Origin of the sequence: Ensifer sp. BR816 (assembly GCF_000378985.1) — a bacterium.
In the GTDB taxonomy this organism is placed as follows: Bacteria; Pseudomonadota; Alphaproteobacteria; order Rhizobiales; family Rhizobiaceae; genus Sinorhizobium.
Map to the genome: position 1 here is coordinate 230,686 of NZ_KB905371.1, position 115,343 is coordinate 346,028.

The window sequence follows — 115,343 nt, forward strand, 5'->3', positions numbered from 1 at the left end:
ATGGACGCTAACAATGCGGAGGTAATAAAACAACTGAACAAAAACTTATGTCCGTTCGCCCGAAATGTTATGCCGACCTCTGCGCACTTCGCAAGCGCTCCGCATGAGTGCGAGCCGATTGGCGGCTACCACCATCAGTCGAAGAGGGACTGAGGATCGCGACCTGTTTCAACAGCCATTCTCGGAATATTTGGACGTCCTCACGATTAACCGCGGCGTCTGCAACAACCAAATGATGCTTGCGAGCCATGCAAAAGCTCTCAGCGATCGGCCTTATCAGAGTACCGTCTGCGAGATAGTCCATTACGAGGTGCCGCCACCCCAGCCCGATGCCGTGACCCTGAAATACGGCCTGAATCATCGCAGGATAATTATTGAACGTCATCCCCAGTTTGCTAGGAGGTGAAACACCGAACTGCTCAAACCAATGCGCCCAAACGAAGGGCGACCACGGATATGCGGACCAGTGCTGCAAATCCATATCCACCAGCACCTCCTCAGCCAGATCCGCCGTCGTGAGAATTTGTGAGGAGCGGCTATGATACAGCTTGCTGCAGACCGGGAAAACTTCTTCGCTGAACAGCACATCGTCTGAAAAGCCTGGGCGCGGCAGGTATCCCATCACCACAGACACATCAAATCCGTCGTTTGCAGGATCAGGGCTCCTTTCGAGCGACACGATATGTAGATCTACTGTCGGGTTGCTGAAGACAAACTCGCCAACGCGACGACTCAAAAACAGAGTTGAGAACGATACCGGTACGCCCACCGTCAGACGACGCGCTTTCTGCCGTCTCCGAACACTGTCGAACGCGGCAGAGATATGGGCCAGGCTGAGCGTCACAGACTCAAACAACTCTTCACCCGCCGGCGACAATGAGACCTTCTGATTGCCGCGGTTGAAAAGTTGAGTCTCGAGGTGGTCTTCCAATGTTGAGATATGCCGGCTTACGGCGGCCTGAGTGACCGAAAGCTCATTTGCAGCCTTGGTAAAACTCATATGACGGGCCGCAGCTTCAAAAGCTCGCAGAGCACTTAGCGGAAGCCTTCGGTAATCCTTGAGCATGATCTGAACTATTCAGGTTCGAAATTGGGGATTAGGACTCGAACCTGTCATCATACACCCAGAAGCCCCATAGTCAAATGAAGCCACAGGCATGCAGCAACTTCTCGGCGCGCGTGCCGACCGTTCTGATTCCTATGTTCGGGTATCGCTCATATGTGGCTGAATAATGGCGGACACCAAGAGCGACGCGTCGTATCGCCGCCCAGCGGCGGCGATACGACGGAGGTCTATCGTCTTTCAGGCTTGATTGCGTCCGGATCAGCCGCCTGTCGTATCCGGCTCCAGGAGGTGCGCAAATTTAACCAACGGTTGAATTGCTATAGCTATCCCTACCGGTATCGCTTCTCCTTTGGCACTAGCGGCCTCCGATGGAACGATATTCCTGAACAGACGACCTGGTATCAAACTTTGGAGAATTTAGCCCGATAATCTTTGTCCAGGATTGCCGGCAGCGAGATCTTTTTAGTCCGCGCACCATCTACGGCTATCATCTGTCCGCTCACGAATGTAGAGTCTTCGCTAGCCAACCAGAGAACTGCATTTGCTATCTCGCTTGGCAAACCGATCCTCCCGACGGGATGGAGCTGAGCCAGTTCCGTCTCGATCAACTGCCGATCTGGGTGCATTTCCACATACGCGCGATTAAAATCGGTATCAATCCAACCTGGACAAACGGTGTTGCAACGAATTCCATCGGGTCCGAGATCAATCGCCAGCCCCAGCGTGAGCCCGTGAACCCCAGCCTTCGTCGCAGCGTATCCCGTGTGCCCAGGGTTAACCATAAATCCCTCAACGGAACCAATGTTTACGATGGTACCCGATCCAGCACGCCGCATTACCGGAGCAACAAATTTTGCCATGAGAAAAGGTCCGCGAAGGTTGACCGCAGAGAGACGATCCCATTCCTCAACAGTATGCTCGTCAAGCAATTTATGAACAACAATGCCGGCGTTATTAACAAGAATATCGATCTTTTTGAACTTTTGAACAACTTTGTCGACGAAGCTATGTACAGAGTCCTCCTTGCTGACATCTAGTGAAATGAACTCAAGTTCACCACTGCCGATGTCAGTCTGTGTGTCGTCGATAAGATCTCCGACCACCACCGCTGCACCTTCAAGGGCGAGTTTCTCCGCGATTGCCCTACCAATTCCCTGCTTACCGCCAGTGACGATCGCAACTTTACCAGACACTCTTCCTGTCAAGACTTCCTCCTATCCTGCCGTAAATCCACCGTCGATCGGAACGGCAACTCCGGTGATATGTTGTGCACCATCACTCGCCAGGAACATTGCCAAAGCCGCGATCTCGTCGGGTGTTGCGACGCGGCCCTGCGGAACCGCCTCTATATTTCTTTGAAGCACCTCTTCGGCGCTCACCGGGTTTTGGTGAGCTGATACCAGCATGGGCGTGTCTACAGCGCCAGGACAGATCGCATTGACACGAATGCCCTCTCGAGCATGGTCAAGAGCCATGGCTTTCGTAAGAAGGACGACTGCGCCCTTCGAAGCGCAATAGGCGACAAGTCCCGGGCACCCAACCAAACCCACATTGGACGCAATGTTCACGATACTGCCGCCTCCGGAAACTCGCATCGCCCGAGCCGCAGCACGGCTGAAATAGAAAACGCCATTAACGTTGGCCTCGAAGGTCTGGTGCCAATCATCGTCTGTCGTTTCTAGCGCGCTCCCACGTCTTATAATCCCGGCGCTATTAACCAAGGTGGTGACCTTGCCAAAACGCTCAACTGTAGCTTGCACGACGTCATCGGCAAAAGCGGAGCGCGTTACGTCTCCCAACAACAATTCAGCTGAGCATCCGAGTTTTCGCGCAGCTTCCAAAGCTACCCGTCCACGGTGTGGATCCCGCCCAACCAAAACAAGCGACGCGTTTGTTTGGGCAAAAGCCCGCACCACCGCTTCGCCAATACCTGACGTCGCTCCGGTGACAATAACTACCTGCGATGAAGAAGTCATAATATTTACCAAGCCATCAAAAGTTTGCTAATAGGATGCAGTTCGTCTCAAGCTGTTTAGAATGCATATCGGCAATCTAGATCGATCAGCAACCAGATAAAAAGTGATGGCGATGGTAAGCTAAAGTTATGGCCAATGTGTTGACCCGCCTGCGCGAAGCAAGGGCTGGCCATAGACCATGGCGCCGGACGGTGCACTCCGAGATACCGCGATGACGTCTCCGCCGCACCTAGAAGGCAAGGACTTGGTCTGTGGCCGCGCGGCCCCTTTCCTTCAGCGGTGCCACGAGCCTGCACTCCGCCACGAATTTGGAACCGACTTGCGCGGTTCAAGTATTTGATGGGTCGACTGATCAGCTGTCGGGACAACGGCCTCAATCCGGAGCAAAGCGGCCTACCGCATCCTCTTCGAGCTCCGCGACAGCGATCTTCACGCTTTGCGGCCGTTGCCCCGAAATGACGGGCCGAGGCTCCATAGCCGAGCATTGTCAGGCCAGTCTAGCCCAGCTAGGAATACATTTTCCTCTGTCTCAGTCTAAGATGCACTCCAATTGTGTCCGGTTTTTGAGCGGAAGTGCTGTCCGGTGAATCGTCCGAATCCGCAACCTGCGGCAGCGCGTATCATGGCGCGCGCGAAGTTGGTGCGCTCGATCACGAGGTGCTCTGGACCCCACCGGCTTACACCAACCCGTTTGTGAAGTGGTGGGGAGACGGATACGCTGAGGCGCAAAACGATGCGCTCCCGTTGAAGACGGCCGAATAGCAGGTGCGACTTGGTGTTTGTTCGTCAGCAAACTCAGGTGATCGACGCGCTGCGTGGGTACTTGTCGGTGCTGGGCATCATTGCCGCCCTCGGTACGGCTTGCCGGACTGCCAGCTTCGCTTTGACGCAATTATGATCAAATCGAGTCGCTGGCGCGACAGATCACAAACTTGAGCGAGGGTTGTCGCCGAGCAAGGTGTTTGTTCCAGATCCGAGTTGGTTCAAACCCGGCGCCATTTCTCCGTCTGGCTAGGATTGACGCCAAGATCCCATTCGAGCGGAGGCAAGGAGCGGTTGGGCAAAATATTGAAGATCGACAATCCGGAGCTTTGTTATCTGCTCGTTACCGGCGCGACATCCGTCCTGCGACATGTATGGGGCAACACCAAAGCACCGAAATGGCTGACCTTCCAGTCTGGCTGAGACGTCATCGAGGTCTCTCAGAGCGCACCGTCCGGCGCCATGGCCTTGTGGTCATGCGCCTGCTTCCCGCTCTTCGTACTGATCCAAGGAAGTAGGGTCGCCGATGCCGCTCTCGTAGCGATCCTCGGGCTCCGTCATGACGCGTGGTTATCACGCGCGTGATTAATACTCATTTGAAATACGGGCCGCCGCTGCCTATAGCTCACTACTGCAGCATTTCAGCGTCGCTGGTCGCCAGCATCTCGAGCAAGAAATACAAGCGCTGTAATGGATTGCAAATTGGTGCCGCCGAGCTTGGACTGGCTCTCCATCACAACTGGAGAGATTTCAGCAGTTCCGACCCTTGCCGGACATCACGTTCAAAGACCTGATGGCTTCAGGAACGCGCGCAACATAGGCTCGCGAGTGTAAGGAGATAGCGCGCACACTGAGCTGGAGACGCCGCCGTCCACGAGCCGAGCGCGTCCTTTGAAGCGGCGCGATCCCCCAAAGATGAGGGCTCACAGCGATTGATTAAGAACGCAAATAAAAAAAGAGGGAACTGAACTATGAAAATTAAGACTGCTATTCTCGCGTCTCTCCTGCTGGGCTCATACAGCATGGCGCACGCGGCGGAGCGAGTAAGACCTGCTTGGAACGGGACTCCTGATACGCTCTTTCAGACCTATGTAGTCATGCAGGGTCTAAAGGATCTCGGTTACGATGTTGCCGAGCCAGCACAGCTCCAGATCGAGCTGTATCACGTCTCTATTGGTAACGGCGACCTTGATTTCAACGCTGAGCACTGGGAGCCTCTGCACAAAGCGTTTTGGGAGAAGGCTGGCGGAGCTGCCAAACTGATGCCGATAGGCAAGCTGTGGAGCAATGCCATTCAGGGCTACCTGATCGACAAGAAGACCGCCGACGCGGCGGGAATCAAGTATCTCGAAGACTTGAAGGACCCAGAGAAAGCTAAGCTGTTCGACATCGACGGCGACGGAAAAGCCGACCTTTACGGCTGCGACCCCGGTTGGGGCTGTGAACGCGTCATCGAACACCACCTCGACGCCTATGGTCTTCGGGACACTGTTGAACACCTACAAGGTGGTTATAACGCTATTATTCCAGATGCAATCCAGCGCTTCAAAGAAGGTAAGTCCGTATTGTATTACACTTGGACTCCTTTTTGGCTTTCGTCGGTGCTTCGGCCAGGTAAAGACGTGGTTTGGCTGAACGTTAAGCAAACCACGCTCCCCGATGGTCAGACAGACAATACAACTTTGCCCGTCCTCGGAAATCTTGGCTTCCCTGTTAATGACGTGATGGTAATCGCGAACACAGCATTCTTGAAAGCCAATCCCTCAGCAAGGAGGTTCTTTGAGCTGGTGCGGATTCCGACTGAAGACATCAATGCAGAAAACCAGTTCATCTTTAAGGGTGAGAAATCAAGCGAGCAGGTTTTGAAGCGCACGACAGACTGGATCGCCGCACACAAATCCGAATGGGACAAGTGGATTGCAGAAGCCAAAGCAGCCAAGTAACAACGCTGGCGGCGGCGCCTACGGGTGCCGCCGTTACTTCGGAATGTCCGGGAAACGGCGGCGAGGATCCTCCTATCTCCTCGGGAGCACTCGGAGGGATGCGCATATGCCAAGAACGTTACCATCGGCGCCCGTCCTTTGACCACCGGCAGCGACAATCATATGCCGGCGTGTGCGGTCCGCTCCGCTTGCTGCGAAGAGGGTCGCGGCACTTACGAAATTAGCTCGAGGAGTTCCGCCGATCGAGCCCGCGGAAATGGAACCCCGTTCAACGACCGAATTCGTGGTTTCTTCTCTCGCGAAACCGGCACCGGCGCGCCTTGCCTGCATCGCATTAAACTCCGTTATCCAATACAGACGTTTGATCAGGAATGTGACTAATAACAACGGGCCTCGAGGAACTTGCGTGAGATCCTTAAGGTGTGAAGGTCGACGGCAGTTCGAAACCGGAAAGGATGTATAATGAGCCGAACCGAGACATTAACTTGGATTCAGGATATAGTAGCGGAGACTGTTTTTGTTGACACGCACGAGCATTTGGTAGAGGAGTCGCGTCGATTTTCTTCGCGCAGCGACCGGCTTCTTCCCTGCGACGATTGGGCATTACTATTCAGAGACTACCTGCAGCAGGATCTCGACTGCGCGGGGATGGGCGCCGAGGACAAGAGGCAATTTTATGATCCTGAGGTCTCCCCGCTTGATAAGTTTAAGATAGTTTCGCCCTATTGGGAGCGCGTTCAACATACTGGGTATGCGAAAACGTTCTCCATCACGATCAGGGAACTTTACGGCGTAAAATCCTTCGCTATCGAAAACATTGAGCAGCTCGCCAGCCAATATCAAGATGTGAGGAAGCCTGGCCTCTACGAACGCGTTCTCAAGGAAGTTTGCCGGATCTCGGAATGCCACGTGAACTCTTTGGAGCGGATATTTATGGAGACCGCCCAACCATCGCTACTTAGGCAGGACCTTAGCATTATGGAGCTGAGCCGTTGCAGCCTTACGGACATCAAAAACGTCGAATCAGAACTTGGCGTCCAGATCGGTTCATTCGATGACTGGCTGGCCGCGATCGATCTTTACTTCGAGAAGTTTGGAAACAAGGCGGTCGCGGTAAAGTACGTAGGAGCTTATTACAGAGCCTTGAACTTCGGTCACGTCGATCGACATGTCGCGGAGCAACAGTTTACTACACTCATTGCAGCGCGGCCATTCATAGGCTCAGAAGGCGCGCAGGCGCTCGAAGATTATCTTTTTCACTATTGCCTACGAAAGGCCCAGGAATACGGGCTACCTGTGAAGCTCCACACAGGATACCTAGCCACCAACGATTCGATGCCTCTAGGTCGAGTGCGGGATAATGCGGTCGACGTCTGCCTATTGCTGCAAACCTATCCAAATATCCGATTTGTACTCATGCACATTGGTTATCCGTATCAGGACGAGTATCTTGCTCTTTGTAAGCAATACAGCAATGCCTATGTTGACCTGTGTTGGGCGTGGATCATCAATCCGGATGCATGCGTTCGTTTCCTCACCGAATTCCTGGTGTCGGTCCCTGCTCACAAGATTCTCACTTTCGGGGGCGATTTCATCGTTGCAGAGAACATCGTCGGCCATAGTGTGATCGCTCGCAGAGGTATCGCAGAGTCCATTTCGGCGTTAGTTGATCGCAGGTGGATCGACCGCGGTGCTGTGCCCGAGCTGGTTACCCGCCTCATGCAGTTAAACGCCAATGAACTGTTTCCTAAAGCAAGGGCGGCTTAACGTTTTTGCCACCACGCAGCGCTTCGCAGCGGTGGGTGAAGCCTCGGCCTGACGCCACTTCAGCGATCGACTGGCGGAAAACAGAAACTTGGCGCGACATCGAAATGGGCGAGCGAACATTGCGACGCCTACTTATTCTCGAAGGCAGCTCCGTGGTCCGGCAAGCCGCTCATCGTGGTCTGCCAGAGGGATCGTGGCTCGGGGGCATGCTCGTCCGTAAGCCACGTATGCTTGTGATCGTCTCCCTTGCGCTGCCGGCAAGAAGCCGCCGGCAGTCGTGGCCGCGATCGCCGGCGAGATGGCCGCATTCTTGTGGGTCATTGGCCGGGAGGTCACACAGCACCGTCACAGGGGTTTCGATCCGATCCGCTGCACATCGCCAGGGGGTAGGGCACGGTGGGGAGAGCCCATGCGCCCGACGCCCGTCCTCTAGACCAAGGACAAGCCCCGAGACGAAGACAGGGAAGGCGATATGCAACCCGCGGATGAGATTCTGATCGACCGACGTCTGGAGCGGTGAGAAGATGCTCTCGATGGCATCGCAGCGCTGGTGAACGAACGATATCGCTCGTCGATACAATTTTTCAGATCCCTCAGGCATTCATGCACGGAAAAGTAATGAACCATTCCATCTCGTTTCTCATTCCCTGCTCCCAATGATCTCTTCACGAGTTATTGATTGGCGGGGTCCGGCGGCCACGTGGGAGGCTGCCGGACAGAGGTTTTACAGAGACGCCTTGATCTTTTCGGCTGCTCCCGGCGAGACCCATTTGGTCCAGATGTCCTGATTATCTTTGAGGAAATGGAATGCGCCTTCCTCGCCAGTCGCCTGGTTGTCCGTCATCCATGCCATCAACTTGCTGGTCTCGTCGTTGTCGATTGTCCGGGTCTCCAGGTAGAGCATGACATCGGCGGAAGCACGATCGGCGAAGCGCTTCGCCACCAGAACCTTCACGGCATCGCTACCCCAATAATTGGGCTTCGGATCGATGCAGGCTTCCACGGTGGTGCAACGCTGCCATTCGGCGACATTGCAGGTAACGCCCGAGTCAAGCCGTACCATTGGGTACTTGCCGAGCACCGCCGTCGGAGACGAGTAGAGACGAGCCATCCCTCCTTGCGCTCGTAAGCCTTTGCAAGCGCACCGTCGAGGCCGGCGGCGGAGCCCGAGTCGACGAGCCTAAACCCCCCGCCTTCTGGGTTCCGAAGCCCTTGAAAATCTGGGAGGTCACGACGGCTCCGGCACAGCGGTCCGTTGAAGATGGCGCCCTTGCTGGGGTCTTCTGGATCTGGGAAGAGTTCGGGGTGCTTGAGCGATGGTCCTGATGCCCGGTTGCGCGTATCGGAATCCACCAGCCGTTCAGACCTCCCTTGATGAAGGTGTTCGCACCTACCACGATGTTGCCAGCTTCGACGCCACGCTTCATCACCTCCGGCACTTGGTCGATCCAGGTCTCAGGAGCGATGTCCGGCTGGCCCTTTCTCGGCCATCGAGGTGATGGTCGGGACCGTGTCCCCGATTGTCGTCTCCGCAGCGCAGCCGAGACCCTTCTCAAGAATGAACTTGTCGATGCTCGCGAGGACCTCGGCGCTTTGCCAGTTCATGCTTGCGATTGTCACCGTGCCGCATTCCTGTGCGTTCGCGATTGGCGTGAAACCGATGTAGGACAACGTCATCAACGTTGATCCCACCAAGATTTTCTTCATTTTTGCGCTCCAAAAATAAACTGGCTGCTAGTCCGGACTGCGAACCGTCGAGCGACACTGGACCCTATTCGCGGCCCGCCCGCCATTCTCTGTATGCAAGGTTCAACCGCGCCCCTACGCCAGTGAGCGGACTTGGAGGCAACGTTTGGGGTTTATCGAATGCCTTGAAAATTTCACCAAGCTGGGAACGATGTCCGACGATGAGTTCCGCCGTTGCAATTCCCGCGGCAGTGGACTTTGTCCCCCCTATGCCGTTGCAAGCGCACGCGACGAAGATCCCCTTCTCCACTTGGCCGAACAAAGGCACAGTATTCCAAGTGAGCGCCATTGCACCCGCCCAACGGTACTGCATCTTCAAATCACGATGATCAGGAAAGCGGTCTGCGAACTTGCGGTCATGAAGGTTGCTCGCACTCTTGATCGAGCCCGCGCCAACCTCGATCTTCGGGTTATATGTGTAGCGCGAACGTATGAGAATTCGGTCGCCATCAGTCCCATTGATCCGCCTAACAGTCGTGCCCATCGGTGCGGCCGGAGTGGCCGCCCATTTCCGATGTCCGCGCAGTGCCGAAGGATCGAACGGCTCGGTCAGTGAGGCATATGTGAAGATATGGAGAAGTTCCCCGCTCCCGAAGCCAAAGCTTTCTGCGTGACCGTTTGTCGCCAAGATGACCTTGGCGGCTCTGACCTCGCCTTTCGGCGTCTTCACCGTGCATCCGCCCGACGATGTTTCGATAGACATGGCAGGCGTTCGCTCGAACAACCTAATGGGCTCTTGAAAATGATCGGCAATCGCCCTCACAAGCGCTGCTGGTTGAACTATGGCGGCACCAGGTGTGAAAAGCCCCGACTTGAAAGAGCGCGTCCCCGTGACATCCCCAATCTCCGCGGCACTCAGAAGCTGGTGGGGTTCGCCCAACGCGTTGAGCTTACCAGAGTACGCCGTGAGATGTTCCGCGCCCGCATCAGTCATGGCCACGCTATATTTGCCGCTGGGATCAAAGACTTCCTTGTCCCAGCCATTCTCTGCCGCCAGCCGGGCATAATGTTGGATAGCTGTCCGGGCGACGGCTATTTCGTTGCGGCTTTTTGCAGCAGTGTCCACACCAAAGTTGCCTGACGCAATGTCGTGGGGCAGATCGATGAGAAAACCGGAATTCCGGCCACTGGCCCCGTTCCCGACGACATCGGCATCAATGACAGCAACGGAAAGTTTTGGATCAAGCTGAGCCAACCTCGTTGCGGCTGCTAAGCCGGCAAAGCCAGCGCCAATGATGATGACATCGACGCTGATTGCTTGATCCAACTGGGGCGTTGGCGTTCTCGACGGGAGCAACGCTGCCCAGCCCGGTAGCGGTCCATGCGCGGGTAGTCTACGGGCGCGAAATGTCTTCGTGTTCATCGCGCGGCTTCTTGCTCGACCAGCCCGCCGAGCGCCTGCCGAAGCGCCGCGATCCGGTCTGACGAGAGGGAACGAAAGGGCTTTCTCACTTCGCCGCAGCTATAGCCGGTGAGGCTTGCAGCCGCATAGACACTCTGAACATAATCGCCCTCCCAAAGAAGGGACATAAGCGGCTCGAGTTGACGCCAGATCACCTGCACATCATCCCATTTTTTCTCCTTTGCGGCCTTCGTAACTGCGACGCAAGTCCGCGGAGCAATGTTTGCACCGCCCCAGATCAACCCCGAGCAACCCGCAAGCAGCGAGAAAGGAACCAGCGGATCGGCTCCGTTGATAACATCCAAGCCGGTTCCGATCAGACGCACCTGCGAGATCAAGTCTCCACTGCTGTCTTTCACCGCGCGGAATTCAGGTAGCTCGCAGAGTTTTCGAAGGAGGTCAGGGGTAATCCGGACACCGACCGCCTGAGGCACGTTGTAGCCGATGATCGGCAACCCGACCTTAGCGACTTGAGCGTAAAAGTCGAAGATGCTGTCGTCGTCAGATGGACCCTCGAAGAATGGGGGCAGCACCATAACACCATCCGCACCTGCATCTTTGGCGAATTGTGTTCTTTCGACGGCATCAGCGGTAAGCAGCGCCGAAGCCTGGGCGATCACTTTGGCCCGTCCCGCAACGATGCGCGCGCCGCGCTCAATTACGGATTTCGACTCTTCCGGGGTGAGATAGACGTGCATACCTGTGCCGGAACTGAACACGAAACCGTCGACGCCGGCGGCCAGATATCGCTCGATGAGTTCCTCGAGGCGAGCGAAATCGACTCGTCCGTTCGAGTCAAATGGAGTGGTTACGGCCAGATTGAGTCCGGGAAAAGCAAAGGATGACATATTAAAAACCTTCGTTGGAGCTGCTCAGGTCGACCCACAGAGTCTTCGTCTGGCAATATTGATCATGCGCATGGAAAGCCTTGTCCCGGCCGCCGAAGCCGGATTGCTTGTAGCCGCCAAAGGGAGTAGCGGCGTCGCCCTCGCCATAGCAGTTCACGGTAACGGTTCCCGCTTTGATCGCCCGAGCAGCGCGAAGTGCTCGCGTGCCATCGCCGACGAAAACGGAGGCCGCCAAGCCGTATTCCGTCTGATTTGCCAGCGAGACCGCCTCTGCAAGGGAATTCACCGCAATGATTGCGAGAATTGGTCCAAAGATCTCTTCCCGAACGTGCTTACCCTCGTGCTGCTTAAACTCGATGATAGTGGGCTCGACCGTGGTGCCGCCGATGATCTTTCCGCCGACGACCACCCTGCCATCGCCTTCCAAATAGGCGCTTACTTTTTCAAAGTGGGTCGTCGAAATGAGCGGTCCGATACGGGTGTCAGGGTCGAGCGGGTCGCCCACAGTCCAAGTTTTCGCGACTTCTGCAAGTTTTTCGAGGAGCCTATCTTTGACGTCCTTGTGAACGAATAGGCGCGAAATGGCGGAGCAATTCTGACCCACGTTCCAGAACGCGCCGTTGCATATATGGGACGCCACAGCATCAAGGTCGCGAACGTCGTCCATGACGATGCACGGGTTTTTACCTCCCATCTCCAGCACCACTTCTTTCAAGTTGCTCTCGGATGAGTACTTAAGGAAGCGTCGGCCGGTCTCGCTGGAGCCCGTAAAGGAAATTGCGTCGATGTCCGGATGGCGACCGATCGGTTCGCCGACATCTGGACCATCGCCTGTCACGACGTTGAAAACGCCAGGCGGCAGACCAGCATCGAGTGCAAGTTCTGCTACCCGCAGCGTGGTAAGCGACGTCTCTTCCGCGGGCTTCACGACCACTGTGCAACCTGCGGCCAAAGCAGGACCGATCTTCCAGGCAAGCATCAGCAGCGGGAAGTTCCACGGAAGTACAATGCCGACGACACCGATCGGCTCGCGGACGATAAGTCCGAGCGAAGAGTCGTTCGCAGGCGAGACCTGATCATATATTTTGTCGATCGCTTCGGCATGCCATCGAAGACTGTTGACGGTCTCAGGCACGTCGATATTGATGCAGTCGGTGATAGTCTTGCCGCTATCGAGGCTTTCCATAAGCGCAAGTTCGAGGGCGTTTTTCTCGATAACCGACGCGAGTTTCAGAAGCACTTGCTTGCGGCTTGCCGGAGTCTGCTTTGACCAACGACCGTCCTCAAACGCCTGCCGCGCGACGGCAACGGCGTTGTCGACGTCTGTCGCCGATCCCGCCGGAAGCTCAGCCAGAACCTTACCGGTGGCCGGATTGACAGTCGCATAGGTCTTACCCGACGCGGCCGCCATCAGCGCTCCGCCCACGATCATCTTGGTCGGCAATCTTAGCGATTGCGCCTGCGTCTTGTAGTCGGCCGTGCCGTGCATTCCTCTTCTCCCTTGTGTCACTGCGATACCGCAATCGGTTGTCCCACGCGGTCGTCGTCCATTGCTTCGATGGCGTCGGTCAGGTCATGCTGAAGTGCCGCGGTTCCTTAGCTTTTCGGGTGGGCTGTCTAAATCAGTGTCCGCTCTTGGGCGAACTGGCGCAGGTCGCTCCAGTTATGCGGAGAAGGAACTCATCCGGGCTTAGTGAAACAGAGGCAATAACCTTCATTGAGCCTCGTAGCTCATGCTTTTGCAATGCAGGAACTCTAAGGCAGCGGGTGATCGAATTTCAAATGAGAATTAATAGTGGGTCGGATAACAAAGGGTCATGACCGCAAGGATCAGCCCGGTTCGGAATGGCATATCCGTGTCACTGCCGACGCCTTTAAATGCTGTCACAAATCCAGCCCGGGAATGCGCGCGCAATGACGTCGACCGGACAGCCTCGGGCAGCGGAGTTCGTAAACGAGCTTTGACACAACTGAGACGGACCTGCACTTCTTTATGGATCAAAACGAAGGTCCGGTTCTTGACCGTTCCGAATTGCCTGTCGGCAGTTAAAACGCAGGCATTTCATTTGGGTTTCGGCCCCTCAAGTTCGTAATGGGGACGCCAGACCTCCTTCTGGATCATGTCGGCCACCTGCGCCGCGCCGCCTTGTTCCCTGGGCCGCTCGGTGGATTTCCAAGTAAAAACGTCCGGCATCGAATCCTTGCGCTTGGCGATGTACTCCTTGAGCGCTTCGTCGATCGCCGGATCGAGGTAAGGCGCCTCGTAATGATCGAGCCAGGAACGGGCGAGCGCATTGGCGCGCTCTTCGATCCGCTTCTGGCCTTCGATTTCCCACTGCTCGAAGGAGTTGTTGTCCGCGAGCGGCGAACGGTAGAAGGCCGTCTGGAAGTTCGCCTGCGTGTGGGCGCAGCCGAGATAATGGCTGCCAGGGCCAACCTCGCGGATCGCATCGAGTGCCTGGGCGTTCTCCGAAAGATCGACGCCTTCCGCCATCTTCTGCATCATGCCGAGCTGGTCCTGGTCGATCATGAACTTCTCGTAGGACGACACGAGACCGCCTTCGAGCCAGCCGGCTGCGTGCAGCACGAAGTTGGTGCCGGCGAGCAGCGTCATGTTGAGCGTGTTCGCAGACTCGTGCGCCGCCTGAGCGTCCGGAACCTTGGAGCCGCAGAGCGAGCCGCCGGTACGGAACGGCAGACCGAGACGGCGGGCGAGCTGCGCCGCGCCGTAGGAGACGAGCGACGGCTCCGGCGTCCCGAAGGTCGGCGCACCCGACTGCATCGAGATCGAGGCGGCGAAGGTGCCGAACAGCACCGGCGCGCCCTTGCGAATGAGCTGGGTGAACGAGGCACCCGCGAGCACTTCGGCCAGAATCTGCGTGAGTGTGCCGGCGACGGTCACCGGGCTCATCGCACCGGAGAGGATGAACGGCGAAAGCACGCAAGCCTGGTTGTGGCGCGCATAGACCTTGAGCGCGCCCACCATGGTCTCGTCGAAGACCATCGGCGAGTTGGCGTTGATGAGGTTCAACGTCACCGTGTTCTTCTCGACGAAGTCGTCGCCGAAAACGATCTTCGCCATGGCGATCGTGTCTTCGGCGCGCTCGGGTGCGGTGACCGAGCCCATGAACGGTTTGTCGGAATATTTGATATGGCTGTAGACCATATCAAGGTGGCGCTTGTTGACCGGAATATCGACCGGCTCGCAGACCGTGCCGCCGGACGAATGCATCGACGGCGCCAAATAGGCGAGCTTCACGAAATTGCGGAAGTCCTCGATCGTCGCGTAGCGGCGGTTGCCGTCGAGGTCGCGAACAAAGGGAGGTCCATAGACCGGCGCGAAGATCGTCGCCTTGCCGCCCACGTGAGCGCTGCGCTCGGGATTGCGCGCATGCCAGGTGAAGTTCGACGGCATGGTCTTCAGCAGTTCGCGGCAAAGTCCCTTAGGGAAATGAACGCGCTGGCCGCGCACGTCGGCGCCGGCGGCCTTCCACAGGTCGAGCGCTTCGGCGTCGTCGCGTAATTCGATCCCGATTTCTTCGAGAACCATATCGGCATTCCGCTCGATGAGCTGCAGGCCTTCCTCGTCGAGCACCTCGTACTCGCGAATCTTACGCTGGATATAGGGAAGGGACGGTCCGGGACCGCCGCCGGTGCGGGATGCCCGGCGCGCCGCCGCCCCACGTCCCTCGCCACGCGCGCGGCGTCCGCCGCCTTCACCCGCGCCGCCATGATCTGTCATGTCGCTCATTTGCTTTTCCTCTCCCGCAACGCCTAGTGACCACGCAAACGCCGCAACACTTAAATGGCGCTTAATCGTTTCCATGACCAAATCGATTGGTCGCATCACCCACCTGGGATCAACTTGGTCTTATCAAGGGCCTGACCTTTAGGTCTTAAATGCACCAATGGTAATCGAAGCGGACGATACCAAACGTCGAGCCCTAGGTCAGGGCGTACGGCGTCCAGGCGCGCCTTGAGAAAAGCGCCCCGCCTCAATTTGCTCTTTGGGGCCGTCATGAGGGCTTATGTCCTAGTTCAAGAAGTGAGATTACGCAATCCTTGGAAAATTGCTGTCGCCCGTCATCGCCGCCATCATGGGCTGAGATGTGCCCCATGTCGGGGCATTCTCTTTTGTTCCTAATCCTGCGGTCGCCCATGCGTCTCACGCCCGCGTGATGTTGCTTAGGCCGCGGCTTTGCAAGTAATCGGCTTGATCGTCACGGTCACCCATCCCTGCCCTCCGGTCGGCGTCCGCGCAGAGTCTGACGCAAGGGGACAGCTCGCCCCGTAACAAGCAGGGTCGCCGTTTTTCGGTATCTCTGACGTCGTGCCGAGGTAAGCGAGGGGTCGGGGACATGCGCATTGTCGGCACTTGAGGAGAACAGGAATCCATGGCAGACCGCATCATCGTCTACTGGCGCGATATCCCCGCCCAGGTCATCATCAAGCAGGGCCGCAAGAGCGCAAAGCGTGAACTCTCGCTACGCTTCACGGAGGCAATCGACATGCGCACCGGTGCTGCCGAGACCAACGAGTACCTTGCCGAGTGGCGCAAGACTGATCCAGTTCCCGTCTCCGGCGATCTCGAGGCGGAAGCCGACAAGGCGGCGGCTGATGTTGAGGCTTCCTATGGCCGGGCGCGTCTTGTTGCGCTCGTCAAAACCGGAGGCCGCGAAAATGCCTAACCCGAGGGTCGTAACCGACAACGCACATCCGGCAAAGAAAACGGCAAGCACCGCCTTTGTTCCGACGAGCGTTTCGCCGAGCCGCCGCGCGCGCTACAAATACACGGTCCGCCTCTGGGCGGTCAGGAACTCCCGCTTCCTCGACTGGTTTTACAACCGCTTCGCCGACATGTTCCTGCTGCTTCACCCGCTGTGGAACGCCATCGGCTACGGCCGGGTCGAGCGGCCGGTGACTTTCGTCGAGCGCCACGTCAAGGGCTTCCTCTTCGACTGTCGCATGTGCGGCCAGTGCGCGCTGTCCTCGACCGGCATGTCCTGCCCGATGAACTGTCCGAAGCAGTTGAGGAACGGGCCCTGCGGCGGCGTGCGCGCCAACGGCAATTGTGAAGTGGAGCCGGATATGCCCTGCGCCTGGGTGCAGGCCTGGAAGGGATCGCGGAACATGACGAAGGGCGACGCGATCTTGAACGTGCAGAAACCGGTCAACCAGTCACTGCGCGAAACCTCGTCCTGGCTGCGCGTGACGGCGGAAGCAGCAGCCGCGCGCGAAGCGGCTAAGAAGGAAAGCCGGCAATGAACCTGAATATCAATCCTCGCGATCCCGATGCTCTTCTCCCCCCCCTGCCCGGTCATTCCTCCCGCGGCCGTCTTGAGCGCGTGCTGCGCCGTGGCGAGTTCGCCGTCACCGCCGAGCTCAACCCGCCGGACAGCGCCAATCCTGAGGATGTCTACGAGCGCGCGGCCATCTTCGATGGCTGGGTCGATGGCATCAACGCGGTCGATGCGTCCGGCGCCAACTGCCACATGTCCTCGGTCGGCATCTGCGCTCTGCTGACCCGCATGGGCTACGCGCCGATCATGCAGATCGCCTGCCGCGACAAGAACCGCATCGCCATCCAGGGCGACGTGCTCGGCGCTTCCGCCATGGGCGTGCAGAACATCATGTGTCTCACCGGGGACGGCGTGCAGGCCGGCGACCAGCCCGGCGCCAAGCCGGTGTTCGACCTTGACTGCATGTCGCTGCTCGAGACGGTGCGCATCATGCGCGACAACTCGAAGTTCCTCTCCGGCCGCAAGCTGACGACGCCCCCGCAGGTCTTCCTAGGCGCCGCGATCAACCCTTTTGCGCCTCCCTACGACTTCCGGCCCTACCGGCTGGCGAAGAAGATCGAAGCGGGCGCGCAATTCGTCCAGAGCCAGTATTGCTTCGACGTGCCGATGTTCCGCGAATACATGAAGAAGGTGCGCGACCTCGGCCTGCACGAGAAATGCTTCATCCTCGTCGGCGTCGGGCCGATGGCATCGGCCAAGACCGCCCGCTGGATCCGCTCCAACGTGCCGGGCATCCATATTCCGGACAGCGTGATCACCCGTCTCGAGGGTGCGCAGGACCAGAAGAAGGAAGGCAAGCAGCTCTGCATCGACATCATCAACGAGGTGAAGGAGATCGAGGGCGTCTCCGGCATTCACGTGATGGCCTACCGCCAGGAAGAATATGTCGCGGAGATCGTGCATGAATCCGGCGCGCTGAAGGGCCGCAAACCCTGGAAGCGCGAAGCAACCCGCGGGGATGTGCTCGTCGCCGACCGGCTTCAAAATCTGCGAAAGGGTGTTCAGGACAAAAACAGCAGCGGATTCTGAGCCCGTGCGGTACCGTCCGGACTTCGTGGAGAACACACGAAGGCACGTTGCTCTTGCGACGACAGCAAAAAATGTGGACGCTCGGAAAGCGAGGCTTCAAGGATCAGACGATCTTATTTTGACCGTATCAGGATCTCATCGGCTTTCCGCGAAACCGTCATCTGCCCGACCGGCCGCAGTCGTCGAAATGATCAAAGGCATTTTTGAAATGGTCATCAAGAACGCATCGGATCGCTGGGCCGACGTGCTCGATCCAACGGACTCGACGAATACTGACTTGGAGTTGAGGTCTGTTCCCGTTAAATGCGCAGAGGCCGCTTGATGGCAAACGTGGCCCATGTGTTCAGCATCGACTACGTCGCCAAATTGCTCGACGAAGATCCCGCACTCCTGCAGGCGATCGTCAGCAACGATGACAACCTGAGCTATGGCAGCATCATCAGCCTCTACACCGGACCGGACGAGACAATAACTTCGGTTACCCGCGACGGAATTGAAGAGTTGGAGCAAATGCTTGCCCATGCTCGACGCACCACTGACGAATGGAACGACTTCCTAGAGGCCTTCGTCGAGGACGAGGAACTCATCACGAGCATCAAAACGAGATCTCCGCGCTAACACCTGAGCGATTACGAAAAAACGCTGCGGAAAAAGTGAAGAAAGTGCTGGGCGCATCGACTCCGGTCAAAAAGCCAAATGAAACTGACGCGGTTTTACGGCGTGGAGATCTAATGAAACGGGAGCGCGCATCTCAGCCGCGACGGCGCTACAATTCCTTGTGCTAGCGCCACGACCCCTCTCCATTTGAGATTAAGATTGCGCGGAAGTCATTCACATTAGTTCCGGTCGGCCCGGTCTCGAACAGATCTCCAATTGCCTCAAAACCTGTATAGCTGTCATGTGCGTGTAGCAGATCATTCGTCTTTAGGCCCGCGCGACGCATCCGCGCCGCAGTTGTTCCATCCGCGTACACGCCAGCATTAGCTTCTGTGCCATCAATGCCGTCAGTATCCGCCGCCAGCACGTGAATATCCTGCCTGCCGTCAATAGCGACTGCCATGGCAAGAGCAAACTCGCTATTGCGACCGCCCCGGCCGCCACTGCTACCGACACCGTTGTCTCACCGCCAGAGAGCAATACGACTGGTTTGCTGAAGGGCTGATCGTGATCTCCAATTTGTCGAGCGATTGCGGCAAGGGTCGATCCAACATCGCGCGCCTCCCCCTCAATTGAGTCCGAAAGTATTGCAGCGCTCAAGCCACGAGACCTGGCCAGGTCTGCCCCGGCGCGCAAAGAAACACCCGCAGAAGCGATGATATGATGTTCATGCCGGGCGAAAACAGGGTCAAAGGCTGATGGCGCCGGGGTGCTTTCAGACCTCAAATGCGCCATAACGGAATCGGGTAGAGCAAGTTGGTACTGCTGGATTACGTCCAGTGCATCGTGGCGGGTCGAACTATCAGGAATTGTCGGGCCGGAGGCAACGAACGCTGGACTATCGCCGGGTACATCAGAAACGATCAATGACACCACCCGGGCCTTCGTCGCCGCGGCCAAGCGCCCTCCCTTGATTGCGGAATCCGGGCTCATCGCGCGCAGCATTCCGATTTGATCGCGCGCACCGTTCCGAGATGATGACGCGCACCATTCCGACAAATCTCCGCGCAGCATTCCGAGATGATGGCGCGCAGTAAAACGATGTCGTGAGGCCCGATCGTTGGGGTTATTTCTCCAGGTTGAAACATCGCCATGGAGAAGTGAATTGCCGACGAGGAGACTCATGATGCGCCAGGTGCGCGAGATTTTGAAACTGCGGCTGGATGTCGGTCTTTCGAACCGCATCATTGCCAAGCAATTGGGTGTCGGGGAGACTTCGGTCCGCGACACCTTGAAGCGATTGCAACGGGAAGGACTGATGTGGCCTTTACCGGCCACGATCAGTGACAGCGAGCTGGAGCAGCGCCTTTACGGGACGCCCGGTAAGAAAGTTGGGCGCCGGAAGCAGGCCGAGCCGGACTGGTCTGCTGTTGCGCGCGAATTGAAGCGCAAGCATGTGACGTTGCAGGTGCTCTGGGAGGAGTACATTGCTCGGGGCCCCGATGGATTCCGGTATTCGCGTTTCTGTGAGTTGTTCCGAAACTGGCACGGCCGGCTGCCGCTGGTGATGCGTCAGAGCCATGCCGGCGGCGAGAAGCTGTTTGTCGATTATGCCGGTGACAAGGTAGCCGTCGTCGACCGCAAAACCGGCGTGGTGCGGGACGCCCATATCTTCGTGGCGGTGATGGGGGCGTCCAGCCTGTCGTTCGCGCTGGCGACGTGGAGCGAACAGTTGCCCGACTGGATCGAGGCGCACAACGCAGCCTATAGGTTTTTTGGTGGGGTGACGCAGCTTCTGGTCAGCGACAACACCAAATGCGCGGTGATCAAGGCTTGTCACTTCGATCCGATGGTCAATCGTTCCTATACGGATATGGCGCGCCATTACACGACGGCAGTTTTTCCTGCACGCCCGAGAAAACCGCGCGACAAGGCCAAAGTCGAAAATTGCGTCGGCATCGTAGAGCGTTGGCTTCTCGGCCGGTTGCGGAACCGAACCTTTTATAGCCTCGCCGATCTCAACAAGGCAATTGCCGATCTGATCACCCGGCTCAATGACGAACGGGTGATCCGCCAGTACGGCAAGACGCGGCGCGCGTTGTTTGAGGAGCTCGATGCCCCGAACCTGAAGCCGCTCCCTGCCGAGCCTTGGGTGCATGCGGAATGGCGACGCTGCCGCGTCGGTATCGATTATCATATTGAACTCAATCGGCATTTTTATTCCGTCCCTTACCGCTTTGCGCGCAGCGAGGTTGAGGTTCGATACACCATTCGCACGGTGGAAATATTCCTCGGCGGGGACCGAATTGCCGCGCATGTGCGTGGCAGCAGCAACGGCCGCCACACGACGGTTGCCGTGCACATGCCGCCAAACCATCAGCGTTATCGCGAATGGACGCCGGCGAAGATACGCAGTGAAGCCAAGCGGATCGGGCCCATGCTGCGCGTTCTCGTTGATCGGATCATTGAGAAGCGCGCGCATCCGGAACAGGGATACCGCGCCTGTGTCGGCATCCTCGGCCTGGAAAGACGCTTTGGCGCCGATCGCCTTGAAGCGGCGGCGCAACGCGCATTGGAATTCCAGGTGCTCAACTATCCCGGCATCAAATCCATTCTCGAAAAGGAACTGGACCGCATCCCCCGGTCCGAGCGCCTCGAGCAGGAACCGATCCAGCACGACAACATCCGCGGCTCCGGATACTACCATTGAAAGGACTAGAAATGCTCAAACATCCCACCCTCAACCTGCTGCAGCAGCTGGGGCTTGCCGGTATGGCAGACGCCTTCGCAAGACTCGCCGATAACGACGAAAGCGACAACCTCAGTCATGCCGAATGGCTGGCGCTGCTGCTGGACCAGGAAGCAACCTGGCGCAATAACAAGCGTCTTGCGCTCCGGCTTCGCAATGCGAAACTGCACCATCCTGCAGTTCCCGAGGACATCATTCGCCGTGCGCCACGCGAATATGATCGCAGCATACTCGACCTGCTGATTGCCGGCGACTGGATCAGGAAGCACGAGAACTGCGCCATTGTCGGCCCGACAGGCATTGGGAAAAGCTGGTTGGCCTGCGCCTTGGGGCACAAGGCCTGCCGCGACAATCATTCGGTTCTTTACGTCCGGATGCCGGCATTGCTGCAGAGCCTCGAGCAGGCCCGCGGGATCGGCAGCCTCGCAGCGCGCCTGAAAAGTCTCAGCGCCGTCGAACTTCTCATCCTCGATGACTACGGGCTTCAGCCCATCGACGGCAACGCTCCCCACTACCTGCTGGAGATCCTCGAGGGACGATACGGCCGCCGCTCGACGCTCGTCACCAGCCAATTCCCCGTAGCCAGATGGCACGAAAAAATCAGCGACCCCACCTACGCCGACGCAATATTGGATCGCCTCGTTCACAACGCCCACAGGCTTGAAATGAGCGGCGAGTCCATGCGCCGTCTGCGCCAATCGGTCGAAATACAGACCTGAAAGGCCGGACCGCAAACCGTGGAAAATATCCTGGCCAAAACAATGTCGGACGCGCGGCCCGCGAAGCAGACCGGCCCCTACGGCGCGTTGGGAAGCGCGGCGCCGGACTGCTTCGCTCCGTCGGGGGCAATCTTCCGCCGTCCACAGCGATATCATCGACACCAGCTTGACCGGGATAAGTTCGTAGTCACATTTACCTTCAACGATCCGCGCCTCACATGCGCGCGATCAAATCGGAACGGTGCGCGGCATCAGGTTGGAATGCATGCGCGCGATCGTCGGAATCCGCACCTTGATAGACGAGATGTGCTTGCGCACAGTGTTCATGGCGGAAATGGGGGCTCCTGAAGCCAGCAGTTGGGCGTTAACTTCCGCCTCATCGGACAACGACAGCCCTCTGAGAGGTGCGGGCAGCAAGGCTGATCCGCCGCCGCAAATTAGAGCTATCACGAGATCGTCCTCCTCCAAGTCGCTGATTAAGGAAAATAACTTCTTGGCAGCTAGGAGCCCCGCTTGGTCCGGCACGGGGTGAGCAGCCTCAAGGATCTCGATGTACCTCGTTTCGCAAGCAAAACCATACCGCGTCACGACGGCGCCTGAGACAGGACTATCCCAGAGGTTTCGAGCGCTCGCGCCATTTGTGCCGCACCCTTCCCCGCCCCGACAACAACAACCCGGCCCCTAGGTTTAGCCGGCAGATGTGCGGAAATTGCTCTAACCGGGTCGGCAGCGTCTACCGCTGCCCTGAAAAGAGACGTCAGAAACTGGCGAACTCCACAAACCGGTGCTGCTTTCTGAAATGTCATTGAGTTGGCCTCGCCAGAGCCCACAGCACCGTGGATTCCAGAGCGTCTATAGGGCATGTTGTGGAATTGGCCGCGCTGCCGTCGCTAGTGCGGATATTGTTCTTTCAGCAGGTGTCTGGCCGGTCTGCACCCGCCAGACACCATCTCATTTGCTACTCGGATGCGGCTGGTGCGATCGGGCCAGCCCCCCTTAGCAAGTTCGTTTGCTTTAGTACGCTTTCGGTGAGGAGCCCGCGGTAACGATCAATGATACGGGCCCTGTGCGCTGCGTCGCTAACTGCATCCAAGCTGCCAACTATCGCCGCGATGGATTCGCTGGTCGCCCGGAGCTCCTCAAGAAAATGGGGGATGCCAATTGATCGCTCTATATCCGCTCTCCTGACGGGACCAATTCCAACCGGCGCTCGCACTCCGATGCACACGTAGCCTTCAGGAAGATCGCCCTTTAAATTTGTGACTGCACGGTTGCGGATCGAATCAAAGAGCTGGTCGACCGCCTGCTTTGCCCCGGCAACGCGCGTTGGATGGTCAGTATCCGCTGCAGCATGCGGCAAAAGCTCCAGCTTGTCGGCGTGCTTTGGCAGAAGCGCAAGATACGGCTTCATCGGACCGGTCACGCCTTCGGCTGTCACGAAAATATCAGCGTCGATTGCAGGATGGCGGACCTTGCCCGACGAAAGCGCACCGTCGAGGGCGGCAACATCAACGAGCTCGCCGCGGTCGTAGTTGAGCAGGACGGCGCGGTCGTTCAGCGCCGACAGGACTCTGCCATTGACCAGACCGGCATTCGAAAATACGCCCGTGGCCGGGTCTTGTCGGCCAAGGCCGAGATGCACGGAGAGGACGTCTGCACCGCTGGCGGCGGCGACGGCAGTTTCGGCGTATTCGTAGCCTTCGGACAGGATGTTGTCGCGATGCACCGATCGGGCATAGACTACGACGCTCATGTGGAAGCTCTTGGCGATCCTCGCAAGCTCGCGGCCGATATTGCCGTAGCCGAGGATGGCTATCCTCTTGCCCTCGAGTTTTTCCGTCGGATATTCCGCAAGATTCTTGCCAGTGTCGAAATCACCCGTCACGACCCGGTCGTGAAGGGCATTGCCTGGGAGATCCGGCATCACCTTGAGCAATGCGGTTCGACTTCGGAAACTCGAAGTAGCGATGGATCGCGCGCATCATGTCGAGGAGGATCTTGTCTGCTGGATAGCCGCGATGCATGCTCCGCGACAGTTCGGCCGTGGTGAACGCTCCGATGTCTTTTCCGATGTCGTCGAATTTGCGGTAGTTGCTCTCGATCCAGCGATCAAATTCTATACGACGGAGGCGGCTATCCACTTCATCCCGCGTGACATCCGTTATGGGTCCGACACCGAAAAATGGGTTCGACGGGATTTCAGGCGCGCCACCCTTGGTCAGACCGAGTGCTTCCTCTCGTTGCACACGCAACTGAGCATCTGATATCATTGTAAAGTTCCTCTTTGTGGTGTTAGCCAGCGCCTAGAAAGGCAATTGGCAGGGATGCCAAATCCCTGCGGCATAGAGACGAAGCTACGGCACTCAATCGCGAAATAGCCGACAAATGGCGTACGTCAGGAGTTAACTTCAGCCCATTTTTTCCGATGCCAGCGAGCTAGGTGCAGCGGGTAGGACCACCGTCTTGTTTCCATTGAGGAACACTCTGCGATGAATGTGGGCATGTATGGCACGTGCGAGAACCTGGCTCTCAACATCGCGGCCAAGACTGACGTAGTCCTCCGAACTCTGCGCATGGGTCACGCGGATGACGTCTTGCTCGATAATCGGGCCTTCGTCGAGATCTGCGGTCACATAGTGAGATGTTGCGCCGATCAGCTTGACGCCGCGTTCAAATGCCTGCTTGTACGGATTTGCCCCCTTGAACGATGGCAGAAAGGAGTGGTGTATATTGATAATCCTACCGGACATTTTCCTGCACATTTCATCAGAGAGGACCTGCATGTAGCGGGCGAGAACCACGAGCTCGGCGCCCGTGTCCTCCACAATTCGCATCTGTTCCGCTTCTGCTTCTGGCTTGTTATCTTTCGTGACCTTGATGTGGTGAAATGGCAGATCGTGGTTTACCACGACTTTTTGGTAGTCGAGGTGGTTGGAGATTACAGCAACAATCTCGATGGGAAGCGCCCCGATCCGCCAGCGATATAGCAGATCGTTGAGGCAATGTCCGAAGCGAGAGACCATGATGACGACCTTCATCTTTTCACCTTCGTTGTGAAAGGCATGGGTCATGTTGAATGCTTGAGCGATGGGAAGGAATTCTTGTTGAAGCGTTGGCAGACGTACGCTTTCTTCGCTGACGAGACTAACGCGAGTGAAAAATTGGCGATTTTCGGCATCATCGAACTGTGCACTGTCAACGATATTGCAGCCTCGGTCAGCAAGGAAACCCGCAATAGCGGCCACGATGCCGCGTTTTGCTGGGCAGGTAACAGTTAGAGTATATCGATTCATTTTCATCTCCGGTCAGCACGAAGCAAAAGTCGGCGCGATTGCATTAATCACCACATCGGCAATGAAAGCAGTTCAGTCTCACTCGTATCCCTGCGAAGCCTGTGTTCGATCGACACCATTCCCGCTGCAATCGTCTGAGCCACCTTGTTTTTCACGTAAACATGTGATGCCGGATCGTCGCCGACGAGCACCACTGCCAAACCCGGTGTAATGCTAACTCTTTCCTTTAGCGTTCCGACGTAACGTGTGTGACCTCCCCGCTGAGGCGTTCCGCGATAGCCCGGCCATCTATGAGGTGTGCAGTCATCATCTCGATTTCCCTTTGGCCTGTCCGGAGCAAGGACCTTGGTCTCGCTTTCGTGTATTCTGGCCACTTTCTTCAGGACCCGCTTTTCCAGTCCACGATAATCTTCATACCGCGGCGCGAAGGGGTTAGATGCCGAGCACTTAATTTTCGACACCCTCCCCATCTGTCCACCAGTGTCCGGGGAAGTGGATCGGATGGGCCAACCTCCAGCACCCGCATCGAAAACTTTCCCATTATCGTGCGCATCGTCGCATTCAAAGAATTTACTTTTCTTGTTGCGCAGGGGCGGGATACGGCTTTGATCCTTGGTTTAGCCAATCTCGCGTGTCGGCCCATGACCGTCATCAATTTCGGTTGTGGCCAACTCACCGTGCCCTATGCTTGCGAAGTCAAAGGTCCGCCGCTATCTCCCGGCCTATGATCGCCATCAATGTCCCGACATGGGTCGACCAAGACCTCAGCATCTGTAGACGGTATGAGTTCTCACCTTCACGAACGACGAGAACGTCTGCTTGATCAAACAGAGTCCGAGTAGCCGTGTTTTGAGGCATAGCTTCAACATCGTATGGGCAAGCCGCTTTCAGTGCATAAGCCGCCTTTGGCCCCACCACTCGAAGGCCGCAATCCCGATCCGTGATTTCAACCAAGCTTAGGGCCGTCGATCTAGAGAGCTCCCCCACGGCGGTCATTAGATCAGAAGAATTCTCGAACTCGCAGCTCAACAGCCATTCGTCAGGTCCGACGCAAATTGCTCGCTTTCCCTGGGTGGCCACGACATCGCCCATGCGCGCAGGCAAATTGATTCCTATCGTCCTGGAAATTTCAGCCACAGAGCTGTGTCGTGCTCGGAGGTTGAAACGCGCTTCCGTTGCCACCGGCATGAGCTCAAATACTCCGGAAAGCAAAAGTGTAGGAAGCGACGATAGCGGATTGTTCTCGGCAATATTCATGTCACATCTCCAGCCGCTTGCCTTCCGGGTCATAGAACTCGGTGCTCGTCACCTCCGCAACTTCGGTTCTCCCAGGCATGGGGACATAGACTTTCTTCCCAATGAGCTCGTTGCCGTTCTCCAACAGGGCCAATGCGATTGATCGGCCAAGTGTCGTGCTGTGGTAAGATGATGTTACGTGGCCAATCATTTTCATGGGGATCTTCCGCGCGGGGTTCGCTACGAGCTGCGCACCCTCTTCGAGAACCGCATGCGGATCTGTCGTTAGCAGCCCAACGACTTGGCGTCGTCCGTTCGCCACAAGGTCCGGCCTCACAAGACCACGTTTGCCGACGAAATCTGGCTTGCTAGTCGCAACCATACGTCCGTAGCCAGCGTCTTGAGGTGTAACAGTCCCATCCGTATCCTGGCCTACGATGATGTACCCTTTTTCGGCGCGGAGAATATGCATGGCTTCGGTGCCATAGGGAGAGATGCCAAGACCCTTTCCCGATTCCATCAGTGCGCGCCAAATCGCCAGACCGTAGCGTGAAGGCACGTTGACCTCGAAACCAAGTTCCCCCGAGAAGCTGACGCGGAACAGTCGTAATGGCACCCCGCAGATACGCCCTTCCGCTACCGACATATGTGGAAATGCATTGGGCGACAGATCGATACCATCAACTAAGGGCTCGATCACCTTTCGCGCGTTAGGGCCGTTCAAGGCCATCACCGCCCACTGCTCGGTCGTCGAAGTCAACCACACATCAAGATCAGGCCATTCTGTCTGGCGGTAGTCTTCCATCATCCCGAAGACGCGAGCTGCGCCCCCGGTTGTCGTGGTCACGTGAAAGCGATCCTGGGCAATCCTACCGATCACACCATCGTCGCGTATGTAGCCATCCTCGCCGAGCAAGAGGCCGTATCGGCAACGGCCCGGCGCCAGTTTGGTCCAACTGTTGATGTAAATCCGATTGAGGAACTCAGCGGCATCCGGGCCGACAACCTCGATTTTCCCTAGCGTCGAAGCATCGAATATGCCAACTTTTTCGCGGACCGTGCGGCACTCGCGAGCGACCGCTTCATGCATAGTCTCTCCGCTGCGCGGGAAGTATAACGCGCGACGCCAGAGCCCGACCGGTTCGAATATGGCACCAGCTTCCACAGCAGCGCTGTCCATCGGTGTCTTACGCGTCACCTCGAAATGGTCACCCCGACGATATCCAGCAAATGCGCCGAACGTCGTGGGTGTATAAGGTGGCCGAAATGTCGTCAGGCCGACGGAGGGTGGCGTTTTTCCAAGGGCTTCCGCCGCGATAGCAAGACCATTGATATTTGATGTCTTCCCTTGATCCGTTGCCATGCCGTTGGTGGTGTAGCGCTTGATATGTTCAATCGAACGGAAGCCTTCACGCACGGCAAGCCGGATGTCTTTTGCCGTTACGTCGTTCTGTTGATCGACAAACGCCTTGGTGGTGTCCGGGTTACCTTCCCCAGGGAGATCTCTTTGGCTCACGCCGGAGAATGTGATCTCTCCGTCTACGACATACCTATCGATAGCGTCCGCGACCTGTCGACCGACAGTCTTAGCCGCCGCCTCGCCAGCGGAACGACCAGCATTCAGGGCGTTTACCAGCCCAAAATCACCTGCGCCGGCCCCGGGGCACTGCAGCGCCTCGAGAGACTTTCCCGGGAGAAAGCACTCGAGCGTCTCGTTCCAGGTGAGTTCACCCTTTGTGTGCGAAAAGAGATGCACAGACGGCGTCCATCCCCCCGACGTTAGCAGAGCGTCACAGTTGACAGACCGGCCGGCGCCGACACCTCCGCCGGACGTGAGAGGGTTTACCCGAACCTTGGAGATCCTTTTGCGTCCCGCTGTCCCTGAAACAGTCCAACCGAGAAGCGTTTCAATGCCGAGCGCTTGTGCGTTTGCAACTAATTCCGGTGATACTGACTTTCGCAGATCAACAATCATGGCAATCCGACCACCCGAGTTTGCAAGGTCGAACGCCGCTCCCCATGCGCTGTCATGTGATGTCGCAACGACAACCCTCCGGCCCACTATGACGCCATATCGGTTGAGGTAGGTTCTGGCAGCCCCGGCAAGCATGATACCGGGGCGATCGTTATCCGGGAACACCAATGGCTTCTCGATCGCTCCTTGGGCCAGCACAACCTGCTTCGCACGGACACGCCACAGGCGTTCCCGGGGTGCATCTGCCGGTGGGGCAGTCAGGTGATCTGTCACGCGTTGGCACAGTCCCAGCATGTTGTAATGGTAGTAACCGATGGCGGTCGTGCGTGTAAGGAGCGTCACGTTTGGCATCGCCTTCAGTGATGCGATTGCACTCTCTAGCCATGCAGTGGCCGTCTTGCCATCGATCGTCGCGCTCGCTTCAGAGAGTAGAGAGCCACCTGCCTCCGCCTGTTCGTCGACGAGGATAACATGCGCCCCTGATCGACCCGCAGACAAGGCTGCCGAAATTCCGGTTGCACCGGCGCCAACGATAAGCACATCGCAATGTTCGTAGCGGCTCGCATAGTGGTCCGGGTCCGGCTGCGTCGGCGATTTTCCGAGACCGGCGGCCGAGCGAATAATGGGCTCGTAGACCTTGTTCCAGAAAGTCTTTGGCCACATGAACGTCTTGTAGTAAAAGCCGGCAGTGAAAAGCATTCCGAGACGGTCGTTGATAGCGCCGATATCAAAGGAAAGCGATGGCCAGTGGTTCTGACTGGTCGCACACATGCCTTCATAAAGCTCCGCGACCGTTGCACGATTGTTCGGCTCTTCTCGTGCGCCGCCGCGAGTGAGACCTACTAGGGCGTTGGGCTCTTCGGAGCCTGCCGTCATGACCCCGCGCGGCCTGTGATACTTGAAGGATCGTCCTACGAGATGTTCACCGTTGGCGAGAAGGGCCGAGGCCAAGGTGTCGCCTTGGTAACCATGGTAAGTCTTGCCATTGAACGTAAAAGTCAGTGGGGTGCCACGATCGATGCGACCGCCCACAGGGGTGCGGAACTTATTCATCAGCGCAGCCTTTCCAGCGCGTCTAGCGTCGGGGGAGGATCACCAGCAGGATAGGTGCAAAGGATCCGGTCTGTTACGGTGTCTCGCACCGCGTTGAAATAACGGCCAGAGCCATGGACGTGACGCCAACGCTCGAAATTCAAGCCGCGCGGGTTTTTGCGTAGGAAAAGGAAGGCAGCCCAATCCGCGTCGGAAATAGTCTCGACGCCGGTCGGACGATGGACGTGTGCTTCGCCAGCATAGGCAAACTCGACCTCTGGTCTCTCTTCACCTGAATAGGGGCAGCGTATCAAAAGCATTTCTCAGAACTTTCGACGTGGGTTGTGTATCAGCGCTCTGTCTTTCTGCGGTCTCAGTGCGCCACTGCAGCCGCAGCGGCTTCATCAATCAGCCTTCCGGTTGTGAACCGATTCAACGTAAATGGGGTATTGATAGGATGGGGTTCATCGCGAGCGATGGTGTGCGCGAACAAGTGTCCGGCACCCGGCGTGGCCTTGAAACCGCCGGTACCCCAACCGCAGTTCAGATAAAGGTTTGGGATGTCCGACTTGCAGATGATGGGCGAGCGATCGGGGGTCACGTCTACGATGCCGCCCCATTTTCGCAACATGCGCATTCGCGTGAAGATCGGGAAGATTTCGCATATCGCGGACACTGTCTGCTCAATGACCGGCAGTCCCCCACGCTGGCTGTAGGAGATGTATTGATCTGTGCCGGAGCCGATGACGAGTTCACCCTTATCGGATTGGCTGATGTAGGCATGAACGGAGTTCGACAGGACTACGCACGGAAATATCGGCTTAACGGGTTCAGACACAAGCGCCTGAAGGGGGTAGCTTTCGAGAGGAAGCCTGAGGCCAGCTGTATCGGTCAATACCGACGTATTGCCCGCTGCGGAAATGGCAACTTTCTTTGCCCGAACGAAGCCGCGCGCAGTTTCAACACCTATCACTTTACCGGAGGCGTCGCGGCGAATGCTAGTCACAGGGCAGTTTTGAACAATATCAGTACCGTAACCGGCAGCACCTCGTGCATAACCCCAAGCGACGGCGTCGTGGCGTGCGACGCCACCACGTCTCTGTAAAGTCGCCCCCATGATCGGATAACGCGGACTGGAGCCGATTGCAAGCGGAGGGCAAAATGCTTTGGCTTGCTCTGGTTCCAGCCATTCATTTTCAACGCCATTCAGGCGGTTTGCATGAATGTGTCGCTTGAACGCCTGCACGTCATGGACTGAGTGTGCGAGCATCATCACGCCTCTTTGGGAGAACATAATGTTGTAGTTCAGTTCCTGGCTGAGACCTTCCCAAAGCTTTATCGCGTGATTGTAGAGATGCGCGCTCTCGTTATAGAGATAGTTCGACCTGATGATGGTCGTGTTGCGCCCGGTGTTTCCGCCGCCGAGCCACCCCTTATCGATAACCGCGACACGCGTGACACCATGCTCCTTTGCGAGGTAGTAGGCCGTCGCCAGCCCGTGGCCGCCGGCGCCCACAATCACAACGTCATACTCATCTTTCAGCGTTGCATCAGGCCACTGCGGCTGCCACTTCTTGTGCCTGCTGAGAGCGTTCAACACGAGATTTGGGAATGAGAAATTTGTCACGTTGGGGCTCCGAAATCCATCCCTGCGACTATACGCGCTGGACCAAACTTGGACAGAACCCGTGCGACAGTGTAATGGTATCCTTCGGACAACGTCATAAAATCTAAGAATTCGCTGAGATGGGACTTATGCCAAAATTTCGCGCACCGAAGACGCAGTCTAAATTGGATGGCACCGCGCCTGCGCGGCTCTCGATCGGTCTAATCCTTGGGCGGAAATTCACACTCGGAGCATTGGCAAACTTTATAGACGTGCTTCGGCTAGCGGGAGACGAAGGCGATCGCAGTCGTCCGATACTTTGTGAGTGGTCCATTCTCTCAGAGAATATGAACAGTGTCCGTTCAAGCTGCGGTATTGCAGTCCACCCGACCGCACGATTGAGCGATCCAAGCCGATTTAACTACGTTGGTGTGGTTGGCGGCTTGATCGAGGAGGTTAGCAATTTATCACCGGCGTACAAAGACTATCTGCGAGCAGCAGCGGAACGCGGCGTTCCGCTGCTCGGGATCTGCACGGGAAGTTTCATTCTTCATGAACTTGGTCTCATGAACGGGTATCGCTGCTGCATCAGTTACTTCCACCACGGTGATTATCTGCATCAATTTCCAGGGATGCATGCGGTAACCGATCGATCGTTTGTCGTCGATCGGGATAGGCTGACATGCGTTGGGGGGGCGAGTTCGGCGCACCTTGCCGCATGGATCGTGCAGCGTCACATTGGTACAGCGCCTGCGCGCAAGAGCTTGCGTATCATGATGATTGAAGAAAGCGCTTCGGAAGAAATAGCTCAGCCGGCGGTGCCGGTCAGCATGGCGACAACCGACCCCTTGGCACGCAAAGCTCTTTTTACCATGCAGCAGTTTCTTGATGCTCCCATAGAGATCGATGAGCTCTCAAAGCGTCTTGGGGTGAACCGCAAGCGCTTGGAACGCGTCCTGCGAGGCGAATTTGGGCTATCGCCACGTGAGACTTACCTTAAACTCCGGCTCGATCAGGCAGAGTGGCTTCTCGAGACGACAAACCGGAGCATCGCTACGATAGCTGCCGAGACAGGTTTTGCCGACAGTTCACATTTTGTCCGGAGTTTTCGTCAACGCAATGGAGTTCCGCCCGCAGTCTTCCGTAAATCACAACAGGTGGAGCGGACCGCACTTTCTTTGGAACCGCCATCCGCACCACCTGAACTCACTGTCAAAGCAACCTTTCGAGTGGACCACGAGGACCGGAAAGACTGATACGCTCTGTGGAGCCTTGAACGGAGAAGTCTCATGAAATCACGAGGCTCATACCGTCGGCATTCAATCGAGAACGCCAACAAGCGCTTAAGGCGACGCTTCCGTCTTGAGATCCCATCAGGGGTGAGTAGCGGTCTGCACCGTGGCAGAGTGAGGTCGCTAGAAAACTCTCTGGAGGCCAATCATGCCGATGACAGCAGATCATTCTCAAGTGCAGACCACTACCCCCGTCGATCTTGGCGCAATTTTCGTCTCGTTGGAATTGAGCAAATCGACATGGCTCGTGACAGCTCTATCGCCGGGAAGTGAAAAGCTGTCTCGCCATACAGTTACCGGAGGCGATATCGCCGGCTTGTTCTCGTGTTTTGCCGCCCTTCGCCAGAAAGCCCAGCGGCGTAAGGACAAGCTTTATCCGCTGGTCGTGATCCAGGAGGCCGGACTTGATGGCTTCTGGCTGGGGCGCATCCTCAGCAAGGAAACCTGGATCGAGAGCCATATTGTGGAAGCTGCATCTATTGCCATGCCACGCCGCCATCGTCGGGCAAAGACGGATCGCATCGACGGCGAAACACTTATACGCGCTTTGATGGCTTGGAAACGGGGCGAGCCGCGGGCCTGCTCTATGGTCAAACTTCTCACACCCGAGGAGGACGACAACCGTCGGATCGGGCGGGAACGGAAAACTCTGATTGCGGAGCGTGTCTTCCACGTCAATCGCATCAAGGGGCTGCTCTTCACGCAAGGAATACGAGGGTACGAGCCGGTAAATCGAGACCGTCGCCAGCGTCTGGACGAGCTTCGAACTGGAGATGGCCGTCCGCTGTCAAAACACCTGAAGGCAGAGATCTGCAGAGAGCTTGATCGCCTCGAATTGATACTCACACAAATCAAGGCCGTAGAAGCAGAGCGAGATGCCTTGATCGTCCACGAGACGCCGGAAACGCCGCGGGGCGCGACAGCGCTTTTGGGCATCAGAGGAATTGGCCCGGAGTTCGCTACGATACTTTACACGGAAGGCCTGTTCAGGCACTTCGACAATCGGCGGCAAATCGCCTCCTACGCGGGGCTTGCCCCCTCTCCTTGGCAAAGCGGCAACGTTAACCGCGAACAAGGTGTCTCAAAGGCGGGAAATCCGCGTTTGCGAGCGACCATGGTCGAGCTCGCCTGGCTGTGGTTGCGGCATCAACCAAAATCGGCACTGACCTGCTGGTTTAAGGAGCGCATCGCTCGCAATAGCGGCCGTCTGAAAAAGCCGATGATTGTGGCTTTGGCGCGCAAGCTGCTCGTTGCACTCTGGAAATACGTGAGCTCCGGCGTCGTGATCGAAGGTGCAATCATGAAAGCCGCCTGACGCGCAAAACAGCATCGAAAAGCAAATTCCAATCCTCAGGGTGTGATCAGCCCCTGACGGATCCAGGTGAACGGACCGGGATTCCTTTTGGCTTCAACTGCCGGTCTTGAGATTGGTCCCGTTCTCCTGAGCCCGCGCCCGCGAAAGCGGGAAATTGGTGCCCGCCGTTGAAGCGGCGACCGGATGTGAGGTTGTACAGGCTCGATAACGAGCCGGTAAAGCGATGGGCTCAGACCGTGGATCCGCGAACAAAGGAGGCTTTGTGATGCCATCAAAATGAACCATTGACAAAAAACCTGATGTGATGGGAATCGAATGATAGACCCGCTGATAGATTATGATCCCGAAGCCTCCTGCATCGCCCATAGCGTTTGATCTGATCCTCACAGCATCAGATCATCCTTGACGGCATTTCATGCGCAGTGCTACGTGGTTAGCCGACGGTTCCCCGAGCGATGACTCCGAGGGGATTAATAGGGAACACGGTGCGGACGACCCCAGGGGGGACCAAGACCGTGGCTGCCCCCGCAACTGTAAGCGGATTGCCGTCCATCCTCGTGACGCAAATGGCGTCGTGCCACTGGGGTTTTCCCGGGAAGGTAGATGGACAGCGGATATCCGCGAGCCAGGAGACCTGCCGTCAGAGCCGAAATCCATTGTACGGGCGGGGATGCCCAGACAGGAGATAGCAATGACGGTCTTCAGCCGATCCTTTTGCGCATATGCGCCTGTTTTCCGACGGTCCCGTTCGTTTTCTTCCATCCATCCAGCAGGCTGATCGCGTTCGTTGCCGACGCGCGCGGACCACTCGGCCTCCGAACGAACCTTCCGGAGGACATATGCTCACTAAATCCACCACCACCTTGCTGGCCGGCGCGATCGTCGCACTCGCGCTCGGTAGCAACCCCGCATTCGCCAAAAAGACCCAATATCCGCTCACACTCGAAAACTGCGGCCGGCAGATCACCATCAACAAGGCGCCCGAGCGCACTGTTGCGATCGGTCAGAGCACGACCGAGATTCTCTATATCCTCGACCTGGCCGACAAGGTGGCGGGGACCGCCGGCTGGTTGGGGCCGGTGCTCAAAGACTACGAGGACGTCAACGCCAAGGTGAAGCGACTGGCCGACTACGAGCCGAGCTTCGAAAGCGTGCTCGCGACCAAGCCGGACCTCGTCACGGTGCAGTTTGAATATTTCGTTGGCCCCGAGGGCGTCGTTGGCAAGAATCAGCAGTTCGAGGAACTTGGCATTCCCGTCTACACCTCGCCATCCGATTGCGTCGGCAAGGACAACAAGGGCGGCGGCGATGGCGTGCGCCACTCCGTCTTCGACATGCAGCTGATCTACCGCGAGATCGAGGAACTGGCCAAAATCTATGACGTGCAGGACAAGGGCGCCGAGGTGATCGCAGACCTCAAGGCACGCGAGGCGGCAGCCCAGAAGAAGACCGGCGCGGCGAGCGGCAAGATCTCCGCCGTCTTCTGGTTCTCAAGCCAGCAGATGGAAACCGATCCCTATGTCGCCGGCACCAACGGCGCGCCGGGCTACATTCTTCGCACGCTCGGCATCGACAACGTGATCAAGACCGAGGAGGAATGGCCGCTGGTCGGCTGGGAAACCATCGCCAAGGTCAACCCGACGATCATCGTCGCCGGCAAGATGGAGCGCCGCCGCTATGCGGCCGACGACATCGCCGTCAAGCTCAAGTTCCTCAAGGACGATCCGGTCACCAGCCTGATGCCGGCGGTGAAGAACGACCATGTCGTCGTGATGGACGCGCAATCGATGAACCCGACGATCCGCACCATCGACGGGATCGAGATCATCGCCGACGCGGTCGAGAAGTTCGGCCTCGGCCAATGACGACAGCCACCGCGTCATGGACGAAAAGATCGGGCGCCGTCTTTGCGGCGCTCGTCATGCTCATCATCGCGCTCTGGCTCGGGGCGGCGATTGGCGAGACGGCAATCCCCATGGACATCGTCGCCAAAACGGTCGCCAACCGCCTCTGGTCGGCGGGCTATCCGCTCGAGCCGCTCGACGAGGGTATCATCTGGAACTATCGCCTGAGCCGCGCAGTCGTCGCCGCCTGTTGCGGCGCGGCGCTCGGCCTCTCCGGCGTGGTGCTGCAATCCCTGCTGCGCAATGCGCTTGCCGATCCCTACATCCTCGGCATTTCAGCCGGCGCTTCAACCGGCGCTGTCAGCGTCGCGATCCTCGGTGTCGGCGGCGGCCTGCTCACGCTGCCGATCGGCGCCTTCGCCGGCGCGCTGCTCGCTTTCGGGCTGGTCAGCCTGCTCGCGGTGCGGGCGGGGAGCGGCACCAACGCCATTATCCTTGCCGGCGTCGCCGGCTCCCAGCTCTTCAACGCGCTGACCTCCTTCATCGTCACCAAGGCTGCGAATGCGGAGCAGGCGCGGGGCATCATGTTCTGGCTGCTCGGCAATCTCTCGGGCGTGCGCTGGGAGGATGTCGGGCAGTCCTTTCCCGTCGCGCTCGCCGGATTGCTGGTCTGTCTCTGGCACGCGCGTGCGCTTGACGCCTTCACCTTCGGTACAGAATCGGCCGCCTCGCTCGGCATCCCCGTCCGCCGCGTCTACGTCGTTCTCATCGGCGTGTCTGCGCTAATGACCGCCGTGATGGTCGGCATTGTCGGCTCGATCGGCTTCGTCGGCCTTGTGATCCCGCATGCCGCCCGGATGCTTGTCGGCGTCCGCCACGGCGTGCTGTTGCCGGCTTCGGCGATGACAGGCGCCGTCTTCATGATCGTCGCCGACATCGTGTCCAGGATCATTCTCCCCGGCCAGGTTCTGCCAATCGGCGTCATTACGGCGCTGGTAGGCGCACCGGCCTTTGCCATGATCCTGACCCAGAAGAAAGCTCGCGCATGACAATATCCGCCCGTAATATCTCCTGGTCGATCGGTGGGCAGACGATCGTGAACGACGTCTCGTTCGACATCGTGCCCGGCGAGTTCTTTGGCATCATCGGCCCCAACGGGTCGGGCAAGACGACACTGATCTCGCTGATCTCCGGTCTGCGCAAACCGAGGAATGGGCATGTAAACCTCTTCGGCGAGCCGATGGCTTCGCTTGCCAAGCGGCAGATTTCACAAAGGATCGCGCTTGTCGAGCAGCACGCGGAGACAACGGAGCGTATCACCGCCCGCCAAGCCGTGGAACTCGGCCGCACACCGCACCTCGGTGCCCTGACCCCCTGGTCGCAAGCTGATGACGCGATTGTCGACGCAGCGCTCCGGGAAGTGAAAATGTCGACGTTCGCGCATCGACTTTGGTACACGCTCTCGGGCGGCGAGCGCCAGCGCCTGCACATTGCCCGCGCGCTGGCACAGCAGCCTGAGATCCTCATCCTCGACGAGCCGACGAACCACCTTGATGTCGGCCATCAGCTCGGTCTTCTCGAGCTCGTCCGGCAGCAACGCGATCTAACCGTCATCGCAGCGCTTCATGATCTCAGTCACGCTGCGATGTTCTGCGATCGTGTCGCCATTATGCATGGTGGCCGGCTTGTCGTGCTCGGTCCGCCCGCGGAGGTGCTGACCACAAAAGTCATCACCGATGTGTTCGGCGTCTCGGCCGAAATCGAACGTGGCGACGACGGCGAGCTCCAGATTCGTTACCGCCGTCCCAAGCCACACAGACCCCAGCTTCAGCTGGTGCAATCGGTGTGAGGCCAGGATGAACGTCGCCCATCGCCGCAATCACGATCTCAAAGAAGACATCCGCACCTATTGGTCGCAGCGATCAAAGACCTTCGATCTCGCCTTCGGCCACAAGATCGCCGATGGCCCTGAATTCGATGCCTGGGCAGCAGCTATCCGCAAAGAAATTGGCGATCGGCCGCTCAAGGTCCTCGAGCTCGCCTGCGGCACTGGCGAGATCACGCGGGTCCTGCTTTCGCTTAGCCATGAGGTCACGGCGCTCGATTTCTCGGAAGCAATGCTGGTCGTCGCGCGCGCCAAGCATAACGACAACCCAAACGTCCGCTTCATTCTGGCCGACGCCGAGAACACAATGGAACCGGATGCATGCTATGACGCGGTCGTCTGCCGCCATCTCGTCTGGACGCTGATCCAACCGGCCCAGGCCTTCGCCGACTGGCATCGCGTGCTCAGACCGGGCGGCCGGCTTCTGTTCTTCGACGGCGATTGGGCGACGCCGACGCGCCTAGGGCGGATGGCATCCGGGCTCATCTGGCTCATGGAACGTGTCATCGGCCATGATCCTCACTATGACGGCGCGATGGGCGAGCGCCACGCGTCCATCATGCAGCGCCTGCCGTTCGGGTCGGGCTTAAGCCCGGTCCTGGTCGTTCCGATGCTGGAGCGCGCCGGATTTGACGCAGTGCGGGTCATTTCGCACGATCGGGTAGCGCGAGGGCAGAGAGCCCGAGCGAATCTCCGAAACAAGTTGCGTACCATTGTTTATCGTAAGTTCGTCATCGGCTGCATTAAGACGTGAGATCGCAATTCCTATGCTGTGGCGGATCCTGTTGCTCATCAAACCCGCAAAAAAATGGATCCACCACCGGGAGCGTTTTGGGCCATCAGACTAGACTTGTTAGTGCGTCGATTGACAGCGTAATTACTGGAGGAAAAGCCGCTTTCCTTCTAAGATTGTGTTCACGCAGGATTTCTCAATGACTGTAGATCGTGCAGACGCAGTGCTTCTCAAGGCCGTTCAGAAAAATAATCGCCTGACATCAGAAGTGCCGAAAACATTGAACCTGTCTCCGACAGTGCGTCGGGGGCATTTCCGAGATCGCACGAACGGCCGGTATTCATGTGAGCCAGCTTTTCCGCTGGAGTAAGAAGCTCGCCGGATCTCTGCGCCGTCCGTCCCGCAGTTCATTCCCGTGGAGGTCGTCGAGTCGCTGCAAGCGCCCCCTGTGGAGCCGCTCTCCGCTGTTGGGCCGCCCCGCATAGGGGCCCGCGAAAGTGCGATCATTAGTGCGGCGGTGCCGCTGCCGGTGTGAGCGTCCGGCGAAGGCATTTCGCTTGGTCGAGAGGCCGAGATTATAGGCCGCGTTTCATTTCGTCTGCCATAACGCGTTCGACCAAATCCGGATCGCATTGTTCATCGACGAGAAACTGGCGGATTCCACCATCCCATGTCCGTATGTCGGCGAGAAGATTTTGGAGCTCGTCCACGCCGTTCTCGGTCAGGCCCTTTGTGCCGTATTCGCTGCCGTCGCGGACATAAAGCAACTCGCCCTCGCTGATATTATCCGAGTTGGCGGTCACCTCTTCGATCAACTCGAGGTTCTCGCCGATCATCTCAGCGACCTCTTTGAGGGTATAGATGACCCTTGAGCGTGCCATCACGCAGCCTCGTATCGGTCTTTTTCCGGAGTCCACTGCCACGGGAGCAGTTCCTCAAGTCGATCCTTCGGATGGCTCTGGATCCTGGTCAGGACGTCTGTCAGATAGGCCTCTGGATTGTGGCCATGGAGTTTCGCTGTCTCGATGATGGTCAGGATATTGGCGATGCGCTCGCCGCCCTTGTCTGAGCCGGCAAAGAGCCAATTTTTTCTTCCAATTCCGAGTGGCCTCATGGCGCGCTCAGCTATGTTGTTATCGATTTCGACACGGCCATCGTCAACGTAGACGCTCAAAGCTGCCCATCGCGAGAGAGCGTATCGCATCGCTTCTGCAAGCTTCTGTTTCTGCGGCAGCGTCGAAAGGGTCGTTTCAATCCAGGCCTTGAGGTCCGCCAGAATGGGTCTGGCGTGTTGCTGGCGCAGTATTCGCCTCTCGTCAGCCGACATGCCGCGGATACGATCCTCGATATCGTAGAGTGCACCGATGCGCGACAGAGCCTCGTCGGCGATCGGAGATGGCTTGAGCTTGATCACATCATGGAACTTGCGGCGCACATGCGCCATGCAGGCAGCTTCGATGATCTGGTTGCCGTAAAGCTTGCTATAGCCTGCATACCCATCCGCATGCATTACGCCGCGGAAGTGAGCGAAGTGTTCAGCGGGATGCACGCCCTTTCGGTCGGGGCTATAGTAATAGGCGATCGCTCCGGGCGTGGGATCCTGATAGCCGCTGCCATCGAAGACATAGACCCAGACCCTGCCGGTTTTCGTCTTTCCTCGTCCTGGGTCGAGGACATCGACCGGGGTATCGTCCGTGTGTATTCGATCGACGGCCGCGATATGGGCTCTGATCAGCAGGATGAGCGGGGCCAGCAGGACTGACACGCGACCGACCCAGTCCGCCATGACGGAGCGGGAGATGTCTACCCCCAGCCGGTCGTACATCTCGGACAAACGGTAGAGTGGGATATGATCGTCAAATTTGGCGACCATGATGTGTGCGAGCAGTCCTGGTCCAGGTTTGCCTCGCTCGATCGGCAAGCTCGGCATCTCACCCGATACCGTTGTATCGCAGTCCTTACAGACCATGCGCTTTTCGATATGCCGGACGATCTTCACAGAAGCCGGCACATGCTCCATCACCTGGACCACCTTGTCGGCCGCCTTCAGGAAGGACATGCCACCACAAGTCGGGCAACTGCAGGGTGCTGTGTACACCCGCTCTTCAGTCGGAAGGCCATCCGGCAGAGGTCTGCGTTTCGGCTTGTCAGGGGTATCATCCAGATCTGGCAGCAGGCCTTTTCCGGATCGAGCATCAGCCTCGGCGCGAGAGGCCTCGATCTCCTCGAGCATCAGTTCGAATTGCTCAATCTTCCGATCGATCTTTTCCGAGGATGCGCCGTGCTGCCGATGTCGGAGCAGTTCCAGCTGCGCGCGCAGAAGACCGATGATCGAGTCGCGTTTGATGACTTCGGCTTCTTGCGCGCTGAGTTTCGCCGCCTGTTCAGCGACGAGCGCGCGCAATGCCAATAGCTCGTCCTGACTGTCCAGCGGCGGTGCTTTCATGCCCAAAAACATAGCCGATTTGCAGCGAAAGCACTAGCGGTTTGCCCCGGATGTCCCTGTAAAATATAGCTTTTAACCCGTGCGGCCAGGGGCGGAAGTCCACGCTGGTCGGCGCCAGTCAATCCCTTCAACAAGCATCGACAACTGAGCCTGCGTCAGATGCGCAACACCATCTTTCGCCGTCGGCCAAGGGAAGTATCCGCGCTCGAGAATCTTGTAGAATAGGCAGAATCCTTGGCCATCCCACCATAGAAGCTTGATCCGGTCGGCGCGCTTTCCACGGAACCCGAAGATCGCTCCGGAACCCGGCGCTTCCTTGATCACCGCCTCGACCATAGCAGACAGACCATCGATACCGCGCCGCATATCGGTCACCCCGCAAGCCAAGTAGACCCGCACATTTCCTGTCGGCCCGATCATGCAGCCTCAACACACGCGATCAACGATGACAGCGTCTTGCGTTCAATGTCCGCCGGAACTTTCAAACTGCGACCATTTCGTAGCTGGATCTTGATAAGCACTGGCGCCCCGCCGGCCGCCGGCATCTGCCCGAGGCTTATTTCGTTGACCAGGTGGACCGGAAGGAACGATGCCGACACATCGAAGTGGCTAAGCGTTTTCCGCCATAAACGGATCTGCGCAGGATAAATGTCATGGCGACGAGCGACATCACCAATGCGGACGCCCGGTTGATCGGCTTCGGCCAATATCGCCAGCTTCGCTTCCTTCGACCACCGCCGCCTACGCTCAACGCCGGAAATGATCTCCATGCGAGCCATGCCAACCTCTCAGATCTGAAATTAGTGTCAGCACTAATGCTGGTTCTAATGCCAGAACATCGCCTAACTGGCTCGTTCAGCAAAATCCCCTCACCGGACGCTCACCTGCCGGTGATGATGCATACGTTTGTGGCTTGGGGTAAGGGAGTCCAGCGAGTGCTTTCGCCGGCCCATTAGTTGGCGGCCGTTACTCATATGCAGCTTAGCGCCTACATATTTACCAACTTTGGTACTCTTGTTCAGGATTGCGGTTCACTGCATTCGGTAGACGACAGCACCGCCCGTCAGGCCCGCCCGGCAGCCGTGAACAGAAGCGTTTCGCTCTCGGCAAAACGCCTCTCCCCGTCTGCGATCGATAGCGAGAGTGGGATGGTTGCGGCGGAGGAATTGCCGTAGGTCTCAATCGTGCGCACTGTCTTTCGCAGATCAATCCCGAGATTGCTGCAGACGGCATCGAACATACGCGCATTGGCCTGATGTGGAATGAAGCGGGTCGATATTCGCGCCGGCAATCCCGGCCTGCTCCAGCGCTCGTTCCGAGGTCCTGGTCATCAGCGCGACGGCGCGCGAAAAGACCTCGCGGCCGTCCTGCATCGTCATCAGGAAATCCGGCCCTGGCTTCAACGGAGAAGGGTCGGTTGCTGCCGCCGGCTGGGATATGGATCAGATCATAACCGCTACCGTCCGATACGAGATCGGCTGAGACAAGGCCGCATTGACGGTCCCAGCCCGGCGCAAGCACGACGGCGCCAGCAGCATCCGCAAAGAGCACGGCGCTCGCCCTATCGGAAGGATTGATGCGGCGACTGAGGATATTGGCGGCGACCACCAGCACGGCGCGGCCGTAGACGCGGACGAAGCCGTCCGCAAGGGTCAACGCGTAGAGAAAGCCTGAACAGGCGCCGGCCAGATCGATCGCACCGGATTTCTCAAGGCCCAGCCGATGGGCGAGCAGCGGCGCCGAAGGCGGCAGAAGGTGGTCCGGGGTCGAGGTGGCCAGCAGCGTCAGACCGATGTCGTCGCGGGTGATCTCGGCATCTCGAGCGCCATTTTCCCGGCTTCGGCGGCGAGGCCGCTCAGCGTCTCGGCAATACGTCCGCCCCTTCGCTGGCGGCCAAAGAACGATGGCGCGATGCCGAAGCGATTTGAACCGCCGTTCAGCAGCCGAACATGCGGTTCGTTCCGGATCAATCCGGACGGCAGCAAGACATACATCGAGCCCGGCAGCGATTGGTGAACCATCGCGTGGCAACGATCTCTCAAATGCGGGGCTTGCTACTTGAGCGAAGCGTCGCACTCGCACAAACAGCCAGCCGCCCTCAGCGCTTGATCCCGCAAATCATATCCGACGCTCGTGTGGAACTGACGGACCTGACCCGCGACATGATCGGCATGCTACTCCTTCTTGACCGCAGGTGAACGACAAGGGTCGTTACTTCGACAAGAAGATTGCGGCCATCTTCCGAGAGAGCGCCGTCTGCCAACGGCTCGCCAGGATCAGGGGCGTCGGTCCCAAAACGGCGACGGCCATATTGCCGCAGTCGGCGATGGCTCCGACTTCAAGAACGGCCGACATATCGCTGCCTAGATGCGATTGGTCCGCGACAACATTCCAGCGGGGGATCGAAAGGTTCGGCTGGGGATCAGCAAGCGCGGGAGCCAACACCTTCGCACCCCGTTGGTCCACGGCGATCGGGCTGTCGTTCGAACCGCCTGCCGAAAATCGGACCCAATGAGCCAACTTGGCGGGAAGCACGTCAGCCAGATCGACGCGAACACATCGGTGGCAATCGAGACATCCGGGAACGACCGCCGCGTTTAATGGTCGTGACGACATCGGACACCTTGGAAAAAATGCTTGCCAACTCGGTGTACAGGTCTTTGCCAGCGCTGGTAAGCACTACGCCGGTTCCTAACCTCGCAAACAGCGGGGCACCAAGCTCGTGCTCAATGACTTTGATCTGCCGCCTGATCTCTCCTGATGTCACGTTCAGCTCGGAAGCTGCAAGCTCGAACGAAAGATGGCGTGCCGATGCCTCGAATACCTCGAGGGCAGCGAGAAACGGGAGATCATAACAAGGATGGGCCATTGAACACTCCACTCAGATCAGCAGGCGCGAACCGAACGACCGGGTATCCACGTCGTCCTCCGGCCCATAAAGGACTGCCGCCAGTCTACGAGCGTTAAAGTTGCAAGACTGAAATCAGTCACCGCCGGGCTCCGTGACGGAACTGCGGCCGTCCGTCGTGACCCATGCGAGTTGCATGCTGGTTGGCGCACCATTCTGCGTCGTCCATACCGACCGGCCGGCCCGCCCGACCGGCTCGTCGGATTTCCGACATTCTTGTCCAGCTTCGGACACGCGTTCGCGCGGCAGATGCTCGGGACACCGATGCTTAACGGTCGCTTGCGCTCGAAGCTCTAACCGTTGTCGATGACCGCACTGCCGTCGCCGCTGTGCCTGCAGTTTTGTCTCGCCCACGGGGCTTTCTGAAAATCCACCTGTTTGCCGACTGGCTCCCCAAGAAATTCGAATCATTGTAGCTCTCCGCAATGAAGCGCAGGCAGTGTCACGTAAGTGCTTGTCTGCTCCCAATATCATCCTCCGGTACATGGGCAGATCAAAAAACCGACGGCTCACTTCGAACACCGAATCCACAAAATCTCGTACAGCGGTTTTTCACATACATGGACCCAGTGTTCGACAACGCCCAACGTATCTCCTTCGCCACCCTCTGCTTATTGCTGCCATCGAGAAGCAGCGCGATGTCAACCACCGGAAGCATGTCAAAGCTTTCGCGTTTCGCGCGCAGCATGTCGTCGAGTTTGGCTACGAGATCCTTGCGCATGAGTGCAACTTTGTTATGACGATAGAGTTGGCATTTTCTTATTTGACTGGCAGCACGAATAATCGTCGGAAAGCCTGGCTAGCGCGATGCGGTACTTCCGTGGTGTTATGCTCAATATCTATAAGAACGCGAACCTCTGGCACGGCATGCGTAGGCGCGTGCGCGCTTCGTGTCGCCTTGCATAGGCTGCAAGTTTTCCCCCAGCGAGTTTTGCGATAGCGTCATCATGGCCGCCCCTCCGTGGGTGCTGACGCCTTCTTGGGCACCTGGAAAACCCAGTAGTGCGCGTCCTCCTCGGCGAGGTATCTGCCGTTGCTCAGACACTGAGCCAGTAAAAGGACGCCCTCATCCTGCAGACGCCGCACCTCGCCTTCAAAGAATGTCGTCTCCGCATAGCTCTTGCGGGTGCTTGCAATGATGAATCCGTTCGGGCGGGTGACGCGAGCCAACTCGCGCAACCCATCCGGTCGGACGTGTCCGAGCGTGAGGACGCCGCAGCAGACGGTTAGGTCATAGCTCGCGCTGGAGTAGTCGGAGAGCCGCCCGTTAAGGTCGACATCGCCTCGGGCATGGCGGTATACGCCGGTTTGCCGGGCCTTTTCTGCCATCTCTTCGGAGAGATCGAACCCGTCAATCAACCGGAAGCCGAGGCGTTCCAGTTCCACACCGACCAGCCCTGTTCCGCAGCCGGCGTCTAGAATTGCGATGGCATTTCGCTGCCCGGCCAAATAGGCCGTCTGCACGGCGCCTGCCAGTTCCGCTACGATCATCGGCCCGCAGTACCCGACGCGGGCTTGATCCAGATCGAAGGTACTCGCCCATCCGCGATATAAGTGGGCCAAGCGAACGGCGTCGCCATCAAGGGCATGGGACGCCTTGATGCGCTCTCGTACGGCTTGCTCCGGTGCTGTCTGCTGATCCAGGGTGTTCATAACAGTTCCTCTATGTAGGGGTAGATGATCATCGGCAGCGCTCCCGTCCGGCACTTGCTGCCATTCGCAAACGAGGGCATCAAAACTCGTGCCAATTGCCCGACCGAGGCGAAGAAAATTTTTGGTAACTGTTTCAGCGGTTTGGCCCGAGGCAAAATAGGGAATTGGCTAAACAAGCCTGTGTCGCGGACACGACAAGGCTGACAGAATGTCCGATGCTATGCCTTGAAACCCCTATACTCTGACGCCTCCGGGGACAGCGACTGCGGCAGGCGCGCCCCCTCTCCCCCACAGGTAGTGTTATGGGAGTTCCGCACATCCGCTGAGGGAGGACAGTATAGCGGGCTGGTGTTATTCAACGTCACCGATTCCTGCGCGCGGGCAAGCATGCCGTTGAGGACGGCGCAGCCGATGGCGACTTCGGTCTGCTGAACGGACAGCAATCGTGCCCGCAAACGCCGCCCGATGATGGACTTGTATCGCCGCTGGTCCCTTTGGTCGGAAGGTCGATCGTCGATCGATACGACGGCGTTGACGCGAGGGGGAATGACGATGGCGACAGCCGCGCTGTGATTGACGTCTGCGTCGTAAGTTGGCTTTCCATCATAGGCACCGTCGGCAGTAAACTGTCCGATCGGACCGCCAATCTGGTCGAGTAGTGGATCAACTTGAGACATCGCAGTGTTGGGCAATGATCTCGCCGTTGTCGGCATCCAGTGCCAGATGCAGCTTGCGCCAACTGCGTCCGCGACAGCTTCTTGCGAAACACGACAGTTACGTCAGCCGCCGCCCATGCAACTGGCCGGGTAGCAGCGGCGCATTGCTGCGCCGCCGCGAAACTTGGCAATTGCGATGCCGTCGGGCAGGCTGGCATCCAACCCATGTCCACCTGGACAACCGATCCCGACAAAATCATCGCCGCCGTCAAACGTGGGCACCAAGTGTTAGATTCCATCCACTCTCATGTTCGCCTTTTCAAGCAGCAGGCATAGAAATTCTCCCGCCCGATTTTCTCGGACGTCGTGTTTCGCATGAGTGCGTCCTGGGGAAAGCAGGAGGCACGGTCAATGAACGACGGTTGATCATGCTCTGATACGCGGGTTGAGTACCGCCGGACCTGATGCGTCGCGGAGCTTCCTCAGTCTAGTTGGCAGCGTCGGAATTAAACCGGCTGATAGTGGAAACGAGGGTTCTCCTGCCGTGACCGTGCCCCCAGCCTTGCCCAGGTGCACATGGCTTCTGATGGGTTCGTTCCTCCTCCTCTTTGCTTTCCTAAGATTTGGCGATGTTCAACGCGGTGAGACCTGGCATGCAATCGCCCAGACAAAGCCCGACAGTTCACGGGCAATCGCCGTGGTTACGGTCGTTGCCGGCTTTCCGGCCTTCGTCAGCTTGCGATAACGGCTGCACAGCCGCTCCTGCGCTTTCCATGCCGTGTCGCGGATCGCTTTTGGGAGCTGCTCCTGGCGCAGCAATTGCTCGCCACTCACCCTTGCGGGAAACCGGTAGCTCCAGGCCGCCTCGATCAACATGCGGCGTGCGGTTCCGTTCCCCGCTTTTGTAATGCCGCCCTGACGTCGGGTTGCGCCGCTCGAATGCTCCGATGGTACGAGCCCCAGATAGGCCATCAGTTGACGCGGATTGGTAAAGCGACTGATATCGCCCAATTCGGCAATCATCGTTGCTGCGGTCACCAAAGCCATGCCGCGCAGCGATTGCAGCGCCTGGACGACTGGGGCCAATGACCAATCGCTCAACATGATCTCGATCTGCTTCGTCAGCCGATCGCGCCGGTCCGTCGCAGCCTCGATCGTCGCGATATGATCCTCAAGCACAATGTGGTGGGCTGGTTGCGCGAAGCGAAGACCGGCCAGCCAGCGGCGGTGCATCTGCGTCCAGGCTGGACGGCCATAATGGCAGCCATGGCGCAGCAGGAACCCACTGAGTTGCTGGCGTGCCTGTCGCAGGCTGCGCACGGCAGCCAGGCGTGCCCGCACCAGATCGCGCATTGCCTCATGGGCGGGATCGGGGATCCAGACGGCGCTCAGCTCCCCAGCGCGATGAAGCCTTGCCAGATTGTGGGCATCCCGGCGGTCCGTCTTGATGCGATCGCCTGGCTTTCGCGGGATCAAAGACGGGGCGACAACGACGCAGTGATGGCCAGCGGCAGACAGTTGCCGCTGAATGCCGTAGCCGCAAGGTCCGGCTTCGTAGCAAAACTTCAGCGTCCGCCCCGACTGCGAAAGCTTCGCCAGCATGCGGGCCAAGGCCGTTGGTGTGTTTACGATCTGGCCAAACGCGCGCACGTCACCGCGCTTACCGCCATCGGCAAGTGCCACCGAAATCGTTTCTTTGTGAACATCTAATCCGACGTATGTGATAGTCTCGTCCATGGCCCGTCTCCTATGCATGAGGCTCTACGAGAGGACCGCTCTCGCAACCCTCGATACCTGCATATTGTGAGACGGGTCACCCAGCCCCAGGCGAACATTTAGTCTAGCGAACGGATTAGCCAATAGACACCATAGCCGGTCGGTCCGGCCCCGTAGCAGAAATAGACCCGATTGAGTTTGGGTGCGGATCCGCTGGATAACTTGGTGCATGTTCATATCCGAAATGTCGACCTCGCCGAAGAAACGAACCTCCCCATCCGGTAGCTTCCGCAATCGCGATGGCGTTCCTCGCTTCGATTCCGACAAATGCTTCTATAATCCGCCCCCGCTCGTCCTCCTGTGATGAGAATCGGCTCGGCCCGCCCGAGCAACCCTCGCACGCGCAGCGTAGGGCGAGCCTTCTGACCAACGGAGGCGAACACACGGTCTTACAAAGCTTCGCATGAGTTCACACAGTTCGCTGGGGGCAAATAGCAACAGCGACGGACGTTGCTTGCACCTGAATTCGGAGACATTCGGATGCAAGGCTCAAGCCGCAGATATTCCTCTTGCCACTTTGTCCCAAGACACCGGTGCCTTTCGCGACCCCATTGGTTTCTCTATTGCCAGATGCCTGACAAAATTTTGTCCGCAACGGTCAGGCACTGACGGAAGGCATGAAGATATTCTATTGAAACGGCAGGGTTTTCTATATTGGTATGACTTTTGCTGATTAAGCAGCGACGTTACTTCGAACAGGGCCTTTCGATGTCTATACCGAGAATTTTCTTCAGAACCTCAATCGCACGCGATTCGTCGAATAGATGCACGCGACCGCCAATTCCGGCGCCTGCGCATCCTTATCCTGCGGTTCGTCCGCCACGTCGGACTGCGTGCATTTCGCCTGCGTCTTTATATGCACTGTCCTCAATCTACGCGGCGTCCTCTTCCAGCTCTCGGCGGGGGCGGGAGCGTGGTGAGCGCCCGTTCGGTCCCGCCTTGCTCACCATGGCTGCCCCCCTTGGCGCGATTGCCTCGCCGACAATGAGAGAGGACCTGCGCCGTCGGGCCCGCCCAGGGCAATTCCCATGATGAGGTTAGGTGTGCATTCTGAGGTCGCCCGGCTGCGAGAAGTGCTGGTGCACCGGCCAGACCCTAGCCTCCGCCGCCTCACGCCGGGGAACTGTAAGGACCTTCTTTTTGACGACGTACTTTGGGTGGAGCGCGCCGGACAAGAGCACGACATGTTCGTGGAGGCCCTGCGCGACCTTGGCGTGTTGGTTCACTCGTTTGACCCTGCAACGATGGCGTTGCCGGAAGCGCGACGTTGGCTACTCGACCGGCGTGTGAGTCCTTCCGCTGTCGGGCAAGACATGGTCGATGAAATGCGGGGCTGGCTCGAGGAGATTTCTCCTGATCAACTCGCGGCCTGTCTGGTGAGCGGGATTTTGGCTGCGGAAATCCCGTTCGAACCGCGCAGCCTGAAACGCTGGCGCCGGATGATTTCGCCCTGCCGCCATTACCGAACCAGCTTTTCACACGTGACAGCTCCTGTTGGATCTATAACGGCGTCTCTGTCAACGCCATGTATTGGCCCGCGAGACAGCCTGAAGCTGCGAATGTCGAGGCGGTCTACCGATTCCATCCCCGGTTTCGCGAGGCGAGCTTCACTTACCTGTTGCCCAATGGAACAGACCCCGCTTCAAGTCTCGAGGGCGGAGATGTGATGCCGATCGGCGGCGGTGTTGTGCTGATTGGAATGGGCGAACGAACCACACCGCGGGCAGTGGAGGCTCTGGCGCGTCGCTTGTTCACGACGGGCGAAGTGACCCGCGTCATGGCAGCGCTGATGCCGCGAGATCGCAGCTTTATGCATCTTGACACAGTCTTCACTTTTTGCGACCGCGACCTCGTGACGATCTACCCGCAGGTCGTTGAGCTGCTGCAGACGTTTTCGCTGCGACCGAGCAATGCTGAGGGTGTGCTCGATGTCACTAAGGAGACTAGAGCAACGTGCATTCATGTGTGTTCATATCCTGCTGCTTTGAAGTAGTTTCTGCACTCGGTTGTTGAGAAGAGGGAGCAGATGTCGCCGATTGCTTGCCAGAGGCCGTCGATGGTGCGGACGGCGCGAGCTCGCAGGTGTGCCTTGAGCTTTGCGAATGCCATTTCGATCGGGTTGAGATCGGGGCTGTAGATGGGGTATTCGGCTTAGCGCCTCTCTTCAAGGCTTCGTGTGGTAGAGGCGCTGCGCTTCGAGTTGATGATAGACGTGGTCTGTTGAGAACAGCCACAAGCATCAGGAAAGGAAGCGCAGCATGAAGTATTATGCCGGGTTGGACGTTTCGGTGAAAGAGACGTCAGTATGCATCATCGACGAAGTCGGCAAGATTTGCCGTGAAGTGAAAGTCCCAAGCCACCCGGATGACCTTATCCGGGTCCTGCAGGACCCAGCCTGGCAGCTGACGCGCGTAGGGCTTGAGGCTGGACCACTGTCGCAATGGCTGTTCAGCGGACTGGCGGAAGCCGGCTTGCCGACGATCTGCATTGAGACCCGGCACACGAAGGCGTTTCTCAAGGCGCAGGTCAACAAGAGCGACCGCAATGATGCCCGCGGCATTGCGCAGATGATGCGGGTCAATCTGTTCCGGCCGGTGCACGTCAAGACGCTGACGAGCCAGAAGCGCCGTGTCCTTTTGAGCGCCCGCAAGTTGCTCCAGGAGAAAGCGGTCGCCTTCGAGAATGACATCCGCGGTTTGTTGCGCAACTTTGGACTCAAGGTCGGCGCCGTCGGTGCAGTCAAGTTTGAAGAACGAATTCGCGAACTCGTCGAGGACGTGCCCGAGATCCGCGACATCATCGAGCCGTTGCTGGCCGCCCGGCGGAAACTGCGCGAAGAGTTCGTGAAACTCCACCGGAAGCTGCTGTCGATCGTCCGGGGTGACGAGGTCTGCCAGCGCTTGATGACGATCCCCGGCGTGGGACCTGTCGTCTCTCTGGCCTTCAGGGCCACAATCGATGTTCCGGCCCGCTTCAGCAACTCGAAAGCTGTTGGTCCAGCATTGGGTCTGACGCCGGTACTCAATCAGTCTGGCGAAAGTCGTCGCGTCGGCCGCGTCTCACTCTGCGGCGACGGCATGATGCGCACGCTCCTCTATGAAGCCGCCCAATGCCTGCTGACGCGTGTGACGAAATGGTCCTGGTTGAAAGCCTGGGCAATGAATGTCGCCAAACGACGGGGTTGTCAGAAAGCCGTCGTCGCGTTGTCTCGGCGACTGGCAGTGATCATGCATCGCATGTGGAGCAATGGGACCGAATTCCGCTGGACGAGGGAAAGTCTGCCGGCAGTTGCTTGAACGATATTGGGCAAGGAGTTTAGCATTCCGCCAGCCGGCGGAAGGACGTCCTTCGCGGGACGATGGATGAGATGAGTTCGTTGCCGCCCTGGTTCCGACCGCACATTGCGATCAGGACGCGCTGTAGATTGTTCCGTCTTGTCCTTCTAACCCCATATTGGGAGGGCCGAGGCGCGCCGATCCCGGAGAGAAGCAAGAGCCCGCGAAAGACATCAGAAGTCGGCAGAGTAGATTGCTCGAAAGTGCTTGACCTCAACACGCCGAATAGAGAAGGGCGGCAGGAACAACATCCATGCACCCCGCGCCCGGATGGCCGCTTCGGCCCTCGGGCTCTTGTGGGCGGCGAGATTGTCGAGGATGACGACATCGCCCGGTGACAGCGTCGGGGCGAGCTGGGTCTCGACATAGGTCTCGAAGATGCGCCGGTTCATCGGCCGATCGACGACGAAGGGGGCGGTCAGCCCATAACACCTGAGCCCGGCGATGAAGGTCTGTGTCTTCCAGTGCCCGAACGGCGCCTTGGAGCGCAGACGCTGGCCCTTCAGGCAGCGGCCCCGCAGACGGATCATCTTTGTCGTTGTGCCGGTCTCATCGAGGAAGACGAGCCTGTGCGGTTCAAGCCGCATCCTCGGCTGGCGCTTCGCCACCCATTCTTCGCGCGCCTTTGCGATGTCCGGTCGATCCTGTTCGCTGGCCAGCAGCGTTTTTTTTGAAGCGATAGCCGTTGCGGATCAGCCAGCGCGAGATCGACGAGGGCGCCACCACCGTGCCGCGCTCGGCCAGTTCAGCGGCAAGCTCGGGCATGGTGATGTCGTCCTTCTCGCGCACGCGTCGCATCAGGAAATCCCGGTGCGGATCAAGCTTGGAATAGCGCCAGCCGCCTTCCGGCTTCGGGGCCAGGCTGCCGGTTGCACGCCAGACCGCCATCAGCTTCACCACGAAGGAAACCGAGACACCAAACTGGGCGGCCGCCGCATGTCGCGACCGACCACCATCAACAAATCGCGCTATCCGCTCGCGCAGATCAAGGGAATAGGCCTTGGTCATCGCAAATCACCTCCACCCGAAGTGAATCACGAAATCGCCGAAACCGGAATCCCCGGCGATTCAGTCAGAACATCCGCCGCTCTAGACCTTTCTTATCAGTAGTGGCCGAGGCGCTGGGGTTGAAAGCTCTCCGTACTGTCGCGACCGGTGGTGATAGCTTCGCGGCCGAGCGGGAGCAATGGGACGCCGCTAATAATGTGATCGCCGTCGAGCCGGGCGTTGTGATTGCTTACGAGCGAAACGTATACACGAACACGCTGTTGAGGCGCGCCGGCGTGGAGGTGATCACGGTCGACGGTGCGGCACTCAGCCGTGGCCGTGGAGGCGGACACTGTATGACTTGCCCACTGGTGCGCGATCCGATCTGACCAAAGGCACTATGACACGACCCGCGAGGCACAGCAAAGACCATTCGCAATCTCGGCGATTTCAGCTCAATGTCGTCTCCTGCGTCCACGCAAGCGGCCGTGGAACGAGCAGGCATATTACTCCTGCACCATCGACAAGCCCGCCAACTCAATCGGTCCGCTATCAATACGATCGGCGGCGATTGCCTCGGGAAGACCGAAATGCACAAGTATATTCTGATGCGCCGCACTATCCGCCGCAGAGCGCCACGTCTACGGAAGCGCGAAAAATGTAACTGCAACCCTGGAGAGTCGTGATCGGAACCGCGCCGGATCGGCGACATACGACAACCCACCCTGTTCGACGCGTAGGCTTCGCGATCGAGGTGGCACGCGAGAGCGACTTTCCGGAACGGATTTCTGCCAGTCGATATGATCGCCGACCAAGGACCCGCTCGACGACATGTTCCAACGCGCACGCTAACCCGATCGGAGGCCTCCCCATGTCAGCACGTTTAGAATTCTCGGTTCAGGCCCCTTCCGCGGTGGTTATGGTCCGTCCGCATCATTTCTCGGTCAATACTGAGACTGCGGCAGCAACGCTCCGGATTCAGTGTTTGCGAACAACTGGTTTTCAACCCACGCTGGCGGTTGCGTGGCGATCTATCCGATGAAAGCCTTAAGCCGCCGGCGTGAGCGCCGGACCGATATTATTGACATGTTGAAGACCCGATATAGAGTACGGGAGGTAATCGACTATTCTGGTCTTGAGCCGGATGGGCTCTTCTTGGAAGGTACAGGTTCGATGGTGATCGATCATATCGATCGGGTTGCCTATGCCGTAAGATCCGAGCGCACCCATCCAATTGCACTTGAAAGGTTTTGTACCCAGTTCAGTTTTGAGCCAATGGTGTTCTCGGCGAAGGACCCCAGCGGGTTCGATATCTATCATACGAACGTGCTGATGTGCGTCGGGACCGATTTCGTCATGATCGGGCTCGACATGATTACTAACCCAGGGAGGCGGCGCGAAATCATCAATCGCTTCGAACGCGCCGGCCGCAGGGTGATCGGGCTCACCAATACCCAGATTGAGAAGTTTGCAGGCAATGCGATTGAGCTCCTGGGCGGGAACGGGCGCATTTTGGCCCTGTCGACGACCGCCTTATTGGCATTGACGACGGATCAGATTGACATGATCGGCGAGAGCGCGCGGCTGCTGCCGCTAGCAATTCCTACGATCGAGCGGGCCGGCGGTTCCGTGCGATGCACGATCGCTGGCGTGCACCTCACGCCCCGGGATTAGAAGCAGTCCGTCCGCTACGAACATTCACAATTACGGATCTGTACCTGCAAGATTGGAAAACAGGTTTGCTGCACAAATCACAAAGTTTCAGGGAGTGCGAGAACCACCTGAATCAAATCAGACATGATGACCGCATCGGCAACGATGCGGGGGTTTTCATGAGATACTTTGCTAGAGGAGATCGTGACCAAGCAGTTCTGCTGCGTGCGATTATCGATGATTATGCGGCGATGGATGTACCGGTTTCGATGATCGACGCCTTCGTCAACCGCTGGACCTGGTCGGGGCCGGGCGGTGCCCGCGAGCATGATACCTGCCTACCGATCCACGTGATCTGCTCAGGCTCTCTGTCTACGGCTATTGTGCGCCGTGACGGCGCGGGAGGTGAACATGACTTACATTTCATCTCCCAGACTTGCTGATCTTTGACCGGCCGCTGCAATGCCGCCCCTCGTTGACGCGCAGTCAGAGCTTGGCGCCCCTGGGTCTGCTCGATCCAGACGCCGAGAATCTCCTTGGTTCCATCGGGCAGGATGCCGAGCGCCGTAGATGGGTGTGTTGCGGACGAAGCCTTCGTCCCTGATCTTGACCCGGATGGCATCGAAGAATACCAGTGGGTAGCAAATGTCGAGCGGCCGGTTCTGCCATCCGGCCACTTCGTCCGGGACGGCGTCGGTGTTGGCCGAGATCAGGTCCGGCGACACGTCGATGCCATAGAGTTCCTCCGGAGGGCCGCGGATCTTGCGCACGCTCATGGCGCGCGTATACATCGACACGATCTTGGCGTGGAAGTTGGCAAAGCGGCGCTGATACCCTTCCAGGGCAGGTCAGGCGTTTGTCCGTCGCGCAGGACGGCCCCCCATTCTTTTGTATGGACTTCCGACATTCTGTCCAACTTCGAACAAAGGAAGGGCTACGGAATTGTTTCGGCGACGCCTCGGCGCTGCAAAGCCAATGTAATGCATAGCCTTAAGTCGAATGGCGCGGCGTTTGCTCCAGATCCAAGTGGGCCCCTGAGAAAGCACGTATAAACTAGGAACGGCCGTTGCTGACACCGCGAAGCCCCATACAAGCGCCTGAGAAGACCGTCCGTATTCCCGCTGAACGTCGGGACTCGGGTCCGCTTCAGAAGTCCATGCTCGGTAGCTGCATTGCGCATGATTAACCTGAGGCGGATGCGCCATCGCGCGGCGCTCGCCGATTTGTCGCTGACCGATCTCATCCGCATGTGTGCGGAAGAAGTCCATCAAAGGACCACCGTAACAGGTCGGTATCTCCCTCGCGACCTTCTACGATGCACTGAACCTACGAAGCGGCTTTGAACGGTCAGCGCGCACGTTTGCCCGTAGAAGGCTGGTAAAGGTCAAACTTCTGTCGGAGTGGGGTGGTTGCGGTGGAGCGCTACAGGCGTTCCCCACAGTGGACAGATCGGGAAGAAGTATGTGGGGATCCGAGTAGGGGGCTACCGTTTCATTTGGAATCAGCGCCATACAGATGGCGTCGTAGCTAAACCAGCCGCCACAGCAAAACGGACCGAGACGTAAGATTTGACGCGGAGGCCAGGTCGCCTCCGGTCTCGCGCAAATCACACGCATCAACACTTCAAACTGTTAATTGATGTAAGTGAAGTGTCATATGCTAAAAGGCAATTCACAATCATTTAACAAATACGAAAAGAGGAATTATTATTAATAATGAGATTGTATGCTACAAGAGCATTCGCAGCGTGGAGTTCGTTTTTCTCTCCACCCGTCCGAAGGAGCAGAGTTTCGCATAATATGCCCTTCGTAGGATGAAGAAAGAAGCGCGGTATCGTGCAATTAACTGGGCAGAGAAACGCGTGATGGTTTTGCAAAAGTTTTATCTGCACGACGAACGATACTTACAAATTCGCTCGCCGCACTGCTCATCTCGGGTCACCCTATTTCGACTGGACGCGCTCTCGGCAGATTCCTGAATTGCCTCCTTGAGGCATCAAAGGCGCGCGAAAGAGCGTGACTTGAGCCTTGAAACCCTAAATTTCTCCCAATCCAAGGTTGGTAGCCTTCATTCGCAGGAGCTTAATATACATGATGATAATGTCTTTAAAACCGGGGCATGATGGCGCGATTGCAGCACTGGATGCATCATCAGCGGAGCTCGTCTATTCATATGAGGCTGAGAAGGATAGCTTTCCCAGATATTCGCCCCTCACCCCAACTACGTTCCTCGATGCCGCTGGCTGCCTCGACGCCATCCCAGATGTAATCGCTATCGGTGGGTGGTCGAAGACGGGATTCGCGCACGGCAGTCCTGTCGCCACAGGCTACCGCGGGATAGCCGCAGGGTCGGAGGTTGTCGGCGAGAAGACGATCTTCGGCACGAGGGTGCACTTCTATTCCTCCACGCACGAGCGCTCCCATCTCTGGGGCTCCTACGGTATGTCGCCATTCCCCACCGGAATGCCCTGTTATGCACTGATCTGGGAAGGGGTGCTCGCAGATTTCTACGAAATCGGTGAGCGCCTGCAGGTTGCGCATTTGGGAAAAGTGATGGCGACCCCTGGCAACAAATATGCTTTCCTTTATGCGCTTGCCGATCCGAAATTCACCTTGCCCAAAGGACAATTGCGCGACGAAGACCCCGGCAAGCTAATGGCGCTTTGCGCCTATGGGCAGCCCGGATCGCCTGACCGGGACGAGCAGGCGCTGATCGAGTTCCTGCTTCCGCGCGACAGTATTCTGCTCTCGCTGAGCAAGGAGGATCTGCGGGATTCTCCCTACTACAACATTGGCGTAACCCATCAGAAGTTCACCAACCTCGCCAGGCGCGTTTCGGACGCCATCTTCGATTCCTTCCACACCTTTGCGAAGAAGAACTTGACAAAGGGGTTCCCGCTGCTGATTGCCGGCGGGTGCGGGTTGAATTGCGAGTGGAACCGCCGATGGATCGAAACAAACCTTTTCCCGGAAGTTTTCATTCCGCCGTGCACAAATGATTCAGGCTCAGCGATAGGGACCGCAGTCGACGCGATGCGGCATTTCACCGGCAATGCCAAAATCAAATGGAACGTCTATTCAGGTCAGCCTTTCGTTCTTGACGAGATCGACCGAACCGAACTCGAGGTCCATCCACTGGAATACGGCCAAGTGGCCTCGGCCTTGCTCAGCGACAAGGTGATCGGCTGGGTACAGGGGAATTGCGAAATCGGGCCGCGGGCGCTCGGCAACCGCTCAATTCTCGCGGCGCCTTTCTCAAACGCAACCCACGAGCGCTTAAATCGCATCAAAAACCGGGAGGGTTTCCGCCCGATCGCGCCGGTTTGCCTGGAGCAGGATGTTGCGCTCCACTTCGACTTAGCACGCCCGTCGCCCTACATGCTTCTTTTCCAGAAGGTTCTCGATAGCCGGTTGAAGGCGGTCACGCATGTCGATGGAACAGCGCGGGCACAGACCGTTTCTCGCGAACAGAACCCGCGTCTCTTTCAACTGCTTACCTCGTTCAAGGCAAAAAGCGGGGTTGGTGTTCTTTGCAACACATCGCTAAACTTCAATGGCACCGGCTTCATTAATCGTGCAAGCGATTTGCTGACCTATGCCCGGGCCACCGGTCTCGACGGATTTGTTATCAATGATGCTTTTTATCTCTTCAAGGGGACACCCCCCACGGCGCCGAACCGACAGAAAGAGATTGTGTAGCGGAGGAGAACGTATCCGTCCGCCAGTGCTCCCAACCCTTCTTGCGTGGGCCCTTAGTTTACGCCGTGAACTCATAAATCGGCGACGTGCGGCAGCATGCAAACCGGCGCTCACGAAGAGCGCCGGGAGTCCTGTCAGATCTGGGCCTAGCCATCGTCGACCGCACAATTCGCTGCCTGTCACGCAGGTGGATTCATCGGAGGCGAAAAACAGGACGGCTCTTGCGATCTCATCAAGGTACCGCTGCGGTGCATTGGGATTATGGGAAACGGCTCTCTGCCACCGCTACCCCCCCGGAAATCACCGCGTCAGGGCCTAGCCATCGCCACCGTGGACGCTATTTTCGAGGCGACCATTCAGGTTTTGTTGAGCGATGGTCTGATTCGCCTGAACACCGCGCGCGTGGCGCGCCGTGCAGGCGTTTCGGTAGGGACACTGTACCAGTATTTCCCGAACAAGCAGGCCTTGCTCTTCGCGGTGCTGGAGCGACACCTCGCGATGCTGGCAGGCGCCATAGAGAAAGCGTGTGTCGAAAACCCATGCGCTACGAAAGAGATGATCGCCGAGACCGTTGTGAAGGCCTATTTCAGGCGAAGATGGCGCAAGCCCAGGTCTCCCCCGCCCTCTATCGCATCGCCATGGAACTCGACGCCCGCGAGTTGATCGAGTTGGCGGCTCGGCGGAGTGCAAGGGCAATCGAGGCGATGCTGTCCACCATCGGCGATGGCCGTTTCGCCAATCCGAGCTTGGTCGCTCAGACCCTGACTGCTGCGCTTTACGGAACGCTTCCGGCCTTTTGCCACCGGGTTTTGATCCCCCGCTGATGGTACCGAGGCCGAAAGACAGCTCACTATTATATTTCGCTCTCATCTCGCCGCCCACCAGAGCGGCATACCGGAAGCCAAGTGTTAGAGTACGAACCCGAAAACGGAGTTGAGGGCTGAAGTCTGGCGTCTTTCAGCCGCCTCAGGAGGGGAAAAAATGACGCGTCGACGGTACGAAGGGTCTCTCCTGCGGTCTGCATCGTGTCGAGAGGCTCATGCGCGAGAACGAACTGCGGGCTCGCCCGCGCCGCTGTGGGCTGCCGAAGGATTGGGCGTGCGAGCGGCGGCGTCAGACAATCTCCTCGACCGCGCCTTCGAGGCTTCGGCCCCGAACCAGAAATGGGTGGCCGACTTCACCTACATCTGGACCGCCGAAGGATGGCTCTACGTTGCGGCTGTCGTCGACCTGTTCTGGCGACCGGTCGCCTGTCGGAAGGACGGCGGAGTTACGTCGGCTTTCGTACATTTGTGTCATCATCATGCACCGCTATAGCCAACCGAAGCAGCAGGGCTATGCTACCGTTTTCAGAGACTTATTCGTTTGGCACGGCACATGCTTGGCTGTCTGCAACGGTGCCAAGAAGCGTGGTGGTGATGGCAATTAGGGGTAAAAAATGGATTTAGGGCTTGACGGCAAGGTGGCGATGGTCGCGGCCGCCTCCAGCGGCTTAGGTTTCGCCACAGCTGGGGAGTTAGCGAACGAAGGCTGCCGCCTGTCCATCTGTGGGCGGGATCCGCGGCGGCTAGAAAGAGCGGCGGATCGGTTGCGCAGCACAGGCGCGGAAGTGCTGGCGCGCGCGACCGATGTAACTGACTGCGCGGATGTAGCAGCTTGGGTTGCCAAGACAGCAGAGCATTTTCGGTGTATCGACATCTTGGTGACGAATTGCGGCGGCGTTGCTGCCGGGCCACCCTCGACCATGACGCCCAAGGATTTTGACGATGCGTTTGACCGAGTGCTTTTACCTTCGATAAATCTAGTTTCGGCGGCCTTGCCGTATCTGCGCCGCTCGCGGGCGGGGCGAATATTAATGCTCGCTTCCGAGACTATTGTACGGACCCCGGTACATTTCGCGCTGTCGGGTGTCGCACGAGCAGGGCTAGTGCCCTACTGCCACACGCTCGTACAAGAATTGTCGGGGGAGAGCATCACCGTAAACGTGCTCGCTCCTGGAGCACACAGCACCGCGATTCACGAAGCCAATCGCCTCGGCGACCACGCAGAAGCCATCCGTGCGCTCGAAGATAGGACCCCGGCCCGACGCCTTGGCGATCCCCCGGAATTCGCAGCAGTTGCTGCATTCTTGGCCAGCGCCCGCGCGGCCTATGTCAGCGGCGCCCTGATCGTCATCGATGGTGGGCTAAGTGCAACCGTCTGAACAATTCGTCGCACCAGGAGCCGTCGCATGAACGAAGCCCACGCAAACAGAACCGTCATCGATCTCGGCCGGTCAATCGCACATGCGTGTATTCGCGATCGTTTTGAGCAGGAAGTCACTCTCCCCTTTAGTCTTCTGACGCTTGAAAATTACTCCGCCAACCGGCCGACGCCGCGCCCGATAGTTCGCGATCAATTCAAAGTAGTCGATCTTTCACAGCGCGAGCCGGGTTACTGCTATGAAATGAATTCTGAAGAGGTGGTTGACGCAGTTGAGGGAGTCGACGCGCTTCCTGAGTTCCAACGCGCCTTTGGTTATGCCGAACCGGTTAATCTCTATCCCACATGCGCCTGGATTGGCGCGCACGAGGCGATGTTGAGCGATACGGGAGCGCTACCTTCATTTGTTGCCACACGGCTGGTGCCGCGGCCCTTTACAGCTGAGAACCACTCCCTTCTGAGCAGGCCTCATGGACTCCTCAACATGCCCAGCATTACTAACGTGGAGCGGGTCTCGAGGCATCCGCGTATCTGCGCTCTCGAGGCCTTCAACACGGTGGAGCAAGGGGCGGCCGGGGGAGGTATGCTCCTCAAACCTCGCGATTGCAGGACACTGGTGCAGACCTCGGATACTGTCCGAAAGCTTGAATTAAGTGGAACTCGCATCACTCGTACTCGGCTTGCGCCCGGAAACCAAGGCATTGAGGGCGAGTTTGACCTTGGCACGCGTCTTTTCGAGGCAGCTTGCGCCACGGTGAAGATTGGAGAAGCCGGCAAAGCGACGGATGGAAACCGAATTTACCGGATTGAAGCTTCATTCAAGGAGCGCCTTGTGAAGCTGTCGATTGCAGTTGTGAAGTTCGAAATCCGCCTGATTGGGACAACGGAGGAGCATCGCAATGTCTTCTTCTACTATGGTGTGCTCATGGCGGGTGGCGCGGTCATCGCGCTTCAAAACAATGCGTTCATGCTACAATTGGCGGCAGTTTGCTTCGGTCTGACCTTCTATGCAGTCTATGGCTTGATTCCAGCCGCCATCAGCAAGGCCATGCCTGAAAACGCCACGAGCATATTCGCGATCGCCACTGTCTTGCTAGGGTTCGGCACAACCTTTGGGAAATTCACGGGCGGACTATCTTCAAAACAGCGTCGGTCCTTTCCAAGGTATTTACCTTGGTGTCGGGGCATTGCCGCTCTTGCGATTTGCATCATGCTGATCTTGCCTGCTGAACGCTGACCTTGACCTGAACTAAAGCGAAAATCATAGCTGGAGTGGGTAAACTATCATGCCTGATACAACTCGTAATTCTGCAGTTGGTGCAGAGGGATACCAGGAGCTCTTCGGAATTGATGGCAAGGTAGTCTGCATTTCAGGCTCAAGCCGCGGCCTAGGGAAGTCGCTCGCCACCTGCTTTGGACGGTTGGGTGCGAAGGTTGTCCTTTCCTCGCACAATATCGAAGAGCTGGCCGAAGCAGAGGCCGAACTTGCGGGCCAAGGAATCAACGTGACAGCAATCCGCGCTGATGTACGGTCGCACGACGATTGCAAGGCACTGATCAGTGGCACGGTCGACTGGTTTGGGCAGATCGATGTGATGGTCTGCAACGCAGGTATTGACATCATTAAGCCAGCGCATTCATATGAAGAGCCGGAATGGGACGAAGTTGTCGATACCAATCTACGTGGCTACTACTATTGTGCCAAGTTTGCCGCCCAAGCAATGCTGGATCAAGGCGGCGGAAGCATCATCATGACTTCCTCGGTCGCCAGTTCGCTCGGCATACCGGGCCTGACTGTCTATGCTGCAAGTAAGGGTGGCGTCAATCAACTAACGCGCACAATGGCGGTAGAATGGGCCAATAAGGATATTCGTGTAAACGCCGTCGCACCTGGATTCATCAACAACTTCATGGATGGGGTGCATCCTAATCTCGATAGCCCTTATCAGCGCCGCGCAATGGAACTCACTCCGATGCGACGCCGCGGCAATTTGTCCGAGTATTTCGGGCCTTACATTTTCCTCGCCAGCCCAGCCGCATCGTTCGTAACAGGCGAGATTCTCTATGTCGATGGGGGCTACGCCGCGAGCTGATGCAGGAGGAGGCTGGGCATGTTAAGCACAATACCAGATGAAGTGAACTTCCTAGACTGCACCTTGCGCGACGGTGGCTATTACACAGGTTGGGATTTCGCGCCGGAACTGGTGTCGGACTATGTTGCTACCATCAACACTCTCCCAGTGCGCATGGTCGAGTTAGGGCTCGCCGGAAAGCCTGAGAGCCACGGATATTTCGCCAGTGTGACGAGTTCTAAGGCCGAACAGGTGGCTGCTGGTCTTCTGGTCAAGGCATGCGTGATGATCGATGCCAAGGATGTGCTTGCGAGCGAACTGCCTATACCCCTTGCCGTGATCCGCCTGACAGAAGGACTAGTGCCAGGGCATATCACGACCGTCCGCGTGGCGGCGCATTACAGCAACTTGGCTGCCTGCCGGAACATTTGCGCTGAGTTGTCTCACAGGGGCTTCCGAGTGTTTTTGAATCTCATGCAGATCGATGCAGCAAATGCTGCAGAAGTTGAGATGTGCCTGAAAGAGGTAACACAAATCGACAACATCGACGTGCTTTATATTGCCGATTCCTTTGGCTCTATGAAGCCGACTCGCGTTCAAGAATTTGTTGGCCGATTTGCGGGTCGAATTGAGCCTGACATTGGATTCCACGGCCATGACAACCGCGGATTTGCATTGGTCAATTCAGTGGCCGCCGCGATGGCGGGAGCTACCTGGATAGACTGCACCATGGGCGGCATGGGCCGCGGGGCAGGAAATACAGCTAGTGAGCAACTCTTACCGCTTCTCGCTCACCTCGAAACATCCAAGGAACGGGTGCTCCTCGAGCACGTCCTGCGTCACTTTGAACCGCTTCGCAAACAATATGGGTGGGGCAGCAGCGCGGCATATCAATTCGCGGGCTCAAACTTTATCCATCCGTCCTATGTTCAAAAGCTACGTGAAGGCGGGGCATTGGCTGACGCGGCGATTATCAGGCGCCTTTCGGACCTCCGCGCCGATGAACGGATGAGTTTCGCCAATGAAAAACTATCGGCGCTGATGGCCCAGGACATCGCCTGATCGAAGATATCTCTGTTTCGGTGCCCTTTTTTCCCAATTTGGAGGAAGCCATGGCTCTACCAAATGCGGTTGTGAAACCATCGGTCCTCCCGTCCGATCCGCGGTTTTCATCAGGCCCTTGCCGTAAACATCCCGGTTGGAGCGTGCACCCAACTATGCTGCGCTATGTTGGACGAAGTCACCGGAGCTCCGAGGGAACAGAAAGGCTGGGAGAGATAATCAGGCGCATGGGCTCTTTGCTAGAGCTGCCTGATAGCTGGCTCTGCGGAATCGTGCCGGGTTCGGGCACTGGGGCCTGCAGCATGGCCTTACAAAATCTACTCGGTCCGTTTCCCATCGAGACATTCTTGTCAGACAGCTTCTCGCAGTATTGGGCAAATGAGATCGATACGTTGGGGCTTGCCCCCCAAAAGCGGCACATTTGTGCTTACGGCGATTTTCCGAAAACTAGCAGGACCGACCCCAATCACGACATCGTTCTGGTGCTAAACGGCACCAGCAGCGGCGTTTGTCCACCGGATCTTGACTGGATTGTTCCTGACCGTGCCGGGCTTGTGATCGCAGATGCCGTCTCGGCAGCTTTTACGAGGCACATCGACTTCGATCGGATCGATGTTCTATGCTGGTCATGGCAGAAGGCGCTTGGCGGCGAAGGCGGCCATGGCATGATCGCGCTCTCGCCTCGAGCCCAGGCGCGGCTGAAAGCCGGCGGACGTAAGCCTGTAGCCAGGCTCATGAGACTACACAGCCCCGACGGATCTGTGAACCAAGCGTTCTTTGGCGGCCGGACGATCGCGACCCCCAGCATGTTCGCCGTCGAGGATATCCACTCTGCGCTCGACTGGGCCGAAGCGTGCGGCGGATTACCCGCGCTTCTGAACAGGGTTGCCAATAACTATGCTGTGATGGCCGACTGGGTGAACTCTACTCCTTGGATTGATTGGATTTGCACCAATCCGGCAGCACGCTCCAACTGTTCAATTACTCTTCGGCTTGTACGAGAGCAACTCGCTGCCGGCGAGAAAGAGGACGGTAAAATCGTTGCGGGGATGATCCGTCTACTGGAAGCCGAAGGCGCGGCTTTTGACATCTGGAGCTACGGTGACGCGCCACCGGGATTTCGGATATGGGCGGGGCCTACGGTCGAGGCGGATGATTTGGCGATTTTATGCGAGTGGCTGGCCTGGGCCTATAGCGAGACGTGCGAGGCCAGCATACCACGCGAAGCGATAGTCGTGCGTGACAGTGGGTTTGTTCAGGGCTCATATCATGACCAATGATACTCAACTGGCAGATTGCTATGATGCGATACTTTTCGACGCGACGGGGGTCCTGATCAGCGAAAATGAAGCCCTCCCCGGCGCTGCTGATATCTTGGCTCGACTCAATTTGTCCGGCCAGCCATATTACATCGTGACGAATATCAGCAGTGGATCGGATGAAACGATATTCGCACGCCTCCGCGGCGCGGGTCTTCCGATTCCGGCGGTCGACCGTATCGTGTCCGCGGGAGGTGTTGCGCGACATCGCGTACTCGAAGAGCTGGCGGCCGGGCGGCTAGTTTCCTATGTGGGCAGTGCACACGCTGCGCATGACATCTTCGGCAAGCATCCAAATCTTCATTGCGCTGACACGGCCGAGACATTCGACACACTCGTAGTGATGGATGACGAGGGTTTCGATTTTAAACGGGCTGCCGATCACATCCTGTCGACCTTTCGACGCACACTGATCGAGACGGGCGAAATGCCCCGTATGATAGCGGCAAACGCGGACGTCATTTATCCCAGCAAGAACGGCTCGCTCGTCTTTGGACCAAGTATAATAGCTCCAATGCTTCAGGCAGGACTTTCGCCCTTCGGTGCTCCTCCAATCTCAGTAGAGTTTATGGGCAAGCCAGGAAGAGCGATTTTCGAAGAGTGCATTGCTCGGGCCGGTACCGACCGTCTTTTGATGGTCGGCGATCAGGTTGATACTGATATCAAGGGCGCAAAGGCTGCCGGGCTCGACGCACTTCTCGTAACCACGGGCCTCAACAACTGCGGCGAGTTGCGTCTAGACGAGAACGGCGCTCCCGATTATGTCGCAAAGAACCTCGACCAGATTTTCGACGGCAGTTTGTTTCCACACCTTCGAACGGCGATGCATCCCAGTACAACAGATCAGGTTTGGGCAGCTTGGAGCAAGAAGCGCGGAGCGGACAAGGCTGGTCTTGGCGGCAGCGGTTGAACGCGGCAGCACGGCTACGAGGGAAGTGGCAATAATCGTTTTGACTGTTTCGGCGAAAGACTTGTGATGATGAGAGATGTGCCACGACTAACCTTCGGCAGATCATAATGCCAAAAACGCTCAACAAATCTTTCTTTCCCGCATCCTGTCCTACGATCTGCGTTTCCAGCGCCTCGCGGATACCCCCAACTTTCGCAGATCTTTGACAGATCCGTCTTCGCGTCGCGAGCACGCTCTGCGCACTCCAGGCGTTCGGTAGTAAGCGAGGATGCGATGCCAAGTTACTCGATATTAATGAATTCGACGCGCTTGCTAAAGCATTTCAAGTTAACCCTTTTCACAAAGCTTAAGTCAACCAATGGCTGCCTCGACGTCTTCCGTATCGAGCGAATACCCAGCGCTTCGAACCGTACGAATATAATTAGGCTCACCGAACCTACTTAATGCTTTGCGCAAGCGACTCATGTGAACATCGATAGTGCGTAATTCAACATGTACGTTGCGGTCCCAGGCAGCGGCCAACAGCTCACCGCGCGCAAATACTCTACGAGGACTTGCCAGGAGGTGCCGAAGGAGGCGATATTCGATGGGACTTAGATGTATACAGCGCCTGTGCCTATAGACGCGATACGCGTCAAGGTCCATGACAATGTCAGCGAAACCGAGCACGTTTGAGCGGCCTTCTCGAGGAGGACGAAGGAGACGGCGCAATCTTGCTACGAACTCGGCGGGCGAAAATGGCTTAACTAGGCATTCCGTCTTGTCCGCATGCACTTCTGCACCCTGCGCGGTTAGTAAAACTAAAACTGGCGCACTACATTTGCGTATACTTATGAAAACTTCATCGCGCGCAAGCATTGCCGACATATGGCTACCGAAGTCGCTCAGGACGATCAAATTGGGCTTTTCAGTTTCGGCAAGCATAACCACTTCTTCAGGGTTTCTAGCGACTATAGCGGTAATTCCCTCATTTTCCACAATATGTTTCAGCAAATTTACATAGTCGATCTCCCCTCCGAGGACGATCTTGTACCTTATCTCATGCCTCATCTTAGATATCCGTCGTTAATCTAGATCGCGCATGCGGCTGTTCCGTTATGGATTGTGTAGTTGCCACTCGCCACTCGGCGTCTTTGTGCCCTTTTAGAGGCGCTCTGTCCGACTTGGTCCTTGGCGGGCGGCCGGCAAGCCGCGCTCGGCGTACCTGTCGGATTGCCCGATCGGATAGATCTCCACACTAACCTTGGACTCGGTCAGACGCGGCTCAAAACCGCGCCTTCGTCACAAGATGATTGCCGAATCCATTTGAGGCCGGAGCGGCCTCTTCTCGACAAAGGCGCACGAACTTCGGCCGACTCGGCGGCACACGAGAGCGCTATCTTCACGTCGCTAGCTGCATTTTTGGACAGAGTGATCATAGGACAAGTCTCCGTTTTCGCACTTCGGTTCGGATAGCCTTATGCATCCAGCGTGCCAGAAAAAGATATGCCTTTGAAACAAGAAGATAGTGAACTTGTAGCGGTGTCGGATACCCGACATCGCCAGAGGAATGTCAACACTCCTGCCATGGCCGACTTGAACCCGTTGAAACGAGGAATTGTTTGTATCAGAGAAAACGACGGCCTTGACGGCAGTTACTGCTTGGTTTGCCAAACTGCAGCAATAGATTAATCAAAAGACCACCCCCGCTTGGAGTGCGCCCCTTAGGGTGGACAAGGATCAGGCACTGCTGATTTGCCAGTCTGCCGGATGTGTTGATCCTCGTACTGTTTGGGGCTCAAGTAGTCGAGCGCTGAATGGAGCCAGCGTTTGTTGTAGGCTTGCTCGATGAAGTGGGGAAGGAGTTCTGTGATGCGCTCGAAGCTTTCGAAAGCCATCGGACAGACCGTCCGGTGCTGCCGGCGGACAGGCAATCCAGCCGGCCAAATCGAAACCGTTCGCCTGACTTGAAGACCGGCAGATCGCAACTCCCGAAAATTCTCATCTGAAAGGTGAACGGGAACGGCCATTTCCTTTCCGAAGCAGCCTTCGCATCGAACTGTCGCTTCTGGACTGAATGGCAGATCATTGATCGTTTTGCTCGAGATTACGAGTATCGCCTTCCAGCTTGCACCCGCAGGCTCTTAACTTCTCGCGCTTTACCATCAAATGCGATCTCGAAAAGCCAGAGCGGACCGCCGGTAATCCGGGCGTCCGACTGCAGCAATTTATCGAGGGTGCTGTTGGCTTTTTCAAACCTCACTAGGGGGTGGGCAGGATCCGGCCAAGCTGTCAGAACCCGGCGTTGGCCTTCCGAAAGCAGCCACCCTGCAGGGAGGAAGCCGTCCACTCCGGAAATGAAACAGCGGGTTGTGCGCAGGAAGCGTCCAATCCCCTCTGAAAGATCGACAAGCGGTCTAAAAGAGGGAAACTGAGCGATGGCGACCCATTCTCCGCCGGTCACCCGCTGAAAGGATAGCGAAGGCTGAAGGAAAGGCCGCCATTCCTTATCAGATGTCGTCGTGAACTTGGGCTCAGCGGCAAAAAGTCCGCTGTACCGGCCGAGCCCTTGGATACGCGCTCGTTCCACAACCTTCCTGGTGTCACCCAACCAGGCCTTTGCACTCTGCCTTTTCTCGAGGTCTCTTACTATGCGCTCGAGTGTTGCGGGTGGGATCGCCCCTTGGGGCAGGGGAATCGCATTTGAATTTTTTGGTTGCATTTTGAGGGTAGCGGGATTCTTTGGATTGGCAGTTCGTTAGAGGAGAGCTGCCATTCCCTGTCTTGAAAGTTGTTTCGGGGCGCTGCCTGACCCACGTGCCCGCAATGCCTCCCATCGGCTGGGCGACCTTGTCGTGATGATGGTGGCGGCGAGCCTGTGTGGGGCGACGACGGCGACGGAGTTCGCGCTGTTCGCCGAGAACCGCAAGTCTGCCCTGTCGCAACTGATCGACTATGACAGCGCGCCCAGTCACGACACCTTCTCGCGGCTGTTACGCCTGATGGATCCAGACGCTTTTGCGCGGGCCTTCGCGGTGTTTGCGGCGGGCTTCAGCCAAGCGCTTGCCGAGATGGAAATTGGGGCAGGCCATGTCGTGGCACTTGACGGCAAGACGTTGCGGCGCGCCTATGAACGCGGTCAGGCGGCCAGTCCGCCGTTGACGGTCTCAGCCTTTGCCGCCGAGGCGCGCCTGTGCCTGGCAGCGGCGACACCGAACAGCGAGGAGAACGAGATCGAGGCGGCGATCAAGGTCGTGGAACTGCTTGATCTCACGGACAAAATCGTCACTGCCGACGCGCTTCACTGTCACCGCCGCATGGCGCAAGCCATCGTCGATCAGGGCGGAAACTATGTGCTCGCCCTGAAGGGAAATCGCCGCCACTGGCGCCAGAAGGCGCGCGAGATCCTGGCGGCGGTCGAGCCGGCAACGGCCGAGCACAGCAAGCTTAGCCATGGCCGCAACGAGTGGCGAAGGGCCGAGGTGGTGCCGACGCCCAAACCGCTCATGGTTGGCCATGCCGCCTTCCTGCGCATCACCTCCAAACGCGACCAAGGCAAGCCGCTGACGCGCCTGTTCATGACCTCCACCCTGCTCACGCCCAAGCAGGCGCTCGCCATAACGCGCGCCCATTGGCAGGTCGAAAATGGCTTGCACTGGATGCTCGACGTTCATCTCCACGAAGACCTCAGCCGGGCGCGCAAAGACAATGCTCCAGCCAATCTCGCAATCATCACCCGTATCGCCCGCAACATCCTGCAGCGCATCGATGTCGACAAAACCCCCATCAGCCATCGCATCAAGAAATGCGCATGGAACGACGACTATCTCGTCAACGCTCTCGCCCATATGCGATAGCCCTGCCCCTTGGGAGGACAACTCTCCCCCGCCGAGAAGGGCAACGGCGATGCGGCCAACCAATTCCTCCTGTTGAAGGAAGTTGCGAAAGCGGGAACTCCCCTCCCCTCGCGCGGCGATATAGCGCCCGATGGAGGCGGGCTCCTCTTTTATCCGCGCCGCTACACCGAAGCGCAATTGGTACAGCGACGAAGCCAGTTGCGTCTGCAGGTCCTTTGGAAGGATTGCGTGCGTGACAGGCCATGAAATAATTGAAAACCATTTTGCCCAGTTTCCCTGGGGACGAAAACCACGGTATGTACGGTGAAAATTAGCGAACCAGCTTCGCAACAGCCTGCGATCTGCGCGCCAAGTCCAAAGCGGAGTGCGGTTTTCGAAACTGGCCCAATATTCTTGGCCGTCATAATCGTATCCGAGTTCAGCACCATAGACGACCCAGGCGAGCCAGTCGCGGCTAGGCCTTCCGTTATTCTGAAGTTGCCCGTGAAGATAGTTAGTTAGATTCGAGACCTCCGAAACATCGAGGCCGTGTTCGAGCGCAAACACGGGTAAGCCAGCAGCTTCGCGCGCCGCACGCAAAGCACCGAAATGTTTGTCCAGCCGTTCGCCCCAAGTTCCGGACATAATCCTCAGGTCCTAATTACAATGGATCGCTCTTTGGCAACGAAGGGAGTTGGCTGTCGGGCACCAAAGATTTTGATGCCGGTGTTCCTCGTGCCCCCCGAATCGTTTCCACCTTACAATCAGTTGATCTGTTAATTTTAATTCTTGCAACTTATCGATGCGACCACGGCATCAAAGACCATCGGCTAAAAGTTGAAGTGCGTGCAGAACCGATCGAGCGCGAGGTGGTTGGTGCGATCGCAGCGCATCGCATAAGCGACACGGCCGATGTGGTCGAAGGTGTCCCGCCCACGGGTTCATCTGCAAGTGTAGACGGATGAGTTTGAAAGATTCAGATGCAATTCTCCAAATCCCGGAACTGGAACTTGGTTCATCCCTAATGGGTGTCACCCGAGGAAGAAACTCCATTTAGAGCGGAACCCGATCTGATTGAATCGTTTTGGCTATGCAAATCAGTTTTGGTCTGATTCATAGACGTCCGCCGTGTGGAGGCGGCGGACCATGTCGAAGGCTTTATCGATGGATTTGCGGGTTCGGGTTTTGGCGGCGGTCGCGCAGGGCCTGTCGCACCGAGCTGCAGCGGCACGTTTTGGTGTGAGCGCTGCCAGTATCAGCCGCTGGCGCAGTCGTGAGCGAGAACAGGGCGACGCCCGGCCCAAAGCTCTTGGCGGCGATCGTCGCTCGGGTCGGATCGATGCACATATGAGTGTTATCGTCGAAGCCTTGGGCCCGGAGAAGGACGCTACCTTGGAAGAGGTACGCCAGCAGTCTGGCGGATCGGGGTCTCTTCTTCGGCTTCGGGACGATCCAGCGTTTCTTCAAGCGGCACAACATCACGCGCAAAAAAAGAGTGCGCATGCCTCGGAGCAAAACCGACCTGACATCCTGAAGCGGCGGCAAGACTGGTTCGACGGCCAACTTGACCTTGATCCGGAACGTCTCGTTTTTATCGATGAGACCTGGGCTTCCACCAACATGGCGCGCCGCTACGGTCGATGCCGCATAGGAGAACGCTTGCGGATCAGCGTCCCTCATGGTCACTGGAAAACGACAACCTTCATAGGCGCACTGACGGTGCGCGGCTTCATCGCCCCCTTTGTCATCGACAGGCCCATCAACCGCCTTTCGTTCGAGACTTACGTCGAGAAGGTGCTGCTGCCCGAGCTGCGCCCCCGTGACGTGGTCGTTATGGACAATCTCTCCAGCCACAAAGGGCCAAGGGTTCGCGAAATGATCGAAAGCGTTGGTGCGAAGCTAGAGTACCTCCCGCCGTATAGCCCCGATTTCAACCCGATCGAAAACGCATTCTCAAAGCTCAAAGCCCTGCTGAGAAAAGCCGCCGAACGATCCATCGAGAGCCTCTGGACAACAATCGGGCGACTACTCCAACTCTTCACCCCAGACGAATGCCGCAACTATTTCGCAGCCGCAGGCTATGATGCAGCGTGATCGGATTCCGCTCTAGATGTCAATGATTCCTAATTTAAGTGCTTTCACAACCGCGACAGTTCTGCTAGTGCAATCCAGTTTATACATAGCTTTTTTTATATGGAACTTGACCGTATTTTCAGAGATCCCAAGGATTCTTCCAACGTCCCACGACGACTTGCCTCTCGCAACCCAAAGAATGCAGTCCTTCTCTCTTAGGGAAAGCTCAGGCTCGTTTTCAATGCAGCCGTAGCTTCGCAAGGCGCCCAGCCTGATGTGAAAATGCAATGCAGACAGGTGTAACAGGGTGACAACTCTACTTGGAAGTTCACTGGTCGAGCGTTGGGCAAAGCTTATCATGGCAAAGTTGCCGTTGGGGCCGCGTAGCGGCACCGTGATGCCAGATTTCAAACCATATATTGAGGCCTCGTCGAAAATTCGTCGTTCATCTACGGTCGTGCTTACATCATTGTAAACGTCCTTCCATCGAAGGGCGCTCACGCTCTGTCGAATTTTCTTGATGATCGGATCGATCCTGTAATATCCCATATCCGAATACCGCTTCTTCCATGCGTCCGGATAGTTCAGCATGGACGGACAATCTTGGCATCGTGGCTCCAGGATTTTTCGGCTCGATATCAGGGGGCTGTAAGCGATCCACGAGCAGTCGAACTTCCGCGCCAACGCAGCTAACAGATCGAACAACTGTTGAGAATGAACAACACCCTGCGTCTGGTCGAGAAATCGACCGAACTCAACCGCATATTTTTCATTCGGGGCGTTTGGGGACTGCGTTTCATAGAAACAAGGCTGCTGTTCGGCTGCTCTAGCCTTCTCTCCTCCGACTAGACTGATCGAAGCCACCCCCGAGCGATACATAGCTGTCTTTCCCAATAGGCTGGTATCTTCGTTAAAGCTGACAAAGCTGCCGCTGACAGAAGCTGCTCGATTGTGCAGTTGATTCGCGTTCCTTGTCGTCGTTGATTAAGAGGCAATCAAAAATCATGCCAAAATCACTGAGCGGAACAAGTTAAGATGTTGCCAATTGATCGGCATCGAGCCAAATGTAGTCGGAACTCAGCCGTTTCAACTGATGGGGTTGTCTAGTCGCTGGTGGCCGCTTGCGGCGTCTCATGCGCAAAAACCGTAGCGAGGAAGGCGAATACAACACGGCGGCCGCTCTTGCGGGCATGCGCCAACACATTGCACATGAGATGAGCCTAAGGCTTGTTGAGGAGGTCGGCTTTTCCAGCGCAACGTTGCAGCAGTGATGCTCGCAAACAAGGTTGCGCAATCGACTAAGCGGTTCTGCGAAAAGAACGATCTTCCGAGCGGCGCCTACAGGCTGCCGACAATGTTTGTGAGAAGGATTACCGGCGTTCGTAAGCACTGCAGTGCAATGGGACTATGAAACCGAGTTGTTGCTGCGGCTCTGAACGCGCGGATAGCAATCTTACCACGTATGCCCGTGAGACCAAATACGTTGAAGCAGACTGAACAGGTTACAATCCGACTTGCAACCCGGGCGGGCTATACGTTCCACTGAGAACTGATGGGTGGCACCGCCAACTCGGCTGAGTTCCCGTCCACATTTTTTGAAGGCTTCTTGCGAAATGCCATCATGCGGCTCATGTCGAACGCAAAGACAACCATGTACCCGGCAGCGCCTTGAAAACGAATAAAAGCTTAGCCGGCACCGAAATTAGACAACCCCATTATTTCAGGTTTAGCGGACAACCTTGCCTTTGTGCACCTATCTAGAATGGTAGTATTGTCATGAGGTATTCACTGATATTCACCAATTCTGTTGTGATTGAAAGATAAGGGCTTGGGCGTCCCGCATAGCTTGCCGGCGCGCTGTCGCTCATTTACTGCCTGAATCTTACGGGAAGCCTAGTGAACGCGACTATGAACCAGAATCGGACGTCCAGACTGTCGAACCGGTGGCGCGGCGAACGAAGTGCTATTGGTCGGATGCGGAGAAAGCGCAGACGGTTGAGAAACGCCAGTTCCTGAGGGCTCATATATGTGCGCTAAACGTCTCCGCGCTCAACGACGCCAATTGCGGCCTGGTGGGGTTGAAAATTGAACTGGGTCGAATGGCAACGGCTTCGCGACTTCATGAGCCTTATTCAGGCCTACAGGGCGTATCAGTTTTCCGTCCCACTTGGTTCAGCCGAAATCAACACTGTCATTGCAACCTCCTTGTGTAGAGTGCTGCTACGACGGAATGAAGCCGACCAATAGGTGTGGATCAAGTACGCCGAGCCGCTGGCCAAAGAAGCCGTACTCACCTGGCAATGATCACAACCTAACCACTGTGCGCAGGTCATCATGGAACGGCAGAACTCATACTGCAATCTTTTGAAAATACCTAGCCTATTTCCCCTTATCCTTGCTGCTACTCTATCACGTCTGGCCGGGCGCATGTTCGTCCTCACATTGGTGTTGTTCGTGCTGGCGCGGTTTTCGTCGCCGGCTCTGGCCGGATGGCTTACATTTACAGCAATGGTTCCCGGCCTGATTGTAAGCCCTATCGCGGGCGTTTTGCTTGATCACGTGGGGCCGACAATCGCGGTTAGGATCAATATGATCGCCAGCGCTGCCCTCATTGCCGCGATCAGCATCACGGGTTGGGCCGGTTGGTCCACACCGGCGGTCCTGTTCATCTTGGTGATGCTGTTTTCGCTCGCCGGTCCTTTGGGCGCCGCGGGAACCCGCACTCTGCTGCCGCGACTCGTTCCGTCGCACCTGCTTGATCGGGCTAATGCACTGGACACCGCGGTCTTTGCCATCGTCGATATCACAGGGCCGGCGATGGCGGGTGTGGTCGTAGCCTGGCTAGGGCCGGAAACTGCAATGTCGATAATCGCGGTGGCCTATGCAGGTGCGGTGGTCTGCTTGTCTCACGTCCAACGCTTGCCGGGAGTGGCTTCCACACAGACATCTTTCCTGCGCCAAGCAATCGAGGGCATTCATATGGTAGCGCGGCAACCTACGTTACGCGGCTTGGCCGTCTCCTATTCACTGTATCAAATCACATGGGGCACCCTTCACGTGGTGGTTCCGGTGTTCGTGGCCGATCACTACGCCGCGGCGGCAGGCAGTTCAGTAATAGGGCTTTTGTGGGCTGCGATGGGTGTCGCCGGAGGTGTCGGTGCGCTCTTCGCCGGACATATGCGAACCACTGGACGCGAGCGCCACGTTATGGCTGCCGGAATGGTTGTCACCGGCTTTGCGGCATGGCCGACTGCGGCGGAGTTCGGATTCGGTGGTCTAGCAATCGGCCTGATGGTCGTTGGCGTGATGTCCGGCCCTATTGATGTCGCGATGCTGACATTGCGCCAACGGCGCACCAACCCACAACAGCTTGGCCGTGTAATGTCCATTTCGATGAGCCTAAACGTCGCAGGTTTCCCGCTGGGCTCGGTAATTGCAGGAATGGTGATCACGGAATCGTTGTCGACTACATTCGTTTTGGCTGGGATCGCCTCTGTCGCTGCGGCCATCGCAACCATCTCTATCCCTCCCGATTCAACGCCACCTGAAGCCCGTTGCTGTAAATTCGCTCTTCACAGTAGCCGAAGAAGCTGGAAGGGGTTCTAGAGCATCGGATTGAAATCCGGAATCGACAGATTGAACTATCCCGCTGACGCGGAAGCGGTGGGCATTTGTAGGCGCGATCTCCTAGTGGGATGTTGGGGTGGGAACCAACCCTGACTAGTGGTCCCCACCTAACATAAGAGTCCTCTCTGATTGGGGTCATTTTGGTCAAGCCACTCCTGCACTTTTTTCTGGACCGTCCCGTAGATCACTCGCTTCTCTTCGCGGTCGGCGCTCTGGCCGCCGCATGATGGGGTCAGGAGAGCGAGGCGTCTCAATCTGTTTCACGACCTTGCCGAGTTTTGACCGGCAGGTTCGGGACTCTTAACGAGATCGCCTCGCCCGTCGTCCCCACGGAACGATTCAGGCATCGCCCTTTCGGGCAAAAGCTTTGTTCGTGTTGCGCGTTCCTTTGATTGGTCTTGATTCACGCCGCCAGTGCGGTTGGCTCCTTTCCAAAGCGAAACTCGGTCGCGTCGGTCCACATACGATGCAGAATGACCGCCAGTTTGCGGGCCACCGCCACACGCGCACGCGCCATTCCTCGGCGCCTGGCGATGTTCATGCCCCAGGCCCGGAGGCTGGACCATTTCTTCGAGCGCACCAGCAGCGTGTGGGCGGCCTCGTAAAGGGCGGTGCGGGCGAGTTCATCGCCGCAGCGGCTGACCTTGCCCTGGATGTCGGTCTCGCCGGACTGGTAGCGGCCGGCGTCAGCCCCAGATGCGCGCCCACCGCCCGCGAGGAGCCGAACCGCTCCGGCCGGTCGATCGTAGCGCGGAAGGCAAGCGAGGTGATGGGCCCGACGCCCGGCGTGCTCATCCGCCGCCGGCAGACTTCTTCATTGCGGACGATGTCGAGAACCTGCTTCGTCAGGCGGGCAAACTCTCCCAGCATGACGGCGAGGATCGCAAGAAGCGGCTCGACCATCGCCATCATCTGGGCGTCGGCGCCAGCCAGCTCCCGCACGCGGCCGGCAAAAGCGCTACGCGACGGCAAGCCCAGTTTGACGCCGGCCTCGCGCAGCATCGCCCGCACCACGTTCTCGATCGACCGCATCTCGTTCAGAACCGTGCGGCGGGCAACCAGCAGCGAGCGCCAAAGCCGGCACTGTCGGCTCTTCACGTGCACCTGCCGATACCAGCCAGTGCGCATAATCTGCGCCAGTGCGCGGGCATCATTGCGATCGGTCTTGTTGGGCATCGTCTTCATCGCCGCATTGGCCTGCCGCGGTTCGATGCAGATCGCCGGCAAACCTTCGGCGTGCAATCCATCGTGAAGCCAGGCCGTCAGCGAGCACGCTTCCAGGCCGATCCGCTCAAGCGGCAAGCCGGTCCCTTTCAGCGCTTCACACAACGCCTGCGGATCGCTCAACGCTCTCGCCTCCTTCACGATCCGGCCAGTCTCGTCGACAATGCAAATAGAGGTCTCTTCCAAAGACACGTCCAGTCCGGCAAAGTACTTCATGGCTGCTCCTTCCAAATGGTTGTGGCGACTCACATCGACCACGTTTTCACATTTCGACAGGAGCAGCCGCTATCATCTGGCTCGGCAGAGACCCCAATCACCCCATCTGGTTTGGGATTCCTTTTCGCGCGTTCGTATGCGAGTGTGGCGCGCATGCGTACAGGAATATCCTTCACCGTTGCGCCGAGCGATCGCCAACGCTTGATCGCGCTCATCCGAGATCGCAATGCGCCGCAGAAGCACGTCTGGCGCGCCGAGGTCATCCTGTTGAGTGCCGATGGCGTCGGCACCGTCGAGATCATGCGGCAGACCGGCAAATCGAAGACCTGCGTGTGGCGCTGGCAGGAGCGCTTCGCCGCCGAAGGCTTCGAGGGTCTCTTGCGCGACAAGACGCGCCCCTCGCGCATCCCGCCGCTCGGGCCGGAGATCAGTGAGCGGGTGGTGGCGCTTTCGCTTGCCGACCCGCCGTGCGAGACGACGCACTGGACTGCCGACATGATGGCGGCCGCGGTGGGCATCAGCGCCAGCGCGGTGCGCCGGATCTGGAAGGCGCACGGCCTTCAACCCCACCGCTGGAGACAGTTCAAGCTCTCCAACGACCCGCAGTTCGTCGCCAAGCTCAAGGACGTCGTCGGCCTCTACGTCGACCCGCCGGCCCACGCCATCGTGCTGTCGGTCGATGAGAAGAGCCGATCCAGGAGCTCGATCGCACCCAGCCAAGCCTGCCCTTGAAGAAGGGCCGGCTTGGCACCTTGACCCACGACTACAAACGGCACGGCACGACCACGCTGTTTGCCGCCCTCAACGTGCTCGACGGCACTGTCATCGGCAGGAACATGCAGCGCCACAGGCATCAGGAGTTCATCCGCTTTCTCAATGCCATCAATTCCCAAGTGCCGGCCGACAAGGCCGTCCACGTCGTCCTCGACAACTATGCCGCCCACAAGCATCCCAAGGTGCGCGCCTGGCTCGACCGCCATCAGCGCTTCACCTTCCATTTTACCCCGACCTCCTGCTCGTGGCTCAACGCCGTCGAAGGCTTCTTCGCCAAATTGTCGAAACGTCGCCTCAAGCGCGGCGTCTTTCATTCGCTCGTCGACCTCCAGGCCGCCATCAACCGCTTCCTTGTCGAGCATAACCAGCAACCCAAACCCTTCACCTGGACCGCTGACCCTGACAAAATCATCGCCGCCGTCAAACGTGGGCACCAAGTGTTAGATTCCATCCACTCTCATGTTCGCCTTTTCAAGCAGCAGGCATAGAAATTCTCCCGCCCGATTTTCTCGGACGTCGTGTTTCGCATGAGTGCGTCCTGGGGAAAGCAGGAGGCACGGTCAATGAACGACGGTTGATCATGCTCTGATACGCGGGTTGAGTACCGCCGGACCTGATGCGTCGCGGAGCTTCCTCAGTCTAGTTGGCAGCGTCGGAATTAAACCGGCTGATAGTGGAAACGAGGGTTCTCCTGCCGTGACCGTGCCCCCAGCCTTGCCCAGGTGCACATGGCTTCTGATGGGTTCGTTCCTCCTCCTCTTTGCTTTCCTAAGATTTGGCGATGTTCAACGCGGTGAGACCTGGCATGCAATCGCCCAGACAAAGCCCGACAGTTCACGGGCAATCGCCGTGGTTACGGTCGTTGCCGGCTTTCCGGCCTTCGTCAGCTTGCGATAACGGCTGCACAGCCGCTCCTGCGCTTTCCATGCCGTGTCGCGGATCGCTTTTGGGAGCTGCTCCTGGCGCAGCAATTGCTCGCCACTCACCCTTGCGGGAAACCGGTAGCTCCAGGCCGCCTCGATCAACATGCGGCGTGCGGTTCCGTTCCCCGCTTTTGTAATGCCGCCCTGACGTCGGGTTGCGCCGCTCGAATGCTCCGATGGTACGAGCCCCAGATAGGCCATCAGTTGACGCGGATTGGTAAAGCGACTGATATCGCCCAATTCGGCAATCATCGTTGCTGCGGTCACCAAAGCCATGCCGCGCAGCGATTGCAGCGCCTGGACGACTGGGGCCAATGACCAATCGCTCAACATGATCTCGATCTGCTTCGTCAGCCGATCGCGCCGGTCCGTCGCAGCCTCGATCGTCGCGATATGATCCTCAAGCACAATGTGGTGGGCTGGTTGCGCGAAGCGAAGACCGGCCAGCCAGCGGCGGTGCATCTGCGTCCAGGCTGGACGGCCATAATGGCAGCCATGGCGCAGCAGGAACCCACTGAGTTGCTGGCGTGCCTGTCGCAGGCTGCGCACGGCAGCCAGGCGTGCCCGCACCAGATCGCGCATTGCCTCATGGGCGGGATCGGGGATCCAGACGGCGCTCAGCTCCCCAGCGCGATGAAGCCTTGCCAGATTGTGGGCATCCCGGCGGTCCGTCTTGATGCGATCGCCTGGCTTTCGCGGGATCAAAGACGGGGCGACAACGACGCAGTGATGGCCAGCGGCAGACAGTTGCCGCTGAATGCCGTAGCCGCAAGGTCCGGCTTCGTAGCAAAACTTCAGCGTCCGCCCCGACTGCGAAAGCTTCGCCAGCATGCGGGCCAAGGCCGTTGGTGTGTTTACGATCTGGCCAAACGCGCGCACGTCACCGCGCTTACCGCCATCGGCAAGTGCCACCGAAATCGTTTCTTTGTGAACATCTAATCCGACGTATGTGATAGTCTCGTCCATGGCCCGTCTCCTATGCATGAGGCTCTACGAGAGGACCGCTCTCGCAACCCTCGATACCTGCATATTGTGAGACGGGTCACCCAGCCCCAGGCGAACATTTAGTCTAGGAAACCGACCGGACCTACGCAAGGGCAGCGGTGAGCCCGCTGCGCCGCAGCATGATCGACGACATGACGCTTCGCAACCTGTCGCCGGCCACGCAACGTTCCTACCTGCATGACGTTGAACCACTGGGACGAAAGCCCGACGCGAGACAAGCCGCTACTACCAGCGCACGAAACAGTGGGTTCAGTGTTTGGCTGCTCGCGGCGCGGACTTCATCGAGGCCAGCGGCCATCCGCCGTACAGAAAGGCCGACATATGGGCGCACCGCCACCCGGCAGGGAAAGAGTCACAGCAAACCTTGGCCCGAAGAGGCCGTTACACATGGTAATAGCTGCTGCCGCGGATGTTGGCGCGCAGCGGTGTCGGCTTTGCCGGTTGTGCGGCGCCCGCCCGGTCGAGGCCGGACTTGAGAATGGCGGTGACGGAGGCGTAGGTGATCACGTTGACCAGCGGGATGAGGGTCTCTATTTCGTTGGCACGCGCGGAGAACCCTACTTGAACATCAGCCGTTACGGAATGTATACCCATAACTGTTGATAGCCGGCCCGCCGCCAAGATGCGCGAATAGGACTTTCGAACCCTCTGGAAAAAAGCCATTCTGGATGAGGTCGACCAACCCTTGCATCGATTTTCCCTCATAGACGGGATCAGTAATCAAGCCCTCAAGCCGGGCACACAGGCGGATGGCCTCTTTCGTATCCTCAGACGGAATGCCATAACACGGGTACGCGTACTCCTGGAACAATCTCACATCATCGTCGGCGATTTCCATGCCGAGATCAACGAGCTTTGCAGTATGCCGAGCAATTTGTAGCGCCTGCGCCTTCGTTTGGATGGGGGTGGCGGAGGCGTCGATTCCGATCACGTTGCGCTGTCGACTGTGCTTGGCGAAGCCGACGACCATGCCAGCCTGCGTTGAGCCCGTAACCGTGCAAACCACGATATAGTCGAAGGCGAACCCAAGCTGCCTCTCCTGTGCGCATACTTCCTCCGCGAACCCGATGTAGCCAAGTCCGCCATATTTATGAACAGACGCCCCGGCCGGAATCGCATAGGGTCTATCGCCCCTTTGCTTGACCTCGTCAAGGGCTTGTTCCCAACTGTGGCGGATGCCGATATCAAAGCCTTCATCAACTAGCCACACCTCTGCGCCCATGATCCGGCTCAAGAGAATGTTACCGACTCGGTCGTAGACGGCATCCTCATGTGGCACCCAGCTCTCCTGTACCAAGACGCATTTCATACCGATCTTAGCGGCGACGGCGGCGACCATCCGCGTGTGGTTGGACTGCACGCCGCCGACGGAGACAAGCGTATCCGCTTTCGACGCGATCGCGTCCGGTATGATGTACTCGAGTTTGCGGAGCTTGTTTCCGCCGAACGCGAGCCCAGAATTGCAGTCCTCACGTTTGGCATAGATTTCCACCTTTCCCCCTAGATGCTTGCTGAGGCGGTCGAGCTTCTCAATGGACGTAGGCCCAAAGGTGAGTGGGTATCGTTCGAACTTTTTCAGCATGTTCTCTCCAGTGATACGTGGTTGAGTCCTAACCACCTGTGCACAGCTCCTGGTGTATTGAGGTCGGCGGTGCTCGCCGATGCCCAGAAGAGCGCTTTCATTATTTCTAACGTCTCCTTGGTCAGAGAGACGAAGCAACCAGGATGCCGGTGAGCAGGATTGAAGCCGGCGCCGTCTGTGGGCCGAAAAGCTACATCACCCTCGGCGACGGAACGACGGAACTACAGTCAAACTCCGGCCATGCCGTGCATGGTATACCTTCGACGGCTAGCTCGATGTTTATGGTTCGTCCGAAATAGCACGAATCTGAGCACTATCTATTGCGGCCCCTCAAGCAGCGACAATTACGCTACGCCTTAGACACAAGCTGGAACACATCTGAGGATTCAGTTGTCACCCTCATGATGCACTTGCGACTGGTAAAGAACTTCCTCGCAATTACGGAAATGCTTGGCCCTTTGGGCACTTCTCTGAGCGCAGCTAGACCGCCAGACCAAAAAAAGCACGCCTGCGAAATAAGCCACCTGAAGAAGCAGCCAACCAGCGAACGTAGTGACGAGCACTCTGCGGATGGAATACGAGACGAAGTAGACCACTATAGCATTGGTGCACAGGATCAGCAGAAGGAGGCGACAGAAGATTGGGAAAGGCAACGCCGTCCTCCTGGTTTGTCAGTCATATCATGCAGCAACCTTGTCAGCCGCAACGTGGGTCTGGCAGTTCTTCGGGCAGACGCGGGCGCAGGCTCCGCAGCCGATGCAGCGGCCGGCCTGGTCGACGACCATGATCATACGATTGAGCTCGCCGTCGAAGTCGTCATCCTCGTCGTCGCAGATGCCGAGGATTTCGCCCGCATCATCGACGCCGTAAAGGTGCATGACCTCGCGCGAGCAGACCTTGAAGCAGCGGCCGCAGCCAATGCAGGTCGTGCTATCGATAGCGGTCAGATATTCGGGCATCCAACTGGAGCCATCGCGGGTAAGGAAGGCCCTCATCATCGTGAGTCCTCCAGCGCGCTGAGCTCTTTCTTTGCAGCGTCCAATTCGGCAAAGGCGTCGAATGTTTTCTCGGCGACGGCCTTGATTTCGGTCCAGTTGACCGGAAGGTCCTCGGCGAGATCGTGAAGTTCCCTCTTCGCAGTTCCAGCTCGCGACTGCAATTTCCGGACTTTCTCCTTAACTTTCTCAAGATCTGTCATGATCCCCCTCCTCGAACCTGGGTCATGCCCGTGCCGCGTCGGGATAGGCTTCGATGGCCGCTATGGCATCATCGACCAGTTTCGCACCCGCCTTCGCAAGTTTGCCGAGTGTGTCGAAGCCGAACCGATGGACATCTCGCAGGGTCTTCGACAGAACCACCAATCGCCCGGTCGTGAGAACCACGCGGCCGAAGCCCTCATTGCTCATCATCATGGTCGAGGCTGCAAGCAGGCCGGAGCGCTCCTCGATAGCAAGCGCCGCGCAGGTGTAGAAAATCTGGAGCCTCCAGAGTACGTCCGGATCGGGATCGCCGATGATCGGGATCTCACGACGCTGCTCCTTCGTGACGATGAAGTCGGCGAGCAGGTCGGCGTCGGATTTGTCCTCCCACATTCCATAGGTATCTTGGGCGCGGATCAGGCGTATGAGGCTTTTGAGAAAAGGGGTGGCAAGGGCCCTTTCGTCCGCGTCGACGGCACGGATGACCAGGGTATCCGACGGTGTTCTCATCATTCAGTCCTCATCCTCAAACGATTGCTTTTTGCCGGCACCTGCTTCCGTCAGCACCTTGCGCAGCCAAGGCGGAGGCGCCGTCTTGAGCATGGTCTGGGTTCGCGACAGTACGTCTTCTATGGATTGGGGGCTCGGCACTTTGATGGGATGGATTTTTGCCGAAACGACTTTGGCTGCCGAAGGGCCGCCGATGGCCAGACAGAATAGCAGATGGCAGCCCTTCAACGCCTCCACCTTCGGGGTGATGCGGTCATCGCCGTCGTTCCGGTGCATCCCGCTCTCGTCGGAAACATCTTCAAAGGCGACGGCTTCCACGAAATTCCAGCCATCGAACGTCACGTCATAGACGGCGAAGCGCTTGGCCGATCCAAAATGGGCGTTGAGGCTCTTCATATCCCGCGTGGCGATCGCTACACGCAATGAACCTGTTTTCCCTTTCGGCCCCTGTGGGTGAACCTCGTCAGTGACGAGAGAAAGTCGGCGGGCGGCTGTCATCTGGCATTTCCCGGTTACGGAACGGATCGAGTGACCCTGGCGTTGGCGCGTGCTGGCTGGCCTGGAAGATGTTCGCAACATCGAAGATCAGGTCGCGCGTCCCCTGATAGAGGATCGTGAGCTTGTGCTGGCTGCCGAGTCGATCGAAGATCGGGAAGCCGACGCGCATGAGCGGAATTCGGAGGCGCTCGGCCGCCTGGCGTCCATGCGAATGTGTGACGAGCAAATCAGCGCCCGCGGCAAAACCCTCGAGATCGCCAAGATCACCGACCTGGACCTGTTCGGCCGGCACTTTCTCGAGAATTTTCGAGGTGCCGGTCGTGGATACGGCCGCCGCGATCTCGGCGCCCATGCCGGTAAAGAAGGTGGCAAGCTGGTAAAGCTGGTCCGGCTCGGCGGCGATGGCAATCTTTTTGCCGCCGAAATGAAAATGCCCGTCGAGCAAGGCGTCCTGTAGCTGTGCGCGGCGGCGGCGGATTTTTGCCGGCGCCGGCGTGCCGGAAATCGCAGAAAGCAGCGAGACGAAACGGTCTGTATCCTTCAATCCTGTAAGCGACTGGAACAATGCGTAAGGCACTCCGGTCAGTCTCTCCAGCACCTCCGCCGGACGGCGCATATGCTCCCCGATTGCGATGCACTGCATCGCGGTGCCAAGCTCATGGATGTCCTTGACCGTGGTGCCGCCATAGGTGGTCGGCACCCAACGGTCATCTGGCACCGTACCGTCGAGCGAGCCGGAAAGATCAGGCAGTATCACTGCCTTGAGCCCGAAGCTTTCCACCGTCTCGCGCAAATGCTCGATGTCAGCGACCGTGAGGTTCCAGCCTGGCAAAATCGCAATCTTCTTCCGCTGCCTTGCCTGCTCACCGCGCAGCGTAATCCTTTGGATCATGGCGGTGACAGCCTTGGCCCACCCCTCCTCGATCGCACCGTCGAAATCCGGGGTGTTGGCCAGCACGATCTCGGTGCCAGCAAGTTCCTTGGCACGCATCATCTTGATGTTCGACAGACCCCTTGCAAAATCCTCGCCCCGGGTTTCCACCAGCGCCGTCGTGCAGACCCCAATCAGTTCCGGGTTCGTCCGGGCCTTTAGATTGAGGATCGCCTCTTCCAGATGGTCCATGCCGCCGAGGATCGTCGCCACCTCGTCCATCGCCGTTGTCTGCAATGGGACGGCTTCCTTGAAGTGCCGCACGAGAAGGACCAGGGCGAAGCTGGTGCAGCCCTGGCTGCCGTGGAACAACGGTATCGCATCATTGACGCCGAGAAAGGCGAGCGCGGCACCCAGCGGTTGCGACGACTTCAGCGGATTGACCGCCGCCGATTTGGTTTGGGGAAGGATGCGGGTCATCGGCTTTCCTCGAAGGTTGCCGAAACCGTCGGCTCTTGTGGGGATGCTTTCTTGAAGTCGTGAACAGTCTCGGTGTCGCTTTTCGTGCTCGGCAGTTCTTTCTCGATAGCGGGTTGGTATTCCCATGGTGCGGGTTCCCGCACCTGGCGCCAGATCGGGTTGTGAATGGCAAGGTCGATCTGGCGTACAAGTTCCACCATGCCTTCATAGCCGGCATAGGGGTGCTGACGCTCCTGGTTGATATCGAGCCAGGGTGTCTTCGCCTTCAGCGCTATGAATTGCGTGCGCCCGCCCGACAGCATGATGTCGGCCTTATCTTCCGAGAGCATGTCGTAAAGCTCGCGTGCAGGCATCGACTCGAACATATGGTTCTCATCCTTCAGGATCTGCTTGATGCGTTCCTTGTCCTCAACCGTCGATTTCTTGACGGAAGTGCCAACAATCTCGACGCCGATCTCCATCAGCGCATGGGCGACCGACCAGGACTTCACGCCCCCGGTGTTGAGCAGCACGCGCTTGCCTTCAAGCCTCGGCCGGTACGCTTCAAGCTTCTCCCACGCAATCGCCTCCTCCTCTGCGATCAGTGTCTCCGTGCGCTCGATGAGCTCCAGATCGGCGCCCTTGTTCACAAGCAGCTTGGCGATCTGGCGGAGCGCTTCCGAGGTGTCGGTGATGCCGTAGAACGATCCCTCAAAAAACGGGATGTCCCAGCGCTCCTCCATCTTGCGGGCAAGATTTATGAGCGCCGTCGAGCACACCATCATGGCCGCCCGGGCACGATGCGCCGAGGCCACGTCGAGGTAGCGCGCATCGCCCGGAATGCAGGCGCGCACCCGAATGCCGAGCCGGTCAAGAAGCGGCTTCACCAGCCAGAACTCGCCGGAAAGGTTGAATTCGCCAAGAATATTGATGTCGAAAGGGCCGATATCGTCGGGCTCGACCGTGCCGATGACATGATCGAGCAAGGCCTCGCCGGCGAGTTTGTTGCCGAGGTTCTTGGAGCCGACGAAGCCCGGTGTGTTGACCGGCACCACCGGCAACCCGAACTTTTCCGCCGCGCGCTTGCAGACCGCCTCGATGTCGTCGCCGATCAGCGCCGTCACGCAGGTCGAATAGACGAAGATCGCCGGCGGAGCATGCTTTTCCTTGATCTCGCGGATCGCCTTGAAAAGCTTCCGCTCCCCCTGCCCCATCACCACGTCGAGTTCGGTAAGATCTGTCGTGAAGCTGGTGCGCCATAGCGTTGGCCCCGACGACGCTGCGCCGCGGTTGTCCCAGGAATTTCCCTCGCAGGCGAGCGGCGCATGGATCAGGTGCGCGACGTCAGTGATCGGCTGCAGCACGATCTTGGCCCCGTCGAAAGCGCAGCCGCCGGCTGCCGCCCCGGGGGTCAGCGGCTTCGAGCAGCCTTTCTGGCGCGCCTTTGCATCCTTGCTGCGGTTCTTCTCGCAGGCGGGCTCGTTGAAGACATCATTGATTTTAACGGTGAGCGGTGACATTGCGCCGGTTTTTCAACTCCATCGGGGGGTACGGCCGGCCTTGAGCGAAGGCCAACCGCCACTTTAACGGGTCAGGTCAAAGGAATAATCTGTTACGCCCGGCTCGCTCGTCTCGCGATCGAGCTTGTCGAAGATCTTGTCGAGGATTGCCGTTAGGACGCGCAAGCCCCCTTGGTAGCCCATCAGAGGGAAGCGATGGTGATGGTGCCGGTCGAAGATCGGAAACATCAGCCGGATCAGCGGCGTGCCCGTGTCGCGCTCGAGATACTTGCCATAGGAATTGCCGATCAGCAGATCCACCGGCTCGGTGAAGAGCAGCGAGCGCATCGCCCAGAGGTCCTTGCCCGCCCAGACCTGGCCATCCTTGCCGAAGGGCGAGGATTGAAGCAGTTCCTTCATCTCGGCTTCCCAGGCTGAAGTGCCATTGGTGGCGAGGCAGTGGGTCGGCTCGCCGCCCGTCTCCATGACGAATCGGGCCACGGCGTAGACGAAGTCAGGATCGCCGTAGATCGCGTATTTCTTGCCATGCAGCCAGGCCTGGCTGTCCGCCATGGCGTCGACCAGTCGGCCGCGCTCCATACCGATTGCCCCAGGAATATCCTTGCCGGAAATTTCCGAGACCTTCATCAGGAATTCGTCGGTCGCCTTCACGCCGAGAGGATAATGGAACGAGGCGGTCGCCTGCCCGACCTCTTTGCAATATTCCAGCGTCTTGCGGGTGTTGTAGTGCTGCAGCGAAAGTGTCGCTTCGGCGTTGAGTGCCGCCTTCACATCTTCGATCTTGGTGCCGCCGTCATACATGCGATACATGCCGTCCGACGGCGTGTCGAATTGGTCAGAGGCATCCTGAATGAAGTTGTAGGACACGCCAATCAGGTCGAGCAGGCGCTTGAGCTCGCGGTTGTTACCGACACAGAAGCCGTCGAATCCCGGAATGATGTTTATCGTTCCACCGGATGCTTTGCGCTCCTGGCCCTTCCAGAAGTGCTCTAGAACGCCCTTGACCATGACGTCGTAGCCGTCGACATGGCTGCCGACGAAGGCGGGCGTGTGAGCGAAAGGAACATCGAAGTCGGGCGGGACCGAGCCTTCGTTCTTGGCGTTCTCAATAAAGCCGTGCAGGTCGTCGCCGATGACCTCCGCCATACAGGTGGTCGAAACGGCAATCATCTTCGGATCATAAAGCGTATAGGTGTTGGCGAGGCCGTCGACCATGTTCTTAAGCCCCCCGAATACCGCCGCGTCCTCCGTCATCGATGACGAAACCGCCGATGAAGGCTCCTTGAAATGCCGTGACAGGTGCGAACGGTAATAGGCAACGCAGCCCTGGCTTCCATGGACGAAGGACATGGTCCGCTCGAAGCCTGCGGCAGCAAACACTGCGCCGAGCGGCTGGCAGGCCTTGGCGGGGTTCACGACAAGCGCTTCGCGGGCGAGGTTCTTTTCGCGGTACTCCCAGCTCTTGGTGTATTCGCGCTGATCGGTAACGATCTGGTCCGGGTGCGGACACTCGAAATTCAGCCTCTTCTCGGCAAGCATCTGCCTGTATTCCGGCTCGCGGAACAACGGAGCATGGTCGAGAATTTTTTCGGCCGACTGCGGCATGGTGGTTACCTCTTTTCATCTGGCGCGCCAGAGGGCGGCACAGGGGATGTCGAGATGTTTCAGATTTCCCCTGAATGGGGGGTCGGGGACGTTTAGGGCCCCCTGCTCCTCGAAGGCCCTGGTTTTTCATTCGGCAGCCAGCGCCATTGGCGGCCCGGCCTTTTTCTTCCAAGGGGCGTCGTAGAGATCCCAGACCGGGCTGTTGATGGCCAGATCCATGTCACGGGCGAAAATGGCAAAACCGTCGTAGCCGTGATACGGCCCGGAATAATCCCAGGAATGCATCTGACGGAACGGAATGCCCATCTTCTGCACCGGATACTTCTCCTTGATGCCGGAGCCGACGAGATCAGGGCGGATCCCCTCGATGAACTTTTCCAGCTCGTAACCGGTCACGTCGTCATAGATCAGCGTGCCCTCTTTCACGTAATGGCCGGTGCGCTGATAGTCATCGTTGTGGCCGAACTCGTAGCCGGTACCGACGATCTCCATGCCGAGGTCCTCATAGGCCGTAATGACGTGGCGAGGGCGAAGCCCGCCGACATAGAGCATCACGGTCTTGCCTTGGAGACGCGGGTAGTACTTGTCGATGACCGCATCGACCAAGCGGCGGTACTTGGCAATGACCGCCTCGGTCTTGTCCTCGATCGCCGGCCCGAAATGCTTGGCGATCTTGCGGAGAGACGCTTCGATCTGGGAGGGACCGAAGAAATTATATTCCATCCAGGGAATGCCGTACTTTTCCTCCATATGCCGGCAGATGTAGTTCATCGACCGGTAGCAGTGAATGAGGTTGAGCTTGGCCTTCGGCGCCCGCTCGACCTCCGCGAGGGTCGCGTCCCCCGACCAGTTGCCGACCACGCGCAACCCCACCTCCTCCAGGAGGATGCGCGTGGCCCACGCGTCGCCGCCGATGTTGTAGTCGCCGATGATGTTGATATCATAAGGACCGGCTTCGAACTCTACTTCGGCCTTGTCGAGGACCCAGTCGCGAATCGAGTCATTGGCAATATGGTGGCCAAGCGATTGCGAGACGCCGCGGAAGCCCTCGCAGCGCACGGGAACGATCGTCTTTTCGTGCTCCTGGGCCTTTTTGCGCGACACCGCCTCAATGTCGTCACCGATCAGGCCGATCGGGCATTCCGATTGAATGCTGATGCCATTGTTCAACGGGAACAGCTCTTCGATCTCGTCGATGAGCTTTTCCAGCTTCTTGTCGCCGCCGAAAACGATGTCCTTCTCCTGGAAGTCGGATGTGAACTGCAACGTCACGAACGTGTCGATGCCCGTCGTGCCGACGTAGTAATTGCGGCGCTGCGACCAGGAATACTGGCCGCAACCGACCGGCCCGTGTGAGATGTGGACCATATCCTTGACGGGACCCCACACCACACCTTTGGAGCCGGCATAGGCGCAGCCGCGGATTGTCATCACGCCCGGAATGGACTTGATGTTCGACTTGACGTCGCATTCGGAAAGGATCTCTCCCTCCTTCCCGGACTCGTCTCCGCTCTTCGCCACGCTGAGGTGCTTCTTGCGGCGCTTCGCCGCCTTGTCTGGATATTGCGACAGCACTTGCTGGATAAGCTTCTCATTGAGAGCGCCGTCATTCTCATGGTCGAGGCTCATAGGCCCTGCCCCCTTTCAACGTTCGGGTGACGCCTCGTCGACGAGGCGGTGTTCTTTAGGAAGAGCGCGCCGGGGTCGATGCCGGCGCGCTCCTGCTGGCGGCGGGGGAGGTTATTGGGCAACCGCCAGCGTGCCTTCCTTGGCCTGGAGCTCCGCAAGCATCTGCTCGTCGGTCTTCATGATGCCGAAGTCGAGCAGCATGTCCTCGAGCTCCTCCATGGTAATCGGGGTCGGGACAGTGCCCTGGCCGGAATTTGCATGGATCTTCTCGGCCAGCGCGCGATATTCCCCGGCCTGCTTGGAGTCCGGGGCATACTGGATCACCGTCATCTTCCTGAGTTCGGCGTGCTGGACGATGTTGTCGCGCGGCACGAAATGAATGAGCTTGGAATTGAGCTTGGCAGCCAGCGCCTCGGAGAGGTCGAGTTCGCGGTCGGTCTGGCGCTCGTTGCAGATCAATCCACCCAACCGCACGCCACCCGAATGGGCATATTTCAGGATACCCTTGGCGATGTTGTTGGCCGCATAGAGCGCCATCATCTCGCCGGACATGACGATGTAGATTTCTTGCGCCTTGTTCTCGCGGATCGGCATCGCGAAGCCGCCGCATACCACGTCGCCAAGCACGTCGTAGGAGACGTAGTCGACATCGTCATAGGCGCCGTTTTCCTCAAGGAAGTTGATAGAGGTGATGACGCCGCGGCCGGCGCAACCGACGCCCGGCTCCGGACCACCGGACTCCACGCATTTGATGCCTTTGTAGCCGACCTTGAGCACGTCCTCGAGTTCGAGGTCTTCCACCGAGCCTTCCTCCGCCGCGAGATGCAGAACCGTGTCCTGCGCTTTCGAGTTCAGGATCAGGCGTGTGGAGTCGGCTTTGGGGTCGCAGCCCACAATCAGGATCTTTTGCCCCAGATCGACAATAGCCGCGAGCGTATTTTGGGAGGTGGTGGATTTGCCGATGCCCCCCTTGCCGTAAAATGCGATTTGACGCAAATCTGACATGTTGCCTTCCTTCCTTCGTTCCATCCATCGCGCAATGGCAATCGGCAGCTCGCGCCGCCTCGCAATGAAGGGTTCAAAACTCGTGCCAATTTGGCTGAGCCATCCGAAGGAAAGGTCTTTTGTTTGTTTTCAGCTATTTAGGCTCCGACACAACGAACCCCTGTCGCGCAACAAGCCTGTGTCGCGGTTTCGACAAAGCCGACAGAGCTGTCAGGGCCATGCTTGAGACCGCCGCGTGTTGAGCTTGCCGGAAGACGAGGTTGGCGGCGCCCCACAGCCAGATCAATGAGTTTCCGGTATGGCAACTGTTTTTTCCAGCCAATTGTCCGCCGAGTTGGAAGGGACTTAAACTGAACATTCCAGACGGTTTCGATGCCTGGAAGTGAGAAACCAACGTAGTTCTGGCCAATGGACGCTGGATGTCATGGGCACAGAGATCCCAGTAAAGGGCCACGAGGCAGACCTCACGTTAAAGGAGACGACAACTGAGACGGCCCGCTCCCAGTGACCCTTCGGACGTGAGCGTCTCCGGCAATCACATTTATAACGCGCCTGTTAATTCGGAAATAACGGAATGCGCGGCGGTTAGTCGAGCCTCCGACCGGCCGTTACAGTGCCGCTTGCACAATCGAGGATGGGGGTCCATCCAAGCCTCGTCTGATAGCAGCCAGGTGCTGTTTCGATATCGTTGCATCCAGGCCGCTCTCGATCTTCACCCGCCATTATTGCCACCCGCCTCGTGGAACTCGCGGGCGACGCAACGTGAAGACGCCGATAGCCGGCCAATCTTTTCGCGCGTGCACACGCCATCCCCCGTTGCTACGCAGTTCCTGTTTTGCGTTTCTTCGCCTACCCCCTTCCCTATGGCCTCACGTCGTTCCTCGATCGTTGGCTGCCACCATCCGCGTTCAACCTCATAGGTATCCGGGCGCGGTCTTCGAAGGACAGGTTCGGACGAGCTCGTTCAGACCGGACGCACGGCAGCCCACTCCCCCCTCCGCCTCGATCCATCACCATTGGAAAAGGAAGCCGAACCCCAAGATGTCTTATGCGACCCGCCGCCGAAAAGAATGTCGTGGAAGGATTTGAGTGCTGCCGCAACTTCAGCCTTTGGACGATTGAAACGATAGATTGTTTGATCTAGCCTCACTAGGGGCTTCGGGGGCTATTTTGAGAATTCATCCATTATCTCTAGCGATCTTCATGTCGCTGTTTAATTCTGCATTCGCCGGTTCAGCCGTTCACGTGGTGGATGGAGACACCCTCGACGTGGACGGTGTTCGATACCGTCTCCATGGCATCGACGCCCCTGAAGCTGGTCAAGCTTGCACCGGCAGTGACGGAACGGATTGGGCCTGCGGCCAGACAGCGATCCGCCAAATGGAGGAGGTCGTGCTCGGCAAGGCGGTGGAATGTGATTCCCGCGGTCAGGACGCCTATGGGCGCACCATTTCAGTCTGCATAGCCGACGGAGTCGAAATCAATGCCCGTATGGTCGAAATGGGTATGGCGTGGGCGTTCCGCAAGTACTCGGTCGACTACGTGAAGCTGGAAGATGCCGCGAAACAGCGGCGTGTCGGCATCTGGCAGGCTCCGACAGAAACGGCATGGGAGTACAGGGCGCATCAGTGGGACGCATCCCTGTCGTCCGTTCCAGAAGGGAAGTGCCCGATCAAGGGCAACATCAACCGCAAGAACGACCGAATCTATCATGTGCCGTGGTCGAAAGACTACGAGAAGACGAAGATCGATCTCGGGCGCGGGGAAAGATGGTTCTGCTCCGAAGCTGAAGCCATCTCCGCTGGCTGGCGCGCGCCACTATGGGGAAATTAGATATGCGCTCGTAAGCGACATGTTCGATTGGCTGTCTATCGCCCTACACCCTCGTTCCATAATTTAGCTGGCATCTCCCCACATGGCCCAACGCTTTGAAGCATTAAACCGCCTATTTGAGAGCGTCCGTGAATCCAGTCACGACTTCCGCATCACAACGGACCCGTTTCCTCCTCTCGATCCGGACAAACTCGCCAAAACCCTAGACCTGGAAAAGAAAGGCTCTGCCAACGGTGCAGAGAACAAGCCCCCGTCGACGGCGAAGGAAATGGACGAGATAGAGGAATCGATCATCGAGGCGGTCGAGAATGTCCGATCCGACTCTTACCAAATTCTCGAAGATCAATTCGGCGCGTATGCGGCCCGGCTGAGGAATTTGGATTTCACCGGCCATTTCGCGAAGATCCACCAAGCTAGCATCGCCAGCCTGTCGGAATTCAAGATGGAGGTCTCGAAGGGACGCGACGAACTCTTCGGGCTTCGCCGCCATCTTAAGGAAGCGGACGCTGAACTTGCAGACTTCAAAGCGAACAATGGATTGAAGAGGACAGCGAGGACGTCATCGAGCACGAGCAAGATCATCAAGTGGCTCATCGTCTTCGTGCTGCTTTTCATCGAAACCGCGGTGAACGGGATCTATCTGGCCGAGGGCAATTCCCAAGGCCTCGTCGGCGGCATCGGCGTAGCATTCGGCTTCGCCTTCGTGAATGTCTTCGCGACCGTTGCGCTCGGATTGAAGGTCATACCGTACATACGACACAGAATGTTCCTCAAGAAGGTGTGGGGGTTTCTCGGCGTTTGCGGGTGGCTCGTGGTCGCCGTGGGCGTCAACTTCGTGATGGCGCACTACCGAGAGGTCTCTGCGGAGTCGCTTGCTCAAGTCGGTGTTCTCGTCATGGAAAGGATCAAGAATGCTCCCTTCCATATGGCCGACATTAACTCATGGGTTCTCTTCGCCACAGGTTTCCTGTTCTCGGTCGGAGCGCTACTGGACAGCCTGTCCATGCAAGATTCCTATCCCAAATACTCCGAGACGCAATCGCGCTACGACGCTGCCCGAGAGCACTACATCGACCAGAAGGTTGCGTTGATCGATCAACTGCAGAAAACGCGCGACGATCGGATCGACGCGGTGGAAGACGTCCTGCGTCGTCTGACCGATCGGCGGCGTGAGTACGGGTCCATCATCGACAATCGCACCCGCACCACGAACCTCTTCATGGAGCACCAAAGCTCCTTGGAGGTCACAGCCAGGAAGCTTCTCCAAATCTACAGAGAGGCGAACAGACAGGCGCGGACGAAAGCCGAGCCGAAGTACTGGTCGGCGCAATTCAAGCTGGAACGACGAAAGGCCGTCCCCAACACCGGGGAAGACTGGAGTGATCAGGAACTAGCCGAGGGAATAAAGAAGGCCCAGACGGAACTCTCGGACCATATGAGGCAAATCGGTCAGGAGTTCGAAAAGGCGCTGGAGCAATACGACCAACTCGACACAATTTTCCCGGAGTATGGCAATGGCACGACCCAGACCAAGATCTAGACATGGACGCGGCGGTGGCGCGTCAGCCGTACAGATGTTTTCTATTGTCGCTTTAGTTACCGTCCTGCTCGCGGCGGTCGGAGGCTTCCTTTTCATGCAGATGCGCGCCAATGCAGTGGCGAAGCTCGATGACGAGCTTTGCCCTGTAGAGGGGCCGATGTCGGTCACCGCAATGTTGTTGGACGTCACCGATCCCATTGCAGAAATCACTAAAGTGGATCTCAAGCGTCAATTCCAAAAGGCGGTTGCCGCTGTTGAACAGGGCGGCCTCGTCGAGGTCTACACACTGACTGACGAGGAAGGAAAGCTCACCCGCACCTTCCGTGGATGCAATCCCGGCGACGACAAGAATGCCGATGTTTGGATCTCGAACCCGAAGATGATCCAGAAGCGCTGGCAGGAAGGCTTTGAGCGGCCTCTGAGGGAGGTCGAGGACAGAATCGGAGAAGGCACGGAAGCAAAACGCTCGCCTATCATGGCAGGCATCCAGCGGATTGTCATTGAGAGCTTCTCGGATAAGCAAAGTGAGGGCAAGCCTAAGAAGATCTATGTCGCTTCCGATACGATCGAGCACACCGATTCATTCTCCATCTACAAGAGCGGACCGGACACGGAAGCTTATGAGAAGAGCACTGCTCGGGATAGATACCGTACTCCGCTCGACGGCGTCGAAGTGAAATTCCTCGTCTTCCAACGGGAAACTGCCGAGCCGATCTCCGGCCTTCCCGAATTCTGGTTGCACTGGGTTCAGACCAACGGCGGTGAATTTCTCGGTTACGAAAGACTTGCGGGGGTTGAGTGATGTTGGCTGAGTTCGACATTCGACGCTTTGTTCGCTCTCACGGCCCGTTGGTCCTATTCGGTACCATGACCTTTGTGGGCGCTCTCATCATCTGGTTCGGCAAGCTCTACGGTGTGAGCACCATCACCATCACGCTCATACCGTTGGCGATGATGGCGCTCTATTTCGTCATCTCGTTTGCCGCAGCCGGGCTTAGCCTCCACAACGAGCAGGCAGGCGACAATCTCTACTACATGGGCTTCCTGTTCACGCTTACGAGCCTCGGTGTTTCGCTGTACCAGTTTACCGGCCAGGCATCGATCGAGGACGTGGTCCGTAACTTCGGCGTCGCGATTTCCTCGACGATCGCCGGGATCTCGCTCCGGATTCTCTTCAACCAGATGCGGCGCGATCCCGTCGACATCGAGCGAGCGGTGAGACACGATCTGGCTGAGATGACGCGACGGGTCCGCACGGAACTGGACACCTCGGCGATAGAGTTCTCGAGCTATCGTCGCACGAGTAGTCAGATGCTTGCTGAAGGATTCGAAGAGATCGCAAGGCAGGCGGAGAAAAGCGGGGAAGCGGTTCGTGCATCCATCGAAGCCATGTCCCTGCAGGCGACAAAGTCCATACAGGAAGCTTCGGAGCGACTCACTTTCACCCTAGATACGACTCATGAGCAAATAATCTCCTTCGCAGAACGCAATGCCCGTTCCGTGGCTGAGATGAGCGACAGGCTCAAAGAGTCCGTCGAACAGATCGAGGCGCGGACGAACAAGCTGGCCGAAGCTGTCGACGGGGTGACCGAAAAGTTCAAGACCTCAAGATCTCCGGAAGAGATCCTCAAGATCGAAGTCACACCGGTGATGGAAGCATTGCAGACCTTGGTCGCGGATCACAGCAAGGCTATCGATGAGAACGCTGCCACGACCAGAGACACGGTCAAGAAGGTGCTGACGGCCCTTACGCCGTTCAAGCAGACGAACGCGACACTCACGGCTCTCACCACGAAGCTCGAAGGGACGAATGCGGCTTCCGGGCAGTCCATGCAAGCCATTGCAGCCACGCTGGAGAGATGGGGGGCAATCGCGGCGGCGACCGAGACTGGCAACGATGCTGTTTCAGCACTGGTCGGAAGGGTCGATGGGATCATCACGGAGACGAAGGCCGCAACAGAGGCTCACCTCAAGAACGCGGAGAAGCTGTCGGAAGCGGTCTCCTCCATGAAGACGAACACGGCCAGCGTGAAGGCGATGGCGGAAAACCTGACTACCGTCTCGAGCACGGCCAGCGAACACACGAAGCGACTGGACGAGGTAATGGATGCGGTCGAACGCGCGGCGGCCGCTACTGATAAGACAGCCGGCGCGGTGGATACGATGTCCGCCCGCTTTGCGGAAGAACGTTCGCAAATTCGCCTTGCAGACGTTCCTGCAACGCCAGTGGTCGAGGCCTTGCCAATCGCCTCGACCACAACAGCCAATCTCGGCGCCAACGGAGGGGAAGCGGTCCTCACCGAGCGGGTCTCCGAAGAGGAAAAGCCGAAGAAGAGCGGCTGGTTTAGCCGATGAGCGCCGCCGATACCGCGACAAACGTAGAGCAAAAGGGTTACAACAGAGGGCTAATCCTCGGTTTCACGATGGCTGAATCCATGCTTCTGCTGGTATTCTGCCTGCTCCTCGTCACCGGGGCCATCATCGCCAACGAGCGGCTGAAGGCAAACAACGCTCTCAAGGACGTCCAGAAGCTCCAGACGGAGCTGAAGAAAAAGGAAAAGAACGTCAGAGATCTCGAGACAAGGGTCGCTGCACTGTCGGGATCGCTTACCCTCGTCGACAAGCGCAAGATGGAAGAGGAATGGAGGGAACTGGTCGTCGCACGAGATGCGATCAAGGAATTGAAGGAGCAGGGTGTCGACAAGGATCGCATCAGGGAACTCGTGGAAAGCATCGCGCTTCTGAAAGAACGATCGTTGGACGTGGTCGAGCCAGCAAAGCTGGAGGATAGGATCGATGCACTGATGGCGGCTGAGAAGGCATTGAAGGATCAGCAGAAGCTCGAGGCACAGCTCAAGGGTTCTGAGGGCCGCAGAAAACTTCTCGAAACCCTCCTCGCCAAGGCAGAAGGCGAACTGGCGAAGACCCAGACGTCGAAGCCACATGAGTGGCCACCGATCATCAGCTTAAGCGAAGCCAGCGGTTACTATTTCAGGTCTGCAAGCGCCGAACTGACCGACAAGTTCACGGCTGACTTGAACGGTTCGATCTCCACGCAGATTGCCGACAACCTCAAGCGTTACGGCGTCGACATTGTCGAGGTGATCGGGCACACGGACGAGCAGCCGCTCGCTCGACCGAACTCCAACATGGACAAGCTCTCGATCGGGGTCGTATCGTCGAAGACGCCGATCACCGAACTGGTGCCGGCCGACAACGCCGGATTGGGGCTCGCCCGTGCAATTTCCGTTGCGAACATCCTGAGCGCCAACAGCGCCTTGGAGGGGATGACGATCCTGCCTCTGTCAGCCGCGCAACTCGTCCTTCCAGGCGACAAGCTTACCACCGGCCAAGCGGGCAACGTGGAGAGCCGGCGACGGATTGAAATCAGAATTCGCCGAAGAGACAGCGCAGCCCCAATGCGCGAATAATTCGTCCTTTTCCACCGCTAGCAGCCGTCGAGAGCTTTGATGCCCGAAATCAGTATCTTTCCGAGCGTGTACGCGTCTGGACGTCGATTCTGCCGTGACAACGTCTACCACGGTCCGTCACGTAGTCGTAGGTGACCCGAACCTCATCGATGCCGCGGAGGCTCGTCTCGGTCAACGTTAGAGGCATCGACATCGCTCAGAAGAATGAGCGGATAGACGCCTAGTTGAAGGGACCCTTGCCGCGTCTCTCAGGAATTCCGAGCGACGAGGCGCTCTCGCCGTCCGCCGCCGCGAGTGCCGAAATAGAAGGCCGTGACGGTACCAATCGGTAAGCGCGATTTTCTCCGCACGTTGACGCCGCCTTTCGGCCTTTCGGCGTTGATTTCGGAAAGCGTCGCGCTGGTTCAGGCGGCGGTGGCAGTTTTGGAGAAGTTGAAGGGCAGCAGGTCGGTGATATCGGCGTCGCCGGCGCGCTGAGGCAATTCGGTGAGGACGTGGCGCAACCAGGCTAACGGCTCGACGCGTGAGGCGCGGCAGGTCAGCATCAGACTATAGACGACGGCACTGGCCTTGGCTCCATCGACGGTGTCGCTGAACAGCCAGCTTTTTCTGCCAGTGGCAAAGATTCTGATATCGCGTTCGAGAAGGTTGTTGTCGATCGGCATCCTGCCGTCTCCGGCGTAGCGCGTCAGATATTCCCATTGGTTCAGAGTGTAGGATACGGCATCGCCAAGCTTGCTGTCCGGCAAGACCTTCGGGGCGATTTTATCGAGCCATTCCTTGAGGGCGTTTAGGACGGGGATGCTGTGTTGCTGGCGGAAGCGGCGAATGCATTGATCTGGCGTTTCGCCTCTGTCCGGCTTTTCGTCCCGCGCCTGCCTTTCAACCCGGTAGAGCTGTTCGAAGAACCGGAGCGCCTGCTCCGGCGGACCGCCGCCTTTCTTCCTCGCCTTGAGGGCATCGACAAAGCGCCGTCTGGAGTGGGCCATGCATCCAATATGGGTTGCCCCTTCCAGCGTGCGCCAGGCGGAATAGCCATCGCTCATCAAGATGCCGCGGTAATCGCCGAGGAAGGTCTGCGGGTGTATCTGGCCGCGGCCTGGCTGATAATCGAGCAGCGCGATCGGCTCGTCACTGTCCTCGCCGCTGCGGTAGGCCCACATATATGACGTGCTGGTGGCTTGCCTGTCCTTTTCCTTCAGCACCTGAACCGTTGTCTCGTCGCCATGGATGAGAGGCTGCGCTCTGAGCCGCAGCTTCAGGGCGTCATAGATGCGGGAGAGATGCTTCTCGCTCGAGCCGATCACCCAGTGGCCCAGAGCGCCACGGCTGACGGGAACACCGGCGCGCTCAAATGTCTGCGCCAGGCGGTAGAGCGGTGTGCCGTCGACATATTTGTGAACGAGCGCGAAGGCCAGCGTCGAGGCCGTGGCGATGCTGCCCGGCAAGGGCTGCGTCGGCATCGGCGCGATCACGACCGGCGTGTTGATCCCGGTGCGGTCGCAATGACGGCAAGCGTACTTGAGCCGCACATTCTGCAGGACCTTCGCCTTCACCTCGATATGAAGTTGCTCGGTGACGGTCTCGCCCATGCGATGCATCTGGTGACGGCAGCAAGGACAAGCCTTCTCGTCGTCGGCAAGGTCATACTCGACCCGCTCGCGCGGCAGGTTTTCCGGCAAGGCCTTGCGGCCGCGTTTCTTTCCCGTCGTGCCATCGGTCGCCGGCAAGCCCGTGTCCGGCAGGGCGGCGACATCGCCATCTTCGCTGTCGACGTCGTCCTCATCCGCGGCCTGTTCGGCTTCATTGAAGAGGCGATCAATGTGCTTTTCGCTGCGTGGCGCAAAACGATGCAGTCGTGCCAGCGCCAGCTCTTCCTCGAGTTTGACGACGCGCTCTGTGAGCTGACGGTTCTCCGCCTGCAGCGCAGCAATACGCGCCATCAACTCTTCAACAGTCGGTTCGCCGGGTCGATTCATCAGATTCTTGAATCGAAAGCATGCCGCCGCGTCAACCGCAGAGTTCGAAAGCCCTCAACCGGCAACCTGATATTGCCGCACCGGATGGCGGACCATCGCATCGATATCGATGCCGTCGAGGATCCAGTGCAATTGCTCGGTCGTCAGCGTGACCACCGCTGCCTCGCGACGCGGCCACCGGAACTTGTCCTCGGTCAGCCGCTTCAGGACCAGCACAAAGCCGGACCGGTCGAAGAACAGGAGCTTCATCCGGTCGCGACGGCGATTGCAGAACGCAAAAACCGCCGGAGCAAACGGATCGAGCGCCATCGTTTCCTGAACCAGAACCGCAAGGCTGTTGATGCCGGCCCGGAAGTCGATCGGCTCACGGTGGAGGTAGACTTTCAGGTCAGCGCCCAGTCTGAACATGACCCAGTGCTCCGATGATCGCCGTCAATGCATCCACATCACCGCATTCCAGCGTCAATTTCACGCCGTTCGGCAGTGATGCGCTCACCTTGGCTGGAGAGGAAAACGCTGCAGCCCGTTTGGGTGCCGACCCACGCCCCCCATCGCAAGTCGCCGGCAAATCCACCGCACCCACGCTGCTCTGTCGCAGCAACGTCCGATCGGAAGTGCTTTCAATCTGAATCGGGATAAACGCCGGTGATGAGGACGGCGGGAGGGACTGGGTCTCCGTGCGTTTCTTTATCCACTTCCGAAGAAGGTTCGCATTGACCCCATGTTCGAGCGCAAGCCTCGATACCGACACGCCTGGCTCAAGACAGGCCGCGACAAGACGGTCCTTCGATGCGGGGTCGTAACGGCGTCGCCCATTCCGACCAACAAGCCTTACCCGCAGTTTCTGAGCATCGTCTTCCATCACTTGGTGTCCACCTATTTTGGTGGACACCTCATGCATCAGAGCACTCAACAGCAAAAGGTGCCGGGAAATTCGCGCTTACACCAATCGGATCGTATGGCCGTTCCTTTGATGCTGTCGTGACCTCCACTACTGATTCGGATTGCACCAAGGACTTGGACGCGCGATTTTGAACTGGGTTTTCAGCAATATGAGCAAGCCACAGCGCTTCAGATATTGCTTCGACCGATGCGCGGGTCAGGAATCTTTACTGGATCATGTGGCGTCGGTCTTCGCTAGGAGAGTGAACCGGTGACCATCGTCGCTCCCCACGATAATGGCGCTCACGATCGCCGCGGACCGGAACGACGAGACATTGATAGGAAGAGCCGCTCATTCGCCCGACGTTGAAGGAAATCCGAGGCACGAGCCGGTGCACGGCAAGCTCCGCTGTTAATAACGCGCCCTGACTGTACCTCGATCAATTTCAACTGTAAGGAGATTCCTGGCGGAATATCCGATTCTTCGAGGGGTTTTTCAGTTGCCGTTCTATATCCGGAAGTCGATTTCAGCAGGACCATTTCGCTTCAACTTTTCCAGGGGTGGCGTCGGGGTTTCGGTGGGCGTTCGGGGCCTTCGGATTGGCACAGGCCCTCGCGGACACTACATCCACGCAGGTATGGGGGGCCTGTATTATCGAGCTTCGTTGGGAAACGCAGGCAAGCCGAAAGCTACAACGTTTCAAGCGCAGCCAGTGCAAGTTCAGTTCGAACAAGACGACGTCACAATGATCGAAGTAGATTCAGGAGACGTCATGCTGATGCGCGACGAAACCTTCAGTGAACTGCTCGATGAAATCAACGCGAAGAGCGGACAAGTCAGGATGTCTAGCGCCCTGTGTTGGGCACCGCTTGTTCTTGGCGCGCTCGCCGGCCTCGCTTCCGGTGGACCCGGCCTGCTGTTGGCCGCACTAGCCTTGCCCGGCTGGGCGATGGGACGATGGTTCGATTCCTATCGGCGGAGCACCGTTCTATACTACGATCTCGAAGGTGACGCCGAGGCGGCTTACAAGCAGCTTGCCGAAGGATTCGACGGCCTCAGGCAATGCGCTGGCAAATGGCACATTGAGGCTGGTGGCGCGATAACGAGCCTGACTGCGTGGAAGCGCAATGCTGGAGCATCCCATCTCGTCAAGAAGAAACCGACCTCCCTTACCTATGCACTTCCGTCCGTAATCAAAAGCAACATCAGTCCGCCGGCATTGAGCGTCGGCAGACAGATCTTGTACTTCATGCCGGACGTCGTATTCGTCCAAGATGGCAACCGCATGGGAGCCGTAAACTACCGCGGCCTCAACATTCGATGGCAGGATTCTCGCTTCATCGAGGACGGCAGGGTGCCAAGCGATGCCAGAATTGTAGATCATACGTGGAAGCATCCGAACAAAAGCGGTGGTCCAGACCGTCGCTTCAAGGACAACAGGCAGATTCCCATCTGTCTGTATGAAACCATGCACTTTCAGAGCAATAGCGGTGTTAACGAGCTAGTCGAATTTTCGCAGCCAGGAAGGACTGCGGCTTTCGCTCGCGGTTGCCAGCTTATCGCGCAGTTGCCCAAGGAGAAAGCGCCGTCCCTGGCGGTTTCGCCACCATCTCAATCCGCACCTCAGACGCAGGTCGAGCCGGAACAGGGGGGAAAACCGCGATCGCTTGGCACTGTCGCCCTTGCGGTGCTAGCCATCTTTGTCGGACTTCCGTTGTTTGCGGTGTTCGTTCCCTCGCAGGAGCAATCGACGCCGACGGCCTCATCTTCCGGAACAGAGCAAGCCATCTCGGGCCCGGCAACGACGGCCGCTCAGGATCCGACGGTCCAGAGCAGAGCAATATCCACGGCGCCAGCGAACCTTCATGACCCGACAACCGATCCATCGGCTACTTTGCCCTTGGAAGGCCAAACAACACCGTCATGGTCTTCGGTGGAGAAGGACGTCCAGATCCCAAGGGTGCCATCCACCGCCTCGGCGGAGACTGCACGGCAGCCATCATGGCATACTCGGACTACGGTGAATCTTCGAAAAGGCCCCGGTACGAAATACCTTGTCCTCTCAGTGGTACAGAAAGATTCCGCAGTGGTACTTCTTGAGCAGCGAGGCGGCTGGAGCCGTGTGAAAGTTCACGATGACGTGATCGGCTGGATGACGAGCAAGGCCATTGCTGCAGATAACCCGAAACGAGACAACGAGTTCTCGCGCAGGGAAAACGAGTGGTGACGTGCCGACCCATGTACATTTCGTCTGATCTGAAAGCGCGGAGTTTAGGAGTCTCGTAGGCGGGTATAGGAAAACTGCTGAACCGGCTAGAGCGAATGCTCAAGAAGGCTTTCGTTCCACTCATTGAGATTGGGTTTGGTCCAATCGCCATAGACACGCTTGACACTGGTCCTGCCGTAGTTCGCGATTTCAGCGAGCAGGCCGGCGATGATCTTCGGCGAGGCGTTGTCGCCGTCGATCAGGAGCGCGAGCGTCGAAGTGGTGTCGTTTGACATAGTAGGTTTTTTTCTCACTCGATCGCGAAAGTTGCAACGTCAGCATGAAGGTTCAGCGTGCTCTATTCGGCCGCGACGACCTCGAGCCTCGTCGCTCCGACCTCATCGAGATCGTGGAGCCGCACGCCCGGACAGACCTTCCGCGCTATGTCTGTGAGGTGCCGGTGATGAGTCAGGTAGATGACCTGTCCATGTCGCGCCATCTCTGCAAATAGCCTGAAGGCTTCCTCCGCCCGGAAGTCGTCGAAGGTTTCCATGATATCGTCGGCGATGAAGGGCACCGACACCCGGTTTTCGACGAATTCGTGATAACCAGCCACACGGAGGGCCAGATACAATTGGAAGCGAGCGCCCTTGGACAGTTCGTCTGCAGCTTTCGAACCACCTGCCGCCGTCACCGCGATGAGGACGTCTCCATCCTTGCCAGGCTGGGCGGCGACGCCTTGATAGGCACCGCGGCTTATTGTCCTGAAGGCTGACGACGCCCGAGCCATCATGCCGCTGCGATGACGATCCCTGTACAGTCGGAGACCGTGCTCGGCGGCCGCAACGCCCGCGCGCAGCTCAACGTATCGGCGGGCGCCGTCCTCTATTTCCAGAAGCGTCGTCCGCCGCTGCTCCTCGATCTCAGCCACCTTCGAGTCGCCGCCAATGGCGTCCAGCGCATCCTGCGCCCTGGAATGGTCTCTGAACACTTCGTTGCACCTGAGGTCCTGGCCCTCCAGGATTGGCGTGAGCCGGGCAAGCTCCTCTTCGAGTTCCGTCTTGTCCGCGGCGCCGACCAGCTCCTCGACGCCTACGATGTCGCTCGCGCCACTGCTTTCGACCAGCTCCTGCTCCAGCTCGAAGATCGATCGCGACAGTTCCCGACGCTTGCCTGCGAGGTCGGTACGGGCCTCGACCTCGTCCAGGGTTTCCACTGCGAAGAACTCGATCATCTTGCGCGCCCGAGCTTCCAGAAACTCCTGCTCCAGCCTCAAATCGTGCTCTTCCTTCCGGATCATATCGAGATCGCGCTCCAGCTTTTCGAGGCGCTCCTGGTCAAGCACCGCCTTTCGAACCTTCTCGACCACCGTCTGGGCGAGCTCGCTCGGTGATCCGTCGGCAGGGATGGCGAGCCTGCTGCAGAGCTCGAGCACCCTCGCCTCGAACTGCGCCTTGTCCTTCTCCATCTTCTCGATGCGGTCGATCAATCCGTCCTTCGCCTCTATGGCTGATGCAAGCTTCTCAAGCGTCGACAGGATCTCCGTGACCGATCCGACGCCGGGAAGGTGATCCAGCTCGCCAAGCCAGCATCCTTCGCAGGTCATCTTCCAGGCCAGCGCCCATTCTTCCGCTGCGCGCTCAATGATGTCGAGCGCCTTTCGGCGCCCTAGGACTTCCTTCCTGAGATGCTCCATCTGCATCGCACGGGCCCGAGCATGGTTGAACGCTGCCAATGCTTCGTCGGCCGCGGATGCCAGCCCTGCTAGATCGGCATCCGGATGGAAGCGCACCGCGGCACCGTTCAACGCCACTGTCAACGAACGCTTCGCTTGAGTTGCGCGATCCCGGACATCAGCCATATCCTGCTCGACGGCAATGAGATCGTCGCGTGCCTTGAGGGCCGCATCTCTCTTGCGGAGCCATTCTTCCAGTTCCTGCGGATCCGGCGCGAGCCGAAGGTCGGGAGATATCCCCCTCACCTTTTCCGCGACCTCCGATCTGACCTTCTCGAGTTCCGCCTCAGCCCGCCTATGGGACTCAAGAGCGGTTTGGATATTCGATCCCACTGTTGCGCGGCGCAGCAGAAGCTGGTTGAGCTTGCCTAGCTCCGCAAAATGCAACAGGCGTTGAGAGAGCACACGATCGTCCGCCCTCATCGCCGCCTCGAACAGGTCCGCCGAAGCGGCGTCCATCGTCTGACGATGTTCCGTCCACGCCCTGTCACGGGATATGCGACTTGCCGTCGCGGTAGCCTCATCGATCTCGCCGGCCTGATTACGCAGCGCCTCGATCTCGGCGTCCAACCGTCGTGCCTCGGGCTCGAGCCGCTCGAGTTCCGCACGCGCGGACCTCAAGTCCTCTTCGTTGCTCTTGAACGGCTTCCTCCAGCTTTCGAGGGTCGCGGCCGAAGGGCACGCCATCGTGCCGAGTTCGGCAACGGCGCCGTCCCAAGGATGAAGACGCATCATCGCTTCCGATAGCGCGCCGGACGCGGTGTCGCGTCGCCGTGAAAGCGACCGAAACACGAGCTCCTCCTCCGACCGTGGCTGCGCCTTCAAAGTCGCGGCAAGCAGTTCGAACGCCTTGGTCCTTTCCACCGGGTGGATCGCGTCGACCTCTTGAAATCCGACGCTTTCTTCCGCCAAGGCGTGCTCCGCCTTCGCGAGTTCATCGGCGGCACCGGCCGTCCGGGCATCTACGCCGGACCTCGAGCCGATCAGCGCTCTCAGTGTTCCGACCGTCGCGGCGTCGAGAACAAGCCGGCTCGGCGACGCCTCTGCCGGTCGTCCTAGAAGAAGGAGGATGCTTTCTATCGAAAGCTCGGCCGCGCGCGCCGAAAGCTTCGGGATGTCCTTCTCGGCCGTAAGATATCTGGCCTTAAGTTCAGAAAATTCGTCCATGCTGGCGGCAAGCTTGAGAGCGACGGGATCGGCTTCGAGGGCCGCCTTCTCCTCTTCCAGCAAAGCCGACGAACGGCAAAGGTCGTCCAGCTTGACGCGGTGTTCGATCTCCTTGCTCTTTAGCCCAGGCAATTCCTGCCGCCAGGATTCCGGCGGCTCCGGAACCACCTCAAGGTCGGCAAGCTTCAGCCGAAGCCCCGACAGCCGCCCCATGGACGGGATTGTCCGCAGGATGCGCCTGATTTCGTCGATCCGTTTCTGCGTTTGTGCCCTTTCCGTGATGGTGCTGTCGTACAGCCGGCTCAACCGATCCCTCTCGGAACCGAGCCGCTGGAAGTCGCTCGCCTGCAGATCGATTGCCTCGCGCTGCTGCTTGAGATCCTGCAGCCTCGCCTTCAGTTCGCCCAGGCCGCCGCTACGTGCACGGTACCTGTAGAACGCGTCGATTTCCCCCCGGATCGAGAGGAGCTCGCGACTAAGATCCGACAGCCCAGCGCTTGCGGAGAAAAGCAACTCGCCGAGGTCGCCTTTGCTTGCAAGAATGCTTTGTCCGCCTTTCTCAAGCGTGTCGTCGTCAAGTGAGAACATCGTCGTGAAGGCGTTCCGGTCGATACCACCAAGATCGGCCCTTATCACAGCGTCGGACTGAACCCGCTCCTCGTCGTCGAGCAGGCTGTTCTGCGGACGCTTGATTCGGACGAATTCTCGATCCTGACCGGCGACACGGATGTTCGCGCCTATCCGCATTGAAGCGTAGGCATGCAGGAAGCCGTATCTGCTTGTGGTGCCGATGCCGAAGATCAGGTCCAGGATGGCGTCGGAGGTCGTCGACTTTCCCGCTTCGTTCGGCCCGTAGATGATATGAAGATCGGGCGAGCCTACGGGGGGCGGTCCGAAATCGATGACGCCATCCGTGAACTTGCCGTAACGATTTAGGTCAAGGCGGTTGATGCGCATCAGTCGACCTTCTCCCGACGAAGACGTGCCATGACTTCGGCGGACCCGCCCGCGGCAATGTCGGCGAGATTCTCCTCGAACGATACCTCGTCGGAGCCGAACATCTCGCGAAGCTCGGCAGGAAGCTGCGCGCGCAGCTCCTCGACGATCGCTCTGAGCTCCTGCCTGTAGCCCTCTGACCGATTCACTTCGTCTTCCATGATGACGGCCAGTTCGCCTGCCGCTCCCGACCGACTGTTGACGCTGCCAGGAGGCCGGCAGACGGTTTGCACTTTGTCGATCCAGACGTTTCCGATGAGGGACCCGCGGGTCTCCAGCTCGGTGCGGACGAGGTCGAGATCACGACGCAGCCGCCAAGCCAGGTCGGTGGATCCGGTTATCTGCACGCGTGCCACCAGGTGTTCCGCCGTGACGGACGCACGTAGCTCGTGGAGGCCGAACGAGACATCGCCTATCATACTCGTCCAGTCGGTTGCCCCCGACACGTCAACGGCAAGGCGCTCGAATTGCGCGACCGCCGTCGGCCGCTCCTCGACAACGATCGACCGGTCGTCCCTGATCGTGACCAGCGAGACCGATTTGCGCCCGTCTTCATTGATGTCCCTCCCCTGCGGCATGCCAGGCATAACGACGACCGAGGCGGTGTCTTCCACCACCGACCGCTTGTGAATATGACCCAGCGCCCAGTAGCGGAAGCCGCTCTGCTGCAGGTCCGCGACACTGCACGGAGCATAGAGGTCATGCTTCTCCGATCCGCCGAGGCTCGTATGCATGATGCCGATGTTAACCGCATCCGGAACAGGAAGACCGTAGTGTCGAAGCAGGCTTAGTGGGGCGTGCGGCTTCGCGAAACTGAGGCCATGGATCGCAATGGGAGAATGGCCGGCGCCATCGATCACCACCGCTTCGGCGTTCGCGCCGAACACCTTCACCGTCTCCGGCATCACAAGCTCCGTCGTGATTTTCGACAGAGCATCGTGATTGCCTCGGATGATGAACGTTCGAATGCCCGCCTCATGAAGGCGCCGAAGTTGCTCGGCGATAAAGCGGGCCGTTTTCATCGACGTCTGATCGCCATCGTAGAGATCGCCGGCAAGAACAAGCGCGTCCACCTGCTCTTCGAGGCAAATATCGACCACGCGGATGAACGCTCGCCTCGTTGCCAGACCGATGAGATCGGAGAGTTCCGGATTGCGCAGAGCGAGCGTCTTCAGAGGCGAATCAAGATGAACGTCGGCGGTATGCAGGAAGCGATAGGCCAATTGGATACCTCAAGCATTGACTTGCCTTCATATGCCAACGATTGAGTCGAGGCGATAAACACATCGCGTTTCGTTCTGTTCTCCACACGTTTGTCCAGTCAGTGACCGTAATCGCTGAGGGCCTCCTCGATTTTCGGCGCTCGTCAATTGCATGCCGACAGACGAGTATGACGCGACTGATGATGAGGAGAACCCATGGACAGCAAGAACGCGGGTTTCGACGTATTGGAGCCCGATCCACCTTTCCTCGATACTCAGGCGATTCGGTAACATCGATCATAAGCTGCAATCGGCGACCATGAAAACGCGCTGGTTTTCTCCGCAGCAAGCATGTTTGTGTCCGCGTCAGAGGGCAATCAGATAGGCGACCAGCGCATCCTTTTCTTGTTGCGTAAGCTTTGTTGCGAGAACCAGATTGAAGAACTCGACCGTGTCGGCGAGTGTCATTAGCCGCCCATCGTGCAAATAGGGTGGGGAGTCCTTGATGCCGCGCAGTGTGAAGGTCTTGATCGGACCATCCGGTGACAACTCGAGATCGTTGACCTTCTGGCCGATCTTATAGAAGCGCTCGAGCTTCAAATCGTGCATGTTGTTGTCCATGAAGGCGGTCTGCGGGAGATGGCAAAGGGCGCAGCGGCCCTTGCCCATAAACACCCGTTCGCCTTCCAATTCCTGCGCGCTCGCCCGGCCTGGATCGAGGCGTCCGGTCGCATCGAGCTTGGGCGCGGGCGGAAAGTCGATCATGTTCTGCATCTGCGCCATCATCGAGACCTGGCTCGCGCGATCGAGCAGGTTCACGCCCTTTCTCGCGGCGCTCACATGGTCGCCGTTGAAATAGGCGGTGCGCTGCTCGAACTCAGTAAAGTCTTCGATCGACCGCAGCGATCGTTTCGAGCCGTGAATTTGCTGATTGAACAGCCCACGCAGACTGGTCGTGTCGAGACGAAACCGCTGCGCGTGTGGCCGGACATCGGGGGTCAGGTGGAAGGCGGCATTGGTATGAAAGTTCGAATGGCAGTCAAGGCAGGCGACGCCCAGGCTCTCCTCGGCAGCTTTGCGGTCGTCCGTCTCGTTGAACTCTTCTTGCGGAAAGGGAGTTAGCAGAAGTCGAAGCCCTTCCATCTGCACCGGCGTGATAATCCCGCTCATGGTCTCATTGAAGTTCCTGATCGTCAGAAGCTCGCCGCGCGACACGTCACCGAGTTCCGGATGCGAGGTCAGAAAGATTGGTGGCGGGAACTCCGGCGTCAGGTGATCGGGAAGGTCGAAATCGACATCGAAACGCCTGAGATCCCTGCCCTCCTGGCGGCCGATTTCGTTAATCTGCACCCTCGGAAAAACCTGGCCGCCAGTTGGCTGCTTTACATGTGGCAGCGGCAGAAAGCCCGCCGGCAGTAGTCCCTGCTCTTTGATCTCGTCCGGGCTCTTGGCGGCCAATGTGTCCCAGCTTACGCCCTTCGGGAGTTTCACGCGAACGCCTGCCTGAACCGCCTTCCGGCGGCCTGACATCATCACACCTTTCAGGGGATGATCAGAAAGATCGTAGCGCTCCTCAAGCAGGCTCCGCTGACGTTTCATGACACCCGGCTTCGTACGTTCGTCGAGTTTCTTCACCTCGGAAAAGGGGAGAATGGGAAACGTTCGATAGATCAGATCAGCAGGCAGCGGATCAGACGCGGTCGCAAGAGCATGCGCGGAGACTGCGAATGCGATGGTTATACCGATCAGAATTAGCGACCTAAGTCGGGTCGAGTGGGCTGTTAGGTCGCAGCCCGAGATAAAAACTTTTTGACCGAGATCGTCAAGAATATAGGGCGTCTTTACAGAGGTGTTGGATGTTCCTACGCATTTTTTCCAATAGAATGCGATATTACGCAGACCTGACATGTGCTTTTGCTTTCTTCACCACGGTGCAAACGACAGCTTCTGCCGCCACTGACGAGTGAGGTTCAAATTTTGTGCCAGGGGAGCCGGAAAGTGGATCAGAGACTTTGTCTTGCACTTAGTCAGCCGCTTGAACGAGAGCGCAGCGAGACGCTACGCGAACATCCGTGTGTCACGTACCCGACAAAGCGGACTGTTATTCGATGATTGCAGTCTGCATGCTTAGTGCCGAAACGGATTACATGGCACGCATATTCCTGATCGCTAACTTTGCTGGTCATTCCCAAGCTGGTGCACAGCCGCTGAGGAGCAGGCGCTTCTGCCGCCACTGCCACTGAGCCCAGGAGGGCTTTCACACCAGCGAGTTTATGTTCTTCGGGTCAGCGAGGCGGCGGCTAGCTGTCTTTCACAACACGGCCGCCTTTGATTATTGTGCGAATGCGCTTGGTGTCGGCAAGGATCGACAGGTCCTTAAGTGGATTGCCGTCGATCACGACCACATCTGCGAAAGCCCCCGGTGCGATGATCCCGACCCTGCCCTCCAGCTGCAGGACCCGAGCGGCATCCAGTGTGGCGGAGCGGATCACTTCGTCTGCCGGCAGGACACGGCCGCGTAGCTCGAATTCTTGCGCCTGATACTCGTGCATCCCGCCGAGTAGATCCGAGCCGTAGCCCATTGTTACTCTGGCCTCCCGTAAGGTCTCCAATGCCGTGAAACCCGCAGCCAAAACGGAATCGATCTTTTCGAGCGAAGCCGCTGGCATCCCATGTTCGGCGCCCTCGCGCGCCAGGGCGGCGTATGTGATGTTCGTAGGAACCACGACGGCGCCCGACTTGCGTACCCGCCTGGCGGTTGCCGGTGTAATCAGGTTTCCGTGCTCGATCGAGCGCACCCCAGCCTCGAGTGCCCTGGAAATGGCTTCATCCGTATAAAGGTGAGCGGCGACATAAGTGTGCTGGTGCGCCGCTTCCTCGACCACCGCCTGCAGCTCGGGAAGGCTGAACGCGACCGCATCTACGGGGTCGGTCGGCGAAGAAACACCGCCGCTCCCCATGACCTTGACGAAGCGCGCGCCCGCCTTCAGCTCCTCCCTGGCCGCTAGTCGCACTTCCGCTTCGCCGTCGCAAATGCGGCCAAGAGCGCCCAGCTGGTCAAGATAATAATTTGCAGGGCGCCGATTGTGCCGATCGCGATAATCGGTGTGGCCGCCCGTCTGAGACAGTGCCTTGCCGCAAATGACGAGGCGCGGCCCCTCGATAAGCCCGTGCTCGGCAGCGTCCACCAGCCCTTGATCAGCGCCGCCCATGTCGCGGACCGTCGTAAAGCCACGGCTCAACATTCCGCCCATGGTATTTGCGGCATGGAGCGCGACGAGCGTGTTGGGCAGCTCAGCGTTCGCGGCGAGATTTCCTTTCGCGGCAACAACATGCACATGGCAATCAATCAATCCCGGCATGACGAAGCGCCCCGCCGCGTCAAAAATGCGGGCGCCGGTCGGTGCCTTCACCCGCCCTCCGACTTCGGCAACGAATCCATCCGCCAGCAGAACATCAACCCGATCCGCAGCGCGGTCCGCGGTGCCGTCCACGATGGCAGCATTGCGAATAACGATTGTCTTCATCCATGCGCCCCACGGTTTTCGCTAAGAATCGACCGCTGACAGAACGCCATCACTTCCCTGAAATGACGTGCGGGTCTCCGGCCCTGCCTTGATAAGTCGGCCAAAGCACTGATTGTCAGCCTTCACCGAGCGTCCGCAAAATCGATCGCCTCGCGAAGGAAATAGTAGCCGCGGGCGAAGAAGGCGGCGCGTTCACGATTGTCTACGCCGAAGCCATGGCCGCCGACATCGGGTTCGTAGAAGTGGGCCGGATAGCCGAGTGCCTGCAGTTTCGCAGCCATCTTACGCGCGTGGCCAGGATGGACGCGGTCGTCCCGCTTCGTGGTGGCGAGCAGGATCGGCGGGTAGGATCGCCCTGGCTCGGCAGCGTGATAGGCAGAAATTTCTCTGAGGAAGGCCCAATCCTCGGGCTTGTCGGGATCGCCGTATTCGTCAATCCAGCTCGCGCCTGCGAGTAGCTTCGTGTAACGGCGCATGTCGATAAGCGGAACTGTGCATAACAGTGCGCCAAATCGCTCGGGATATCGGGTAAGCATGTTGGCGATGAGGAGGCCGCCATTCGAGCCGCCCTCCGCGCCGATCCGCCCAGGCCGCGTGACACCCCTGCGCACCAGGTCGGCAGCAACGGCTGCGAAATCGTCATGGGTCAGGCGCTTGCCTTTCCGTCGCCCCGCCTCGTGCCAACGCGTGCCGAACTCGCCGCCGCCGCGGATGTTCGCCACGACGCTCGTACCGCCGCGTTCCAGCCACAGCTTGCCGATTGCGGAGTTGTAGCGGGGAAGATTAGACATGCCGAAGCCGCCATAGGCGGTGAGGTGAACCGGTGCATCTCCGGTTTCTTTCGCAGGCCCGACCTGGGTATAGGGGATCATCTCACCGTCCGTCGAGACCGCTTCGTGGCGCGTGACGATCAGACCGGATGCGTCGAAATTTTCCGGGGTGCTCTTCAGGATCACTGGGGCGCCGTGAAGCGGCGCAGCGTTCAGATCGAGCAGGGAAAGCAGCGGCGGGTCTAACGGCCCCTCGGCCGATACGAGGACCTCGCCATTGCTCTCGTGCGTTGCCGCATCGAGCGACCAGACGCGAACAGTCCCCGCGGTGGGTATGGCGCTCAGAACGCTGTGCGTCCATTCCTGCCGCCCGGGCGTGAACACTACGAAACCCGCAACGAGGTTGTCGAGATGAGAGACAACGAGCTTCCCGTCGGTCCAGAAGAAGGACTGCAGCGAGCACCTGTCACCCGGTTCGAAGAGGGTGGCAAAGTCGCGCTCGCCGGCGACGAAAGTGGACAGGGAGATGCCGATCAGCACATCGGTGGCATAGGTCTTTCCGCCGACCGTCCAGGGCCTGCGCGGCGCTACCGCCAACCAGTCGCCGAAGACGGTCCACCGCGCGTCCCGCGGAAGATCGATCTGTGTTTTCGGACCGCTTCTGTCGCCGATCCGGGAGATCGAATCGAAAAAGGCCGGTTGATCGATGAACCAGACACGCCCGCTCTCGGCGGTGCGGTCCAGAACCGCGGACACGCCGAGGGATTCGGGACCCGTCTCGAAGATCACCGGTGCGGCGAGTGGATCCGAGCCGCGCTTCCATATCCGCACCGTGCGCGCGTAGCCGGAGCGCGTGGCCATGTCATCGCCAAGCGCACTGGTAAGTAGAAGCGTATCGGGATCGAGCCAGCCGACATCCCCCTTGGCCTCCGGAAGATTGAACCCATCGGCGACGAAGCTCCGTGAGCCGAGATCGAATTCGCGATGCACGACCGCGTCGCTGCCGCCGCGCGATAGTCGCAGGATGGCTCTTTCGCGTCTCTCCGGCTCGACCGAGGCACCACCCCAGACCCAATCCTTTCCTTCCCTTGCCGCCAGCGCATCCAAATCGAGAACGATCTCCCAGTCCGGCTTCGTCGTTATATAGGCGGCGAGTCTCGTTCTACGCCACAAGCCTCTCGGGTTTGCGGCAGTTTGCCAAAAATTGTAGAGATACCGGCCGCGGCGGGTGATCTGGGGTATCTTGTCAGGGCAGTCGAAAATTGCTGCGAGCGTGTCGCGGTCGCATTCGAACTGCGGTCCGCCGAGGCGTGCCAGTGTTCTCGCCGATTGCTCCGCAACCCAGACAAGGGCTTCTTCGCCATCAATGTCTTCAAGCCAGAGATAAGGATCATCATCGGGGGCATTCGGCGTCGGGCGAGAGTCGATACCAATCATGTGATTACACCCATAAACGCAAAATACTCCGTCTGAAATCCCGTCATCAAGGATGCTGCTTTCCTTTTTCGTTGCCCCGATACAAGAGTCAAAAGTCGTGCCAACTGCACATGACCTTCTTCCCGGATGGATTCAGGGGCTAAAGTGGGAGCAATCAGCAACTGCCGAACACTCCCCCTTGTCGCGAAGTCGACATCCCGCTGCTGCTCAATCGTCTCAAAGCGTTCAGGCGCTAAGCCAGAGTGGGACTCTCTGGAGTGGCATCACAATCGTGGGAGCCCGAGGCCTGGTTAGCCGGCTGCCTCCCCATAAACCGGCGACCGCTCCTGCGGTTCATACTGGTCGAAACGCTGACGGATCACGCCCGCGGACACCGCAGCGTTCGAGCTTCGCGGAGCCGATCCGGACATCTACCCCTATTTTGATCGAGGTGACCGCTCCCCCAACTGTGTTCGATGCTTGGAAAGCGTGTGGCGATCGCCGCCGGCAGCCTTGACGCGCTCCGCCGCCAAGGGGTGCCATGCCGCCGTTTTTTGCTCTTGGCCCGTATGAAGGCCGGATCAGAGGTGGGCCGGACAATATTCGTGCTGGTCCCGATTGATAAGGAACTCGGACGCGGCAAGCGGAGAAGCCAGCCGGGACCCCTCCTCTACCAGCATCTCGCGCAGCCAACGACTGGCCGGATCACTATCATGAAGCGCAGGCCATTGAACGGCCTCGGTGAACGGAAGGTGTTGGGGCAGCGGCAGCTCGACTATTTGGAGGGGCAGGATTTGCGCGAAATGCTGCGCCAGGCGTAAGGGCATGGTTCCTATACGATCGGTGTCCGACAGCATGGTCGGAATCATGCTGTAGCCGTGTACGACGACGTCGATCCTTCTCTTTTGACCGTACTCCAGCAAGTACCGTTCCTCCAGACCTAGCCTCAGGGTGTCCCCGAACCCAACGACAACGTGCCCCATCGACATGTATCTCTCGAATGTGAGTGGCTCTGACAGCTGCTTGTTCGAACGACAGCCGACACACACGTGTACATCGTCGAACAATTTCGTTCGAGAATGAGCGTTTGACATGAATATCTCCGGCAGAATCAGAAGATCGACGTCGCCGCGCTGGAGAAGATCCTCGTTGTCGTCGCTGGGAGGCCGAAATTCGAAGCTGACGGCGGGGGCTTCACGCGTCGCACGCTCCACGACCCTTTCGAAAAACACGAGCGTCACGTAGTCGGAAAGGATGATCCTGAAGCGGCGATCCGATCGGGCCGGATTAAACGGCTCCCAGGATAAGATGGAGAGCTGAATGTGCTGCAGAGCCTCCCGGGCCGCGGCCGCGAGCCCTTGCGCACGAGGCGTGGGGATAAATTCGCGCCCCGCCATTGTAAACAAGTCATCACGAAAATAGCTGCGCAATCGCGCGACCGCTGCGCTCATTGCCGGCTGACTGAGATTGATGCTGCGTGCCGCCGCCGTGACGTTACGCTCGGTCATCAACGCGTCGAGCGCGACGAGGAGATTTAGATCAAGGCCTTTAAAACGCATGTCTCTTTATCCATAGCGTGGATGTATGTCGCATCCTTTATTAGTAATATAAATTGACGGTTTCACAGCACAGAGACTCGGTACGGAAACTTTCATTCGCGAATTGGACATTAAACGCGAATTTGAACATTGCGGTGATTTGCGGACGTATGTTCGGGCAAGGCGAGCGATCCAGCCTCGCCTCGCGCCGATTTTCAGCGGGTAAACGGTCGGCGTTTCCCCACCCCATCCCGATTGTTCTGCGGTTGTCGTCGGCAGCGATTACGGGGGGTCAAACAACGAGGAGCGATTTCCTCCTGCGTCGCTCGAAGTTCATCTTTGAAGCGGACGACGAATTGCCGAATAGATGAAGCGGTTGGACGTGACATGGTGAATGTCGGCGACACCGATGGCGATCATCCGACCGCGCAGAGGCTTATCTGCGGCACGCCCGTCTTTCGATTTTCGCGCAGACCGGTCTTTCGATTTTGCGCGAGCACCTTCGCCAGGCGACCTGTCAGGGGGACCTGCGAGAATGCGACCCGCTAACGCCCCTCCTTGTTGCGGACGGATTTTCTCCATAGTGTGCCCTGTAAAGTGCGGAGAACCTCCCGAACTGAAAAAATCCCCATTTCAGGCAGATTTCTTTCAAAAGCATATGGTTCTCTGGATCAAGGAGGTCCTCCCGCGCTGCCCGTAATCGAAGCATCTGTAGATAGGCTGCAGGCGTTGTATCCTTGAAAGCACGAAATCCCACTTCGAGTGCTCTGGTGGAAACACCCGCTGCATCTGCCACCATTGGCATTGTAATCGGCTTGTTGATATTGGCGCACATGAACTCTATCCCACGTCGCACATGTCCGGGAGCAATCATGCAAGGCTTCTTACTCAGTAGATGCGACAACCGATGAGGCACCATCCTTATTACCACGTCGGCAAGTGCCTGCGTAATATGCGCCATCGCAAGGGGGGACTGAAGGAGGGGACCATTATCGCGGATCCCGTCGATTATCGCTTCCGTGACATTGCCGATTGTCCTACCGACCGGCGTTGACAGATCCACTTCGGGCAACAGGTCGAGCGAGCCATTAAACGGCACATCGAAAGTTTCGCCAATGATCCTTTGGATCAACGACCAATTAAGCACCAACTCGTCTATCAGATTGGACTGCCCGTGCATTGATATGCCGTCCGGCTCGAAATTCCTGTAAAGAAGCAGTTTCCCGGGTTCGGCCCCGGCCATGCGCGAACCGTACGTAACCCCCATGCCACCTCTGCGCGGTACTACGATCGACAGGTGCTCTGTTGCACCCGCACACCACTGAGCGCGGAACTGAAATCCTGTCTGATGATGACCAGTAATCAATACTGCGCTCTCAGAGGCCGAAAGGTCGATACCCCAATGGAAGTCTTGAGCATGGCCGACAAGCTCGGCGTCGAATGTGCCGAAAACCCCTCCCAGCGTTTCGATCATGCTATCGAACGTTGAACCACGATATCGAAAAACGGCATCACCGGCGCTATTTTCCATCATGCATTCTCCAGGTTCAGTATTGCTGCTTTTATCATTCCTGCTGGTTCAACGGCCAAGGACCTGACGAGAGATGTGCATGCATTCCAATTGCGGCGCGATAGCGCCGGATGTCCGCGCAGAGCGCTTGTTGCCGATGAGGACCGTCTTGACCGGAATTGCAGCCGACAAAAATTGTCGCCGACCTTGCGTTGAAGCGCGGCTCGGACTGACCATGATTTCCGCCGAATTTGCGCCGTGCGATTTTTGAGCAACAGCTCGT

General features: G+C 58.1%; 85 protein-coding genes, 21 pseudogenes and 1 riboswitch (1 of these 107 running past the window's edge). Of the genes and pseudogenes, 45 read left to right on the forward strand and 61 right to left on the reverse strand.

Annotated elements, in window-relative coordinates; genetic code table 11:
* Positions 1-67: 67 nt before the first annotated feature.
* The 3 genes from RHIBR816_RS0130690 to RHIBR816_RS0130700 all read right to left on the reverse strand — a co-directional run bounded on the left by RHIBR816_RS0130690 (position 68) and on the right by RHIBR816_RS0130700 (position 3,042).
* The gene (locus tag RHIBR816_RS0130690) at positions 68-1,066 is read right to left on the reverse strand and encodes a LysR substrate-binding domain-containing protein (protein ID WP_034817291.1); all 999 of its coding nucleotides are present in this window, start codon (positions 1,064-1,066) and stop codon (positions 68-70) included.
* Between the two features lie 401 nt (positions 1,067-1,467).
* A complete protein-coding gene (locus RHIBR816_RS34845) occupies positions 1,468-2,271 on the reverse strand; it encodes an SDR family NAD(P)-dependent oxidoreductase (RefSeq protein WP_157628280.1) in 804 nt (267 codons plus the stop codon).
* Between the two features lie 9 nt (positions 2,272-2,280).
* Entirely contained in the window at positions 2,281-3,042 is a 762-nt protein-coding gene (locus tag RHIBR816_RS0130700) for an SDR family NAD(P)-dependent oxidoreductase (RefSeq protein ID WP_026187625.1), read from the reverse strand.
* Between the two features lie 954 nt (positions 3,043-3,996).
* Here RHIBR816_RS0130700 and RHIBR816_RS36690 point away from each other — a divergent pair.
* The 4 genes and pseudogenes from RHIBR816_RS36690 to RHIBR816_RS38695 all read left to right on the forward strand — a co-directional run.
* Positions 3,997-4,170: pseudogene (locus RHIBR816_RS36690) on the forward strand (transposase); the annotation flags it as partial.
* 605 nt (positions 4,171-4,775) lie between these two features.
* Positions 4,776-5,747: a glycine betaine/L-proline ABC transporter substrate-binding protein ProX gene (gene proX / locus RHIBR816_RS0130715; RefSeq protein WP_018240424.1), complete on the forward strand. Its 972-nt coding sequence runs from the start codon at positions 4,776-4,778 to the stop codon at positions 5,745-5,747.
* A gap of 462 nt (positions 5,748-6,209) precedes the next feature.
* Positions 6,210-7,514 (forward strand): amidohydrolase family protein, encoded by a 1,305-nt coding sequence (locus RHIBR816_RS0130720; RefSeq protein WP_018240425.1) that lies wholly within the window; start codon positions 6,210-6,212, stop codon positions 7,512-7,514.
* Positions 7,515-7,556: 42 nt separating this feature from the next.
* A pseudogene (locus RHIBR816_RS38695) lies at positions 7,557-7,765 on the forward strand (transposase); the annotation flags it as partial.
* Positions 7,766-8,238: 473 nt separating this feature from the next.
* On the opposite strand, the pseudogene RHIBR816_RS34850 reads toward RHIBR816_RS38695, so the two are convergent.
* The 5 genes and pseudogenes from RHIBR816_RS34850 to RHIBR816_RS0130745 form a co-directional block, all read right to left on the reverse strand.
* Positions 8,239-9,221, reverse strand: a pseudogene (locus tag RHIBR816_RS34850) (glycine betaine ABC transporter substrate-binding protein).
* A 64-nt stretch (positions 9,222-9,285) separates the two neighbouring features.
* Positions 9,286-10,623 (reverse strand): FAD-binding oxidoreductase, encoded by a 1,338-nt coding sequence (locus RHIBR816_RS0130730; protein ID WP_026187626.1) that lies wholly within the window; start codon positions 10,621-10,623, stop codon positions 9,286-9,288.
* Complete coding sequence (locus tag RHIBR816_RS0130735) at positions 10,620-11,510, reverse strand: dihydrodipicolinate synthase family protein (RefSeq protein WP_018240427.1); 891 nt, start codon at positions 11,508-11,510, stop codon at positions 10,620-10,622. Before RHIBR816_RS0130735 ends, RHIBR816_RS0130730 begins: the two co-directional genes overlap by 4 nt.
* A 1-nt stretch (position 11,511) precedes the next feature.
* On the reverse strand, positions 11,512-12,999 hold the full coding sequence (locus RHIBR816_RS0130740) for an aldehyde dehydrogenase (RefSeq protein ID WP_018240428.1): 1,488 nt from the start codon (positions 12,997-12,999) through the stop codon (positions 11,512-11,514).
* A 573-nt stretch (positions 13,000-13,572) separates the two neighbouring features.
* A complete protein-coding gene (locus RHIBR816_RS0130745) occupies positions 13,573-15,261 on the reverse strand; it encodes a trimethylamine methyltransferase family protein (protein WP_018240429.1) in 1,689 nt (562 codons plus the stop codon).
* A 643-nt stretch (positions 15,262-15,904) separates the two neighbouring features.
* Here RHIBR816_RS0130745 and RHIBR816_RS0130750 point away from each other — a divergent pair.
* The 4 genes from RHIBR816_RS0130750 to RHIBR816_RS0130770 all read left to right on the forward strand — a co-directional run bounded on the left by RHIBR816_RS0130750 (position 15,905) and on the right by RHIBR816_RS0130770 (position 18,457).
* Complete coding sequence (locus RHIBR816_RS0130750) at positions 15,905-16,198, forward strand: virulence factor (protein WP_018240430.1); 294 nt, start codon at positions 15,905-15,907, stop codon at positions 16,196-16,198.
* Positions 16,191-16,775 (forward strand): methylenetetrahydrofolate reductase C-terminal domain-containing protein, encoded by a 585-nt coding sequence (locus RHIBR816_RS0130755; protein WP_018240431.1) that lies wholly within the window; start codon positions 16,191-16,193, stop codon positions 16,773-16,775. Before RHIBR816_RS0130750 ends, RHIBR816_RS0130755 begins: the two co-directional genes overlap by 8 nt.
* Complete coding sequence (locus tag RHIBR816_RS0130760; protein WP_018240432.1) at positions 16,772-17,839, forward strand: methylenetetrahydrofolate reductase; 1,068 nt, start codon at positions 16,772-16,774, stop codon at positions 17,837-17,839. The genes RHIBR816_RS0130755 and RHIBR816_RS0130760 overlap by 4 nt, the downstream gene beginning before the upstream one ends.
* A 321-nt stretch (positions 17,840-18,160) precedes the next feature.
* The gene (locus tag RHIBR816_RS0130770; protein ID WP_018240434.1) at positions 18,161-18,457 is read left to right on the forward strand and encodes a hypothetical protein; all 297 of its coding nucleotides are present in this window, start codon (positions 18,161-18,163) and stop codon (positions 18,455-18,457) included.
* 163 nt (positions 18,458-18,620) lie between these two features.
* Here RHIBR816_RS0130770 and RHIBR816_RS34855 read toward each other — a convergent pair.
* Positions 18,621-19,417, reverse strand: a pseudogene (locus tag RHIBR816_RS34855) (glycerate kinase); the annotation flags it as partial.
* 205 nt (positions 19,418-19,622) lie between these two features.
* On the opposite strand from RHIBR816_RS34855, the gene istA reads away from it, so the two are divergent.
* Positions 19,623-21,146 carry an IS21 family transposase gene (gene istA / locus RHIBR816_RS0130780; protein ID WP_034817447.1) on the forward strand — a complete coding sequence of 508 codons (1,524 nt, stop codon included), beginning with the start codon at positions 19,623-19,625 and terminating at the stop codon, positions 21,144-21,146.
* 11 nt (positions 21,147-21,157) lie between these two features.
* Entirely contained in the window at positions 21,158-21,904 is a 747-nt protein-coding gene (istB, locus tag RHIBR816_RS0130785) for an IS21-like element helper ATPase IstB (protein ID WP_018240436.1), read from the forward strand.
* Positions 21,905-22,195: 291 nt separating this feature from the next.
* Here istB and RHIBR816_RS36700 read toward each other — a convergent pair.
* The 9 genes and pseudogenes from RHIBR816_RS36700 to RHIBR816_RS0130820 form a co-directional block, all read right to left on the reverse strand.
* A pseudogene (locus tag RHIBR816_RS36700) lies at positions 22,196-22,710 on the reverse strand (DUF4147 domain-containing protein); the annotation flags it as partial.
* Between the two features lie 152 nt (positions 22,711-22,862).
* A pseudogene (locus tag RHIBR816_RS0130795) lies at positions 22,863-23,843 on the reverse strand (NAD(P)-dependent oxidoreductase); the annotation flags it as partial.
* Positions 23,779-24,174: a hypothetical protein gene (locus RHIBR816_RS37765; RefSeq protein ID WP_157628281.1), complete on the reverse strand. Its 396-nt coding sequence runs from the start codon at positions 24,172-24,174 to the stop codon at positions 23,779-23,781. The pseudogene RHIBR816_RS0130795 and the gene RHIBR816_RS37765, both read right to left, overlap by 65 nt.
* Positions 24,175-24,312: 138 nt before the next feature.
* Positions 24,313-25,197: a formyltetrahydrofolate deformylase gene (purU, locus tag RHIBR816_RS0130805; protein ID WP_026187628.1), complete on the reverse strand. Its 885-nt coding sequence runs from the start codon at positions 25,195-25,197 to the stop codon at positions 24,313-24,315.
* Positions 25,198-25,244: 47 nt separating this feature from the next.
* Positions 25,245-25,667: a tetrahydrofolate dehydrogenase/cyclohydrolase catalytic domain-containing protein gene (locus RHIBR816_RS36710; RefSeq protein ID WP_084811364.1), complete on the reverse strand. Its 423-nt coding sequence runs from the start codon at positions 25,665-25,667 to the stop codon at positions 25,245-25,247.
* Between the two features lie 226 nt (positions 25,668-25,893).
* The gene (locus RHIBR816_RS0130810; RefSeq protein ID WP_018240442.1) at positions 25,894-26,454 is read right to left on the reverse strand and encodes a sarcosine oxidase subunit gamma; all 561 of its coding nucleotides are present in this window, start codon (positions 26,452-26,454) and stop codon (positions 25,894-25,896) included.
* Position 26,455: 1 nt separating this feature from the next.
* On the reverse strand, positions 26,456-29,461 hold the full coding sequence (locus RHIBR816_RS0130815; RefSeq protein WP_018240443.1) for a sarcosine oxidase subunit alpha: 3,006 nt from the start codon (positions 29,459-29,461) through the stop codon (positions 26,456-26,458).
* On the reverse strand, positions 29,461-29,760 hold the full coding sequence (locus RHIBR816_RS36715; protein WP_018240444.1) for a sarcosine oxidase subunit delta: 300 nt from the start codon (positions 29,758-29,760) through the stop codon (positions 29,461-29,463). The genes RHIBR816_RS0130815 and RHIBR816_RS36715 overlap by 1 nt, the downstream gene beginning before the upstream one ends.
* 53 nt (positions 29,761-29,813) lie before the next feature.
* Positions 29,814-31,067: a sarcosine oxidase subunit beta family protein gene (locus RHIBR816_RS0130820; RefSeq protein WP_018240445.1), complete on the reverse strand. Its 1,254-nt coding sequence runs from the start codon at positions 31,065-31,067 to the stop codon at positions 29,814-29,816.
* A 119-nt stretch (positions 31,068-31,186) separates the two neighbouring features.
* Here RHIBR816_RS0130820 and RHIBR816_RS34865 point away from each other — a divergent pair, with 119 nt between their 5' ends.
* The 7 genes and pseudogenes from RHIBR816_RS34865 to RHIBR816_RS38700 form a co-directional block, all read left to right on the forward strand.
* Positions 31,187-32,302 carry a GlxA family transcriptional regulator gene (locus RHIBR816_RS34865; RefSeq protein WP_245262776.1) on the forward strand — a complete coding sequence of 372 codons (1,116 nt, stop codon included), beginning with the start codon at positions 31,187-31,189 and terminating at the stop codon, positions 32,300-32,302.
* A gap of 190 nt (positions 32,303-32,492) precedes the next feature.
* A complete protein-coding gene (locus RHIBR816_RS0130830) occupies positions 32,493-33,653 on the forward strand; it encodes an IS110 family transposase (RefSeq protein WP_157628302.1) in 1,161 nt (386 codons plus the stop codon).
* Positions 33,654-34,077: 424 nt separating this feature from the next.
* A riboswitch (cobalamin riboswitch) is annotated at positions 34,078-34,310 on the forward strand.
* Positions 34,311-34,492: 182 nt separating this feature from the next.
* The gene (locus RHIBR816_RS38125) at positions 34,493-35,518 is read left to right on the forward strand and encodes an ABC transporter substrate-binding protein (RefSeq protein WP_018240448.1); all 1,026 of its coding nucleotides are present in this window, start codon (positions 34,493-34,495) and stop codon (positions 35,516-35,518) included.
* Positions 35,515-36,546 (forward strand): iron ABC transporter permease, encoded by a 1,032-nt coding sequence (locus RHIBR816_RS0130845; RefSeq protein ID WP_018240449.1) that lies wholly within the window; start codon positions 35,515-35,517, stop codon positions 36,544-36,546. Before RHIBR816_RS38125 ends, RHIBR816_RS0130845 begins: the two co-directional genes overlap by 4 nt.
* Complete coding sequence (locus tag RHIBR816_RS0130850; RefSeq protein ID WP_018240450.1) at positions 36,543-37,346, forward strand: ABC transporter ATP-binding protein; 804 nt, start codon at positions 36,543-36,545, stop codon at positions 37,344-37,346. Before RHIBR816_RS0130845 ends, RHIBR816_RS0130850 begins: the two co-directional genes overlap by 4 nt.
* A 7-nt stretch (positions 37,347-37,353) precedes the next feature.
* Positions 37,354-38,136, forward strand: a complete 783-nt coding sequence (locus RHIBR816_RS0130855; protein WP_018240451.1) for a class I SAM-dependent methyltransferase — start codon at positions 37,354-37,356, stop codon at positions 38,134-38,136.
* Between the two features lie 178 nt (positions 38,137-38,314).
* Positions 38,315-38,413, forward strand: a pseudogene (locus RHIBR816_RS38700) (ArsR family transcriptional regulator); the annotation flags it as partial.
* 277 nt (positions 38,414-38,690) lie between these two features.
* Here RHIBR816_RS38700 and RHIBR816_RS38705 read toward each other — a convergent pair.
* From RHIBR816_RS38705 to RHIBR816_RS0130925, 10 genes and pseudogenes are all read right to left on the reverse strand, one after another.
* The gene (locus RHIBR816_RS38705) at positions 38,691-38,996 is read right to left on the reverse strand and encodes a hypothetical protein (protein WP_018240452.1); all 306 of its coding nucleotides are present in this window, start codon (positions 38,994-38,996) and stop codon (positions 38,691-38,693) included.
* The gene (locus RHIBR816_RS0130865) at positions 38,996-40,561 is read right to left on the reverse strand and encodes an IS66 family transposase (RefSeq protein WP_034817459.1); all 1,566 of its coding nucleotides are present in this window, start codon (positions 40,559-40,561) and stop codon (positions 38,996-38,998) included. The genes RHIBR816_RS38705 and RHIBR816_RS0130865 overlap by 1 nt, the downstream gene beginning before the upstream one ends.
* Before the next feature lie 72 nt (positions 40,562-40,633).
* Positions 40,634-40,981: an IS66 family insertion sequence element accessory protein TnpB gene (gene tnpB / locus RHIBR816_RS0130870; RefSeq protein ID WP_018240454.1), complete on the reverse strand. Its 348-nt coding sequence runs from the start codon at positions 40,979-40,981 to the stop codon at positions 40,634-40,636.
* A complete protein-coding gene (locus tag RHIBR816_RS0130875; RefSeq protein WP_157628282.1) occupies positions 40,978-41,331 on the reverse strand; it encodes a transposase in 354 nt (117 codons plus the stop codon). Before RHIBR816_RS0130875 ends, tnpB (RHIBR816_RS0130870) begins: the two co-directional genes overlap by 4 nt.
* A gap of 261 nt (positions 41,332-41,592) precedes the next feature.
* Positions 41,593-42,429, reverse strand: a pseudogene (locus RHIBR816_RS34870) (beta-ketoacyl-ACP synthase III); the annotation flags it as partial.
* A 668-nt stretch (positions 42,430-43,097) separates the two neighbouring features.
* Positions 43,098-43,430, reverse strand: coding sequence for a LysR family transcriptional regulator (locus RHIBR816_RS36730; protein WP_245262777.1), 333 nt, complete (start codon positions 43,428-43,430; stop codon positions 43,098-43,100).
* Between the two features lie 532 nt (positions 43,431-43,962).
* Complete coding sequence (locus RHIBR816_RS0130910; RefSeq protein WP_018240461.1) at positions 43,963-44,190, reverse strand: hypothetical protein; 228 nt, start codon at positions 44,188-44,190, stop codon at positions 43,963-43,965.
* 224 nt (positions 44,191-44,414) lie between these two features.
* Positions 44,415-45,122, reverse strand: a complete 708-nt coding sequence (locus tag RHIBR816_RS0130915) for a class I SAM-dependent methyltransferase (protein ID WP_018240462.1) — start codon at positions 45,120-45,122, stop codon at positions 44,415-44,417.
* Positions 45,123-45,340: 218 nt separating this feature from the next.
* Positions 45,341-45,866, reverse strand: a pseudogene (locus tag RHIBR816_RS34880) (transposase); the annotation flags it as partial.
* 545 nt (positions 45,867-46,411) lie between these two features.
* A complete protein-coding gene (locus RHIBR816_RS0130925) occupies positions 46,412-47,515 on the reverse strand; it encodes an IS110-like element ISSfr2 family transposase (protein WP_018240464.1) in 1,104 nt (367 codons plus the stop codon).
* A 1,223-nt stretch (positions 47,516-48,738) separates the two neighbouring features.
* On the opposite strand from RHIBR816_RS0130925, the pseudogene RHIBR816_RS38930 reads away from it, so the two are divergent.
* Both RHIBR816_RS38930 and RHIBR816_RS36735 read left to right on the forward strand, forming a co-directional pair.
* A pseudogene (locus RHIBR816_RS38930) lies at positions 48,739-48,900 on the forward strand (arginine deiminase); the annotation flags it as partial.
* Between the two features lie 104 nt (positions 48,901-49,004).
* On the forward strand, positions 49,005-49,547 hold the full coding sequence (locus tag RHIBR816_RS36735; RefSeq protein ID WP_256375061.1) for an arginine deiminase family protein: 543 nt from the start codon (positions 49,005-49,007) through the stop codon (positions 49,545-49,547).
* Here the strand turns inward: RHIBR816_RS36735 and RHIBR816_RS37770 are convergent.
* Positions 49,514-49,696 (reverse strand): annotated as a pseudogene (locus tag RHIBR816_RS37770) (IS630 family transposase); the annotation flags it as partial. The gene RHIBR816_RS36735 and the pseudogene RHIBR816_RS37770 overlap by 34 nt on opposite strands.
* A 116-nt stretch (positions 49,697-49,812) precedes the next feature.
* Here RHIBR816_RS37770 and RHIBR816_RS0130945 point away from each other — a divergent pair.
* Complete coding sequence (locus RHIBR816_RS0130945) at positions 49,813-50,850, forward strand: IS110 family transposase (protein WP_018240468.1); 1,038 nt, start codon at positions 49,813-49,815, stop codon at positions 50,848-50,850.
* A 212-nt stretch (positions 50,851-51,062) separates the two neighbouring features.
* Here RHIBR816_RS0130945 and RHIBR816_RS38710 read toward each other — a convergent pair whose 3' ends face one another.
* Together RHIBR816_RS38710 and RHIBR816_RS38715 are read right to left on the reverse strand one after the other, a co-directional pair.
* A complete protein-coding gene (locus tag RHIBR816_RS38710; RefSeq protein ID WP_245262778.1) occupies positions 51,063-51,497 on the reverse strand; it encodes a transposase in 435 nt (144 codons plus the stop codon).
* Positions 51,466-51,897, reverse strand: a complete 432-nt coding sequence (locus RHIBR816_RS38715) for a hypothetical protein (RefSeq protein WP_018240470.1) — start codon at positions 51,895-51,897, stop codon at positions 51,466-51,468. Before RHIBR816_RS38715 ends, RHIBR816_RS38710 begins: the two co-directional genes overlap by 32 nt.
* A 5-nt stretch (positions 51,898-51,902) precedes the next feature.
* Between RHIBR816_RS38715 and RHIBR816_RS36745 the strand changes: the two genes are divergently transcribed.
* From RHIBR816_RS36745 to RHIBR816_RS38135, 3 genes and pseudogenes are all read left to right on the forward strand, one after another.
* Positions 51,903-52,265 carry an arginine deiminase family protein gene (locus RHIBR816_RS36745; protein WP_371259079.1) on the forward strand — a complete coding sequence of 121 codons (363 nt, stop codon included), beginning with the start codon at positions 51,903-51,905 and terminating at the stop codon, positions 52,263-52,265.
* Positions 52,266-52,747: 482 nt separating this feature from the next.
* A pseudogene (locus RHIBR816_RS34890) lies at positions 52,748-53,550 on the forward strand (arginine deiminase-related protein).
* A 65-nt stretch (positions 53,551-53,615) separates the two neighbouring features.
* The gene (locus RHIBR816_RS38135; protein ID WP_018240473.1) at positions 53,616-53,972 is read left to right on the forward strand and encodes a hypothetical protein; all 357 of its coding nucleotides are present in this window, start codon (positions 53,616-53,618) and stop codon (positions 53,970-53,972) included.
* 56 nt (positions 53,973-54,028) lie between these two features.
* Here RHIBR816_RS38135 and RHIBR816_RS38140 read toward each other — a convergent pair.
* Positions 54,029-54,362, reverse strand: a pseudogene (locus RHIBR816_RS38140) (transposase); the annotation flags it as partial.
* Between the two features lie 1,257 nt (positions 54,363-55,619).
* Between RHIBR816_RS38140 and RHIBR816_RS34895 the strand changes: the two are divergent.
* From RHIBR816_RS34895 to RHIBR816_RS0131020, 10 genes and pseudogenes are all read left to right on the forward strand, one after another.
* Complete coding sequence (locus RHIBR816_RS34895; RefSeq protein WP_052522771.1) at positions 55,620-57,227, forward strand: carbamoyltransferase C-terminal domain-containing protein; 1,608 nt, start codon at positions 55,620-55,622, stop codon at positions 57,225-57,227.
* Between the two features lie 261 nt (positions 57,228-57,488).
* Entirely contained in the window at positions 57,489-57,890 is a 402-nt protein-coding gene (locus RHIBR816_RS38720; RefSeq protein WP_245262780.1) for a TetR/AcrR family transcriptional regulator, read from the forward strand.
* Positions 57,824-58,051 carry a hypothetical protein gene (locus tag RHIBR816_RS38725; protein ID WP_245262806.1) on the forward strand — a complete coding sequence of 76 codons (228 nt, stop codon included), beginning with the start codon at positions 57,824-57,826 and terminating at the stop codon, positions 58,049-58,051. The genes RHIBR816_RS38720 and RHIBR816_RS38725 overlap by 67 nt, the downstream gene beginning before the upstream one ends.
* Before the next feature lie 176 nt (positions 58,052-58,227).
* Positions 58,228-58,475: pseudogene (locus tag RHIBR816_RS36755) on the forward strand (IS3 family transposase); the annotation flags it as partial.
* Positions 58,476-58,665: 190 nt separating this feature from the next.
* Positions 58,666-59,430: an SDR family oxidoreductase gene (locus RHIBR816_RS0130995; RefSeq protein WP_018240477.1), complete on the forward strand. Its 765-nt coding sequence runs from the start codon at positions 58,666-58,668 to the stop codon at positions 59,428-59,430.
* Positions 59,431-59,457: 27 nt separating this feature from the next.
* Entirely contained in the window at positions 59,458-60,666 is a 1,209-nt protein-coding gene (locus RHIBR816_RS0131000) for a family 3 encapsulin nanocompartment shell protein (RefSeq protein ID WP_018240478.1), read from the forward strand.
* A 49-nt stretch (positions 60,667-60,715) separates the two neighbouring features.
* Positions 60,716-61,522, forward strand: a complete 807-nt coding sequence (locus tag RHIBR816_RS0131005; protein WP_052522772.1) for an SDR family NAD(P)-dependent oxidoreductase — start codon at positions 60,716-60,718, stop codon at positions 61,520-61,522.
* Between the two features lie 18 nt (positions 61,523-61,540).
* A complete protein-coding gene (locus RHIBR816_RS0131010) occupies positions 61,541-62,563 on the forward strand; it encodes a hypothetical protein (RefSeq protein ID WP_018240480.1) in 1,023 nt (340 codons plus the stop codon).
* A gap of 302 nt (positions 62,564-62,865) precedes the next feature.
* A complete protein-coding gene (locus RHIBR816_RS0131015) occupies positions 62,866-63,843 on the forward strand; it encodes a phosphoserine aminotransferase (protein WP_198294196.1) in 978 nt (325 codons plus the stop codon).
* Positions 63,833-64,792 carry an HAD-IIA family hydrolase gene (locus tag RHIBR816_RS0131020; RefSeq protein ID WP_018240482.1) on the forward strand — a complete coding sequence of 320 codons (960 nt, stop codon included), beginning with the start codon at positions 63,833-63,835 and terminating at the stop codon, positions 64,790-64,792. The genes RHIBR816_RS0131015 and RHIBR816_RS0131020 overlap by 11 nt, the downstream gene beginning before the upstream one ends.
* 351 nt (positions 64,793-65,143) lie before the next feature.
* Here the strand turns inward: RHIBR816_RS0131020 and RHIBR816_RS36760 are convergent, their stop codons facing one another.
* Positions 65,144-65,842, reverse strand: coding sequence for a response regulator transcription factor (locus RHIBR816_RS36760; RefSeq protein ID WP_084811369.1), 699 nt, complete (start codon positions 65,840-65,842; stop codon positions 65,144-65,146).
* Between the two features lie 1,703 nt (positions 65,843-67,545).
* Here RHIBR816_RS36760 and RHIBR816_RS0131035 point away from each other — a divergent pair.
* Positions 67,546-68,628, forward strand: a complete 1,083-nt coding sequence (locus RHIBR816_RS0131035; RefSeq protein ID WP_026187636.1) for an ISAs1 family transposase — start codon at positions 67,546-67,548, stop codon at positions 68,626-68,628.
* An 812-nt stretch (positions 68,629-69,440) separates the two neighbouring features.
* Here the strand turns inward: RHIBR816_RS0131035 and RHIBR816_RS39110 are convergent.
* A pseudogene (locus RHIBR816_RS39110) lies at positions 69,441-69,542 on the reverse strand (amidinotransferase); the annotation flags it as partial.
* Positions 69,543-69,753: 211 nt separating this feature from the next.
* Here RHIBR816_RS39110 and RHIBR816_RS36765 point away from each other — a divergent pair.
* The gene (locus RHIBR816_RS36765; protein ID WP_245262781.1) at positions 69,754-70,701 is read left to right on the forward strand and encodes an IS630 family transposase; all 948 of its coding nucleotides are present in this window, start codon (positions 69,754-69,756) and stop codon (positions 70,699-70,701) included.
* Positions 70,702-70,713: 12 nt separating this feature from the next.
* Here the strand turns inward: RHIBR816_RS36765 and RHIBR816_RS0131045 are convergent, their stop codons facing one another.
* Positions 70,714-71,559: a LuxR family transcriptional regulator gene (locus RHIBR816_RS0131045; protein ID WP_018240488.1), complete on the reverse strand. Its 846-nt coding sequence runs from the start codon at positions 71,557-71,559 to the stop codon at positions 70,714-70,716.
* 1,455 nt (positions 71,560-73,014) lie between these two features.
* On the opposite strand from RHIBR816_RS0131045, the gene RHIBR816_RS0131060 reads away from it, so the two are divergent.
* Positions 73,015-74,286 (forward strand): MFS transporter, encoded by a 1,272-nt coding sequence (locus RHIBR816_RS0131060; RefSeq protein WP_018240490.1) that lies wholly within the window; start codon positions 73,015-73,017, stop codon positions 74,284-74,286.
* A 424-nt stretch (positions 74,287-74,710) separates the two neighbouring features.
* On the opposite strand, the pseudogene RHIBR816_RS0131070 reads toward RHIBR816_RS0131060, so the two are convergent.
* Positions 74,711-75,747, reverse strand: a pseudogene (locus RHIBR816_RS0131070) (IS110 family transposase).
* Between the two features lie 153 nt (positions 75,748-75,900).
* Here RHIBR816_RS0131070 and RHIBR816_RS34905 point away from each other — a divergent pair.
* Positions 75,901-77,009: pseudogene (locus RHIBR816_RS34905) on the forward strand (IS630 family transposase).
* A 297-nt stretch (positions 77,010-77,306) separates the two neighbouring features.
* Here RHIBR816_RS34905 and RHIBR816_RS0131080 read toward each other — a convergent pair.
* A complete protein-coding gene (locus RHIBR816_RS0131080) occupies positions 77,307-78,410 on the reverse strand; it encodes an IS110-like element ISSfr2 family transposase (RefSeq protein ID WP_018240464.1) in 1,104 nt (367 codons plus the stop codon).
* Positions 78,411-78,568: 158 nt separating this feature from the next.
* On the opposite strand from RHIBR816_RS0131080, the pseudogene RHIBR816_RS38730 reads away from it, so the two are divergent.
* Positions 78,569-78,658: pseudogene (locus RHIBR816_RS38730) on the forward strand (integrase); the annotation flags it as partial.
* 172 nt (positions 78,659-78,830) lie between these two features.
* Here the strand turns inward: RHIBR816_RS38730 and RHIBR816_RS38145 are convergent.
* The 12 genes from RHIBR816_RS38145 to nifH all read right to left on the reverse strand — a co-directional run bounded on the left by RHIBR816_RS38145 (position 78,831) and on the right by nifH (position 89,327).
* Positions 78,831-79,043, reverse strand: coding sequence for a hypothetical protein (locus RHIBR816_RS38145; protein ID WP_198294197.1), 213 nt, complete (start codon positions 79,041-79,043; stop codon positions 78,831-78,833).
* Positions 79,018-80,031: a 1-aminocyclopropane-1-carboxylate deaminase gene (locus RHIBR816_RS0131090; RefSeq protein ID WP_018240492.1), complete on the reverse strand. Its 1,014-nt coding sequence runs from the start codon at positions 80,029-80,031 to the stop codon at positions 79,018-79,020. Before RHIBR816_RS0131090 ends, RHIBR816_RS38145 begins: the two co-directional genes overlap by 26 nt.
* Positions 80,032-80,417: 386 nt before the next feature.
* Positions 80,418-80,627, reverse strand: a complete 210-nt coding sequence (locus tag RHIBR816_RS0131095) for an exopolysaccharide production repressor protein (protein ID WP_371259080.1) — start codon at positions 80,625-80,627, stop codon at positions 80,418-80,420.
* Positions 80,628-80,711: 84 nt separating this feature from the next.
* The gene (fdxB, locus tag RHIBR816_RS0131100; RefSeq protein ID WP_018240494.1) at positions 80,712-81,029 is read right to left on the reverse strand and encodes a ferredoxin III, nif-specific; all 318 of its coding nucleotides are present in this window, start codon (positions 81,027-81,029) and stop codon (positions 80,712-80,714) included.
* Complete coding sequence (locus RHIBR816_RS0131105) at positions 81,026-81,229, reverse strand: CCE_0567 family metalloprotein (protein WP_018240495.1); 204 nt, start codon at positions 81,227-81,229, stop codon at positions 81,026-81,028. Before RHIBR816_RS0131105 ends, fdxB begins: the two co-directional genes overlap by 4 nt.
* A 22-nt stretch (positions 81,230-81,251) precedes the next feature.
* The gene (locus tag RHIBR816_RS0131110) at positions 81,252-81,743 is read right to left on the reverse strand and encodes a NifX-associated nitrogen fixation protein (protein WP_018240496.1); all 492 of its coding nucleotides are present in this window, start codon (positions 81,741-81,743) and stop codon (positions 81,252-81,254) included.
* Complete coding sequence (nifX, locus tag RHIBR816_RS0131115; RefSeq protein ID WP_026187640.1) at positions 81,744-82,238, reverse strand: nitrogen fixation protein NifX; 495 nt, start codon at positions 82,236-82,238, stop codon at positions 81,744-81,746.
* Positions 82,204-83,589: a nitrogenase iron-molybdenum cofactor biosynthesis protein NifN gene (gene nifN / locus RHIBR816_RS0131120; RefSeq protein ID WP_018240498.1), complete on the reverse strand. Its 1,386-nt coding sequence runs from the start codon at positions 83,587-83,589 to the stop codon at positions 82,204-82,206. Before nifN ends, nifX begins: the two co-directional genes overlap by 35 nt.
* Positions 83,586-85,088 carry a nitrogenase iron-molybdenum cofactor biosynthesis protein NifE gene (gene nifE, locus RHIBR816_RS0131125; protein WP_018240499.1) on the reverse strand — a complete coding sequence of 501 codons (1,503 nt, stop codon included), beginning with the start codon at positions 85,086-85,088 and terminating at the stop codon, positions 83,586-83,588. Before nifE ends, nifN begins: the two co-directional genes overlap by 4 nt.
* A 63-nt stretch (positions 85,089-85,151) precedes the next feature.
* A complete protein-coding gene (nifK, locus tag RHIBR816_RS0131130) occupies positions 85,152-86,693 on the reverse strand; it encodes a nitrogenase molybdenum-iron protein subunit beta (protein ID WP_018240500.1) in 1,542 nt (513 codons plus the stop codon).
* A 126-nt stretch (positions 86,694-86,819) separates the two neighbouring features.
* Positions 86,820-88,322, reverse strand: a complete 1,503-nt coding sequence (nifD, locus tag RHIBR816_RS0131135) for a nitrogenase molybdenum-iron protein alpha chain (RefSeq protein WP_018240501.1) — start codon at positions 88,320-88,322, stop codon at positions 86,820-86,822.
* Positions 88,323-88,433: 111 nt separating this feature from the next.
* Positions 88,434-89,327, reverse strand: a complete 894-nt coding sequence (nifH, locus tag RHIBR816_RS0131140) for a nitrogenase iron protein (RefSeq protein ID WP_018240502.1) — start codon at positions 89,325-89,327, stop codon at positions 88,434-88,436.
* Between the two features lie 1,203 nt (positions 89,328-90,530).
* On the opposite strand from nifH, the gene RHIBR816_RS0131145 reads away from it, so the two are divergent.
* From RHIBR816_RS0131145 to RHIBR816_RS0131165, 5 genes are all read left to right on the forward strand, one after another.
* Complete coding sequence (locus RHIBR816_RS0131145) at positions 90,531-91,160, forward strand: thermonuclease family protein (protein WP_018240503.1); 630 nt, start codon at positions 90,531-90,533, stop codon at positions 91,158-91,160.
* Between the two features lie 82 nt (positions 91,161-91,242).
* Complete coding sequence (locus RHIBR816_RS0131150) at positions 91,243-92,700, forward strand: hypothetical protein (RefSeq protein WP_018240504.1); 1,458 nt, start codon at positions 91,243-91,245, stop codon at positions 92,698-92,700.
* A gap of 94 nt (positions 92,701-92,794) precedes the next feature.
* Positions 92,795-93,502: a hypothetical protein gene (locus RHIBR816_RS0131155; RefSeq protein ID WP_245262783.1), complete on the forward strand. Its 708-nt coding sequence runs from the start codon at positions 92,795-92,797 to the stop codon at positions 93,500-93,502.
* Complete coding sequence (locus RHIBR816_RS0131160) at positions 93,502-95,055, forward strand: methyl-accepting chemotaxis protein (RefSeq protein ID WP_018240506.1); 1,554 nt, start codon at positions 93,502-93,504, stop codon at positions 95,053-95,055. Before RHIBR816_RS0131155 ends, RHIBR816_RS0131160 begins: the two co-directional genes overlap by 1 nt.
* Positions 95,052-96,131 carry an OmpA family protein gene (locus RHIBR816_RS0131165; RefSeq protein WP_018240507.1) on the forward strand — a complete coding sequence of 360 codons (1,080 nt, stop codon included), beginning with the start codon at positions 95,052-95,054 and terminating at the stop codon, positions 96,129-96,131. Before RHIBR816_RS0131160 ends, RHIBR816_RS0131165 begins: the two co-directional genes overlap by 4 nt.
* A 404-nt stretch (positions 96,132-96,535) precedes the next feature.
* On the opposite strand, the gene RHIBR816_RS0131170 is transcribed toward RHIBR816_RS0131165, so the two are convergent.
* Genes RHIBR816_RS0131170 through RHIBR816_RS36780 form a run of 3 tightly spaced genes read right to left on the reverse strand, consistent with a single transcriptional unit; the run spans position 96,536 to position 98,972 of the window.
* A complete protein-coding gene (locus RHIBR816_RS0131170; RefSeq protein WP_026187643.1) occupies positions 96,536-98,110 on the reverse strand; it encodes an IS66 family transposase in 1,575 nt (524 codons plus the stop codon).
* A 54-nt stretch (positions 98,111-98,164) separates the two neighbouring features.
* Complete coding sequence (gene tnpB / locus RHIBR816_RS0131175; protein WP_014761846.1) at positions 98,165-98,518, reverse strand: IS66 family insertion sequence element accessory protein TnpB; 354 nt, start codon at positions 98,516-98,518, stop codon at positions 98,165-98,167.
* Positions 98,499-98,972 carry a transposase gene (locus RHIBR816_RS36780; RefSeq protein ID WP_198294198.1) on the reverse strand — a complete coding sequence of 158 codons (474 nt, stop codon included), beginning with the start codon at positions 98,970-98,972 and terminating at the stop codon, positions 98,499-98,501. Before RHIBR816_RS36780 ends, tnpB (RHIBR816_RS0131175) begins: the two co-directional genes overlap by 20 nt.
* A gap of 520 nt (positions 98,973-99,492) precedes the next feature.
* Here RHIBR816_RS36780 and RHIBR816_RS39115 point away from each other — a divergent pair.
* Positions 99,493-99,639, forward strand: a pseudogene (locus tag RHIBR816_RS39115) (DUF4236 domain-containing protein); the annotation flags it as partial.
* Positions 99,640-99,765: 126 nt separating this feature from the next.
* Positions 99,766-101,220, forward strand: a complete 1,455-nt coding sequence (locus RHIBR816_RS35430) for an SH3 domain-containing protein (protein ID WP_157628283.1) — start codon at positions 99,766-99,768, stop codon at positions 101,218-101,220.
* 89 nt (positions 101,221-101,309) lie between these two features.
* Here the strand turns inward: RHIBR816_RS35430 and RHIBR816_RS0131190 are convergent.
* The 9 genes and pseudogenes from RHIBR816_RS0131190 to RHIBR816_RS37780 all read right to left on the reverse strand — a co-directional run.
* Positions 101,310-101,495 (reverse strand): annotated as a pseudogene (locus RHIBR816_RS0131190) (NYN domain-containing protein); the annotation flags it as partial.
* A gap of 62 nt (positions 101,496-101,557) precedes the next feature.
* Positions 101,558-105,058, reverse strand: coding sequence for an AAA family ATPase (locus RHIBR816_RS0131195; RefSeq protein WP_018240512.1), 3,501 nt, complete (start codon positions 105,056-105,058; stop codon positions 101,558-101,560).
* Positions 105,058-106,320, reverse strand: coding sequence for a DNA repair exonuclease (locus RHIBR816_RS0131200; RefSeq protein ID WP_018240513.1), 1,263 nt, complete (start codon positions 106,318-106,320; stop codon positions 105,058-105,060). Before RHIBR816_RS0131200 ends, RHIBR816_RS0131195 begins: the two co-directional genes overlap by 1 nt.
* Positions 106,321-106,665: 345 nt before the next feature.
* Complete coding sequence (locus tag RHIBR816_RS0131205) at positions 106,666-107,832, reverse strand: hypothetical protein (RefSeq protein WP_018240514.1); 1,167 nt, start codon at positions 107,830-107,832, stop codon at positions 106,666-106,668.
* Between the two features lie 767 nt (positions 107,833-108,599).
* Positions 108,600-109,826, reverse strand: a complete 1,227-nt coding sequence (locus RHIBR816_RS0131210) for an amidohydrolase family protein (protein WP_018240516.1) — start codon at positions 109,824-109,826, stop codon at positions 108,600-108,602.
* A 122-nt stretch (positions 109,827-109,948) separates the two neighbouring features.
* Complete coding sequence (locus RHIBR816_RS0131215; RefSeq protein ID WP_018240517.1) at positions 109,949-112,033, reverse strand: prolyl oligopeptidase family protein; 2,085 nt, start codon at positions 112,031-112,033, stop codon at positions 109,949-109,951.
* A 560-nt stretch (positions 112,034-112,593) separates the two neighbouring features.
* On the reverse strand, positions 112,594-113,571 hold the full coding sequence (locus tag RHIBR816_RS0131220) for a LysR family transcriptional regulator (RefSeq protein WP_018240518.1): 978 nt from the start codon (positions 113,569-113,571) through the stop codon (positions 112,594-112,596).
* A 496-nt stretch (positions 113,572-114,067) separates the two neighbouring features.
* The gene (locus RHIBR816_RS0131225; RefSeq protein ID WP_018240519.1) at positions 114,068-115,084 is read right to left on the reverse strand and encodes a helix-turn-helix transcriptional regulator; all 1,017 of its coding nucleotides are present in this window, start codon (positions 115,082-115,084) and stop codon (positions 114,068-114,070) included.
* Between the two features lie 251 nt (positions 115,085-115,335).
* A pseudogene (locus RHIBR816_RS37780) lies at positions 115,336-115,343 on the reverse strand (LysR family transcriptional regulator); its annotated part runs 149 nt beyond the window's last position; the annotation flags it as partial.

What these genes read in the sequence shown, in the direction of transcription:
- RHIBR816_RS0130690 (WP_034817291.1), bottom strand. Translation starts at nt 1,066, where the DNA reads ATGCTCAAGGATTACCGAAGGCTTCCGCTAAGTGCTCTGCGAGCTTTT.
- RHIBR816_RS0130700 (WP_026187625.1), bottom strand. Translation starts at nt 3,042, where the DNA reads ATGACTTCTTCATCGCAGGTAGTTATTGTCACCGGAGCGACGTCAGGT.
- proX (WP_018240424.1), top strand. Translation starts at nt 4,776, where the DNA reads ATGAAAATTAAGACTGCTATTCTCGCGTCTCTCCTGCTGGGCTCATAC.
- RHIBR816_RS0130720 (WP_018240425.1), top strand. Translation starts at nt 6,210, where the DNA reads ATGAGCCGAACCGAGACATTAACTTGGATTCAGGATATAGTAGCGGAG.
- RHIBR816_RS0130730 (WP_026187626.1), bottom strand. Translation starts at nt 10,623, where the DNA reads ATGAACACGAAGACATTTCGCGCCCGTAGACTACCCGCGCATGGACCG.
- RHIBR816_RS0130735 (WP_018240427.1), bottom strand. Translation starts at nt 11,510, where the DNA reads ATGTCATCCTTTGCTTTTCCCGGACTCAATCTGGCCGTAACCACTCCA.
- RHIBR816_RS0130740 (WP_018240428.1), bottom strand. Translation starts at nt 12,999, where the DNA reads ATGCACGGCACGGCCGACTACAAGACGCAGGCGCAATCGCTAAGATTG.
- RHIBR816_RS0130745 (WP_018240429.1), bottom strand. Translation starts at nt 15,261, where the DNA reads ATGAGCGACATGACAGATCATGGCGGCGCGGGTGAAGGCGGCGGACGC.
- RHIBR816_RS0130750 (WP_018240430.1), top strand. Translation starts at nt 15,905, where the DNA reads ATGGCAGACCGCATCATCGTCTACTGGCGCGATATCCCCGCCCAGGTC.
- RHIBR816_RS0130755 (WP_018240431.1), top strand. Translation starts at nt 16,191, where the DNA reads ATGCCTAACCCGAGGGTCGTAACCGACAACGCACATCCGGCAAAGAAA.
- RHIBR816_RS0130760 (WP_018240432.1), top strand. Translation starts at nt 16,772, where the DNA reads ATGAACCTGAATATCAATCCTCGCGATCCCGATGCTCTTCTCCCCCCC.
- RHIBR816_RS0130770 (WP_018240434.1), top strand. Translation starts at nt 18,161, where the DNA reads ATGGCAAACGTGGCCCATGTGTTCAGCATCGACTACGTCGCCAAATTG.
- istA (WP_034817447.1), top strand. Translation starts at nt 19,623, where the DNA reads ATGCGCCAGGTGCGCGAGATTTTGAAACTGCGGCTGGATGTCGGTCTT.
- istB (WP_018240436.1), top strand. Translation starts at nt 21,158, where the DNA reads ATGCTCAAACATCCCACCCTCAACCTGCTGCAGCAGCTGGGGCTTGCC.
- RHIBR816_RS37765 (WP_157628281.1), bottom strand. Translation starts at nt 24,174, where the DNA reads ATGATATCAGATGCTCAGTTGCGTGTGCAACGAGAGGAAGCACTCGGT.
- purU (WP_026187628.1), bottom strand. Translation starts at nt 25,197, where the DNA reads ATGAATCGATATACTCTAACTGTTACCTGCCCAGCAAAACGCGGCATC.
- RHIBR816_RS36710 (WP_084811364.1), bottom strand. Translation starts at nt 25,667, where the DNA reads ATGGGGAGGGTGTCGAAAATTAAGTGCTCGGCATCTAACCCCTTCGCG.
- RHIBR816_RS0130810 (WP_018240442.1), bottom strand. Translation starts at nt 26,454, where the DNA reads ATGAATATTGCCGAGAACAATCCGCTATCGTCGCTTCCTACACTTTTG.
- RHIBR816_RS0130815 (WP_018240443.1), bottom strand. Translation starts at nt 29,461, where the DNA reads ATGAATAAGTTCCGCACCCCTGTGGGCGGTCGCATCGATCGTGGCACC.
- RHIBR816_RS36715 (WP_018240444.1), bottom strand. Translation starts at nt 29,760, where the DNA reads ATGCTTTTGATACGCTGCCCCTATTCAGGTGAAGAGAGACCAGAGGTC.
- RHIBR816_RS34865 (WP_245262776.1), top strand. Translation starts at nt 31,187, where the DNA reads ATGGGACTTATGCCAAAATTTCGCGCACCGAAGACGCAGTCTAAATTG.
- RHIBR816_RS0130830 (WP_157628302.1), top strand. Translation starts at nt 32,493, where the DNA reads ATGACAGCAGATCATTCTCAAGTGCAGACCACTACCCCCGTCGATCTT.
- RHIBR816_RS38125 (WP_018240448.1), top strand. Translation starts at nt 34,493, where the DNA reads ATGCTCACTAAATCCACCACCACCTTGCTGGCCGGCGCGATCGTCGCA.
- RHIBR816_RS0130845 (WP_018240449.1), top strand. Translation starts at nt 35,515, where the DNA reads ATGACGACAGCCACCGCGTCATGGACGAAAAGATCGGGCGCCGTCTTT.
- RHIBR816_RS0130850 (WP_018240450.1), top strand. Translation starts at nt 36,543, where the DNA reads ATGACAATATCCGCCCGTAATATCTCCTGGTCGATCGGTGGGCAGACG.
- RHIBR816_RS0130855 (WP_018240451.1), top strand. Translation starts at nt 37,354, where the DNA reads ATGAACGTCGCCCATCGCCGCAATCACGATCTCAAAGAAGACATCCGC.
- RHIBR816_RS38705 (WP_018240452.1), bottom strand. Translation starts at nt 38,996, where the DNA reads ATGGCACGCTCAAGGGTCATCTATACCCTCAAAGAGGTCGCTGAGATG.
- RHIBR816_RS0130865 (WP_034817459.1), bottom strand. Translation starts at nt 40,561, where the DNA reads ATGAAAGCACCGCCGCTGGACAGTCAGGACGAGCTATTGGCATTGCGC.
- tnpB (WP_018240454.1), bottom strand. Translation starts at nt 40,981, where the DNA reads ATGATCGGGCCGACAGGAAATGTGCGGGTCTACTTGGCTTGCGGGGTG.
- RHIBR816_RS0130875 (WP_157628282.1), bottom strand. Translation starts at nt 41,331, where the DNA reads ATGGAGATCATTTCCGGCGTTGAGCGTAGGCGGCGGTGGTCGAAGGAA.
- RHIBR816_RS36730 (WP_245262777.1), bottom strand. Translation starts at nt 43,430, where the DNA reads ATGGCCCATCCTTGTTATGATCTCCCGTTTCTCGCTGCCCTCGAGGTA.
- RHIBR816_RS0130910 (WP_018240461.1), bottom strand. Translation starts at nt 44,190, where the DNA reads ATGCGCAAGGATCTCGTAGCCAAACTCGACGACATGCTGCGCGCGAAA.
- RHIBR816_RS0130915 (WP_018240462.1), bottom strand. Translation starts at nt 45,122, where the DNA reads ATGAACACCCTGGATCAGCAGACAGCACCGGAGCAAGCCGTACGAGAG.
- RHIBR816_RS0130925 (WP_018240464.1), bottom strand. Translation starts at nt 47,515, where the DNA reads ATGGACGAGACTATCACATACGTCGGATTAGATGTTCACAAAGAAACG.
- RHIBR816_RS0130945 (WP_018240468.1), top strand. Translation starts at nt 49,813, where the DNA reads ATGAAGTATTATGCCGGGTTGGACGTTTCGGTGAAAGAGACGTCAGTA.
- RHIBR816_RS38715 (WP_018240470.1), bottom strand. Translation starts at nt 51,897, where the DNA reads ATGACCAAGGCCTATTCCCTTGATCTGCGCGAGCGGATAGCGCGATTT.
- RHIBR816_RS34895 (WP_052522771.1), top strand. Translation starts at nt 55,620, where the DNA reads ATGATGATAATGTCTTTAAAACCGGGGCATGATGGCGCGATTGCAGCA.
- RHIBR816_RS38720 (WP_245262780.1), top strand. Translation starts at nt 57,489, where the DNA reads ATGGGAAACGGCTCTCTGCCACCGCTACCCCCCCGGAAATCACCGCGT.
- RHIBR816_RS38725 (WP_245262806.1), top strand. Translation starts at nt 57,824, where the DNA reads ATGGCGCAAGCCCAGGTCTCCCCCGCCCTCTATCGCATCGCCATGGAA.
- RHIBR816_RS0130995 (WP_018240477.1), top strand. Translation starts at nt 58,666, where the DNA reads ATGGATTTAGGGCTTGACGGCAAGGTGGCGATGGTCGCGGCCGCCTCC.
- RHIBR816_RS0131000 (WP_018240478.1), top strand. Translation starts at nt 59,458, where the DNA reads ATGAACGAAGCCCACGCAAACAGAACCGTCATCGATCTCGGCCGGTCA.
- RHIBR816_RS0131005 (WP_052522772.1), top strand. Translation starts at nt 60,716, where the DNA reads ATGCCTGATACAACTCGTAATTCTGCAGTTGGTGCAGAGGGATACCAG.
- RHIBR816_RS0131010 (WP_018240480.1), top strand. Translation starts at nt 61,541, where the DNA reads ATGTTAAGCACAATACCAGATGAAGTGAACTTCCTAGACTGCACCTTG.
- RHIBR816_RS0131015 (WP_198294196.1), top strand. Translation starts at nt 62,866, where the DNA reads ATGGCCTTACAAAATCTACTCGGTCCGTTTCCCATCGAGACATTCTTG.
- RHIBR816_RS0131020 (WP_018240482.1), top strand. Translation starts at nt 63,833, where the DNA reads ATGACCAATGATACTCAACTGGCAGATTGCTATGATGCGATACTTTTC.
- RHIBR816_RS36760 (WP_084811369.1), bottom strand. Translation starts at nt 65,842, where the DNA reads ATGAGGCATGAGATAAGGTACAAGATCGTCCTCGGAGGGGAGATCGAC.
- RHIBR816_RS36765 (WP_245262781.1), top strand. Translation starts at nt 69,754, where the DNA reads ATGTCGAAGGCTTTATCGATGGATTTGCGGGTTCGGGTTTTGGCGGCG.
- RHIBR816_RS0131045 (WP_018240488.1), bottom strand. Translation starts at nt 71,559, where the DNA reads ATGTATCGCTCGGGGGTGGCTTCGATCAGTCTAGTCGGAGGAGAGAAG.
- RHIBR816_RS0131060 (WP_018240490.1), top strand. Translation starts at nt 73,015, where the DNA reads ATGGAACGGCAGAACTCATACTGCAATCTTTTGAAAATACCTAGCCTA.
- RHIBR816_RS0131080 (WP_018240464.1), bottom strand. Translation starts at nt 78,410, where the DNA reads ATGGACGAGACTATCACATACGTCGGATTAGATGTTCACAAAGAAACG.
- RHIBR816_RS38145 (WP_198294197.1), bottom strand. Translation starts at nt 79,043, where the DNA reads ATGGGTATACATTCCGTAACGGCTGATGTTCAAGTAGGGTTCTCCGCG.
- RHIBR816_RS0131090 (WP_018240492.1), bottom strand. Translation starts at nt 80,031, where the DNA reads ATGCTGAAAAAGTTCGAACGATACCCACTCACCTTTGGGCCTACGTCC.
- fdxB (WP_018240494.1), bottom strand. Translation starts at nt 81,029, where the DNA reads ATGATGAGGGCCTTCCTTACCCGCGATGGCTCCAGTTGGATGCCCGAA.
- RHIBR816_RS0131105 (WP_018240495.1), bottom strand. Translation starts at nt 81,229, where the DNA reads ATGACAGATCTTGAGAAAGTTAAGGAGAAAGTCCGGAAATTGCAGTCG.
- RHIBR816_RS0131110 (WP_018240496.1), bottom strand. Translation starts at nt 81,743, where the DNA reads ATGATGAGAACACCGTCGGATACCCTGGTCATCCGTGCCGTCGACGCG.
- nifX (WP_026187640.1), bottom strand. Translation starts at nt 82,238, where the DNA reads ATGACAGCCGCCCGCCGACTTTCTCTCGTCACTGACGAGGTTCACCCA.
- nifN (WP_018240498.1), bottom strand. Translation starts at nt 83,589, where the DNA reads ATGACCCGCATCCTTCCCCAAACCAAATCGGCGGCGGTCAATCCGCTG.
- nifE (WP_018240499.1), bottom strand. Translation starts at nt 85,088, where the DNA reads ATGTCACCGCTCACCGTTAAAATCAATGATGTCTTCAACGAGCCCGCC.
- nifK (WP_018240500.1), bottom strand. Translation starts at nt 86,693, where the DNA reads ATGCCGCAGTCGGCCGAAAAAATTCTCGACCATGCTCCGTTGTTCCGC.
- nifD (WP_018240501.1), bottom strand. Translation starts at nt 88,322, where the DNA reads ATGAGCCTCGACCATGAGAATGACGGCGCTCTCAATGAGAAGCTTATC.
- nifH (WP_018240502.1), bottom strand. Translation starts at nt 89,327, where the DNA reads ATGTCAGATTTGCGTCAAATCGCATTTTACGGCAAGGGGGGCATCGGC.
- RHIBR816_RS0131145 (WP_018240503.1), top strand. Translation starts at nt 90,531, where the DNA reads ATGTCGCTGTTTAATTCTGCATTCGCCGGTTCAGCCGTTCACGTGGTG.
- RHIBR816_RS0131150 (WP_018240504.1), top strand. Translation starts at nt 91,243, where the DNA reads ATGGCCCAACGCTTTGAAGCATTAAACCGCCTATTTGAGAGCGTCCGT.
- RHIBR816_RS0131155 (WP_245262783.1), top strand. Translation starts at nt 92,795, where the DNA reads ATGCAGATGCGCGCCAATGCAGTGGCGAAGCTCGATGACGAGCTTTGC.
- RHIBR816_RS0131160 (WP_018240506.1), top strand. Translation starts at nt 93,502, where the DNA reads ATGTTGGCTGAGTTCGACATTCGACGCTTTGTTCGCTCTCACGGCCCG.
- RHIBR816_RS0131165 (WP_018240507.1), top strand. Translation starts at nt 95,052, where the DNA reads ATGAGCGCCGCCGATACCGCGACAAACGTAGAGCAAAAGGGTTACAAC.
- RHIBR816_RS0131170 (WP_026187643.1), bottom strand. Translation starts at nt 98,110, where the DNA reads ATGAATCGACCCGGCGAACCGACTGTTGAAGAGTTGATGGCGCGTATT.
- tnpB (WP_014761846.1), bottom strand. Translation starts at nt 98,518, where the DNA reads ATGTTCAGACTGGGCGCTGACCTGAAAGTCTACCTCCACCGTGAGCCG.
- RHIBR816_RS36780 (WP_198294198.1), bottom strand. Translation starts at nt 98,972, where the DNA reads ATGGAAGACGATGCTCAGAAACTGCGGGTAAGGCTTGTTGGTCGGAAT.
- RHIBR816_RS35430 (WP_157628283.1), top strand. Translation starts at nt 99,766, where the DNA reads ATGCTGATGCGCGACGAAACCTTCAGTGAACTGCTCGATGAAATCAAC.
- RHIBR816_RS0131195 (WP_018240512.1), bottom strand. Translation starts at nt 105,058, where the DNA reads ATGCGCATCAACCGCCTTGACCTAAATCGTTACGGCAAGTTCACGGAT.
- RHIBR816_RS0131205 (WP_018240514.1), bottom strand. Translation starts at nt 107,832, where the DNA reads ATGATGTCAGGCCGCCGGAAGGCGGTTCAGGCAGGCGTTCGCGTGAAA.
- RHIBR816_RS0131210 (WP_018240516.1), bottom strand. Translation starts at nt 109,826, where the DNA reads ATGAAGACAATCGTTATTCGCAATGCTGCCATCGTGGACGGCACCGCG.
- RHIBR816_RS0131215 (WP_018240517.1), bottom strand. Translation starts at nt 112,033, where the DNA reads ATGATTGGTATCGACTCTCGCCCGACGCCGAATGCCCCCGATGATGAT.
- RHIBR816_RS0131220 (WP_018240518.1), bottom strand. Translation starts at nt 113,571, where the DNA reads ATGCGTTTTAAAGGCCTTGATCTAAATCTCCTCGTCGCGCTCGACGCG.
- RHIBR816_RS0131225 (WP_018240519.1), bottom strand. Translation starts at nt 115,084, where the DNA reads ATGATGGAAAATAGCGCCGGTGATGCCGTTTTTCGATATCGTGGTTCA.